Genomic DNA, 96,668 nt, shown 5'->3' with positions numbered 1-96,668 from the left:
CGACGACCGGCCTGCGCCTCCCGTCGCCTTCGTCGCCGCCCTGCAGCACCTGCTGGCCATCCTGGTTCCCATCGTCACCCCCGGCCTGCTGATCTGCCAGGCCCTGGGCGTCAGCAGCCGCGACACCACCCTGATCGTGTCCATGTCGCTGGTCATCTCCGGCATCGCCACCTACGTCCAGTGCAAGCGCTTCGGCCCCCTGGGCGCCGGCCTGCTCATCGTGCAGGGCACCAGCTTCAACTTCGTCGGGCCGCTGATCGCCGGCGGCTCGGTCATGGTCAAGCAAGGCACCCCGGTCGAAGCCGTCATGGCCGCGATCTTCGGCGTGGTCATCGCCGGCTCCTTCGTCGAAATGGGCATCAGCCGCATCCTGCCCTTCGTCAAGCGCCTGATCACCCCGCTGGTCACCGGCATCGTCGTGCTGCTGATCGGCCTGACCCTGATCAAGGTCGGCCTCATCAGCATGGGCGGCGGCTACAGCGCCATGGGCAACGGCACCTTCGCCAGCGCCGAGAATCTGACCCTGTCCGGCCTGGTCCTTGGCACCATCATCCTGCTGAACCGCGTCCCTGTCGTATGGGTGCGCAGCACCGCCCTGGTGCTGGCCCTGGCCGTCGGCTACATCGCCGCCGCCTACATGGGCCGCCTGGACTTCACCGGCGCCCGCGAAGCCGCCCTGTTCCAGATCCCCACCCCGCTGCACTTCGGCCTGGGCTTCTCCTGGGCGCTGTTCGTACCCATGCTGATCATCTACCTGGTCACGTCCCTGGAAGCCATCGGCGACGTCACCGCCACCAGCAAGGTCTCCAAGCAGCCCGTCGAAGGCCCGCTGTGGATGCAGCGCATCAAGGGCGGCGTCCTGGTCAACGGCGCCAACTCGCTCTTGGCCGGTGTCTTCAACACCTTCCCCAGCTCGGTCTTCGCGCAGAACAATGGCGTGATCCAGCTGACCGGCATCGCCAGCCGCCACGTCGGCGTGTGGATCGCCGGCATGCTGATCCTGCTGGGCCTGTTCCCGGCCGTGGCCGGCATCCTGCAGGCCGTGCCCGAACCCGTGCTGGGCGGCGCCGCCATGGTCATGTTCGGCGCGGTCGCCGCGTCCGGCATCAACATCCTGGCCGGCATCCACCTGGACCGCCGCGCGCTGCTCATCATCGCCGTATCCCTGGCCCTGGGGCTGGGCGTGTCGCAAGTGCCGGAAATCCTGTCGCACCTGCCCCATGCCGTGAAGAGCGTGCTGGAGTCGGGCGTCGCCACCGGCGGCATCTGCGCGCTGGTGATGAACTGGTTCCTGCCTGAGAAGAAGTAGGGTACTGGCTCCTCAGGGAGCCGGTCCCGGCCCGCGCCCGTGGGCGGAATTGGCTCCCTGATAGATCGCTGCCCCCAGGGCCGCCTGACAATTTATGAAAGACCGCATATAATCGCCGTCTTCGCTTCTCCCGCGACCGTCACTTGGACGTGTCCGCGACCTCCTTGCCCGGGTGGTGAAATTGGTAGACGCAGGGGACTCAAAATCCCCCGCCGCAAGGCGTGCCGGTTCGATTCCGGCCCCGGGCACCAGAATTCAAAAAAGCCGTTCCTGCAAAGCAGGGACGGCTTTTTGCTTTGAAATGTGGTGAACGTCGCCGTTCGCAAAATATCTCAACTCAGGCTACGAGCATCGGCGATTCCCGAAAGCCCCCTGCCATGCATTGCCTTGGCTCTACTGCGAACGGAAACGCAGGTCCCCAGGGCGCCTACTTGAGGGGCGCCCCTGACTATCCGCACCAGCTCGAGCATTTTCATGGAAGTGCCGTCTCCTCGACCGTGGCTTCCTTCGAGAACTGCGTTTTTGCTAGGTGCCGCAGTGCAGGAATCTCCTTGTCGAATACCTTCTCCATTCTTCTCACATGTTCGACTAGCCACTCAATCATGCTTGGCCAGCTCTCTCGGTTGTGCCCGTCGAAGGGAGCAGCGCATTCGATCAGTGACACCTTCTTGTCGTCCATGCGCCGCCAAGACAGCGGACCTTCGAAAGCCGCTTCAAGCTGTTCCCGGCGTGCGCAGAGGTAGTCAAACAGCGCCTTGTTCGCCTCCTTCGATCGCGTGCTTAGGGCGAAATCTACCCGCGCCTCGTCTCTATTGAAGATCATCGAATAGTAGATGCCGCTGGCGCCGGAGCCCGCGTTGAGCCAATGGTCTCGGCTGGGACTGACGTTGGCGTAGAGTTCCACATTCGCGGTCCGAAGCGCCTCAAGGGCTGCATGCCAGAAATCCGTGCGCAACTGATACCGTGTCGCCTGGCCGCGCTCCGAGGACTGTTCCTCGTCTTCCTTTTCGGAAATGCCAATCATGAGTTCTTCGGCTTCTGGAAGCGGGATGACCTGTTCGACTGTGAGGAACAGATCGTCTCCGTCCTTGAACGGTGTCGCCCGAAAGCACTTCACGAACACCCGATGCTTCAACAGCCACAAAACAGTGGATGTCACTTCCTTTCGAAACTGCGCCGCCACCATGATGAGGCGCTGATCGTTGCCGGGGTTCAGCACGACTTCCGCAAATTCTTCCTGTCCCAAAAAGTCGCAGATGAGCGCCTTCGCATCCTGGCCCGGTCCGGACTTGTCCAGATACTTCTGAAAGACCTCGGCGATCTGTGACTTCGACAAGGTTGAACAGTAGGAGGCGTATTTGAGAGCTTGCCAAACGACGTCTTTTCCCGAGTCGTCAAGCTTGTTCTCGATGATGACTAAGTTGCCGTTCTTATCGATGGCCAGCAGGTCGAGTCGCTCCCGGGTGTCATCGAAGCCGTCGAATTCCTTTTGGATGATGAGGAGCTCTTCGCCCAGAGCATCAGGCTGATTAGCCAGCCATTCCTGAAGATGGTGCCGTTCTGTGAATCCCAGTTCCGAAAAACTCACCTCCTTTAGCTTGATGATGCGATTCGATGCATGGTTAATTCGGAACATGTACGGTCAATCCAGTTTTCGTTGTTGGGATGCGTGTGGGCAATGCGGGCACACCCGGCACGAGCAGTGCCAGAGGCCACCATGTTACAAAATCATACTTCATGAAGCCTTGTGGTGCCGTCGCGCCCCCCCTCCCCCGGAGTGGGTGGCTTTACAGACAGAGGATCTTCGATGACCAAGATATTTTTTTCTTATTCGCATGATGACGAGCAATATCGCGATCAGCTCGAAAAGCACCTCGCGTCCTTGCAACACGAGGGACTCATCGAGTCTTGGCATGACCGCCGTATTGTCGCGGGCAGCCGCTTGGAAGCGGAGATTGACCAGCAGATCAACGCGGCGGATGTGATCCTTCTGCTGGTGAGTTCAAGCTTTTTGGCGTCCCGCTACTGCTACACGATCGAGATGACGCGGGCATTGGAACGACATCGAGCTGGAGACGCAAACGTGGTTCCGGTCATCGTCCGCGCTTGCGATTGGCAGTCTACGCCGCTGGGCGAACTACTCGCGGTTCCCAGGGACGGCAGGCCGGTCACCAGTTGGCCTAACTATGACGAAGCCTATGTTGACGTTGCAAAGCAGATTCGCCGGCTTATTCAGCAGCGGCGGACTCAGACCGAGCCTCGATCTGCACCTGCTGCCGTCGCGGCGGCTTCGCCGTCCGCGAATGTGATGCCGCTTGTCGCAACTGTGCCAAGATCCAGCAACCTGCGCCTCAGGAAGGAATTTAGCGATCTCGATAGCGATCAGTTTCTACACGAGACCTTTGATTTCATTGCTCGATTCTTCGAGGGCTCCCTCCAAGAGTTGCAAGCTCGTAACCCTGGGGTAAGCGGGCAGTTTCGTCAGGTTGACGCCAATACGTTCACCGCCGCGATCTATCAGCAGGGCAAGCGCGCCTGCGAATGCTCGGTTCACCTCGGGGCCGGAGGATTCAGGAACAATGGCATCGTCTATTCCAGCGATCCCGCCGCGCGTGGTAGCAGTTACAACGAAATGGTCTCTGTCGAAAGCGATGAGCACGCCATGTTTTTAAGGCCCATGGGCATGGCGAACTTCAGTGAACGCAACAAGCTGACGCAGGAAGGTGCGGCGGAACTGTTCTGGGGCATGCTCATCAGACCTATGCAACAATGACTCAGTCGGGAATATGTGCCGCTCGGTCTGTAGTGCTGATGTACTAACTTAAAAGAAGAAAGGGTACCTGTCCCCCAGGCACAGACCTTATTCAAGAAACTCAAGCCGCTGGTCAGCAGTGTTTGGGTGTTTGCCCGGGCCATGCTCCTTGGCCAAGCCCTTCGCTAGCAATGCGCTGAACCAGGCGTTGAAGGTCTCATTGTCGGGGAAGACAATCTCCGTACTCACCACCTTGGGAGCTTCATCGTGACAACGCACTGTTGCAGCCCTCTTTTCTTGACGATATCTTGCCAACTTTCAAGGCTGTTCGACTCGTCGTAGAGGGCTCCTTTCTCGGAGCCGAACCGCCGGCCCGCATTGCCAAAGAACTACGATTCCCAGAGGTGTACCCAAGAAAAAATCGAAGCCTTAACAGCCTCAATTGATGCGGGATTACGGGATTTTTTTTCGATTATGGCCCCAGACACCAGAATTCAAAAAAAACCGCTGACGTTTACCGTCAACGGCTTTTTTTCTTGTCCGACCGCTCGGCACAGACTGTTGTAGACGGATGTTGGCAGTCCTGCCCCCAATTCCGCGCAAGACAATCAATTAACAGTCACACCCGCCTCGCGCACCACATCGCCCCACAAAGCAATCTCCTTCACGATCTGATCGCGAAAATCCTGCGGGCTGCCCGGCGCGGCTGCTTCCCCGGTGGCCTTGAGCCGATCGGCCATCTCGGGCATGACAACGGCCGCATTAATCGCCGCGTTGAGCTTGGCCTGCACCTGCGGCGGCACGCCCTTGGGTGCGATGATGCCGTACCACACCGTCACATCGTACGGCACGCCGGCCTCGCGCACGGTGGGGATATCCGGCGCCGAGGACACGCGCTGCGGCAAGGTCACTGCCAGCACCTTCAGGCGCTTGTCCTCGCGGTAAGGCAGCGTCGAGCCCGCCGTGGTCAGCATCGCATTGACCTGGCCCGAGACGGTGTCCGTCAAAGCCGGCGCGGACCCCTTGTAGGGGATGTGGACCATGGTGATACCGGCCGTCTTCAGGAAGGCCTCCATCGCCAGATGCGATATCCCGCCGGTGCCGGACGAGGCATAGGTCAACCCGCCCGGTTTCTTCTTGGCCAGGGCCACCAGATCACCCAGGCTGTCCACCGGCACGCCGGGATTGACCGACACGAAGAAAGGCGCGCGCGCGATCATGCCGATCGGCGTCATGTCCTCCACCGGATCGAACGGCAGCTTGTACAGGCTGGGGTTGACTGAATAGCTATTGGAAATCAAGGTCAGGGTGTAGCCGTCGGGCGCAGCCCTCAGGCCCTGCTCCACGCCCAGCTTGCCGCCAGCGCCGGGGCGGTTCTCTACCACCACGGGCTGCTTCAGCCCATCGGACAGCAACTGCCCCAGCAGGCGCGCAATCCCGTCATTGCCGCCTCCGGCGGCAAAGGGCACGATCAGCTTGATCGGCTGCGAAGGGTAGTCATCCGCATGCGCATTGGAAACCGATGCGGCAAACGCCACGGCAGCCAGCGTCATCCCCAATACCGCCCTGCCGAGCTTGGCTCCGGATAGCATCGTCATATTTCTCTCCTCCTCGATCGGCCGCTGCGCGGCCACGTTATGTGATGAAAGGCGCAAGACTACAACTTAACGAGTGAAGTTGCAGTCTTGCGCCTTTCTTGCCTTTCTTTTATGCCGCTTCATTCAAAACGCGGTGGCCTGCGCTTCCGCCCGCAACGCCGCCAGCACAGCCGGGCGCTGTCCCACACGAGCGACATACGCCGCCAGGAACGGCCAACGGTTCAGTTCAATCCCGAAGAACCGGCACCACCCCATCACCGTAAACAGATAGGCATCCGCCACGCTGAATTGCTGGCCCAATAAATAGCCGCTCTCGGCCAGGATGCCGTCCAGGTAATCGAAGCGCTTGAAGAGCCGTTCGCGGAAATGCAGCTTGGCGGCTTCTGGCAAGGAGGACTGGAACAGGGGCGCCGATCCCGCGTGGATCTCGCTGGTTATGAAGTTGAGCCACTCCTGCAGCCGCGTGCGCTGGCGCGTGCCGTTGGGCGGCGCCAGCTGCATGCCGGGCCGCAGGTCAGCCAGATACTGGACGATGGCCGGCCCTTCCGTGAGTACATCGCCGTCATCCAGTTCCAGCGCGGCGACATAGCCTTTAGGGTTGATCGTGCGGAAATCGCGGCCGTCCGCGGTCTGCTTGGTCTGGTTGTTCACCCTGACCAATTCAAAGGGCAATTCAAGTTCACGCAACACGATGTGCGGCGACAGCGAGCAGGTATGCGGGGCGTAGTAGAGCTTCATGACATCTCCGGTGGAACTGCGGGGAAGTCTCTCGCACCGCCGGGCGCAGGTAAAATTAATGCTCCACTTTCTTATCATTAGCTCAGCTACTTAATATGTTGAACCTGGGACATTGGCGCCTGCTTGTCGCGACGGCCGACACAGGCAACATTTCCCGCGCCGCCGAGCGCGTGGGCATTACCCAATCCGGCGCCAGCCAGGCCATCGCGCAACTGGAAGCGTCGCTGGGGCTCCAGGTTTTCACCCGCTCCCGCAAGGAAGTGGCGGTAACGGCGCTGGGTGAGCAGGTCATCGACCACGCCCGCGCGATGCTGTCTCACCTGGAGTCCATCCGCGCACTGGCCGACGACAGCCAGGGACTGAGCCAGGGCCGCATCCGGCTGGGCAGCTTTCCCTCGGTCATCTCGACGCTGCTGCCGCCCCTCCTGCACGGCTTCCGGCAGCGTCACCCCGGCATCGAGGTGGTGGCGTTGGAAGGCACCGACGAGGAAGTCGAAGATTGGCTGTCGCGCGGCGCCATCGATCTGGGCGTGATGATGAATCCCCCTGCGCAAAGGCAAGCTCTGATCCTGGGTCGCGATCGCTGGATGGCGCTGCTGTCCAGCACCCACGCGCTCGGCCGCCGCGCATCATCGCGTGGTATCGCACTGGCCGAGTTGGCCGATGAGCCGTTCATCCTGGCGACTGGCGGCTGCGCCGTGAATGGCATGAGCCTGGCCCGCAAGGCCGGGCTGGAGCTCAACGACATCCGCGTCACGGTCCGCGACTGGGCCAGCGCCTGCGCACTGGTGCGCGAGGGCATGGGCGCCGCGGTGGTTCCCGAGTCCACACTGCCTGCGGACATGCGCCAGTTGCGGGCCTTGCCGCTGAGCCCTGCGGCGCGCCGGGAGTTCGGACTGGTGCGCTCCACCGCCGGGCGGCAATCTGCGGCGGTGGGCGCGCTGTGGCAGCATGCCGCCCACGCCCTCAGCTCAAAAGCTTCGGCCAAAGTGCGTACCCGCTGAGACGAATCGCACGCGTGTATCCCAACCGCCAGCCGAAACTCCGCGCTACGATCTGATCATCGTTCCATCCCGCTTTTTCCGGACACGATCGCCGAAGCGCCGCCCAAGGGAAACACCGCGCCATGACACCCCGCCTGTACGCGCTCACCCTGCTCTCCATGCTCGCCTTCGCCGGCAACTCGCTGCTGTGCCGCCTTGCGCTCAAGCAGACCGCGATCGACCCCGCCACCTTTGTCGCCATCCGCATCGCTTCCGGCGCGTTGGTGCTGTGGCTGGTATTGCGCTTGCGCAAGCCGGCGAGGCAGCTGGAAGGTAATTGGAATGGTGCGTCGGCGCTGCTGGCCTATGCCCTGGCCTTCGCCTATGCCTACACCCAGATCCCGGCGGGCACTGGCGCCTTGCTGCTGTTCGCGTCGATCCAGATCAGCATGATCCTGTATGGGTTCTTCATCGGCGAGAGGCTGAGCATCACGCAGGGGCTGGGCATAGGCCTGGCGGTGGCCGGCCTGGTGATCCTGATGCTGCCCAGCGTCAGCGCGCCGCCGCTGTTCCACGCCTTGCTGATGATCGCGGCCGGCATCGCCTGGGGCGCCTATTCGTTGCTGGGCCGCAGCGCCAGGGACGCGGCGTCCGCGACGGCGGGCAACTTCATCCGCGCCGCGCCGGTCGCGCTGCTGCTGTTCTTCCTGCATGGCCTGGCCGCGGGCGTGGGCTACGACGCGGCGGGCGTGGCGTATGCCGTGGCCTCCGGCGCCGTGACGTCGGGCCTGGGCTATGTCTTCTGGTACGCGGCGCTCAAGGGGCTGAAAGTGACCCACGCCGCGACCGTGCAGCTCAGTGTGCCGGTGCTGACGGCGTTCGGCGGAGCCCTGTTCCTGGATGAACCGGTGACCGCCATCCTGGTGACGGCTTCGGTGCTGATCCTGCTGGGTATCGCGTTGGTGGTGCTGGTCAAGAAACGGACCGCCTGACAGTCCGCTTCAATTCACTCGCTTGGGCAGCACCGCCCGCATCCAGCGCGACAAGCGCGGCCGGATGCGCTGGTTATGCAGCAACACCGCCCCCACGGCGCCGATGAATGCGCCGACCACCGTATCCAGGAAGCGCGCCTCAATGACGGCCGCAGGATAGCCCCGGCCCAGGTGCGGCGCTTCGGCCAGGAAGATCGTCAACGGCGTGATCAGCACCACGGCGCTGGCGTAATGGCGCACCACCAGCGTTTCTATGCCGAACGACAGCGCCATCATCACCAGGCTCAGGGTCCATACGTTCAGAGGCAGGCTCAACAAGGCCCATGCCACGCACAAGCCCACGGCGGTGCCCAGGATACGGTGCAGCTGGCGGTTCCAGGCAGCCATCAGGGTCGCGCCCTGGATGATGGCCAGGCAGCTGACAGGCACCCAATAAGGGCGCGGCAATTGCAGCAGTTCGGCCACCAGCAGGGACACGCCCACGAACAGGCCGATGATGACGGAGTCGTAGACCACGAAGTCGAACGTAGGCCTGGGGAGCGCGGTTTCGGGCGGCGGCGGCGCGACCCGCGTCATGTGCAGGGAGTACACAAACGCCACCAGGCATGCGACCAGACTACCCAAGGCCACCATGCCGACACGCGTGGGGATTTCCTGCACGCTCCCCGGCGTGTAGGCCGCGATCGCGGTTGCCATGATGTAGAACAGGCTGCCCGGCGGCCCCAGCCGGTAGCAGCGGCAGACCATGTTCACCACCATGGCGATAAAGGTCAGCGCCAACAGCATTACCGTGGGCCAGAACTGCGTCAGCGCGCCCACCGCATAGCAGGCCACCATGCCGAAGGAGGCCGCCAGCAGCATCATCATGCGGTGCTGCAGCGAGGAATTGGGCAGGCTCAGGAACACCATTCCGCCCAGGCTGGACATCAGGCCGTAGTCCATGCGGCCGAAATAGGCGCCCACCAGCAGAGGCAGCCCCGAAGACAGAGCCGCAGCCAGGGGCATCTCCCAGGGCCGGTCGCTGGCGTTGACCCGGATCAGTTCGCGCCACACGCCCTGCAGGCGCGCCTTGGCCCAGGCGTAGCCGCGCCATGCGGCGGGGCCGCGCCCGGAGGGTTCTTCGTTCTGGTTCATGGACAGGCCTGTGGAAAATTCCGTCCGACGGATTTAACGGGAATTCCCTGATTCTCCCCCCTTATGCCGCTGGCTACCATTCGCCGCACCTCAGCCTTCGGCTGATCGCTACAAATGCGCCATACGGCGCGGAGACATCCATGAAAGCACTCAAACTGGCCGCGGCAGGCACCGCCTTACTCATTTCGTCCTTGACCGCCCACGCCGGCGCGACTTTCGAGGCGGTCAAGAGCAAGGGCTTCGTCCAATGCGGCGTGTCCACCGGCGTCGCCGGCTTCTCGGTGAACGACAGCAAGGGCGGCTGGATCGGCCTGGACGTGGACCTGTGCCGCGCGCTGGCCATCACCATGTTCGGCGACGCCTCCAAGGCCAAGATCATGGCCGTCAGCGCGCTGCAGCGCTTCACCGCCCTGCAGTCCGGCGAAGTCGACGTCCTGCCCCGCAACACCACGCTCTCGCTGACCCGCGACACCACGCTGGGCCTGATCGGCGTGGGCGTCAACTACTACGACAGCCAGGGCATCATGGTGAACAAGTCCCTGAACGTGAAAAGCGCCAAGGAGCTGGACGGCGCGACGGTCTGCGTGCAGCCCGGCACCACCACCGAACTGAACCTGGCCGACTGGTTCCGCTCGCAGAACATCGTCTTCAAGCCCGTGGTCGTGGAACGCCTGGACGAGATCATCCGCGCCTTCGCGGTGGGCCGTTGCGATGCCTTCACCGGCGACAAGTCGCAGCTGGCCGCGGCGCGCAGCAACCTGGAGAACCCGGAAAAGTACGACATCCTGCCGGAGAACTTCTCCAAGGAGCCGCTGGGCCCCATGGTCCGGCAGGGCGACGAGCAATGGTTCAACGTGGTCCGCTGGACCCTGTTCGCCATGCTGGAAGCCGAGGAATACGGCATCACCTCCAAGAACGTCGACGAAATGCTCAAGAGCACCAACCCCAACGTGCAGCGCCTGCTGGGCGTGACCCCGGGCATGGGCAAGAACCTGGGCGTGGACGACAAGTGGGCCTACAACATCATCAAGAATATCGGCAACTACGGCGAGAGCTTTGAGAAGAACCTCGGCCCCAGCAGCCCGCTGAAGCTGCCGCGCGGCCTGAACGCTTCTTACCGCGATGGCGGGCTGATGTACGGCTGGCCGGTGCGCTAAGCGGCACGCAGGCCACAAGAGAACGTGAAGGCGGCGCATGCGCCGCCTTCTTTCTTGTGTTTCCAGGCATAGCGCCATACCGCCCTGGATTAGATCCACCATACACCTCGGGCATGATGCTCTCATCCATATGCAGAGTCGACGCCGCAAGCCCCGCTTCCTATCCTGCCGCTAAGCCTGTCGCCTCCCCGCGACGGTCATTCATGGTTGCCGGCCATGGGCCGTCGGCCTCAGGAGGCGTCATGGCCACAAAACCGCAAGTGCTTCCCGCTGACACGATGAATGAGTATCCTCCGCCGGTCCTGTCGGGGGGACGCAGGTTCCTGGCCGAAGGCGACTCCTGGTTCACCCTCGGCACCCTGAAAGGCTCCAGCTTGAGCAACCTTCTGTTCGAACTGGAACTTTCAAGCAGTACGCAGATTCTCAACTGCGCGTACCCTGGCGATACGCTTCAACATATGGTGGACAGCGTGGAACGCAGCGTGTTCAACAAGCTGCTCTACCTGCCCGGCTTCAAGCACCAGTGGGACGCCATATTGCTTTCCGCAGGAGGAAACGACTTCATCGATGCGACCAGGGCTCCGCTCATGGACCAGCATGGAAATCCGACCTCGGCCGACCAGCGGATATTGCTGCGCCCCGACGAAGTCGAAAACTCCACAGTGACCGGCCCCGAACGCTATGTCAGCACAGCCGGATGGCTGACATTGACGCGCTATCTGCTGCAGAACTTTCACACAGTGGCCAATCGGCGAGACCAGGGCCAGAACCGTGAACGCCCGATCTTTGTCCATACTTACGCCAAACCCACTGTGCGTCCATCGGGCGTGATGCCATGGGATAAAGGCTGGCTTTATCCCGCCTTCAAAAAGTACGGCGTTCCATCGGAATTCAGGCAACAGGTCTGCGACTACCTATTCGAAAAGCTCCGCTTGTTCATGCTGTCGTTGGACCAGGACAGCGGGTCGTCGAATGCGATTGCAAAACTGCATGTCTTCGATTCCGCCTCGATAGCCGAGATCAGGCCCGCGGAGCCTGACAAAAAGGGTAAATCCGGCGATTGGATCAACGAAATCCATCTCACGCCCAAAGGGTATCGAAAACTCGGAAAGGAATTCGGGAGGATGATCGAAAAGGTACTCAAGACATATCCCACCAGGAGCTAGGCAGAGACGGATCCCTGCTTGGGCGTGCCCTGGAGTTTTCCGGCGTGGAACAACGGCGATGCCTGGATCCGTTCCAGCATGCCGCGCGCGGCGCTCGTCAACGGCCGGTTGGCGCGCACGATCAGCCGCGTCTGCGCCGCCTCGAAGATGGGATTGGTGGTGCGCAACGCCACCAGCTCGCCCCTGGCGACCTCCTTCACCACCGAATTCGCCGACGTGAAGGTCAGTCCCAGGCGGCTTTCGACGTAGCGCTTCAAAGTCACGATAGAGTTGGCGATGAAGCTGGGCGACAGCACGATGCTCTCCGACAGCTCGGCCATCTCGATCAGCTGGCGCAGGCCAAACCCCGGCCCCATGAGCGCAATCGGATAGCTCGCCACGTCCTTCAGCGTCGGCCGCTTGCGTTGCCGCGCCAGCGGATGATCCGGCCACGCGATCACGCACAGCGGATGGTTGCGCGTATGGACCACGCGTATGCCGGGGTCCGCCGGGGCGCCGAACACCACGCCGATATGTGCGTCGTCGTGCACCACGGCGCGCACCGCGTCGGAAGCGCCTGCCACCTTCAGCGATACCCGCACGCCGGGATGCTGTCGGCAGAATTCGTCCACCACGCCGCTCATCAGGATGTCCACGAATCCCTCGCTGGTGACGATCTGGATATCGCCGCGTTGCAAGCCGTTGACCTCGTCCAGCCGGGCGCGCAGGGCCTGCTCGCTGGCCTGCCGGTCGCGGCAATGATCCATCACGATAGCGGCCATGTCGGTGGGCACGATGCCGCGGCCCTTGCGCTCCAGCAGCGCCACGCCCAGCTCCGTTTCGAGCAGCTGGATCTGGCGGCTGACGATGGAAGGTTCCACGCCTAGGCGCTCGGCGGCGCCGCGCACCGATCCGGTCGTCACCGCCTCGAAGAAGTATTGCAGGCGCCGCGCGCTCAAACCTCCGTCCATGCTTGTCCCCTTTTCTACGATTTCTTCAAATCGTTGCCTTTTTAGCAACAAACTTCCTCTCAGCTTACATTGATTTACAGGGCTGCGATTGCGAATAATGCGCGTACTTTCAAATCCGCTCGGTTGCGAGCCGCAAGCTGGAAACCAGCGGCGGCGGCAATGCGAGGTAACGCCCATTTCGAGCCTTAAAGCATGAAACTCTTCGCTTCGATCCTCGCTGCCGCAACCCTGAGCGTGTTCAGTCAACAAGCCGCATTCGCCTCGCCGGAAGCCACCTACCCCAACAAGCCCGTCAAGGTCGTGGTCGGCTACGCGCCTGGCGGCTCGTCAGACGCCGTGGCGCGGCTGATCGCCGGCCGCCTGTCGGACAAGCTGGGCCAGACCTTCGTGGTCGAGAACCGCCCCGGCGCCGCCAGCAACATCGCCGCCGCGACCGTGGCGCGCTCGCCCAACGACGGCTACACCATCCTGCTGGGCTCGAACGCCAGCACCATCAACGTGTCGCTGTACAAGGAACTGTCCTTCGACTTCCAGAAGGACTTCGCGCCGGTGGCGCTGTTGACGCGCTTCCCCAACATCATGGTGGTGAACAACACCGTGCCGGCCAAGACCGTGCAGGAGTTCATCACCTACGCCAAGGCCAACCCCAAGAACATCTTCTTCGCCTCGTCCGGCGCTGGCTCGTCGACCCGTCTGTCGGCTGAACTGTTCAAGATGATGACGGGCGTGGAAATGGAGCACGTGCAGTACAAGGGCAGCGCGCCCGCCCTCACCGACCTGATGGCCGGCCGCATCCAGGTGATGTTCGACACCGCGCCTTCCGTCATGCAGCTCATCCAGGGCGGCAAGCTGCGCGCACTGGGCGTCACCAGCGCTACCGTCCAGCCCTTCGCGCCCGAGATCCCCACCATCGACGCCACCGTCAAGGGTTACGAGATGACGTCCTGGTATGCGCTGTTCACGCCGGCCGGCACGCCCGCGGGCATCGTGGAAAAGCTGAACAAGGAAGTCAACGCGATCCTGGCTGAGAAGGACATCCAGGAAAAGCTCGCCGGCATGGTCGCCACGCCCGGCGGCGGCACGACCGAAGAGCTGCGCCAGCACGTCGCTTCCGAAATCGCCAAGTACGCCGACGTGGTCAAGGCATCCGGCGCCACCGCGGACTAAGCACTCGTACCATGCGCGTTTTCACCGGTTCGCTGTCCACGGAAACCAATACGTTCGCTCCGCTGCCCACCTCGCTGGATGATTTTTCCGACCGGGGCTATTACCCCGCCGGCACCCATCCTCCCGAGATGACCATCTTCAGCGGCCCCCTGTGGGCAGCGCGCCAGCGCGGCGCGCAACACGGCTGGACCGTGATCGAAGGCATGGCCGCCGGCGCCCAACCCGGCGGCGTCACCACCCGCCATGCTTACGAAACGCTGCGTGATGAACTGCTGCGCGACCTGCAGCAGGCCCTGCCCGTCGACCTGGTGGTGCTGGGCCTGCACGGCGCCATGGTGGCCGATGGTTATGAAGACTGCGAAGGCGACCTGCTGACGCGGATACGCAAGATCGTCGGCCCCGGAGTCGTGGTGGGCGCGGAACTGGATCCGCACTGCCACCTGTCGGAGGCCATGGTGGCCAACGCCGACATGCTGATCGCGTATAAGGAATATCCCCACACCGACATACGCGAACGCGCGCTGGAACTGGTGGACTTCTGCGCGGCCATCGTCGAGCGTCGCATCGCGCCCGTCGCGGCCGTCGTTGACTGCGGGATGGTCGTCACCATCCGCACGCCGCAGGAACCGGCGCGCGGCTATATCGACCGCATCAGCGCGCTGGAGGGCAAAGACGGCATCCTCTCCATTTCCGTAGTGCACAGCTTCGCCTGGGGCGACGTGCCAGACATGGGGACCAAGCTGCTGGTCTATGCCGACGGCGACACTCAGGCCGCCCAGCAGCTCGCGCGGCGCCTGGCCGACGAGCTGATAGGCATGCGCGAAGCGTTGACGCCTGTCTATCCCAAACCGGACGAAGCCATCGACCAGGCTCTGGCATACGGCGTAACGCCTGTCGTCATTGCCGATGCGGCCGACAATCCCGGCGGCGGCGGTGCGGGGGACTCAACCTTCCTGCTGCGGCGTCTGCTGGAACGCGGTATGCGCAATGTGGCGATAGGCCCCATGTGGGACCCGATCGCCGTCCGCATCGCCTTCAGCGCCGGTGTGGGCGCGCGTTTGCCCTTGCGCATAGGGGGCAAAATCAGCCCACTGTCTGGGGAGCCGCTGGATCTGATGTGCACGGTCAATGCGCTGGTGCCGGACATGGTCATGACGGGGTTGTCCGGATCGCCTGCAGTGGTGGGGAATTCGGCGCTGGTCGAGGCCGATGGCATCGAGATCGTATTGATCACGGTGCGGGCCCAGGCCATGGATACCGATGTGTTCACCCAGCTGGGATGCCGGCTGGAGGAAAAGGCGCTGATTGTGGTGAAGTCCGCGCAGCACTTTCAGGCTTCGTTTTCGAAGGTGGCGCGGAAGGTGGTGTTTGCGGATGCGCCGGGGTCAGCGGCGTTGGATTTGAAGGGGTTGGCGTATCGGCGGGTTGAAAGACCCAAGTGGCCAATTGACGGGTAAGAGTTGCATGCCGTCGCGACTAGCTCCGGGTGATCCAGTAACGTTGACACTCATCACGCCAAGCTGACGGAGCAGCTAGCCGGTCTTTCTGGTCGCGAAATGCTTGTTTCTAAACTCACCAACGTCAGAAATGTACTCGGAACGATGGATCATTCGATGGCAGTTTGCGCATAGCACGGCGAAATCCAATTCTGGATCCATCGGCACCTTTTGCCCCTTTAGCGTGGCAAGCGGCCGCAGATGGTGCGCCTCGATGTAGCCCTTACCCAGCTCTCCGTAGATCTTCTCGAAATCAAGATTACAAACTTCGCAGACACAGCCCTTTTTCGCCTTCACTTGCTTAGTGAGCTTGGTGCTACGCTCTAGCCGCGCATGCATCCGAAAACGCGTCAAATCTTCATATAGCAGGTCTGCCGGCTCATCTGCTTCCGACTCTGCACTATAGCCACCCACAGTCTCGGCTTCATAGAGCATGCCATACAGCATCAACATCGCGTTCAGATCCTCAACCAGGACCTCTTCTGTGGGCAGGTTCTCCGCCGGATAGTATTTGGCACATATGCTCGCTACCTCATAAAAGGCCGTATCGTTCGACGATGCGCTGGGAGCGAGGTCGATTTCCAATTGAGGAAATTGTTTCCAAGCAGAGCCCAGCAAAGCCCTGAAATTCGCCGCCTTCGCCTTCAGAGCTGTCTTGGCATCTGACTTGTAGTGAGCCTTCGCTTCAGTCATCCCCTGGTTCAGACTCAGGTACACACCTTGCATATCTTCGCGAAATAAGTAGACCGGGTAGTAGCCTGACTGAGCACTCTCGGTAATTGGTGCATAGAACACGCCCAACCAAGGACCACGCCCCCAATTTCCTTGGCCCGCGCTGCCCTTACAAGTGAGTTGCCGATCGGCGCCGACAATAGCTGCCACCGTATCTCGGAAGTCTCGACGTATGAACCGAGCGAGTGCGTGGCCGGAGAAGGCTTCACCTCGCGCCGCTGCATATTCCTTCAGGACCTTGCTCAGACACTGCCGAATACCCATGTGCTTTTGGCCTCTTTTTCGGGATGAACTATTGCGCTATCCCTAAATGAATGATTGAGGCCATTTATAACATTTTGAAATAATCATTAGTAATCAAAGCACTACATAACAAGTTCGAGGCCATTCCCTTAGAGCTTTCCACGCTCTCGAGTTACCCTAGCAATTCCTGCAGTAGCTCGCTGAATGCGTTACTCTCCCCCTCCCCAATTCAAGTCCGCAAGGAGCCCCCAAATGGCACAAGCCTCCGCCCGTCACATCCTCGTTTCCACCGAAGCCAAGGCTAACGAACTGAAGACCGCCATCGAGAACGGCGCCGACTTCGCTCAGCTGGCCAAGGAAAACTCGAGCTGCCCGTCCTCGCGCGACGGCGGCAACCTGGGTACGTTTGGTCCGGGCCAGATGGTCAAGGAATTCGACACCGTGGTGTTCAGCGCCCCGGTCGGCGAAGTCCAGGGTCCGGTGAAGACACAGTTCGGCTACCACCTGGTTGAAGTGACCAGCCGCAAGGACTAAGTCCCTACACTGCACGTCAAAAGGCCGGCGCCAGGAGAATCTGGCGCCGGCCTTTTTTTCCGCTCAGCCTAGAGCGGAGAATCTATTCCTTGCCCGTCATCACCATATGCGCCAGCGCATCCGCGTCCAGTCCGGCCACGTCGCGCTCGATGACTTTGGCGCCGCTCTTCAAGATCGCGATCCGGTCCGCCAGCGCCACCACGTCGGCCATGTTGTGGCTGATGAGGATCACGGTGCGCCCTTCTTCGCGCAGCTTGCGCACCAGGTTCAGTACCAGCGCGGTTTCCTTGACGCCCAGCGCAGCGGTGGGTTCGTCCATGATGACGACGCGGGCGTCCCAGCGCAGGGCGCGGGCGATGGCGACGGCCTGGCGCTGGCCGCCGGACATGCGTTCCACGGGCCGGTCCATGTCGTCGATGGGCACGGACAGGCGCTGCAAGTAGCCGCGCGCGTCCTGGGCCATGCGGCGCTTGTCCAGGATGTTGAACGGACCCGCGCGGCGCACCAGCTCGGCACCCATGAAGATGTTCTCCCAGATCGACAGGCGCGGGGCCAGCGCCAGGTCCTGGTAGATGGTGGCGATGCCTTGCACCAGGGCGTCGTGGGGCGAGCCGAACACGACCTGTTTGCCGTTCAGGCTCATCGCGCCGCCGCTGGGTTCCTGCGCGCCGGAGATGATGCGGATGAGCGTGGACTTGCCCGCGCCGTTGTCGCCGCAGATGGCCATGACCTTGCCCAGTGGCACGTCCAGGTCCACGCCCTTCAGGGCTTCGACGGCGCCGTAGGATTTCTTGATCTGGCGTAGCGACAACGCGGCTGTCATGGCTGCGGGCTCTTACTTGGCGGGTTGCAGGAATTTCTGGACGTTGCTGGCGTCGACCAGGACCGAGTCCATGAATAGGTAGGGGCCGGCGGCGATGGTTTCCCTGGGCTCCTTCTTCACGACGATGCGGTCGATGGCGTAGATGGCCTTGGTGCCCATCTGCTCGAAGGGAATCATCATGGTGGCGGTGATGAGGCTGGCGGGATCAGCGATGCGGCGATAGGTTTCCGGGCTGCCGTCGACGGACACCAAGGTGATGTCGCCCTTCTTCATGCCCTGGGCCTGCAGCAGGTCGTCGATGACATAGGCCTGGCCGTCGAACGAGGCCCAGACGCCTTTGAACTGGCCCTGGTGGCGCAGCAGCAGCGCCTGCATGCCGTTGCGCACGTCGTCGCGCCAGCTCTGGGTGCGAGCCATGCTGAACTTGGCCAGGTCCTTGACCGCGGTGTTCTCAGTCAGGACGGCGTCCAGCATCTTGCCGCGGATGCGGGTGCCGGAGTTGCCGTCGAAGCGCGCGGACAGAATATTGCCCTGGTAGCCCATCTTGCCCAGCAGGTACAGCACGGACTGGGCGCCGGTAGCGTATTCGTTGACCTCGACGTCGAACAGCATGTGGGGGCTGGCGCCCGACATCACGCCGACGACGGGAATGCCTTTCTCTTTCGCGGCTTGCAGCTGCGCATCGGTTTCGACGGGCTTGCCCATGGCGATGACGATGGCGTCGACCTTCTTGTTGACCAGGGTGTCGAGCTGTTCGGCCAGTTTGGGTAGCGACCCTTCAGCGTTCAACTGGGTGACCGTCCAACCTTTGGCGCGGGCGGCTTCGGCAGCGGCGTTGGCGACGCGGGCATGGGTTTCCGAGGACATCTGGAACGCGACCACGCCCACGTCGAAGGCGTGCGCGGCGGCGCCCAGGGCCAGGGCCTGCACGGAAAACGCGGCCAACAGCAGATTGCGCATCAAGGATTTACGCATGGTTCTCTTCCCCTTCCGATCAAAATTTGAAAGCCGCTTTCTTCAGCACGGCCGATGACACCGCGACGGACGCGATGATGATGAAGCCCAGCACGATGTCCTGCACGTAATACGGCGCGCCCATGAGGACCAGGCCGTTGCCCAGCACCTTGAGGATCAGCGCGGCCACCAGCGTGCCCGGTACGTTGGCGTGGCCGGGATTGAACATGGTCATGCCCAGCAGCACCGCGGCGATGGCGTACAGGAAGTAGTCGCCTGCCATGTTGGGCGCGGCGGACGACAGGCTGGATGTCAGCAGCACGGCCGCCAGACCCGCGCACAGGCCGGACAGCGCCAGGCCTATGCTTTTCATGGCGCGGATGTTGATGCCGGCCAGCCGTGCGGATTCGCCGGCCTCGCCGGTGGCTGTCATGCGCGCGCCTGTGCGGGTCCACTTGACCAGGAAGAACGCCAGCACCACGGCGCCCAGCATCCACAGCACCAGGGCGGGAATGCCGAAAGGCTTGCCACGGGCCAGATCGGTGAAGGCAGCGGGCCAGCGGCCCACATAGGACACGCCGTCGGTCAGCATGAAGGCAAAGCCGCGCGCCATGGCGGCCATGCCCAGGGTGGCGATGAGCGAAGGCACGCGCAGCCGCGTGACGGCCATGCCGTTCACCAGGCCGCACAAGAGGCCCACGCCCAGGCCCGCGCCTATGGCCAGGAGCACCGGCTGACCGGTATGCACCAAGGCGCCAGTGACGACGGCCGCCAGGCTGGCGACGTCGGCGACGGACAGGTCCAGTTCGGCCGTGACCAGCGCCAGCGTGAAGCCAATGGCGATGATGGCCAGGAAACTGGTCTCCTTGGCGATGTTCAGAAGATTGTTGGGCGCCGCGAAATTCGGGGCAGCCAATGCGAAAAAGCCCACCAGGACCAATCCCGCGATTGCCGTGCCGTACTGCTCCAGGATGCCGCGCATCGACTCGACCCTTGCTGCGTTTTGTTTGTTATGTGGGCGCATGGCTGCGCCCCGCTGATGGCGTCGTAGTTTATACCTGGCCCATCAGCCCATGTCGATGCCGGCCAGCGCGCGCGATACCGGCGCCAGCGCGGCTTCCGCGGCGCGGAACTGGTGGTACATGCGGCGATAGGCATGGGCCCGCTCGGCTTGCGGCTCGTAGCGTTGCGCCACGCGCACCAGGGCGTCCTGGGCGGCCGCGAAGCTGCCGTAGCGTCCCACGCCCGTCCACGCGGCGACCGCCGCGCCCAGGACGCCAGGCTGCTCGGCCTGGCCGACCACCAGCGGACGTTCGCAGATGTCCGCCTTGACTTGGCACCACTGGGCATTGGACGCCGCGCCGCCGCCGAAGCGGATTTCTCCGACGGGGCCGCCCAGCGCGCTTTCGGCGCGTTCCAGCACGATGCGGTTGAGGAAGGCCACGCCTTCCAGCACGGCCCAGGCCAGGTCGCCGGGGCCGTGGCGACGGTTCAAACCGAGGAAGGCGCCGCGCAGATGCGGATCCCAGTAAGGCACCCGCTCGCCCTGCAGATAGGGCAGGAACAGGGCCGGCTGCGGGTCGCGTGGCGCGTCCAGCAAGGCGTCCATGGCCTCGCCCACGCCGGCCATGCCTTCGTCGCCCAGGCGGCCTAAAAGGGGCAGGAGCCACGCCACCGTGTCCGCACCGTTCTGGCCCGGCCCGCCGATCTGGTGATGGCCCCCGCCCCAGTCCACCGTCATCAGGCCTTGCGCCTGCACCGGCTCGGCGCCCACGGCGCCGAAGACTTCGGTGGTGCCGGAGATGTTGTAGGCATAGCCCGGCCGCAAGGCGCCCAGGCCGGCCACGGCCGCCCAGGTGTCGTTGGCGCAGGCCACCACGGGGCGTCCAGACAGTCGCGCCAGCGCGCCCGGCAGGCCCGCCTGCACGGCGCCGACGATCTCCAGCGGATCGAGCAGGCGCGGTACCCAGGTCGGATCGGCGCCCGCCGCCGTCAGCAGATCGGCACATTCAGGCGCTGCCGTCGCGGCCGCCGCCAGCCGCGCCATCGACACGGTGTCGCTCACGGCGCGTCCGGTCAGGCGGAAATTCAGATAGTCCTTGGGTTCCAGCACCACTCGCACCCGAGCCGCATTCTGAGGCTCGGCGCGCAGCAGCCAGGCCACGCGCGCCCAAGGATGAAAGGCGTTGATCTGCGCATGTTCGGGATGGGCAGACGGCATGGACGCGAGCCACGCGCCTACGTCCGCCGCCGCGCGCGTATCGCGCCAGGTGATCGCAGGCCGGATGGCGGCACCATGCGCGTCGATGAAGACCTGCGTGCGCGTGACGCCGCAAATCGCAATGGCCTCCACCGCATCGAAAGCGGCTTCCGCCTGCGCCGCCAGGGCATCGGCCAGGGCTTGCAGCCCGCCCCACCAGGCGTCGGCGTCGATCTCGTCCCAGCCGGAGTGAGCGGCAAGGCTGGCGCGTGCCGGGCTGTCGATGAAACACGAATGCGCGATGCCGCCGCGCGCGTCCACCAGTGCGGCGCGAAAGCGCGTGCCGCCGAGATCCACCGCCAGGACGTAGCTCATGCCGGCACCTGCATCAGGCGGATCTGGCCGCGCCCGGGCTGCATGGCCCGCAGCGGGCGGAGGGTCTGGATATCAAGCATGGGAGGCGACTTCTGCGTGATCGGATGGCCGTCGGAACGGGCGTTCCGGCATAGGCAAATTGTAGTCCTGTCAGGAATCCCGCGCAGCGCCGGCACCCTTCGTCGCTGCACCGCAGCACCGCAAATCCTATCAATTGATTATTTCTGTTCAGGTGACACGGGTCGCGGGCCTGGGACAGAATGGCCCACACCCGGAGGAGACAGCCGGGGCCATGAAAACCACTAGAACCGCATGCGCAAGCGCGCAGCCCGAGGCCCATGAAACAGTCCAGGAACAAGGTCATCATCACCTGCGCCATCACCGGATCGGTCCACACGCCGTCGATGTCGCCGCATCTGCCCGTCACGCCCGATGAGATCGCGCAATCCGCGCTGGATGCCGCCCAGGCCGGCGCGGCCATCGTGCACCTGCATGCGCGCCAGCCCGATACCGGGCAGCCTACCCAGGATCCCGCGTTGTACGCGCAGTTCCTGCCGCGCATCAAGAATGGCTCGGACGTGGTGATCAACATCACGACTGGCGGTTCTCCCGTACTGCCCATCGCCGATCGCATGGCGCCTGCGCTGCAATTCAAGCCCGAGGTCGCATCGCTGAACATGGGCTCGATGAACTTCGGCATGTACGAGCTGCTGGAGCGTTTCAAGGAATTCAAGCACGCCTGGGAACGCCCCTATCTGGAAGGCAGCAACGACCTGATCTTCAAGAACACCTTCAAGGACATCGAACACATCCTGACCTCGTGCGGCGACAACGGCACGCGCTTCGAGATCGAGTGCTACGACATCGGGCATCTGTACACCGCGGCGCATTTCGTGGACCGCAAGCTGCTCAAGCCGCCCTTCCTGATCCAGTCCGTGTTCGGCATACGCGGCGGCATCGGCACGCATCCCGAAGACGTGATGATGATGAAGCGCACCGCTGACCGGCTGTTCGGTGACGACTACATCTGGTCGGTACTTGCCGCCGGACGCAAGCAGACGCCGCTGGCGACGATGGCGGCGACCATGGGCGGCAATGTGCGCGTGGGGCTGGAGGATTCGCTGTGGGACGGGCCGGGCGAGCTGGCGCGCTCGAACGCCGATCAGGTGCGGCGGATCCGCCGCATCCTGGAAGACCTGTCACTGCAAATCGCCACGCCCGACGAGGCGCGCGAGACTCTGCAACTGAAGGGCCGCGACAACGTCGCGTTCTGACCAAAATCCTATCCAGTGGGGAGAGAGACATGAAAAGAACATTGTGCGCGACGGCGGTGGCTGCGCTGTTGGGAATAGCCGGCGCGGCGCAAGCCGATGACGACGTGATCCGCATCGGCTTCATTACCGATATGTCCGGCCTGTCGGCGGACGCCGACGGCCCCGGCGGCGCCGAGGCGATCAAGATGGCCGTGGCGGACCTGGGCGGCGTGGTGGCAGGCAAGAAGGTCGAGGTCCTGGTGGCGGACCATCAGAACCGCGCTGACATTGCCTCCTCCAGGGCGCGTGAATGGCTGGACCAGAAAGGCGTGAACATGCTGATCGCAGGCGCGAACTCGGCGGCGGCGCTGGCGATGGCGAAGGTGGCCGAAGAAAAGAAGACGCCGTTCTTCGTGGTGAGCGCGGGCGCTTCCGAACTGACGAATTCCCAATGCACGCCCTACACCGTGCACTACGTGTACGACACGGTCTCGCTGGCGCGCGGCACGGCGCGCGCGATGATGAAGGAAGGCGACAAGAACTGGTACTTCCTGACCGTGGACCACGCCTTCGGACATGCGCTGGAGCGCGATGCGTCGGCCGTGGTGCAGGCCGACGGCGGCGCCGTCAAGGGGCGGGTCAGGCATCCGCTGAACGCGGCGGATTTTTCGTCCTTCATCCTGCAGGCGCAGGCATCCGGCGCATCGGTGCTGGGACTGGCGAATTCGGCCAGCGACACCAGCAATGCGGTCAAGGCGGCCAATGAATTCGGCCTGACGCCGAAGATGAAGATCGCCGGCCTGCTGGTGCTGATCACCGACGTTCACGCGCTGGGCCTGCAAGCCGCGCAGAACATGTACCTGACCACGGCCTGGTACTGGGACCAGGACGACGCCTCGCGCAAGTGGGCCTCGCGCTTCGAAGCCACCATGAAGAAAAAGCCCTCGATGCTGCAGGCCGGCGACTATTCCGCCGCCACGACGTACCTGAAGGCCGTGGCAGCCACCAACAGCACCGATGGCGACACCGTCATGAAATGGCTGAAGGCGAATCCGGTGAACGACTTCTTCGTGAAGGACGGCAAGATCCGCGCCGATGGCCTGATGGTGCACGACATGTTCCTGATGCAGGTAAAGACTCCGGCGGAATCCAAGGCGCCCTGGGATTACTACAAGCTGGTGGCCCGGGTGCCTGGCGACCAGGTCTATACCACCCCCGCGGAATCGACCTGCCGCTTGATGAAGCCCTGAACCGCAACCACAAGGATCTGGCATGACTGTGAAGAACGCTGTCCCGGCGGACATTTCCGCGCTGCCGGTGGATCTCTCTGGCAAGCGCGTCATCGTGACCGCGGGCGCGGCCGGCATCGGCGCGGCGATCGCCACCGCATTCGCCGGACGCGGCGCCAGGGTGCACGTCTGCGACGTGGACGAACAGGCGCTGGCGGCCTGCCCTTACCCCAGCTCGCGCGCCGACGTGAGCCGGCGCGACGAGATCGACCGCTACATGCAGGAAGCGCTGGCGCAGCTGGGCGGCCTGGACGTGCTGGTCAACAATGCCGGCATAGCCGGCCCGACCGCGGGTATCGCGGACATCAAACCGCAAGAACTGGACGCGACGCTGGATATCAATCTGGCATCGCAGTTCCACACGGTGCGGCATGCATTGCCGGCGCTACGCGCTGCGGGCGGCGGCAGCATCATCAACATCAGCTCGGTGGCAGGCCGCATGGGCATACCCATGCGCACACCCTACGCAGCGACCAAATGGGGCGTGGTGGGGCTGACCCGTTCGCTGGCGGTCGAGCTGGGCGGCCATGGCATCCGCGTCAACGCGCTGCTGCCCGGGCTGGTGGCGGGGCCGCGCATCGACCGCGTGATCGAGGCGCGCGCGAAAAACATGGGCCTGACGGTGGCGGAAGAGACCCGGCTGGAACTGTCCGGCGTGAGCCTGAGGCAGTTCGTGCGGGCAGCGGACATCGCCAACATGGCGCTGTTCCTGGCCAGCCCGTTCGGGGCAATGATCAGCGGGCAGGCGATCAGCATAGACGGCGACCTGCAATCGCTGCCCTGGCAGCCGCCGGCGGACTGAGGCCGCGCCCTACGCCAGCAGCTGGACTGTTTGCGCGTAGACGCCCTGGCGGCGCGCCTGTGCCGTGGCCCGCAAGGCGTCAAGCAATCGCTCGGCCAGGTCCTGGTTGCGCAGCTCCTTGCGGGTAATGAGATAGAAATCGAACCACTGCCGCGAAGCCAGCGGCCGGGCGACCAGATCGGGATAGGCCGCCACGATATCCCACGCGGATAAAGCGTTGACCAAACTGATGCCCTGGACCGCCCGAACCGTGCCGGGCAGCAGCGACATGTGCGCCCGCATGCCGGAACTCAGCAGCAGCGAATCCGCGATGTCGCCCTGTGCGACCACATAGTCGGACCACAAGGGCTTCACGTAGGTGTCTGGCGGGATATCGGCCGCCGCGATGATGTCGCGCGCCGCCAGGGGATGATCCCGATGCGCGATGGCCATGACGTCGGCGCGCAGGAACGGCGTGAATGCCAGCCGGGCGCTGTCGCGCTCGACCGCGCCCAAGCCGCAGTCCGCGCGCATGGTCTCGACCGCGCTGATGGCCTGCACGGACGATTCGATATCAATGGAGAAAGGCCGGGTGCCGTTGACGTCCAGATAGCGCCGCACGGCATCGGGCGCGTAGCCCAGCGCCAGCGCGGGCGAGGATGCGATGCGCAGGCCGCGCCCGCCGAACTGTTCGATGCTGTGCAGCGCCTCGTCGATGCGGACCAGCTCGTCCAGCACGAACTTCGCTTCGCTGTAGAGGTACTGGCCCGCCTCGGTGGGACGCAAGGTTTTGTGCGACCGGTCGAACAGTTGCACGCCGGTCGCGCCTTCCAGGCGGGAAATCGCGTGGCTGACAGCCGGCTGGGTCAAGTGCATGGACTGCGCGGCCTGGCGGGTCGATCCGGTCATGACTACCGCGTAGAAAATGCGCAGGTCGTGAATATTGAAATTGCGCTTCATGCGGCGCGAGGCTCCCTGTGTGGGCGTCTACCCGACTGCGCCTGGCCGGATGGCAATGACTGGCCTACGCGAGGCCTTCTTGTAGCCCAGACAGGCTCTAGTGTCGAACCTGGGGCGGGAAAGGCGCCGGGCGCGCCTGGGGCGCCTGCCGGGCGCGCTCGATCTGCGGCGAGGTCCACTTGCCTTCCAGCAGCGCCGGCTTGGGCCAGTAGTACCGCAGCGTGACCATGAAGGGCCCCGCTGGCGCGGGCAGCCAGTTGGCTTCCTTGCCCTTGCCCGGCGACTCCGACTGGAGGTAGATCGTAATGCCGCCGTCGCGGTCGCGCTTGAGCGACGACAGCATGGAGGAATTGATCAGATAGCGCTTGAGCGGATTGGACGCCAGCAGCTGCTCGGGCAAGCGATACATGGTCATGGACCAGAACGCATTGACGGGCGGCAGGCTTCGCGGGGCGAAGCGCAGGGTGTACTTGTTGCGGCCGTCCAGCGGCTGGCCGGTGCTGTCGTTCTCCAGCACGGGATAGAGCGCTTCTTCGCGGCTGTTGCCGCCGATGCCGACCTGCGTGCCGGTGGCGCGCGCGAGGTAATCGTTCTTCAGTGTGTTGCGGTCGCCGAACAATCCGTCGGTCTTGCCGTTCAGGGCCTCGCGGTTCTTGTCGATGTCGTTCTGGCCATCGTGCATGCCTTCCTGCAAGGCGCGGCGCAAGGCGGGGTTCATGCTGTTGAAGTCGAATTGCCGGCCGGGTTCCAGACCGATGCTGGCAAAGCGTTCGCGCAATGACTGCTCGGAAGAATGGGCCGGCGCGAACTGCAGCAGGAAGGCAAGCTGGTTGTAGAACTCCAGCGAACTGCGCATCTGCGCGGGCGGTTCCGGTGCGATCCAGTCCACGGCCGGCGCCGGTACGGGCGCGCGCTGCTTGCGGAAGGTCGACAAGGTCTGGATCTTGTAGCGCGACTGGATGCGCTTGACGTTGGGCAGATCCCCCGCGCTGAAGAGCTGGGTGCGCCCGACCAGGTTGACCAGATCGGTTTCCGACCTGATCACCTTGGTGATGCCGGCCGGCGTCTTGCCCTTCCAGCGCGGGCCGGCGACCAGGAACCGGCCGCCGCCATTGCCCGTGCTGCGGCTGCCGATGTAGGCGAAGTTGTAGGTGTACAGGTCCATCAGCTGCAGTACGAAGTAGCGGCGCGGCTCCATGGCAGGCACGGTGATGACCACGGGTTCGGCGCGCAGGTCCAGGACCGCGAACGTGTATGGCGTGTCGGCGTTGGGCGTGACGAAGGCGGTGTCTTCGGGCGTGAAGACGCGCGCAACGTTGTTGACCGTGTTGAGCGGACCCTTGTACTGGGGGTTGCTCTTATCGATGCTGAAGGCATGCATGGTCTGGTAGCTGGCGACCATGGGCGTGCCGTAGAGATAGGCTTCGCGGGCGATGCCGCGCGCCTGTTGCGCCGTGACGCCGTCGATGCCGACCGATTGCGAACCGCTGGAATCTTGCGAATGGATGGCGCATCCTGCCGCGCTGCCGATCAGCAGTGCCGCAAGAAGCAGGCGGGTCGCGCGCAAGAACTCGATGCCAGTCTGACGGTCGCGCATTCATTGCTCCAACACTTCGTGATGTTGGCGGCGCTCGCTGAAGGCAGCGTCGCGTGCGAGGCGGGAATTCCCGGGGAATTCTGGCACATTTCCCCGGATGCGCTCAAGCCGCCTGGGTCTGGCCTTCGAGCCGCTGCAGGGGAATCGCCACGATCGCGCTTTCGCTGGCGGCGGCGTCCGTGGTCAGGTGCTGGATCAGGTCCACGGTGGTGGACCGGCGGGTCAGCATCAGGCAGGTGACTTCCTCATCCGTCACGCGCGTGGCGTGCCAGCAGCCCGGACGCATGCAGACGCCCTGCCCCTGTGGCACGCGGAATGCCATCAGGCTGGCCAGATCGGGGCTGCCGTCGGCCGCGCTGCGCGCCACCACCTGGATAATCTCGCCGGTCAGCGGCACGATGGCCTGCTGCGTCAGCAGGTGCTTTTCGAGGCTGGATATCTCAAAGGACTGACTGCGGTAGTTGACCCACAGCAACTCGGCATCGCCACCCGCGCCCGTGTTGAAGAGATGCTCTTGCCAGAAGTCGGTGGCCGGGTTGGAGAACAGCGGCACGCCGTTGCCGTCCGGCATGGGTTTGCCCAGCATCCAGCCGTAGGCCCTGAAGGCGTCCGGCGTCAGATCGTTGATGTCCAGCTGCTTGTCGCTCGTCATGCGGAACCCTGTTATGGCTTGGTCGCGCCGCCGCGCTTGGGAAACTCGGCGTCGTAGTCGAATTCGCCGCGCGCAATGGCCTCGAGGATGGCGGCCCGGCGGTCGGCGGCGCGCTTGAGGTTGGCGGCGGTGGGCTTGGCCCGGATGCGTTCCACGCAATGCCGGCCTTCGTGGAAGAAGCCGATCTCGATGGAAGACTCGGACGCGGGCCTGACCCCATCGAATCCCTGGCGCATCGCCCTCTCCTGTTATAGCCGATGAAGAGGCACATGATATCGCTTTACACTGGTCCGACATCCTTCACGCCAGGAAGCGCAACATGACTACCAATCTGTCGTCGCACTATCTCCTGCTGGACGCCTCGGGCGCTTGCTCCGCCGTCGAAGGCGGCAACGCCTTCTGGTCGCAGCCGGAAGAGGAACTGGAAAGATTCGGCCGCGGCTGGCTGGTGTCCGAATATTCCTTCGAGACGGACTGGCCGCAATGGGAAATGCACCCGCTGGCCGACGAGGTCCTGCGCCTGATCGAGGGCGCGGCGGAACTGCGGCTGGAATGGCCGACAGGCGAACAGGCCGTGCGGATGCAGGCAGGCGACGCCTATGTGGTCCCCAAGGGCATCTGGCACACGCTCAAGGTGGCCGGCCCATGCCGCATGCTGCACATCACCATGGGCGCGGGCACGCAGCACCGACCGCTGTAAGCCGCCGCTAGCCCGGCGCGCCAGCGGTATGGACACGCTGCATCTCGCGGTCGTCTATCGGCCAGTGCAGCGCCGCCGACAGCACGCCCAGCGCCATCGCGCCCAGCCAGATCAGGTCATAGGAGCCGGTGGCCTCGAACACCACGCCGCCTAGCCATACGCCCAGGAAGGAACCCAGCTGGTGGCCGAAGAACACGAAGCCGAACAGAGTCGTGATGTAGCGCACGCCGAACACCTGGGATATCAGGCCGTTGGTCAGCGGCACCGTGCCCAGCCAGACAAAGCCCATGACCGCCGCGAACACGTAGACGGTCCATGACGACAGCGGCAGCAGCACGAACAGCGCAATGGCGGCCGTGCGCAGCAGATAGATGCCGGCCAGCAGGTACTTGCGGCGGTGGCGTCCGCCCAGGACGCCGCACACGTAGGTGCCCATGACGTTGGTCAGCGCGATGATGGCCAGCGCCGCCACCGCGTCGGAGGCGCGCAGGCCCTTGTCCATCAGGTAGGCGGGCAGGTGCGTGCCGATGAAGGCCAGCTGGAAGCCGCAAGCCAGGAAGCCCAGGTTCAACAGCCAGAAGCCGGGCTGGGCGAAGGCCTCGCGTATGGCTGCGGACATGGACAACCCTGCATCCCCCGCGGCCGCACCCTGCTCGCGCCCGGCCGATTCCCTCAGCGGCAACGCCAGGGGCAGCAGCATGACCAGCACCAGCGCGAACGACAGCAGGGCCGCGACCCAACCCCAGCCGCTGATCAGCCATTGCGCTGCCGGCACCATGGTGAACTGGCCCAGGCCGCCCACGGCGCCCGCCACGCCCAGCGCCCAGCTGCGGCGTTCAGGCGCCACCAGCCGGCTGAGCGCGCCGTAGATCACGGCGAATGCGGTGCCGGACAGCGCGATGCCTATGCACACGCCGGCTGTCCACAGGAACCCGGCGGGCGTGGCGGCATGCGCCATGCCCGCCAGCCCCAGCGCATAGAACACCAGTCCGCCCGCGATCACCTTGGCCGAGCCGTAGCGGTCGGCAATCATGCCGGTAAAGGGCTGGGCCACGCCCCAGGTCAGGTTCTGCACCGCCAGCGCCATGGCGAAGGTCTCGCGGCTCCAGCCGCGGTCCATCGTGACAGGCAGGAGGAACAGGCCCTGCACATGGCGCACGCCCAGTGCCAGGCCCATGATGACGCCGCCTGCCAGGACCAGCAGCAATAGTTGAGAGGCATCCAGGGAAGACTTGCGCAGGACGGGCATGGCGGACCTCGGCTGTGGATCGTCGCCTCCGTGCGGGCAGGCACCGGCGTCCATTACAGGGCCGGCGCGTGCGCGCATCAACCGATTATTTTTTGTCCGCTGCATGCTTTGCAGGAATGTCAGGACAGCGCCCGGAATCGGCGTCACGCAAGCTCGGATAGCCGTGTTTTTAACGGTTTGTTTTCGACAGTTACATTTATCGCCTAATTGCCTGCTGCCGCTGGTTACAGTGCTGCCTTCCCATCTTTCTTGGCAGGCATACGACCATGTGGCACGCCCAGCCCGGCCTTTACGCTTGCGCGGTTGCAACCCGCGCCGCTGCACGATGAAGACCCCGCTCGCCCTCAAACCGCTGGCGCTGGCCGTGGCGCTGGCTGCCCTGCCCGCCATCCCCGGCGCGGCCCAGGCTGGCTGGCTGGACCGGTGCGCCCCCGGCCTCAACGAATACAACAGCGCCGACCTGGAATGCCAACTGGCCTTCCACGAGGGCTTGGCGGCCGTACTGACAGGATCGGCCGACGACGACTCGGGACGCTGGGGCTATCTCAACCAGCAAGGCCGCATGGCCATCGCGCCAGCTTTCCAGGAAGTCAAATCCTTCCAGAACGGTCTGGCGGCCGCCAGCCAGGACGGACTCTGGGGCTATATCGACAAGCAGGGGCAGTGGGCCATCAAGCCGCGCTTTACCGAAGCGACGGGTTTCAATGCCGAAGGCACCGCGCTGGCCGAGGAGCAAGGGCAAGACGTGCTGATCGACCGCAGCGGCAAGGTGGTCAAGACCTTCGAGCTGGGCACGCGCTCCTGGGGCTTCCAGCGCGGGCAGAAACTGGCATCGATGGAAATGCCCATGCCGCCGCGCCTGTTCAACACCGAGACCGGCAAGGCGGCGACGCTGCCCGCCGGCGTCATGGCGCTGGCCGCGCCCAGCGGCGGCTACCTGCCCGCCCAATTGCGCGATTCACGCTACGGCGGCTGGTGGGGCCTGCTGGACGAGCAAGCCCGCTGGGCGATCGCGCCGGACGTGCTGCGCGCCCGCCAACCCGCGTTGCGCGATGGCGACGTGCTGGCTGTGAACCGCGAGCAAAGCTGGGAGTTCGTGAATGCCAGCGGCAAGTCCATCCATGAGCAGCGCTACGAGGACGTGCAGTTGGCAGGGCCCGGGCTGTGGTTGGTCAAGCAAAAAGGCGCAGGCAAGGCGCTGCTGCTGAACGCCAAGCTAGGCGTGCAGCATGCCTTCAAGGGCAATTACATCGGCCTGGATGAACGCGATGGCTGGCGCGTCATGATCGATGACGAGGCCGTGCTGCTGATCGATCCCGCCGGCAAGTTCCGCAAGATAGACGCGCGCCATGGCCGGGTGCAGCTGAGCAACGGGCTGGCCTGGGTGACGGCTTCGCTGGCGCCGCGCGCCGAGGACATGGCGGCTGACGCGGCAGCCGCAGCTGCGGCAGATGCCGCGGCGATGACGGGCGATGCCGCAGCCGCTGGTACTGCCGCAGTCTCTGACGAAGATGGACCAGGAGAGGCAGTCGAGGCCTCGGCCGACGCCGCGATCGCCTCGCAGGACGCGAGCGCGGCAGAAGCGGTCGCGGCGGCTTCCGAGGCCTCGGCAGCCGCGACCGTGGCGGTCGACATCGCCACGCCTGCCGCGATGGACGCAGCCACGGCGGCGGTGGACATCACCGGGGCCGCCGCCGCGGAAGCGACGAGCGCGGATGCATCGCCCGATGCCGGCGGCGGCCTGCTGCAGATCTATAAGCGCGACGGCAAACCATTGCTGGACGCCGACACGGTCGCGCGCCTGCAGGACTACGACATCAGAGCCTTTTCCGCCAGCGAGTCGGCCCGCGGCCGCGCCACCGCGGACAGCTTGCCGCTGGCCCTGTTGCAGCCCCTGGACTACAAGCAGCCTCTCGGCATCCTGACGTCCAAGGGCAAGATCGTGACCAATCCGGACTGGGAGGACATCTCCAGCTATGACGCGTCCATGCCCTTGCCGGTGCGCACCGTCAATGGCAAGTATGGCGCCATCGATGGCGACGGCGGCTGGGCCGTGCCGCCCCGCTATAGCGTCATCCGCCCGTTCCGCGGCGCTTACGCGCTGGCGGGCGGAGCGCGCAGCCGCAGCGACGACAGCCTGGTGATCGACGCCCATGGCAAGGCCGCGCAAGTGCCAGCCGAGGTGCTGGACGGCGCCATGAACTTCGACGGCGAACTGATCCAGTACCGCGCGCCAGACGAAAACCGCGAGAACCGCTGGGGCATCTGGAACGTCGCCCGGGGCGCGCCGGCGGTCAAGCCGGTATACGACAGCATGGAGAAGTTCGAGGACGACTGGACCAAGGTCCAGTACCAGGACCGCTGGGGCGTGATGAACCGCGAGGGCAAATGGGTGGTGCCCGCCACACAGGAAAGCTCGTACAAACTGGAGTACCTGGGCAACGGCTTGATGCTGATCGAGGACAACGGCTCCGGACAGCGCTCCCGCAGCTCTTTCGACACCACCTACCGCCTGGTGAACCTGCGTAGCGGCAAATCCAGCGAGCTTGTGACCGGTAAGCCAGAGCGACTGAAGGACGGGCGCTACCTGGGTACGCTGGCAGGCGGCGGAACCGTGGTGTTCGACGCCAAGGGCGGCGCCACGCGCGTGTCCGACAGCCGGGCCGAGCGCAAGGAGCTGTACCAGCACTGGCTCTACATCGAACACGAAGACGGCGAAGGCGCCATCGATGCCCGCGGCAACCTGAAGGTTCCCGCCATCTACGGCGAGTTCAATCCCTTCTTCGCGCAACCGGAGGGGCTGGCACGCGCCTATACCGGGTCCGGCTACCGCCTGATCGACCAGGATGGCAAGACCGTGCTGCCCAAGCGGGGCGACGGCTCGCCGCTGGCCTCCATGCAGCGCATCGTGTTCCATGATTCGGAAAACTCGGTCAGCGTCATGACGGACCTGCAGGGCCGCGAGATCACCCGCATCGATGGCACCTATAGCGTGGAAGACCGCCATGCCAACGAAGGCGTGGCGACCTACCGCAACGCCTCGGGCAACGGCAGGAACGGCTTCATCGACGCCAGCGGCAAGCGCATCGTTGGACCGCACTTCGACACGCTGGGCCCGCTGAACAACGGCCTGGCGGTGGCGCGCCGCCTGCAGTATTCCGGCAAGCTGTACGGCTACATCGACCTGACGGGACGCTATGCCATCCCGCCCGTCTTTACCTGGGCAGGAAACTTCAGCGAGGAACGCGCGCTGGTCCGCAGCAACCACCAGAGCCGGAACACGCAGTACATCGATACCAAGGGTGTGCCTATCGCCACCTTTACCGTGGTGTGCGACACCGTGACGATCCTGGACGACCAAGGCAGGATCACCTGGCCGCAACAGAAAATGGATTGCCCCGTGGCCGACAAGTTCGAACTCGCCCCCGACAACGCCAAAGCGAAACAACCATGAAGTCACGCGCGATACGCACCACCCGCCTTGCCTGCGCCCTGGCCGCGCTGGGCGCGTCCCTGTCGGCGCATGCGCAGTTCGGCAATTCATACTGCATCGAGGAAAAGCCCTACAGCCTCACGGTCGCCGATGACGTCAGCCCCTACGCCAACGGCTGCATCCGCGCGCTGGCGGACCAGCGCGCCGCGGTGCTGCTGCCGTCCGCGCTGGTGAACATCGACCGCGTGCCACGCGATCAGTCGCTGCGCCGCCATGCCTGGGGCTTCCTGGACCAGAACGGCCGGCTGGCGATTTCGCCCATCTTCGAAGCGGTGGGCGACTTCAGCCACGGCCTGGCCGCGGTGAAATGGAAAGGCAAATGGGGTTTCATCGATACCAAAGGCCGGATGGCGGTGCCGCCGCGCTACGACGCCGTGCAGGACTATGCCGAGATCGGCCTGACCGTGGCCATACTGGACGGCCGCTATCTACTGATCGACCGCAAGGGCCAACCGGTGGGCGAACCGCTGGACGAAGGCGTGCAATCGCTGCATCTGGGCGCGGGCGTGCCGGCGCTGGCGACGGTGGAGTACAAGCCGGAGTACCGCTCCAGCAGCGGCGAGCGCCGCTACAACGACGTCGGCGTCAGCCTCGTCAAGTCCTATGGCAATGGCCTGTACATCGCGATCAATGCGGAAGGCCGGTACGGCCTGGTGGACCGGGACTGGAAGTGGGTGCTGGAACCCGACTACCAGGACATTTCGGTGCCGGGCGAAGACGGTTCGATGGCGGTCGCCTATCACGAAAGCGAGGCGCTGCTGCTGGACGCGAATGGCAAGACCGTGGGCGCGGACCAGGGCTACCGCAGCATGATGCCCGTGACCCCGGCATTCTGGAGCGCCGAACTCGGCCGAGGCTCCTATGCCGTGCTGGACAGCGACGGCAAGCCCGTCATTACGCTCAAGTCCGCCGAAGCGCAGGGATCGCAGCGCTACGGCGACGCCATCGTCTACCCCTCCGGCGACAAGCAGATGGCGCTGGTGCCGGGACGCGCCGAGCCGCTGACGCTGGGCCCGGGCCTGATCGTGGCTGAAGACCAGAAAGGCTATGTGCTGTTCTCGAACGAGGAACGCGTACCCGTGGGCCTCTTGACGCCGATGGGCAACTGGCTGCACGGCGTAACGGCTCCCGCCTGGCTCAAGGACACCGGCAGGATGGTAGTCAGCCAGGGCAAGCTGTGGGTCTTCAAGCAGGAAGGCGAACTGCTCAACGTGCTGGACGATGAGGGCCGCGCACTGCTCAAGCCCGAAACGGTGGAGGCCGCCAAGAGCCGCTCGCTCCGGGAGCTGCCGCTGGACATTCCCGGCAGCGCGCTGGGCCTGCTGGCCCAGGACCACTGCCAATGCGACGAGGGCGGCGCCGGCCTGCTGCTGGCCGACGGCGGCATTGCCTCCGATCCGGCCTGGAGCAACATCGTCCCGCTGGACGGATCCGAAGATGACTATGGCGCGCAAGCCGAGGCAGAAGCCGCGGGACTCGAGGCGGAGCAACTACGCTATGCCGCGCAGACCGCCGAAGGCCTGCTGCTGCTGGATGCCATGGGCAAGCCCATGGACCTGCCCGTGCAACAACATATCGGACCGTTCCGCCACGGGTACGCGCCGGCCTATGCCGATGGCGTGAGCCGCATGCTGGACCGCGACGGCAAGACCTATGACCTGCCGCGCGACTTCTTCGAAGCGCAGATCGTCGCCCCCGGCGTGGTCCGCTTCCTCAAGACCGCGGCGGAGGGCTCGCCCTGGGGCTTGTACGACTTCGTCGCCGGCAAGGAACTCGCCGCGCCCGCGTTCCTGGACATCGGCCTGTTCCAGGACGGTCAGGCGATCGCCTCGCTGGGCCAGGACCGCGTCGGCGTCATCGACCTGCAGGGCAAGTGGATCATGCCGCCCAGCCACCATAGCGCCGAACGCATTACTGCCCGGATCTGGAAGCTGCGCCAGGCGGGACCGCAGGAGAATGAATATGAACGCCCCGCTGCCGTTTTCAACGCCGACGGTCGCGCGCTGACCGCCTTCCGGCCCAAGCTCTCGGTCGGCGTGGACAGCGACGGCGCAATCGCGGCCAGCGACGACAAGCACCGCTGGACCATCACCCCGGACGGTTCGGAAGCGGTGGACATGGAGGACGCGAACTACCTGCGCATGGGCGACTGGACGGTGCTGCGGCGCGGACCGCGCATCGGCTATCTGGACAGCCAGGGGCAATGGCAGATCGCGCCTTTGGCCGCCACCGCCGGTACCTTCCGCGGCGAACCGGCCCGCGCCCTGCTGACGGGCGAAGACGGTCCGCGCCTGATCGACGACCAGGGCAAGACCGTGACCACGCTGCCGGCCGGCGAATGGCGCTGGCCGCTGGGCTCCGACATGCTGCTGCGGCACTACTACGCGGGCAACCGGGAGATGACCGACTACACTGGCCTGGACGGCAAGAAGCGGCTCTCCGTCGAGGGCGTTGCGTCGGCCTACTCCGAAGGACGCGCCGTGGCGCGCGTGTCCAACCGGGGCATGCGCGCGGTGGACAGCAAGGGCGCGCTGGCCGGGCCCGCGTTCGACGCGCTGGGCCTGCTGCGCGAAGGCCTGGCGCCGGTCGGCATCGATAGCGGCTACGGCTACGTGGACGCTCAAGGCAAGTTGGTGATCGCCGCCGACTACCGGGCGGTCGCGCCGTTCCACAATGGCCGCACCGTCGTGTCCACGCTGGAGAAGTCGATGATCATCGACCCCGCCGGCAAGCAGGTGGCGCGCGTGGAAATCGAATGCGGCGTGCGCACGCTGTACGGCTCGCGCGACCAGCGGCTGTGGCCGCTGAGCCTGCCCAGCCGCTGCGCCCGCTAACGCCGCGCGCCTACTGCGCGTCCAGCGCCAGATAGCGGCGCGTCTGCACGATCTCTTCCCGCTCTTTGAAGCTGGTGAGCTGATCGGCCAGCGCGCTGCTGTCGCCGGTCTGCTTGATCGCCGCCAGCGTGGCCTGCATGGCATGGATGGCGGCGCGCTGCAGGTCCGACGGAATGATCGCCAGGCGGTAGCCCATGGCCGCCAAGTCGGCCAGCGGCGTGAGCGGCGTCTTGCCGCCGTAGAACATATTGATGAGCTTCAGGCCCGGCAGGCGTTCGGCGATGGCGCGGATCTGCTCCAGCGTCTCGGGCGCTTCCACGAAGATCATGTCCGCGCCCGCCTTCAGGTAGCGCTCGGCGCGCGATAGCGCGGCCTCGAAGCCTTCGACCGCGATGGCGTCGGTGCGCGCGATCACCAGCGCGTCTGGGTCGCTCAGGGTCTGGCGCGCGATGTGCACCTTGCGGCACATTTCCTCGGCATCCACCAGGCTCTTGTCGTCCAGATGGCCGCAGCGCTTGGGAAAGGACTGGTCTTCGATATGAAAGGCCGCCACCCCGGCGCGTTCCATGATGCGCACGGTGCGCTCCACGTTGGCCGAACCGCCGAAGCCGGTATCGGCGTCGGCCACCACCGGCAGGCCGCTGGCGTCCACGATCTTTTCCACGCGGTCCATCACCTCGGTAAAGCTGAGCAGGCCGATGTCCGGATAGCCCGCGGCCCGCGCGATGGCGCCGCCGCTGGCGTAGACGGCGGAAAAGCCTGCAGCCGCCACCAGCCGCGCCGACATGCCGTCATAGGCGCCGGGCGCCACGACGATGTCGCGGGCCAGGTGCTGGCGCAACAGGGTGCTGGGTTTGATGGGGGCAGTCATGTGGATTCCTTTGCGGGTGTCGTCGATGTATGCATGATCGGCGCGTCGCAATAGAATGTCCAATATATGGAAAATTGATAATCAATACTTTTAAAGTACAGATATGGAACTGCGCCATCTGCGTTACTTCGTCGCCACCGCCGAGGCCCAGCACTTCACGCGCGCGGCGGAACAGCTGGGCATGGCGCAGCCGCCGCTGTCGCAGCAGATCCGCCAGCTGGAGCAGGAAGTCGGCACGCCGCTATTCGACCGTATGGGGCGCGGCGTCGCGCTGAACGACGCCGGCCGTGCCTTCCTGGTTTGCGCGCAGGACATCCTGCAGCGCGCCCAGGCCGCCGTGCTGACCGCGCAGCGCGCCGCGCGCGGCGAAGTCGGCGAGCTCACCTTGGGATTCACGGAATCCGCGTCCTTCAGCGGCGTGGTGACGGAGCTGATACGGCAGTACCGGCAGCAGTATCCGGACGTGGAGATGACGCTGTCGCAAGGCGACAGCGAAACGCTGGTGGCGCAGCTGCGCAGCGGCGCCATCGACGCGGCCTTCGTGCGCCCGCCCTTTGCGCTGGACGGCGGCCTGGCATTCACGCAATTGGCGGCAGAGCCGCTGGTGGTAGCGCTGCCGCTGGGCCACCCGCTGGCGCGGCGCAAGCGGCTGGCGCCGGCCGACCTGGAGCAGGAGCGCTTCATCCTGTATTCGCGCAAGTCCGGCTATGGGCTCAGCGCCGACATCATGGCGGCCTGCCGCCAGCATGGGCTGAATCCGCAGATCGGCCAGCGCGCGCCGCAACTATCGTCGGCAGTAAACCTGGTGGCGGCGGGCATGGGCGTGGCCGTCGTGCCGGAGTCCTTGCGCCATTTGCGCCCCGACGGCGTGGTGTACCGCCCCTTCGCGCTGGACTGGCCGCGCGCGGTGCTGGGCCTGGCGGTGCGCGAGCAGGGCGCCGGCGGACGCGTGCGTAATCTGCTGGCCTTGGCCGGCGGCTGAGGATCTTGCCCGCGCGCCTGCCGGCGGATCGAGACCGGGCTCAGCCTTCGTGCGACTCGTGCACGGCGACCGCTCCGCGCTTCCAGTAGCTGGCCGCGCGGATGCGGCTCTTGTCGATGCCGTGCTGCGTCACCATGATTTCCCGCAAGGCCTTGGCCGCGGCGGATTCCGCGGCGACCCAGGCATAGCCTTCGCCCGCCGGCAGTTTCAGTTCGCGCGCCGCTTCCAGCAGCAGGGTGCTGTAGCCCGGCGCGGTGCCGTTGCGATGCAGCCAGCGCACGGAAGCCTGGGCCTGGGTAGGCAGCGGAATCTCGTTGGAGGCCTGCGGCACTTCGATCAGCACCAGCGCCTGCGCGGTGGCCGGCAACTCTTCCAGGCGGCGGGCAATGGCGGGCAAGGCGGTTTCGTCGCCGATCAGCACGTGCCAGTCGAAGCCCTTGGGCACGACGAAAGAGCCGCGCGGGCCGCCTATACCCAGTTGCTGGCCGGGTTCGGCCTGTTCCGCCCAGGTGGACGCGGGGCCGTCGCCATGCAGCACGAAATCGATGTCCAGCTCCCTGCGCGCCGTGTCGAAACGGCGCGGCGTGTAGTCGCGCGCGGCAGGCTTGGGCGCATCCTCGGGGAACTTGATGCCGTCCGAGGTTACGACCGGCAGCGCCGGCGGCAAGGACGGATCGGCGGGAAAAAACAGCTTCACATGGTCGTCGAACGAGGCGGACACGAAGTCCTGCAGGTCGTCGCCGGTGAAGGTGACGCGGGCCAGCAGGCCGGCAATGCGTTCGACGCTGGCCACGGTCAGCGTGCGCATCTTCAGGTCGTGGCGGACGCGTTCGACATTCAGGTCGTTGCGGGTCATGGATACTCCAGGAAAAGAATCGGAATCAGGAACAGCTCGGGTCCGTGATTTCCGCCGTGGCGCGGGCGAGGATGGCCGCGATGCGCCGTTGTTCTTGGGGCGAGGCGTCGGTGCGGTCCAGCAGCGCGCGCTTGAGCGCCTGGCGCGCGACCACGAATTCCGGCAGCCAACCCGTAGCGGTGTCTTCGCCTTCCGGACCGACAGTGCGCGGCTGGCCGCTCCAGGCCTGGCGCATCCAATCCATCTTGCGCGCCACGTGCTTGAGCTTGTTGAACATCAGCGCCAGGCGCTCGCGGTTGCCGTCCAGATGCACGCGGCCCGGCTCCGCCAGGTGGTAGCGCTTCTTCGCGCCCTCTTGCTCCACGGTGGCGTAGCCCAGCTCTTCCAAATAGGTCAGCGCGGGATAGACCATGCCGGGGCTGGGCGTATAGAAGCCGTTGCTGAGCGCGCCCAGCGCCTTGATCAGTTCGTAGCCATGGCTGGGATTTTTTTCCAGCAGGCCCAGCAGCATGAGCTGCAGGTCGTCGGCGCTGACTTTGCGGCTGCGGGTCCAACCGCGCCCGTCGTCGCCGAAACCGCCGCCGAAGCCGCCACCCTCGCCGCGCTCGTCGGCCGGACCGGAGAACCAGTCGCCGCCCGCGCCGGCGTGGCGCTGATGGTGGCCATGGCCCTCACCGTGGTGGCGATGGTGCGCATGGGAATGATGAGAATGGGAATGATCGTGGCGGCCCTCCGGCTTCTGGCGGGCACGGCGCACGAACGCGGTAAGGAATTGGGCATCACGCATGGTTTACCTCCAGTGTCTATCGCAAGATCTATATCTTACGACATATATCTTACGATATACCTGCGATAGTCCAACCGTCAAGCGCGACGTTCAATCACCCCTGCCGCGATCCCTCCCACGATGAGGGCCATGCCCGCCAGCAGCGAGGCGCTGACCGGCTCATGCAGGAACACGGCCGAACACAGCAGGCCGAACACGGGCACGCCCAAAAGCCCGATGGAAGTGACGGCCGCAGGCAATGCACGATTTACGTTCACGGCAGCCCAGTGCGCCACCGCGATGCCGAACACGCCGGCATAGCCCAGCAGCCACGCCAGGTCCGCGCTCCAGGTTACTTGCGGCGCGCCTTCGGTCGTGTAGGCCACCGCCGACAGCACGGCGGAGGCCAGCAGGGCCTGCCAGAACGCCAGTTCGAATGGCGGCGTCACCCAACGGTGAGCGCGCACGTAGACGATGTTGGCCGCCCAGCACAGCGCCGCCAGCAGGATCAGGCCGTTGCCCACCAGCGCGTCGCGGCTGCCCCAGTCGAAATCCAGCGGATTGAAGATGACGATCAGGCCCAGCAGGCCCAGCGTCAGGCCCAAGCGCCGGGCGCGGCCCACGGACTCTCCCAGGAACAGCCAGGCTCCTGGAATTACCCACAGCGGTGTGGTGTAGGCCAGCACGGCCGAGCGCCCCGCCGGCACATGCAGCATGCCCAGGCTGACCAGCGCGGCGAAGGCACCCATGTGCAGCAGCCCGACGCTAAGGATCACCGGTATGTCGGCCTTGACCGGCCACGCCACGCGGCGCAACGTCAGGCCCAGCACTAGCAACGCTGCCGCGCCCACCATCGTGCGCGCGGCAGCCGCCCAGATGGGCGTCATGTATTCCAACAGCTGCTTGTTGACGATCCAGGTGAAACCCCAGGCCAACACCACCACGCCCAAAAGCAGCAAGGCGTGGCGGCGGGGAAGCGCGGCGGTGGACATGATCGGCAGAGACGTCCGCGAGGACGCGGCAATACGGGAAAGACCCGACTATAGGAGCCGCCCGCCGCGGTGCCGTAGACCCACGCCGCGCCTATTCCCTGGTGCCACGGGCGGGCCTGGATCTGGCGGTTGTGCGCCCCCCCAGCCAGCGCTCGAAATCCGCCGCCTTCGGTTCGTCCGGCGCGGGCGCATAGACCACCAGCCGCAGATGCCGGCTCTCGTCCACCGACAAGGTGGAATGCTCGAACGTCAACTCGCCCAGGGACGGCAAACAAAGGCTGCGCAGGCCCATGCAGGCTCCATGCACATCGTGTTCGCGCCACCAGGCTTTGAAATCCGGCGACACGCATTCCAGTTCGTCGACCAGTTCGGCTACATCCGGCGCCTGGCCCGCGCTGGCGAAATCGCGGCGGAAGGTAGACAGCATGGCGGGCGCTTGCGCCGGCCAGTCCACGAACAGTTCGCGCATCGCCGGGTCGGCGAACAGCATCCACAGCAGGTTCCTGCGGCCTTCCGCCTGCGCCGAAAAATTGAACACCCGGTCCGCGGCCGCGTTCCACACCACCACGTCCCAGCGCAGATTGAGGATGTAGGCAGGACGCGCCGGCAGATCGTCCATCAGCCGTCGCACCTGCGCAGGGACCGTGCACCAGGTCCGGCCCGGTTCCGATGGCGGACGCTGGTGCGCCAGCAGGTACAAGTGGCGGCGCTCGGCGGCGTCCAGCTGCAGCACGCGCGCCAGGTTTTCCAGGAACCCGGCCGACACGCTGATGTTGCGGCCTTGTTCGAACCAGGTGTACCAGGCCAAGCCCACGCCAGCCAACGCGGCGACTTCCTCGCGACGCAATCCCGGCGTGCGCCGGCGGCCTCCCGCAGGCAGCCCGGCTGCGGCGGGACTGAGCCGTTCGCGGCGCAGCCGCAGGAACTCGGACAGATCGGCGCGGGTGCGCGCCAGGCGCTTCGGGGCTTCGGTAGCGGTCATGAGTCTATTGCACCCAGTAATAGCATAACTAGCTAAATTGTATAAGGCTAAAAGCCTCTACAGAATAGCGCCCATCCCGACTCCGATGGCGCTTTCCATGACATCCTCCACGCGCCCCTGCCCCGCCCTGCACGCTGCGCCGCCCCCTGCCATGGGCCGCCTGGGCCTGGCCGTGCTGCTGTCGGGCGGCTTCATCACGATCTTCGATCTGTTCGTGGTGAACGTCGCCATCCCCAGCATGCAGTCCACCCTGTCCGCCAGCTTCGCGCAGATCAGCTTCATCATCGCCGCCTATGAACTGGCCTATGGCGTGCTGCTGATCGCGGGCAGCCGGCTGGGCGACCGTCATGGCAGGCGACGCCTGTTCATGCTGGGCATGGCAGGATTTGCGCTGGCCTCGGCGCTGTGCGGCCTGGCGCCCACGGCCGACACGCTGATCGCGGCGCGCGTCCTGCAAGGCATGGCGGCGGCCATGCTGTTTCCGCAGGTCTACGCGCTGATCCGCGTCAGCTACCAGGGCCACGAACGGCAGCGCGCTTTCGGTCTGCTGGGCATGACGCTGGGGCTGGCGGCGATCGCGGGACAAGTGCTGGGAGGCTGGATCGTGCACGCCGACCTGTTCGGCCTGGCGTGGCGCAGCATCTTTCTGCTCAATGTGCCGCTGGGCCTGCTGGCGTGGCGACTGGCTCGCCACATTCCGGAATCTCGCGAGCCTTCGGGTGCGCGCATGGACTGGCCCGGCGCGGCGCTGGTGGGCGCGGGCCTGACCTTGCTGTTGCTGGCGCTGATCGAAGGGCCCACGCGGCACTGGCCCGCGTGGACCTTGGCTTGCGGCGCGGCCGCGGTCGTCGCGCTGGCGTTGTTCGTGCGCATGCAGCGCCGCATCGCGGCGCGCGGCGGCGCGCCCCTGGTCGACATGGCTTTGTTGGCACAACCGCGCTTCGCGGCAGGCTGCCTCTTGGTGATGCTGGTGTTCTCAACCGCCAGCGCCATGTTCCTCTGCTATGCGCTGCTGGTGCAGACCGGCTTCGGCTTGGACGCGCTGACGGCAGGCCTGATCTTCGCGCCGGCCAGCGTGGGCTTCGTGGCCGGATCGATGGTGGCGCCGCGGCTGGTGGCGCGCTTCGGCACCCGCGCCATCGCGCTGGCCGCGCTGCTGTATGGCGCCGCCACCGCGACCTTGATGCTGCAGGTCGGCGCGGCCGGCGCCAGCCTCGCACCATGGTCGCTATTGCCGGCGCTGGTGTGGTTGGGAGCCGCACAAGGCGCCGTCAACACGCCGCTGGTGAATCTGGCGCTGGGCTTGGTGGAAGACCGCCATGCCGGCATGGCGGCAGGCGTCGTATCAACCTTGCAGCAGGTGGGCGCGGCGCTAGGCGTGTCCGCGGCGGGCATGCTGTACGCCGGCGCGCTGGACGCCCATGCCGCTGCGGGCGCGGCCGAACGTCACGCCAGCGCTTTTGCCAGCGCCATGCAGTTCAACGTAGCGGTGATCCTGGCTGCGGCACTTGTACTATGGCGGCTAGGAGGTCGCTTGCCGGCGCCGCGCGCCGCTATTGGTAGCTCATCGTAAACGTGGCGCGGCCATTGGCGGACCCATTCGTCACAACGGGCTCGGTCTGCACATAGCGCGCCGACAGTGGAATGGAGTACGTGCCGGTACCCGTAGACACCGAGCCCGCGTACCATTGGTTGACGTTTCCGACCGCTTGCGAATCCGGGCCATAGCCAAGCACGGCGTCTCCCTTCAGGATCTCGATGCCGACACCTCTGGCTTGGGAATCCGGCGACAACGTCAGAACATTGGAGCGGTTGCCGGTGTTGGTGGCGTCGGTCAGCGTGGCATACACCTCTCTGGACATACCCGCATTTCCACCCGAGCACTTCAGATCGATGCTAAAAGGCCGTGCGGACGAGGTGGAGCCGACCCCCTTGAAGCTGCTTGCGGGAAAACTCCCCAACGGCGCCTTGATGGGTCCGCTCGACGAAACCGAACAGGTGGGCGGTTTCAGTATTTCTACGGTGCCCGAAACGAGGAAATACGCAAACAGAGAGGGGTTGGTGGGATGCACGTAGTTGTCGAGCATTTTGCCGATAGGTGCACGCGATATGGTGCTCTCGGTCATGGGTCCGGTCTTGATCAGCTCGACGCGCAAGCCGATATTGTTCACGTCAGGCCCGAATCGAGCTGTGCAACTCACAGGAAAGAGGCCGGTGGCGCACGTTCCCCCTGTCAGCGTCAGGCGGGCGCCGACTCCCCGAATGCCGGTCTCGAAAATATTGGGTCCAACCCGCGCACCCACACCTTCGAACGACATCAGGACGTTGCCGCTAAGACAGGAACCAGGGCCACCGAATTTGCCGTTGGCAACAGTATCAAAAGACAGCAGCACAGTACCGTCCGGCGTCTTGGGATCGACGACGAGCTTGACATTTGAGTGGACGAGCGCGCTATTGCCAGAATATGGACAAAGCCCGGCATAGGCACTGGGAGACAGCGCCAGCAACAAGAGCATCACGCCAAATGAGTATAGGTTTCGAAAAATCTTCATTTTGTAATTCCGATCGGTAGCGATTGCACAGCCGTTTAATTGGTTAATCACAACGGATTTCGATCTGCTGATAAGTATCGGGACGCGTGCCTTTCTCCATTGCCGGCAGCTCGTAAGCCATGCGGCAAGCATCGCCAGACTGCTCGCCCCACTTGGCGGTCAACTGACCACTCTCCTGCAAACCCCGCGCCAGCACGCGGCTGGCCTGCCCGACCAGACCGACTTCCACGCCATGCTCGTCCATCACGCTGGCGCCGAACGGCAGCGGTTTGCCATCGGCTTTCAGCACCTGCAGCATCGCTGACCGACCCGACACCGTGGCGTACCGCAGCATCGCGACCGCTCCGGCGCGGGGCGCCACCTGCTGGCTGGTGACCTGCAGCTCCACATCCGTCGACAAACCCTTGGGGTCGATTTCCACCGCGTTCATGCGATACGGCGTCAGATGCGGCACCACGGCATAGCCGCGGCTGTTGACGCGTACGCCGGAAGCATTGAGCAGGCGCGCGCCTTCGGCGTCGGGCGCTTCAACGATGCCGAAGGTCTCGGACAAGGGTTGCGACAGCGTGACGCCGCCCGGATGGACCACGACTGCGCCGCGCATGCCGACCGAGCTTTGCGAGTAGCCCGTGCCCACGCCCGCGCTGCCTGTGAATTCCGCTACCGGTGCGCGGTAAAGCAAGTTGGCGCTTCCGCCGCTGATGGACTCGCTGGAACCGCCGGAGGCGTGATCGGCGCTCAAGCCATAGGACAGCTGATTGTCCTCGCCCGTGGAGCCGGACAGCGTGCTTTGCACCTGCATGCGGCCGGTGGCAGCGCGTCCTACGTTGGTGGACAGGCTGAGCGGATTGCTCTTGCCCAGCGGAATGCTGAGCGTGGCGTAGACCGCAGTGCCCATCTGCTGACGGCTGTCGCGCTGGCGCTGGACCGTCAGGTTGTAGCCTAGGGTCTTGTAGGTGTTGGCATAGGCGATGCTGTAGTTCACGTCCCGGCCGTCGCGGTTCCAATGGTCCACGGTCGAGCCGGTAAAGTTGATGCTGCCGCGCTGTCCACCCAACTGCTGGCTGAGGACGAGCGAGGCGCGGTTGCGCTCGCGCACCATGCTGCCGGAATAGCGGTACTGGCCATAACCGTAGAGCGAATTCATGGCTTCGTTCAGGCCATAGAAGCCGCCGGTGGAATAGCGGTACGCCGCGATGGAAACGTTGGTGCCGGTGTTGGGCAGGTTCTTGGCGTAGCTGGCGCGCATGCTGGTGCCGGTATGCGTGACACCGTTCTGCGACAGGCGCGACTGGGTCGCATCCACGCCGATCGCGCCGACCGATGTATTGAGCGTGCCGCCCAGCAAGGCCGAGGTGTAGTTCTGCGCCACCGTGGCGCCGGCATAGCCCGTCACCAGGTTGGACAGACCGCGCTGGTAGGTGGCCTGCATGAAATGCGGGCTTTTCGACAGCTGCTTGTTGCGCACGGCGCCGCCCACCACGCTGTAGCGGCTCACCCCGGGACGCAGCGACATCGGCACGGCCGCGTAGGGCACGGAGAACGTGCGCACGCTGCCATCGGCCTCCTGCACCGACACTTCCAGGTCGCCGCCGTAGCCGGTGGCGTACAGGTCGGTAATTTCGAAGGCGCCCGGCGCCACCGTGGTTTCGTAGATGATGGCCGAGTTCTGGCGGATGGTGACGCGCGCGTTGCTGTTGGCCACGCCGCGCACCACCGGCGCGTAGCCGCGCAGCGAGTCGGGCAGCATGCGGTCGTCGCTGGCCAGGCGCATGCCCTTGAAGGGCGTGGAGTCGAACAGTTCGCCAGTGGTGTAGGTTTCGCCCAGGGTCAGCTGGGACGACAGCGCAACGATCTCGCGCTGGGCGTAGGTCGAGATGTTCTGGTACTGGCGGCGGCCCTGGGAATCGAAGGAATACGAACCGTTGTGGCGCAGCCGCCAGTCGCCGATGTTGGCGCCGGCCCGCAGGCCCAGATAGCCCTGCCGCTGCGTGCCGCCAAATGCGTTGTTGCGGTAGTTGTACAGATTGAAGTCGTAATCCAGCATGGCCGCATTCACGCCCGAGTCCCACAGCTCCGGACTGACATAGCCGCGGGCGTGACGGCTCATGGAGGCCTGGGGAATGCTCAGGTCCAGGCGTTGGTCGCCAAAGTCGAAATCACTGCCTGCGTCGGCGGCGATTTCGTCCAGACGCAGGCTGGCGCCTTGCGCCAGCTTGTCGGTCGCCTCGGCGGACAGCTTGCCAAGGTCAACGCCGATGCGCTGCAACAGTTGACGGTCGAACACAGGCTGCGCCGCCGCCTCGCCTGCAGCCGGCGCGAACGACACCTCCACGCGGCCCACATAGCCCTGATTGATGAACAGGTCCACGATGTAGTTGCCGGGCGCGACGGCATTGCCTTTCGCGTAGCGGGAGAGATCCGTGCGCTGGCCCGAACCGCCCATCAGGAAGGCATCTTCGAACTCCACCGTGGCCACCATGGTCCCCGGCGCCGCGGTCTCGGCGGCATGCGCGTCCAGGCCGTGCGAGGCCAGGGCCACCAGCAACGAGGCGCACTGGGGCGTCAAGCGCAGGCAGGCACGGGCTCGCGTGTACAGGAGCGGGGATAGAGAGTTTTTCATAACAGCGGCGTGAAAAAAAGGACAGGACAAAAACGCGGAGCAAGACTCTCCCTGGGGATGCCGTTGCCGGCATCCATCAAAGAAGCTTGGTCATGAAGGGTGGGCCGCGTTTATGCGGCCATCAGACTTAGCGCGCGACGCCCGACGTCAAGGGCTGCGAGCCTTCGACGTTCGCGCCCCAGTCGTTAATGCTGTTGAACTTGACCTGGTCGCCAGCAGCCGGCGCCGACGCCATCCCCGCGATGGGGAAGAGCGCGGACTCGCCCGGCTTGACATGGCCGGCGCCCGCGTCGAAGGACTGCCCGCCGGACTGCAGACTGATCTTGCCTAGGTTCACGACGTACGGCGTGGGATTGCTTGCCTTCAGCGCGTAGCCCTTGCCGGACTGGGCGGAAGTCACCTCCCAACGCAACTGTGCCGGCGCCTCGTCGGCCTGGCCTTGCAGGCCTTGCGGGCGGTACATCACCTTGATGCGCGTGCGAAAGGCGATCTGCAGGCGGTTTGCATCCTCGCCGGCCTGGGGCTTGGGCGGGACTTCCAGCACGTTGAGCCAGAACAGGCTTTCCTTGTCCTGTGCCATCGTCTCCTTGGTGTGGATCATCCTCAGCGTCTGCCCCTTGCCGGGGTCTACGCGGAAGATCGCGGGCGTCAGCACGAAGGGGACCTTCAACGTTTCCGGCGCGTCGGTGATGTTGCCGTCGTCCAGCCAGGCCTGCACCAGGGCCGGTGCGCGGCCGTCATTGCTCAGCTTGATCGTGACTTCGCGCTCTTGCGCCGGATAGATCACGCGAGTGCTGGCGATGACAACGCTGGCCTGCGCCTGGATTGCGATACAGCCCGCGGCGAGCGCTGCGGCGGCCATCAGGGTGCGGCGTAGAGTTTTCATGATGTGGCCCTTGGTGGTGAATGCTGTGTGAATGATGGGTTTCCTTCCAAGCCGTCTCGGGGAGCGGGGTGAAACGGCTTGCAGGGAAACACGCGCCTCGGCGGCCCCGGGGAGGCGGCCGCCGAGTCGGCGCATTACTGGTAGGAGATCGAGTACTGCACGCGCGAATTAGCGGCACCGGCGGTGGCGCCACCCAGCGAGTGGTATTCGACGAAGTAGTCCAGGTCAGCCTTGCCGCCGGCGAGCGTCACCGTCTGCGAGTTCTGCTGGCCAATGGCCGCGCCGGCCTTGATTTCGCCGAACGAGTTGTTCAACAGGCCGAGTTCGACCTTGTTGGCGCCGCCGGCGTCGACCGTCAGGCGGCCGGTTTCTTGCGAGACGGTGGGGCCGCCTTCAAAATGAACCGAGACCGGCTGGTCATCGGTGCAGTTGGTCAGCGCGATCTTGAACGGCGTGCGACCGGCGGTGGCGCCCGCGGTTTCCAGCGTCTTGGCCGACACGGTGGGCAGCGCCACGGTGAAGTTCTCGCCGCCGTTGCCGCCGTTGATGGCGCAGGTGTTAGCGGTGATGTTGCCGGTGAATTCGATGGTGCCGTCAGCGGCGTGGGCGCTGGCGAAGGTGGCCAGGCCGGCGATGGCCAGAGCGGCGGTCAGAAGGTTCTTTTTCATGATGTCTTTGCGATGGAGTTTGAGGTGAAAGGAATCGCCGTTGCCGGCGAGTCTTTGCTGCGTGCGCTTGTGAATGCAGTGCCCTTGGGGAAGCCTTTTTTCAGTCCGCGAACTCAACAACTGAATGCTAGATTTCGCGACATACGCTGCACATCGGGCTAGTCCTCTCCGATCCGCGCAAGGCATAGGACTAGGCCCATTTCTTGTTTATGGCCCAGGCAGCCCCAGGAAAGGTGTCCGCAGACGGGCCTGCCTTGAAGAAAGCACGGAAGGAAAAATGAGGGACGACGCCTCTGGCCTCGCGCGGTTGGGGCGCCAGGCAAGGATCAATTCATGAGTGCCGCGCCCCGCAGAACGGCGGGCGGGAAGACGGGGCCGCAGCCGCGACCCCGGAATGGCCAGGTAGCGCCGCGGTCCGCAGCGCTACCCCGTGATCAAGCCGCCTGGATCGACAGCGGCACGCCCGGCTGGCTGGCCGAGCGCGTGCCCGGCAGCGGATGACAGGACTGCGGATGATAGGTGTGCACCAGCGACAGCTTGACGCGGTCGCTGCTGTTGCCCTGGGCCGCGTGCAGCGTGCGGCAATGGAAGAACACCACGTCGCCTGCCTGCAGTTCCGGACAGACCGCGCGCGCGATCCATTCGGCGTTCTGGGGCGCGTCGTCCCGGAAGAACTTCTGCGGGTCGAACTGTTCAGGCGCGAAGGCGGCAGCGTGCGAACCTGGGATGAACGACAGGCCGCCGTTGGCACGGGTTTCCGGGCCCAGCGCCAGCCAGGTGGAAACCAGATCCGTGTCGGAAAACGACCAGTAGCGGATGTCCTGGTGCCAGCCCGTCAGGCTGCCGTAGGCCGGGCGCTTGGTCATCACGCAGTTGTGGTGCACGGTGGACAGCACCGGCGTTTCGCCGAAGTAGCGTCCCAGCCACTGGCCGATGCGGGCATCGGTGGCCCATTGCGTGAACAGCGGATCGCGGGCGTAGGCGCTCAGCAGGCGACGCACGGTCTGCCCACCTTCGGCGGCGCGCGACTCGGGCGCGCCGGGGTAGCGCAGGTCGGCTTCGTATTCGATGGGCGCGATGTGCTCGCGCAAATGGCGTTCGGCTATGGCGCGCAGCGCCGCCACCTGTTCCGGGCTGGCGAACTGGCGCGCCACCACGAAGCCCTGCTCGCGCAGGACGGCTATCTGATCATCAGGCAACAACATGGCATTCAGGTTGCAGGGGGTTGGGCAGGAGGATTAATACGGGCGGCATCGCGTTCCTGTACCTCATGGTGCACCCATTCGCGCCACACCGCCACCAGCAGGGCCATCAGCACCGGACCGACGAACAGCCCGACGATGCCCATGGTCTTCACGCCGCCCACCAGGCCGAAAAAGGTCGGCAGGAAAGGCAGCTTGACCGGCCCGCCCACCAGCCGCGGGCGCAGGGTCTTGTCGACGATGAAGAGCTCCACGCTGCCCCAGACCATCAGGGCGATGCCCGCCACCACGTGGCCCGAGCCGACCAGATACAGCGACACCAAGGTGAACGACAGCGGCGCGCCGCCGGGTATCAGCGCCATGAAGCCCGTGACCACGCCCAGCAGCACCGGCGATGGCACGCCCGCCACCCAGTAGGCGATACCCAGCACCAGGCCTTCGCCCAGGGCGATCAGGCCCATGCCGGTAACGGTGGAGTTGATGGTGGCCGGCACCACGCGCGAAAAACGCTGCCAGCGCGCGGGCAGGATGCGTTCGCCCAGCACGTCCAGCTGGGCCACCATGCGGATGCCGTCCTTGTAGACGAAGAACAGCGTGATCAGCATGAACAACACCGTCAGCAGCAGCTGGAACACGTTGCCGGTGGCCGCCAGGACCATGCGGTAGATATTGCCCAGGTGCTCGCCGCTGACGGCCTCGACCAGGGCGCCCAGCGCATGCGGCTGGCCGATGTAGGCTTCCCAATACTGGCCCAGGCGCTCGCCCACTACCGGCATGGAGGTGATCCAGTTGGGCACGTCCACGCCATGGCGATTGGCCGCAATGGCCCAGGCGAAGAAGGTGCTGGCTTCCTTGATGGCGTAGGACAGCGCCAGTGACATCGGCACGATCAGCACCACGATCACCACCAGCAGCGCCAGCGAGGCGGCCAGCGCGGTGCGGCCGCCGCAGCGGGCGACCAGGCGTTGGTACAGGGGCCAGCTGGCCAGGCCGATGATGAGCGCGGCGAGCGCGGGGACCAGGAAACCGCTAAGGAAGTACACCCCCGCCAGCAGCACGAGCAACAAAAGCCAACGGGCGATCAGGTAAGCGGGTAGTACAGGCTGCATGGAGCGGATCGACAGTAAGGGCGTTGTAGGCTTTGACTGTCGGACTATACAGACGTTTCATGCAAATCGAGGGACACAAGGCCTGTATTTACTACGGGGTTTCCCGTGCCCCCTGGGCGGAGGGCGCATCCGCCCTCCGTGCCAGACGCTTACAGGGCGTACTCGGCAGCCTCTTCGCGCGCGCTGCGGCGGCGCGGCGGCAGGTATTCCTCCAGCGCCGGCCTGGGCGCGGTGGACGCCAGGGTGTTCGCCTGGCTGACCTGGCGCGCGTAGACGCCGCAGTTGGCGGCCGCCGGATCGGTCTCGTCGCGGCCGCTCAAGAGCGGGCAGCTGGCGAACAATTCGGCGGTCCAGTCGGCAAAGGCGCGCACCTTGGGCGACAACTGGCGGCTTTGCGGGTAGAGCACCGAGATCGCGGTGGGGCTGGGCTTCCATTGCGGCAGCACTTCGATGAGCTCGCCCGATTGCAGGTGCGGCAGCGCCATGTAACGGGCGGTCTGGATCAGGCCGAAGCCCTTCAGCCCGCAATCCAGGTAGGCGCCGGCCTCGTTCACCGACACCACGCCCTTCATTTCCACTTCCTGGTGCTTGCCGTCGACCCTGAAGTCCCAGGCGCAATTGCGGCCGGTACGGCTGGAAAAATAGTGCACGGCGTGATGGTCGCGCAGCTCGTCGATGGTCTGCGGCAGGCCGTGGCGCGCCACATAGGTGGGGGATGCGCAGGTCACGGTCTGCAGCGTGCCGATACGGCGCGCGACCAGGCTGGAATCTTCCAGGTCGCCGGCGCGGATCACGCAATCCACGGCCTCCTGCACCATGTCGACCGGACGGTCGCCCAAGCCCAGCACCAGCTCCACGTCAGGGTATTTGTCGTGGAAATCACACAATGAGGGAATCAGGATCAAGCGTCCGATGCAAGTAGGCACGTCGATGCGCAGCCTGCCCTTCAGGCGCAGGGCCGCTTCCTGGAAGCAGGCCTCGGTTTCCTCGACGTCGGCCAGGATGCGCACGCAGTGCTGGTAATAGCCGGCGCCGTCGGGCGTCAGGCCGATACGGCGCGTGGTTCGGTTGAGCAGACGCACGCCCAAAAGGCGTTCGAGGTTCTGGATGATGGTGGTGACGGTGGTGCGCGGCAGCGAGAGGCTGTCGGCCGCCCGCGTGAAGCTGTTGGCGTCGACGACGCGCACAAACACCTGCATAGCCTGAAAACGGTCCATGGCGACGGTGTCCTTTTGGGAAATAGTCGGTGTGGACGGAGCATAACCCGTTTTCGGCGTTGATTAGTCGACCTTGACGACTAGTGTTGCCGAAACATACGGGTTTATCCGCCCCCCTAAACCGCTCAGAATGCAAACCATCTTGAAGTGCCCTTGCCGCCAGGCGCCGTCAAAGGGCATGCCTACCCTCAGATTCCGGTAACCGCAAAGACCCGCCCCGACCAGGCGCCTTTGCCTGGGATGCGCAGCAGTATTGCATGTTGCATCGCAGCATTTCCACCGGATCCTGAGGACAGGCCTGCCCACACCGCCACGGCCGCCTCCCGCCCCCAAGGCTCCCCCAGGCAAGCGCGCTTTCGCCCCATCATCTCTCAAGGAAACACCATGGTTTCGCGCAATCGTATTGCTGTGCTCGCCGTATTTGCAGCCGTCATCGCCGCCGGCGGCGGTTACGCCCTGTTCCGTGCTCCCGCCGGCGCCAACGCCGCCCAGGCGCAGACCGCCCCCGCCGCGCCCCCGGTCGAGGTAGCCGAGGTGCTCAATAAGACCATCGTGGATTGGCAGCGCTACTCCGGCCGCCTGGAAGCCATCGACCGCGTCGACATCCGTCCCCTGGTGTCGGGCACCCTCACCGCCGTGCACTTCCAGGACGGCAGCATCGTCAAGAAGGGCGACGTGCTCTTCACCATCGATCCGCGCCCCTATGCGGCCGAGGTCGACCGCGCCGCTGCCGCGCTGACCGCCGCGAAAGCCCGCGCCTCGTACACCGCCACCGAACTGGCCCGCGGCCAGCGCCTGCTGACCGATAACGCCATCGCCCGCCGCGACTTCGAGGAAAAGCAGAACGCCGCGCGCGAAGCCGCCGCCAACCTGCAGGGCGCGCAAGCGGCGCTGGACTATGCCAAGCTGAACCTCGGCTACACCCGCATCGAAGCCCCCGTGGCCGGCCGCGTGTCGCGCGCCGAGGTCACCGTGGGCAACGTGGTGGCAGCCGGCGCCGCCTCGGTGCCGCTGACCCGGCTGGTGTCGGTCTCCAAGATGTACGCCTCGTTCGACGTGGACGAGCAGACCTTCCTGCGCTACGTGAACCCCGCGCGCGGCGGCCGCAGCGGCGCCGTGCCGGTGGAGCTGGGCCTGGCCAACGAGGAAGGCTATTCGCGCACCGGTGTCGTGCAGTCCGTGGACAACCGCCTGGACACCACCTCCGGCACGATCCGCGTGCGAGCCGAATTCGACAACGCCGACGGCATGCTGCTGCCCGGCCTGTATGCCCGCGTCCGCCTGGGCGGCAGCGAACCGCGCCAGGCCGTGCTGATCGACGAAAAAGCCATCGGCACCGACCAGGACAAGCGCTATGTGCTGGTGCTGGACGACAAGAACCACGCCGTCTACCGCCAGATCAAGCTGGGCGCCAACCAGGAGGGCCTGCGCGTGGTCGATTCGGGCCTTGCCGCCGGCGAACGCATCGTCGTCAACGGTTTGCAACGCATCCGTCCCGGCGATGCCGTGACCCCCACCGTCGTCCCCATGGTTGCGGCCCAACGCAACCCGGTCAAGACCGCCTCGGCCACGCTGAACTGAGCCGGCGCGTCTAACGAGAACGTTCATGAATATCTCGAAATTCTTCATCGACCGGCCGATCTTCGCCGGCGTGCTGTCGGTCCTGGTGCTGCTGGCGGGCCTTCTGGCCATGTTCCAGCTGCCCATCTCCGAATATCCGGAAGTGGTGCCGCCGTCCGTGGTCGTGCGCGCGCAGTATCCGGGCGCCAACCCCAAGGTCATCGCCGAAACCGTGGCCTCGCCGCTGGAGGAATCCATCAACGGCGTCGAGGACATGCTGTACATGCAGTCGCAGGCCAATAGCGACGGCAACCTGACCCTGACGGTGAACTTCAAGCTGGGCGTGGATCCGGACAAGGCCCAGCAGCTGGTGCAGAACCGCGTGTCGCAGGCGCTGCCGCGCCTGCCGCCGGACGTGCAGCGCCTGGGCGTGACCACGGCCAAGAGCTCGCCCACGCTGACGCTGGTGGTGCACCTGATCTCGCCCAATGACCGCTACGACATCACCTATCTGCGCAACTACGCCATCCTGAACGTCAAGGACCGCCTGGCCCGCATCACGGGCGTGGGCGAAGTGACCGTGTGGGGCTCGGGCAACTATTCCATGCGCGTCTGGCTGGACCCGCAAAAGGTCGCCCAGCGCGGCCTGACCGCCACCGAGGTCGTCAACGCCATCCGCGAGCAGAACGTGCAGGTCGCCGCCGGCGTCATCGGCGCGTCCCCGACGCTGGGCGACGTGCCGCTGCAACTCAACGTGAACGCCCGCGGCCGCCTGCAAAGCGAAGAAGAATTCCGCGACATCATCCTGAAGACCTCGCCCGACGGCGCCGTGACCTACCTGTCGGACGTGGCCCGCGTCGAGCTGGACGCCCAGGAATACGGCTTGCGCTCGCTGCTGGACAACAAGCAGGCCGTCGGCATGGGCATCATGCAGTCGCCCGGCGCCAACGCGCTGGACGTGTCCAGCCAGGTGCGCGCCGCCATGGCCGCACTGGAGCAGGACTTCCCGCCCGGCGTGGAATACCGCATCGAATACGACCCCACGCAATTCGTGCGCGCCAGCATCGAAGCCGTGGTGACCACGCTGCTGGAAGCAATCGCCCTGGTGGTGTTGGTGGTGATCCTGTTCCTGCAGACCTGGCGCGCGTCGATCATTCCGCTGCTGGCGGTGCCGGTGTCCATCGTGGGTACCTTCGCGCTGCTGCTGATGTTCGGCTATTCCATCAACGCGCTCTCGCTGTTCGGCATGGTGCTGGCCATCGGCATCGTGGTGGACGACGCCATCGTGGTGGTGGAAAACGTGGAGCGCAACATCGCGGCGGGCTTGAGTCCGCGCGACGCGACCTACCGCGCCATGCGCGAAGTCAGCGGCCCCATCATCGCCATCGCGCTGACCCTGTGCGCGGTGTTCGTGCCGCTGGCCTTCATGACGGGCTTGACCGGCCAGTTCTACAAGCAGTTCGCCATGACCATTGCCATCTCGACGGTGATCTCGGCCTTCAACTCGCTGACCCTGTCGCCCGCGCTGTCGGCCATCCTGCTCAAGAGCCATCACGACAAGCCTGACTGGCTGACCCGTGGCATGAACCGCGTCTTCGGCCGCTTCTTCAACTGGTTCAACAATATGTTCGGCCGCGCGTCCGAGTCCTACGGCACGGGCGTGGCCAGCGTGATCCGCCGCAAGGCCGGCGCCATGGGCGTGTACGCCGTGCTGGTGGCCGCCACCATCGGCGTCTCCTACCTGGTGCCTGGCGGCTTCGTACCCGCGCAGGACAAGCAGTACCTGATCGCCTTCACGCAACTGCCCAACGGCGCCTCGCTGGACCGCACCGAAGCGGTGATCCGCCGCATGAGCGACATCGCCCTGAAGGAACCCGGCGTGCAGAGCACCATCGCCTTCCCCGGCCTGTCGATCAACGGCTTCACCAACAGCTCCAGCGCCGGCATCGTGTTCGTCACGCTCAAGCCCTTCAAAGAACGCAAGGGCGCGGCGCTGTCGGGCGATGCCATCGCGGGCTCGCTCAACCAGAAGTTCGCAGCCATCCAGGACTCGTTCATCGCCGTGTTCCCGCCCCCGCCCGTGATGGGCCTGGGCACGCTGGGCGGTTTCAAGTTCCAGATCGAGGACCGCGGCGCCGCCGGCTACGCCGAACTGGACAAGGCCAAGCAAGCCTTCCTGGAAAAAGCGCGCCAGACGCCGGAACTGGGCCCCGCCTTCTCCAGCTACGAGATCAACGTGCCGCAACTGGACGTGGACCTGGACCGCGTCAAGGCCAAACAGCTGGGCGTGCCGGTGACGGAAGTGTTCGACACCATGCAGATCTACCTGGGCTCGATGTACGTCAACGACTTCAACCGTTTCGGCCGCGTCTTCCAGGTGCGGGCGCAAGCCGACGCGCAATTCCGCGCGCACGCCGACGACATCCTGCAACTGAAAACCCGCAACGCCGCCGGCGAAATGGTGCCGCTGTCCTCGCTGGTCACGGTCAACCAGACCTTTGGTCCGGAAATGGTGGTGCGCTACAACGGCTACACCGCCGCCGACATCAACGGCGGTCCGGCGCCCGGCTACTCGTCCGACCAGGCCCAGGCCGCGGCCGAACGCGTGGCCGCCGAGACCCTGCCGCGCGGCATGAAGATGGAGTGGACCGACCTGACCTACCAGCAGATCCTGGCGGGCAACGCCGGCCTGTGGGTGTTCCCGATCAGCGTGCTGCTCGTGTTCCTGGTGCTGGCCGCCCTGTACGAAAGCCTGACCCTGCCGCTGGCCGTGATCCTGATCGTGCCGATGAGCATCCTGGCCGCGCTGACGGGCGTCTACCTGACCGGCAACGACAACAACATCTTCACGCAGATCGGCTTGATGGTGCTGGTGGGGCTGTCGGCGAAGAACGCGATCCTGATCGTGGAATTCGCCCGCGAACTGGAAATGAACGGCCGCAGCCCGCTGGAAGCCGCCATCGAGGCCAGCCGCTTGCGCCTGCGCCCCATCCTGATGACGTCCATCGCGTTCATCATGGGCGTGGTGCCGCTGGTGTTGTCCTCGGGCGCAGGCTCTGAAATGCGCCAGGCCATGGGTATCGCCGTGTTCTTCGGCATGCTGGGCGTGACCCTGTTCGGCCTGTTCCTGACCCCGGTGTTCTACGTGCTGCTGCGCACGCTGGGCGGCAAGACGCTGCACTCGGCCGCACCGCACGAGGCTCCCGTGTGCGTGCCGCACCTGGATCCGAACGCGCCGCCCTCCACGCAACACCAGGCCTGAGCCGGCAGACCAGAAGAAGCATAGTCAGCGCCTCCCGCCCCCGCGGCGGGAGGCGCCCACAAGAGAATAGTCATCATGATCAAAAGACTGACCCGCGGTTCCGCCCTGCTTGCCGTCCTGCTCGTGCTGGCCGGCTGCGCGGTGGGCCCCACCTACGAACGGCCCTCGGCCGCGGTGCCCGCGGCCTTCAAGGAAGCCGCCCTGCCGGCCTCCGAAGCCGGCACCTGGAAGACCGCCGAGCCGTCGGAAGACGCGCTGCGCGGCGCCTGGTGGAAGATATTCGGCGACGAAGGCCTGAACCAGTTGCAGGAAGAAGCCCAGCAGGCCAACCAGAACCTGCAAGCCGCCGCCGCCCGCCTGACCCAGTCGCGCGCGCTGCAACGCGAAGCCCGCGCCGGCTTCTTCCCCAACCTGGACGCCGCCTTCGGCCCCAACCGCCAGCGCCCCTCGGCCGTGTCGCAAGGCTTGCCGGACGGCACCTCGACCAGCCCGGTCACCACCTGGCGCGCGCAAGGCGCCGTGTCCTATGAAGCCGACCTGTTCGGCCGCGTCGCCTCCACCTACGACGCCGCCAGCGCCGACGCCCAGCAAAGCGAGGCCCTGTATCGCTCCGTGCTGCTGGCCCTGCAGGCCGACGTCGCCACCACCTACTTCCTGGTGCGCGAACAGGACGCCGAATCGCAGCTCTACCGCCAGACGGTCAAGCTGCGCACCGACACCCTGCAACTGATCCAGCGCCGCTACGACGCCGGCGACATCAGCGAACTCGACCTGGCCCGCGCCAAGGCCGAACTCGCCAGCGCGCAATCCGAAGCCCTGGGCATCGACCGCCGCCGCGCCGCCTCCGAACACGCCCTGGCCGTGCTGCTGGGCCGCGCCCCCGCCGACTTCGCCATGCCCCCGCAGCCGATCCAGAAGGTCGCGCTATCGATCCCCGCCGGCCTGCCGTCCACCCTGCTGGAACGCCGCCCCGACATCGCCGCCGCCGAACGCGCCATGGCCGCCGCCAACGCCCGCGTGGGCGCGGCCAAGTCCGCCTTCTTCCCGCGCCTGGACATCACCGGCGCCTTCGGCTACGAGTCCTCGGACCTGGGCAACCTGTTCCAGTGGTCCAGCCGCACCTTCCTACTAGGCCCGCTGGTCGGCGCCGCGCTGTCCATGCCCATCTTCGACGGCGGCCGCCGCCAGGCCGGCCTGGACCGCGCCCGCGCCGTCTACGAAGAGGACGTCGCCGTCTACCGCCAAACCGTACTGAACGCATTCCGCGAAGTGGAAGACAACCTGGCCAACCTGCGCATCCTGGCCGACCAGACCAAGGCGCAAGACGCCGCCGTCGACGCCGCCGCCCGCGCTGCGAAACTCTCGCACACGCAATACCGCGAAGGCTCCATCAGCTTCCTCGACGTGATCGAAGCCGACCGCAGCGTGCTGCTGCAACAGCGCGTCTCGGTACAACTGAACGGCGAACAAGCCCGTTCCGCCGTAGGCCTGATCCGCGCCATCGGCGGCGGCTGGGAGAACCCGGTGCCGCCGGAGACGGTGGCGGCCAAATAAAGAGCAAGGCCCGCAAGGGCAAGGGCAAGGGCAAAACAAAAGCGACGGCAACTGCAACCGCAACCAACCACAACCGCCACAGCAAGCCAAAGCGTATGCCCCAAAAGGCCGCCCGCGCGGCCTTTTGGGGCGGGCCCCGCAAGACACGCCAACACCCACTATCCGTGGCCAGAACGCCAAGCACACTGACCGGCCCAGCGCCCGTGAAGATTCAACCGACGGAGCCTGTCGCGTCGGTGGCCTGCGGGGCGCGGGGCGTCGATAAGCCCAACGGAATCCGAAGGAGCCGCCGCAGGCGGTGACGAGGATGAGGCAGGGGCAGTCCGGAGCGAACGCTCCGGACCGCAATCGTTGCCCCGCGCCCCGCAGGCCACCGACGCGACAGGCGTCACAAGAACTCGACAGGCGTCATAAGAACTCGACAGGCGCCACAAGAACGCAACAAACGCTTCAAGAGCCCACACGCCCCCACAAACCCCTCACCCCCCACGCTCCATACCGACGAGCCATCTGATACCCAGCAAACACATAAAACCCATTGCTATTAAGCACCAGCCAAGCCCCCAACCCCGCCAGCAAAGCCACCACAGGCCCGACAGCCCGCACATCCCCCTGCGTCCAGGCAATCACCCCCAGAAACCCAATAGCGATCAACCCCAAGGCCAGCCGCTTCAGCACCACCAGCCCGAACGCGTGCCCGCCCATGAACGCCACCACCCCGATAGCCAACGCCAGCGCCGTCACCGCGCAAACCAGCACCAAGGCAAACGCCGCCAGCGCCGGCCCAGCCGCGCGCAGCAACAGACTCAGCACGCCTATCCCCACGCCCAGCCCGCCCGTCATCACCAGCACCGCCAACACCAGCGGCGACCACATCCCCGGCGGTGCGCGACGCGCATCCATCTCCGCCACGAAGCGATGCATCGCCGCCGACATGGCCGGCCCGTCCTGCTGCGGCAACGCCGCCTCCAGCTTGCGGCACTGCGCGATCAACGCATTCAGTCCCGCCCGCGGCGCGTCCATCAAGACCTCGCCGCGCCAGGCGCGTGTTCCGCCACCGTGCTCCGCAACGCCGCCATCGCCTCCTCCACCGCAATCGGCCTGAACGCGTCCTCGCGCCAGTACATCGCCACCGACCCGAAACCCGACAGACGCACCGGAATGATCCGCATCGCCCGCATCTGCGAAAACCGCAGCGCCGCCCGGTGCGAAGCCACGCCGATCATGTCGCTGTTGTTGATCAGCGTGAGATTGATGGTCACCGAATTGGACTCCACATGGTCTGGCGGCGGCGCCTGCCCCGCCGCGGCCAGCGCCGCGTCCACCGCATTGCGAATGGGCGTGCCCTTGGGCCACAGAATCCAACGGTAGGACAGCAGATCCGGCCAGGACGGCTGCTCGATCGCGAACAGCGGATGGCGCGGCCGCGCCACCAGGTGTATGGGTTCCAGGTACAAGGCCTCGAAGCGGATGGCCGGGTCGTGATGCTCAGGCGCGGAACGCCCCACCACGATGTCCAGGTCGCCCTGCGCCAACTGCGCCAGCAGCAGATCGGTCGTGCCCTCCACCAGCTTCACCCGCGCCTGCGGCATGCGTTCCAGCAGCTTCATCACCGCCAGCGGCACCGTGTCCGACGCCGACGCCCCCGACGCGCCTATCACCACCCGGCCGCCGCCGCCCTCGCGCAGCGCCGCCATGTCCGCGCTGGCGCGGTCCAGCTGCGCTTCCACCCGCTGGGCGTGCGTGATCAGCACGTCGCCATGCGGCGTGGGCCGCAAGCCGCGCGCGTGCCGTTCGAACAGCGGCAGCCCGATATCGTCTTCCAGATCCTTCAGCCACTTGGACAAGCCCGGCTGCGTCGTGTTGAGCATCGCCGCCGAATGGCTGATGTTGCGGGTCTGGGCCAGGCTGAGCAGCATTTTCAGATTGCGCAGGCGCAACCGGTGGGTCCAGTCCATGCAGGCCCTCGTCTCGTCTATGTATATTCTTATTGATATGGATAATAAGATAATTTCATTTCAAAACACATAGCTCCTTACGCATAATCGTCTCCATATCAGGACCAGCCGCGAACCTAGCGGCGGCCACGCGAAGCCGGCGCCAGCCGGACATTCCGGAGACAAGCATGCCCGACGGTCACACCCCCGGCGCGGATCGCGCCGCCTATTACGCACGCATCGCCAGGAAGCACATGGCGCCCCTGTGGGAATCGCTGCACAACCTGGTGCCGCGCGAACCCGCGCCGCGTTGCATCCCCGCCATCTGGAAGTACGAAGACGTACGCGACGACGTCATGGCGTCCGGTTCGCTGATCACGGCGGAAGAAGCCGTGCGGCGCGTGCTCATCCTGGAAAATCCCGGCCTGCCCGGCCAGGCCAGCATCACCCAAAGCCTGTATGCGGGCCTGCAGCTGATCCTGCCCGGCGAGATCGCGCCCAGCCACCGCCACACGCAGTCGGCGCTGCGCTTCATCGTCGAAGGCCGCGGCGCCTATACCGCGGTCAACGGCGAGCGCACCACCATGCATCCCGGCGACTTCATCATCACGCCGTCCTGGACCTGGCATGACCATGGCAACGCCGAGACCGCCGAAGGCGGCGAGCCCGTCGTGTGGCTGGACGGCCTGGACATCCCGCTGCTGCGTTTCCTGGACGCGGGCTTCGCCGAAAACTATCCCTCGGCCACGCAGCCCGTGACCCGCCCCGAGGGCGACAGCATGGCGCGCTACGGCCACAACATGGCGCCCGTGCGCCACCAGACCGCCAGCGGCACCTCGCCCATCTTCAACTACCCCTACGAGCGCAGCCGCGAAGCGCTGGACCAGCTCTACCGCCATGGCGAACTGGACCCCTGGGACGGCGTGAAGCTGCGCTACCTGAATCCGGCCACCGGCGGCTATCCCATGCCGACCATGGCGACCTTCATGCAATTCCTGCCCGCCGGCTTCCAGGGCAAGACGTACCGCAGCACCGACTCCACCGTTTACAGCGTGGTCGAGGGCCGTGGCACCGCCCGCATCGGCGACCAGGAATTCCATTTCGGTCCGCGCGACGTCTTCGTCGCCCCATCCTGGCAGCCCGTGCAGCTGGCCGCGCTGGACGACGCCACCCTGTTCAGCTACTCCGACCGCCCCGTGCAGGACGCGCTGGGCGTGTGGCGCGAAGCGCGCGTCGGCTGAAGCCGGCGTTCTCCTTCTTCTTCCGTTTCAGGCCGGGGCCATGCCAGGCTCCGCCCCGCATTCATCAAAGGTGACCCATGTCTTTCGTCTTCGATCCCGCCGCCCCCGTCGCCGTGCCTGTCGCTGGCAGCCAGGACAGCTTCCCCGTGCGCCGCGTCTATTGCGTCGGCCGCAACTATGCCGCCCACGCCCGCGAAATGGGCTTCGACCCGGACCGCGAACCGCCGTTCTTCTTCTGCAAGCCGGCCGATGCCGTGGTGCCGGTGGCCGAAGGCAGCACGCTGTCGCTGCCCTATCCTTCCGAGACCGCCAATCTGCACTATGAGATCGAACTGGTCGCCGCCATCGGCAAGGGCGGCGCCGACATCCCCGTTGAACAAGCGCTGCAACACGTATGGGGCTATGCCGTGGGCCTGGACATGACCCGCCGCGACCTGCAGATGAAGATGCGCGAAGCCGGCAGGCCCTGGGAACTGGGCAAGGCCTTTGACCTGAGCGCCCCCATCGGCCCCTTGTATCCCGCCGCTACGGTCAATGGCATCGACCAGGCCGCCATCTGGTTGCAGGTCAACGGCGCCGACAAGCAGAGAAGCGACATCGGCAAGCTGATCTGGTCCGTCGCCGAGACCGTCGCCTACCTGTCCAAGTACTTCCGCCTGGAAGCCGGCGACCTGATCTACACCGGCACGCCCGAAGGCGTGGGTCCGGTGGTGCGCGGCGACAAGATGGTCGGCGGCGTGGACGGCCTGGGCACGCTCAGCGTGCAGATGGTGTGAACCTGCCAGGAAACCGCATGCAACTGCACAGCTTTTTCAACAGTTCGACCTCCTACCGCGTGCGCATCGCGCTGGCGCTCAAGGGCCTGCCCTACGAGTATCTGCCCGTGAACCTGCGCAAGCAGGAACAGCGCGCCGCGGACTATGTGGCCAAGAATCCTTCCGCAGGCGTGCCCCTGCTGATCGACGGCGACACCCAACTGTCGCAGTCGCTGGCCATCATCGACTACCTGGACGCCACCCATCCGGAACCGCGCCTGATCCCGGCCGGCACGCTGGAGCGCGCCCGCGTGCTGGAGCTGTCCGACGCCATCTCCTGCGACATCCATCCAGTCAACAACATGCGCATCCTGCGCTATCTGCAGGACGTGCTGGGCGCCAGCGAGGAACAGAAGAACGCCTGGTACCACCACTGGATACGCGAGGGCATGACGGCCGTGGAAGCGCTGTTGGTGCGCCACGGCCACGGCGCCTATTGCTACGGCGACGCCCCCACCCTGGCGGATTGCTGCCTGGTGCCGCAGGTAGCGAACGCCCAGCGCATGGGCTGCGATCTGTCCGCCTACCCACGCGCACTGCGCGTCTATGAACACTGCAATGCGCAGCCCGCCTTCCAGCAGGCCGCTCCCACCCAGCAACCGGACTACGCCAAGTGAGCCACCAGGAACCCGACACCCAGGGCGCGCCGCTGCGCGAATATACCGATCCCTCCTACCGCCCCCTATGCGCCAACCTGGCGGACGTGCGCGCCAACATCGACCGGCTGGACGACGAGATCGTGCGCCTGATCGCCGAACGCGCCATGTACGTAAAGGACGCCGCGCGCTTCAAGCGCGATGCCTTCCAGGTGAGCGCCCCCGCCCGCCAGGCGCAGGTCTTCGAAAAGGCGCGCTTGCTGGCCGAACGCCACAACCAGGGCTTCGCCCATCTGGACCAGGTGGTGGACGCGACCTACCGCGCCATGGTCGCTGCCTTCATCGCCAACGAACAAACCTACTTCAACACCATGAAGAACCTGGGAGACACCCATGCATAAGCCCTACGCGCGCCGCATCGCTGTCCATGCAATGATCCTGGGACTGGCCGCGCTGGCCCCGCTGGCAGCCGCGCAGGCGCAGGCCTGGCCGGCCCAGCCGCTCAAGGCCATCGTGCCTTTCGGCCCTGGCTCCAGCCCCGACCAAGTAGCGCGCATCGTCGGCGAGAAGGCCGGCGCCATCCTCGGCCAGACCATCGTCATCGAGAACAAGCCGGGCGCCAGCGGCAACATCGGCACCTTTGCCATCGCCAACGCCAAGCCCGACGGCTACACCTTCGGCGTGTCCATCACCGGCCCGCTGGTCAACAACACGCTGCTGTTCGACAAGCTGCCCTATGCACCCGCCACCGACCTGTCGCCGCTGACGCTGGCCGTGCACCAGCCCAACGTGCTGGTCGTGCCGGCTTCGGCCGGCATAGCCAACATCGGCCAATTGCTGGACGCGCTGAAGAAGAACTCGGACAAGTACAACTTCCCGTCCACCGGCGCCGGCACGGTGTCGCACCTGGCCGTGGAACTGATGCTGCAGCAGACCGGCGCGCGCGCCACCCACGTACCCTATCCCTCGTCGCCCGCCGCCCTGACCTCGCTGCTGTCCGGCGACACGCAGTTCGCCGCGCTGCCGCCCATCGCCGTCATGCCCATGGTCAAGGACGGACGCTTGAAGGCGCTGGCCGTCACCTCGTCCAAGCGCTCCGCGCTGCTGCCCGAGATCCCGACGCTGGCCGAAGTCGGCGTGCAAGGCATCGAAGGCTCGGCGTGGATCGGTTTCGTGATCTCGTCCAAGGTCCCGGCCGACATCCAGAAGAAGCTGTCCGACGCGCTGATCCAGGCCATCCGCGACCCCGAGGTCACCAAGCGCCTGCAAGCGCAGTTCATGGATCCCGCCGCCACCACGCCCGCCGAGTTCCGCGCCTACATGGACGACGAGCTCAAGCGCTGGGAGCCGCTGATCAAGAAGCTGGGCATCAAGGGCCAGTAACCCACAGCCAACCGCGCGGCGCAATCCAAGCAAGGAGAACATCGGATGCTCATCACCGAACCGGCCCGCCAGGTCCCGCTCTACGGCGAGTATGACGTCGTCGTGCTGGGCGGCGGCCCCGCCGGCCTGTTGGCCGCCGCCAGCGCCGCGCGCAACGGCGCCAGCGTGCTGCTGGTGGAACGCTATGGCTTCCTGGGAGGGATGGGCACGGCGGCCGGCGTTTCCAACTTCTGCGGCCTGCATGCGAACATCCGCGGCCACATCCGGCAAGTCGTCCACGGCATGACGGACGAGTTGCTGGACCGCATGCGCGCCCTGGACGGGCTGAACGATCCGCATCTGATCCTGGGCAAGATCCACGCCCAGGCCTACGACATCTCGGCCTTCAAGTGCGCCGCCGACGGGCTGGTCCAGGCCAGCGGCGCCCAGGTGCTGTTCCATGCCCTGGCTACCGGCGTAGCGCGCGGCGCGGACGGCGGCGTGGACGCGCTGTTCCTGGAAACCAAGTCCGGCCGCTGCGCGGTGCGCGCCAGGATCTTCATCGATTGCTCGGGCGACGCCGACATCGCCCAGTGGGGCGGCCTGCCCTTCGAGAAGGGCGACGAGCACGGCGGCATGCTCTATCCGACGCTGATGTTCAAGGTCGGCAACGTCGACGGCGCGCGCGCCCAGGAGGCCTGGAAGACCATCCCGCAGCTGATGGACCAGGCCGCGGCCAGCGGCGAATTCACCTTCCCGCGCCGCGGCGCCATCGTGCGTCCGCAAAAGCATGATTATGAATGGCGGGTCAACGTGACCCAGCTGGCCAACGCCGACGGCAGCGCGGCCGACGGCACCGACGCCAATTCCCTGTCCGCTGGCGAGCTCGAAGGCCGCCGCCAGATCGTGCAGTACCTCGCCTTCCTGCGCGCCAAGGTGCCGGGTTTCGAGCACGCCTATGTACTGGACATCGCGCCGCAACTCGGTATCCGAGAAACCCGTCGCATCGTGGGCGAGGCCGTCCTCAGCAAGGACGACGTGCTGGGCTGTGCCGACTTTCCGGACAGCATCGGCGTCAACGGCTGGCCACTGGAAATGCACACGGCCGGCGACGTGCAATGGCTCTGGCCTCCGATTCCGGAATCGCGCGGCTACAACCAGTTGCCGTTCCGCATGATGGTGCCCAGGCACGCGCCGGGCGTGGCCGGCAACGTGCTGGTGGCCGGACGCTGCGCCTCCATGACGCATGAAGGCCAGTCGGCCGCGCGCGTCAGCGGCAGTTGCTTCGTCATGGGCGAGGCGGCAGGCACGGCGGCCGCGATGGCGCTGCGCGCCGGCATCGCGCCGGGCGACGTACCCATCCCCGCCCTGCAGACGCAGTTGGTGAAGCAGGGCGTGTTCCTGGGCGGCCAGGACTGAATGGCGCGGAGGCCACACATGAACGCAACGCAGACAGGAAAATCGGTGATCGTGGTGGGCGGTGGCATAGGCGGCCTGGCCGCCGCACTTGCGCTGACCCGGCAAGGCATCGCGGTGCAGTTGCTGGAACAGGCCGCCCACATCGGCGAGATCGGCGCCGGCATCCAGCTCGGCCCCAATGCCTTCGCCGCGCTGGACGCGCTGGGCGTGGGCCAGACCGCGCGCAGCCGCGCCGTGTTCACCGACCACATCATCATGATGGACGCGGTCGACGCCCAGGAAGTGGTGCGCATCGATACGGGCGTAGCCTTCCGCGAGCGCTTCGGCGGCCCCTACGCCGTGATCCACCGCGCCGACATCCATCTATCCATCCTGGAAGCCGTGCAGCAGAACCCGCTGATCAGCTTCCGCACCTCTACCCAGATCGCCTCCATGTCGCAGGACGACCAGGGCGTGGAAGTGGTCGACACGCACGGCAACCGCTACCGCGCCGACGCGGTGGTGGGCGCGGACGGCGTGAAATCCGTGATCCGAGAACGCATGGTGGGCGACCCCGCGCGCGTGACGGGCCACGTGGTGTACCGCGCCGTGGTCGAGCGCGACAACATGCCCGAGGAACTGCGCATCAACGCCCCCGTGCTGTGGGCCGGTCCGCACTGCCATCTGGTGCACTACCCCTTGCGCGGCGGCCAGCAATACAACCTGGTGGTGACCTTCCATAGCCGCGAACAGGAGGAATGGGGCGTGCGCGAGGGCAGCAAGGAAGAGGTGCTGTCCTACTTCCAAGGCATACATCCGCGTCCGCACCAGATGCTGGACCGCCCCACGTCCTGGAAGCGTTGGGCCACCGCCGACCGCGAGCCCGTGGAACACTGGGGCCAGGGCCGGGTCACCATCCTGGGCGATGCCGCGCATCCCATGACGCAGTACATGGCCCAGGGCGCCTGCATGGCGCTGGAAGATGCAGTGACGCTGGGCGAGGCCGTGAAGCACTGCGGGCACGACCTGGAGGCCGCATTCCGCCTGTACGAATCCGTCCGCATCCCGCGCAGCGCGCGGGTGGTGTGGTCGACGCGGGAAATGGGCAGGCTGTATCACGCGCGGGGCGTCGAACGCACCGTGCGCAACATGCTGTGGACCGGCCGCAGCCAGTCCCAGTTCTACGACGCGTTGCAGTGGCTGTACGGTTGGAAGGTGGAAAACTGCCTCGCGGGGCAATCCTCTCAATAGAAAAAATGCAGGCACCCAAGGAGACAACCATGAGAAAAACCGCAATTCGCGGCGCCGCCGCCTTCACGCTTGCGCTGGCCGCGTTCGCGGCCGGCGCGCAGCAGAAGCCGGTGGACATCGGCTTCATCGGCACCCTGTCCACGCCCGCCGGCTACATCGGCGAAGACGAGCGCGACGCCTTCATGCTGGCCGTGAAGGAAGGCGGCGGCAAGCTGGGCGGCGTGCCGGTCAATGTGCGCGTGGAGGACGACGCGCTCAAGCCCGCCAACGCCAAGCAGATCGCCGACAAGATGGTGCAGGGCGGCGTGCGGCTGTTCACCGGCATCAATTTCTCCAACGTCATGGCGGCCGTCGGCCCAACCGTGCTGAACGCCGGCGCATTCTACGTCAGCCTGAACGCTGGCCCCTCCAACTACGCCGGCAAGGCCTGCAACCCGAACTACTTCTCGGTGGCGTTCCAGAACGACTCCTACGCCGACACCGCCGGCCTGGCCGCCAATGAACTGGGCGCCAAGCGCGTGGTCATCATGGCGCCCAACTACCAGGCCGGACGCGATGCCGTCGCCGGCTTCAAGCGCACCTACAAGGGCGAGATCGCCGACGAGATCTACACCAAGCTGGAACAGGCCGACTTCTCGGTGGAGCTGGCGCGCATCCGCTCGCTCAATCCCGACGCCATCTTCCAATTCCATCCGGGCGGCGCCGGCATTAACCTGACCAAGCAGTTCGCCAACTCCGGCCTGGCCGACAAGATCCGCATGATCACGCCCATCTACTCGATGGACGACCGCATGCTGGCCGCGACCGGCAACGCAGGCAAGGGCTTCTACCTGAGCTCGCTGTGGAGCGCGGATCTCGACAATCCGCAAAGCAAGCATTTCGTCGACGCCTTCACCAAAGCCTATAACCGCGCGCCCACCGCCTATGCGGCGCAGGCTTACGACACCGCCAACCTGATCGGCTCGGCGCTGAAGGCCGTGAATGGCGACATCACCGGCCGCGCCGACGACTTCCGCAACGCGCTGCGCCGCGCCGACTTTCCCAGCGTGCGCGGCAAGTTCAAGTTCGGCCCCAACCAGCATCCGATCCAGGACTGGTACCTGCTGCACATCGAGGCTGGCCCCGACGGCAAGCTGGTCTACAAGAACCTGAAAGTCATCGCCCGCGATCACACCGACGTGCACGCCGTCGACTGCAAGATGTAAGTCCGCGCCGCGCCCGGCGGATTGCGCGCAGTCCGCCGGCTGCCGGCCCACTCCACAAGGAGTCCCCATGCTGATGTTCCTGGAGCAGGTCCTCAACGGCCTGCAGTACAGCGCTTTGCTGTTCCTGTTGTCGGCCGGTTTGACGCTGGTGTTCGGCATCATGAACGTCATCAACCTGACGCACGGCTCGTTCTACATGGTCGGCGCGTTCTGCGCCGCCAGCGCGGCCGCCGCTACCGGTTCTTTCGTCGCTGCGCTGCTGGCGGCGCTGGCCGGCGCGGCGCTCTACGGCCTGGTGGTGGAGCTGCTGGTGATCCGCCATCTATACCGCCGCGACCACCTGGACCAAGTGCTGGCCACGCTGGGTCTGACGCTGTTCACCAACGAGATGGTCACGGTGCTGTTCGGCCGCAGCCCGCCCTTCATGGACATCCCGCCGTTCCTGTCGGGCTCCGTGGAGATTTTGCCGGGGCTGAACTATCCCCTGATGCGGCTGGCGTTCATTGACGCCGGCGTGCTGGTGGCGCTGGGGCTGTGGCTGCTCATCTCCCGCACGCGCGTCGGCATGCTGGTGCGCGCCGGCGCCGACGATGGCGAGATGGTCGACGCGCTGGGCGTGAACATCCAGCGCCTGTTCACCTTGATCTTCACGTTGGGCGCCCTGCTCTGCGGCTTCGCGGGCGTCATGGCGGCGCCGCTGCTGGCGGTGGAAATCGGCATGGGCGAACGCATCCTCATCACCACCTTCGTGGTCATCGTGGTGGGCGGCGTGGGCTCGGTGCGCGGCGCGCTGGTGGGTTCGCTGATGATAGGCATGACCGACGCGCTGGGCCGCGCCTACATTCCGTTCTGGATGTCGCGGCTGCTGCCGCCGGAGCTGTCGGACTCGGCAAGCTCCAGCCTGGTCTCGGCCAGCATCTACATCCTGATGGCCATCGTGCTGCTGTTCAAGCCGCGCGGCCTGGTGCCGGCGCAGCGATAGGAACGATATCCATGACCAGAAAAATCATCGTCAACACGATCGGGCTGCTGCTATTCGTCCTGGTGCCGGCCATCGCCTCGGCCACGGGCGAGAGCTTCCTGATCAACCTGATGACCCGCTTCCTCATCTACGCCATCGCCGCCGTCAGCCTGGACCTGATCCTGGGCTACGGCGCCATGGTCAGCTTCGGCCATGCGGCCTTCTTCGGGCTGGGCGGCTACGTCATCGGCATCGCGGGCTTTCACCTGGCCCAGGGCGACACGCTGTTCGGCTGGAGCGGCAGCAACGCCGCGCTGGTGATGTGGCCGCTGGCTGTCGCCAGCGCCGCGCTGGCGGGCTTGGTGGTGGGCTTCCTGTCGCTGCGCACCTCGGGTGTGCAGTTCATCATGATCACGCTGGCCTTCGGGCAGATGCTGTACTTCATCCTGGTCGGCCTGATGGTCTACGGCGGCGACGACGGCCTGTCCATCGACGCCCGCAATACCCTGCCCGGCCTGGACATGAACAACCCCACCACCTTCTACTACGTCTGCCTGGCGCTGATGACCGCCTGGGTGCTGGCGTGCCGCCGCATCGTCAACTCGCCCTTCGGCATGGCGCTGCAAAGCATCAAGCAGAACCCGCGCCGCAGCATCGGACTGGGCCTCGCGCCGCTGCGCTACCGCCTTACCGCCTTCGTGCTGTCGGCCGCGGGCACCGGCCTGGCGGGAGCGCTATGGGCCAACTACGCGCTCTTCGTCAGCCCCGACATGTCGGCATGGCAGAAGTCCGGCGAACTCATGGCCATGGTGATCCTGGGCGGCATGGGCTCGATCTTCGGCCCGGTGCTGGGCGTGGCGGTGTACCTGGGCCTGGAACAGGTCGCCACCGCCTGGACCGAACACTGGATGCTGATCCTGGGCCCCGTGCTGGTGCTGGTGGTGCTGTTCGGCAAGCGCGGCGTCTATGGCTGGCTGGTGGGAGGCAAGCATCATGACTGATCACCCCAAGCTGGAAATCCGCGAACTGCAGAAATCCTTCGGCGCCGTACGCGCGACGCAGGGCGTCAACCTGCAGGTCCGCCCCGGCGAACTGCACGCGCTCATCGGCCCCAACGGCGCGGGCAAGACCACGCTGCTGTCGCAGATCAGCGGCGAAATCCTGCCGGACGCGGGTGCCATCCTGCTCGACGGCCATGACATCACCCGCATGCCCGCCCACAAGCGGCCCGCGGCCGGGCTGGCGCGCTCGTTCCAGATCAGCCAGCTCTACCCCGCCTTCACCGCCGAGGACAATGTCGCCATGGCAGTGCAGGCGCACAGCCCCGGCGGCTTCAACCTGTGGAAAAACGCCCGCCGCCAGCCCCGGCTGCGGCAGCCCGCCAGAGAAGCGCTAGAGCGCGTCGGCCTGGGCGGCCGCGCCCACGTGCGGGTGTCGGAACTGGCGCACGGCGAAAAGCGCCAGCTGGAACTGGCGATGGCGCTATCGCTCGATGCTTCGCTGCTGCTGCTGGACGAACCCATGGCCGGCATGGGCGCCGAGGAATCGCAGCGCATGACCGCACTGCTGCAAGAGCTGAAGGGCCGCTACGCCATCCTGCTGGTCGAACACGACATGGATGCCGTCTTCGCGCTGGCCGACCGCATCACCGTGCTGGTCTACGGCAAGACCATCTACACCGGCACGCCCGACGAGGTGCGCCATCACCCCGACGTGCGCGCCGCCTATCTGGGCGAGGAGGACTGATGCTGCAAGTCAAACAACTGCAGGGCGGCTACGGCGCCAGCAAGGTGCTGTTCGGCGTGGACCTGGACATCGCCACGCGACAGGTCGTATCCCTGATCGGGCGCAACGGCATGGGCAAGACCACTACCGTGAAAACCATCATGGGCATGCTGCCCGCTCAAAGCGGCAGCATCCTGCTCGACGGCCAGCCCATCGCGGGACAGGCCCCGCACCGCATCGCCCAGCTAGGCATAGGCCTGGTACCCGAGGGCCGCCGCGTCTTCGGTTCGCTATCGGTGGAAGAAAACCTGATCGCCACCGCCCGCAACACCCGCGCGGGCTGGCATGTGGGCCGCGTCTTCGATCTGTTCCCCCGCCTGAAGGAACGCCGCGCCCAATCCGCCCGCACCCTGTCCGGCGGCGAACAGCAAATGCTGGCCGTCGGCCGCGCCCTGCTCATCAACCCGCGCCTGCTCATCCTGGACGAAGCCACCGAAGGCTTGGCGCCGCTGATCCGCCAGGAAATCTGGAACTGCCTGCGCCGCCTGAAGGAAGAAGGCCAGACCATCCTGGTGATAGACAAGAACCTGAAGGAAATGGCCACGCTCGTCGACCGCCACCACGTCCTCGAAAAAGGCCGCGTCGTCTGGCAAGGCAGCCCCGCGGAACTCGCCGCGCAGCCGGAACTGGCGCAGCGGTATCTGGGCGTATAGGGGGTCTAGGGCGTCTAGTCGGACGATTCGCAGAAGCTCAGCCGATTGCCGAACGGATCAATGACATCCATCACCCGCCCCCACGGCATCTCTTCCACGCCCGGCCGCATATAGCCATAGCCCTTTGCGTTTACCTCGGCCTGGAACTCGTCCACGCCCCGCATCCGCACGAACACCGCGGATCCGGGCGTGCCATCACCATGGTGCTCGCTCAGGTGCAGCACCAGGTCACCGCGATGCACTTGCGCGTACAGCGGCAGGCCAGGCTCGAAGCGATGCTCCCAGTCCCACTCGAACCCCAGGAAATCCAGATAGAACTCGCGCGCCTTCTCCACGGAGAAGATACGCAGGATGGGAATGGCAGCTTGTAGGTGCATGACGGCCCCTGGTCAGTAAGCAAGGACTCTCAGCATAGATCACAAGCCGCGCCGCAAGACGCACACCCTCACGACGCAAGCCACCGCATAAGCCCCAAAAGGCCGCCCGCGCGGCCGGCCTGGGGCGGGCCCCGCAAGACACGCCACCCCACACAGACATCGGCAAGAACCAGAAGAACGCCAATCGCCCCCGCTGACGTCAAGTTTCAACCGCCAGAGCCCGTCGCGTCGGCGGCCCGCGGTGTGCGGGGCGTCGATAAGCCCGAGGGAATCCGTAGGGAGCCGAAGGCGGACGAGGATGACGCAGGGGAAGTCCGGAGCGAACGCTCCGGACCGCAATCGCAGCCCCGCACACCGCGGGCCGCCGACGCGACGGGCGTCTCAAGAACTCAATACTGCAAGCAACTCAAGACGCCCATCAAAACAGACAAGGAAACTCAATTCAAACTAGCACCCGAGATCTTCACAATCTCCTGATACTTCGCCTTCTCACCCTTCACGAATTCAGCAAACGCCTCAGGCGTCATCGGCGCAGCCTCAGACCCCATCGTCAGCAAGCGCTGCTTCACATCTGCCTGCTGCATCGCCTCCGAGTAAGCCTTGTTCAGCTTGGCCACCACCGGCGCCGGCGTGCCGCCCGTCGTGAACACCCCGAACCAGGTCCCCAGGTCAAAGCCCTTGATCCCCGACTCTTCCACCGTAGGCACATCCGCCAGCAGCGACGAACGCTTGGCAGTCGTCACGGCCAGCGCCTTCACTTTGCCGTCCTTGATCAGCGGCGCCGAAGCCGCCAGGTTGTCGAACATGAAATCCGACTGACCCGACAGCAGCGCCAATTGCGCAGGCGCCGCGCCCTGGTAAGGAATGTGCTCGACATTGATCCCCGCGCGCGCCTTCAACAGCTCGCCCGACAGATGGCCAGCGCTGCCGTTGCCGCCCGAACCGTAGTTCAGCTTGCCCGGGTTCTTCTTCGCGTAGTCGATCAGATCGGCCAGCTTCTCGATCTTGTTCTTTTGCGCGAACTCGACGTTCATCACCAGCACATTGGGCACCGAAGCCACGATGGTCACCGGCGCAAAATCCTTCACCGGGTCATACGGCAAATTGGCGAACAGCCAGGGATTGATGGCGTGGGTCGCAACCGCGCCCATCACCAGCGTGTAACCGTCGGCCGGCGCCTTGGCCACCAGGTCGGCGCCGATATTGCCGCCCGCGCCCGAACGGTTTTCCACGATGACCGGTTGCCCCAGGGAACCGCGCACCTTCTCGGCCAGCATGCGGGCCATGGTATCCAGCGGGCCGCCAGGCGGATAAGGCACGACAAAGCGCAGCGGCTTGGTCGGGAAATCGGTGGCCTGGGCCAGCGCGGGCGCGCCGAAAGGCAGGGTGGCGGCCAGCGCCACGGCGCCTTGCAACAGGGCGCGGCGCACAGCGCTGCGGGGGGTCTGCGTCATGATGTTGTTCTCCTCGCTTGGGATCAATAGCGGTCAGTAGCATACCGCAGCGAGGAATATCGCGTAACAAAGAGATACCAACAGAACCCCCGGCTGTTTGCCCGACAGACCCGCCGCCGCAGGCCAGGCCGCCCCATGAAAAACACCCCAAAGGTCGGATCGGCGTCCAACCTTTGGGGTGCGGTTCGGAAGGTGCTTGTTCTGGTCAGTGCAGGATCTGGCTCAGGAACAGCTTGGTCCGCTCGTTCTGCGGATTGTCGAAAAACTCGTCAGGGCTGTTCTGCTCGATGATCTCGCCCCGGTCCATAAAAATCACGCGGTTGGCGACCTTGCGCGCGAAGCCCATTTCGTGTGTCACGCAGATCATGGTCATGCCGCTTTCCTGGGCCAAGGTGACCATCACGTCCAGCACTTCCTTGACCATTTCCGGGTCCAGCGCGGAAGTCGGCTCATCGAACAGCATGATCTTGGGGCTCATGCACAGCGAGCGCGCGATCGCCACGCGCTGCTGCTGGCCGCCCGACAGCTGGCCGGGAAATTTCTTGGCCTGGTCCGGGATGCGCACGCGCTCCAGGTACTTCATGGCCGTGGCCTCGGCTTCGGCGCGCGGCTTCTTCAGCACCCACATGGGGCCCAGCGTCAGGTTCTCCAGCACCGTCAGGTGCGGGAACAGGTTGAAGTGCTGGAACACCATGCCGACGTCCTTGCGGATGGTCTCGATGTGCTTGAGGTCGTTGGTGAGCTCCGTACCGTCCACGATGATGTGGCCCTTCTGGTGCTCTTCCAGGCGGTTGATGCAGCGGATCATGGTGGACTTGCCCGAGCCCGACGGCCCGCACACCACGATGCGTTCACCCGGCGCGACGTCCAGGTTGATGTTGCGCAGCACGTGGAACTGGCCGTACCACTTGTTCACGTCCTGCAATTTGATGATGGCATCAGACATGCCTGTACTCCCGTAAGTATCGCGGTGCGCGCCCGCCCGAGGCGGACGCGCTGCAAAGTTCTAGCGTGCGTGCCCCGTGGCCAGGCGTTTTTCCAGCGCCTGGCTGTATTTGGACATGGAGAAGCAGAAGACGAAGTAGATGAGCGAAATGAACAGGTACGCCTCCACCCCGAATCCGCGCCATGCCGCGTCGGACAAGGCCGCCTTGGCCGCCAGCGTCAGGTCGAAGATGCCGATGATCACCACCAGCGAGGTGTCCTTGAACAGCGCGATGAAGATGCTGACCAGCGGAGGAATAACGATCTTCAGCGCCTGCGGCAGGATGATCTTGCGCATCTGCTGCCAGTAGTTCAGGCCCAGCGAATCCGCGCCCTCGTACTGGCCCTTGGGGATCGCCTGCAGGCCGCCGCGCACGGTTTCGGCGATGTACGCCGCCGCGAACATGATGATCGCGATCTGCGCGCGCAGCAGCTTGTCGATGGAGAAACCTTCCGGCAGGAACAGCGGCAGCATCACCGAGGACATGAACAGCAGGCTGATCAGCGGCACGCCGCGGATCAGCTCGATGTACACGACGCACAGCGCCTTGATGGCCGGCATCTTGGAGCGCCGGCCCAAAGCCAGCAGCACGCCGATGGGAAAGGCGAAGGCGATGCCGAACGTGGACAAAATCAGCGTCAGCGGCAGGCCGCCCCAGCGTGCATTTTCCACGTAGGACAGGCCGAACACACCGCCCCACATCAGGAGCGCCACGGCCGTCAGGCCCACGGTCCAGATAACAGCAAGCTTCCAGTTCCAGAAGCGGCGGATGCCGCTGCAGACGATCACCGCCACCAGGATGACGGTCGCGATCAGCGGACGCCATTGCTCGTCGAACGGATAGGTGCCGAACAGGATCAGCCGGTGCTTCTCGATGATGAACGCCCAGCAGGCGCCGCCGGAAGCGCGGCACTCCTGCGCGTTGGTCGCGGAGAAGTTCGCCTTGATGAAGGCCCATTCCACCAGCGCCGGCACCGCCATCAGCAGGAACCAGGCCAGCAGTACCGTGATAAGGATGTTCAGCGGCGACGAAAACAGGCGCGACTTGAGCCATGCCCAGAAACCCACATGGGTGCTGGGCGGCGGCAGCCCTTCGGTGGGGATATGCGAAGTACTGCTCATATCAACGCTCCACCAGCGCGATGCGCTTGTTGTACCAGTTCATGAATATCGAAATCGACAGGCTGACCGTGAGGTAGGCGCCCATGATGATGAGAATGCCCTCGATGGCCTGGCCGGTCTGGTTCAGCGTGGTGTTCACCACCGACACGATGTCGGGGTAGCCGATGGCCACGGCCAGCGAGCTGTTCTTGGTCAGGTTCAGGTACTGGCTGGTCATCGGCGGGATGATCACGCGCAGCGCCTGCGGCAGCACCACCAGGCGCAGCACCTGCTTGCGGCGCAGGCCCAGCGAACCGGCGGCTTCCCACTGGCCAGTATTGACCGCCTGGATGCCCGAACGCACCACTTCGGCGATGAAGGCCGAGGTGTAGACCACCAGGCCCGCCATCAAGGCAGCAAACTCCGGCGACAAGGTCAGGCCGCCCGAGAAGTTGAAGCCCTTGAGCTCCGGCATGTCCAGGGTCAGCGAGGCGCCGCTGGCCAGCCAGCCGATGATGGGCAGGCCGATGAGCAGGCCGATGGCGGCGCGGCCCAGCGGGAACACCCGGCCGGTCGCCTCCTGGCGTTTCTTGCCCCAGTGGCCCAGGAAGATGATCGCCACGATGGCCAGGCCCAACCCGCCCAGCATCCAGTCCAGCGAATTGCCTTCCAGCCCCGGCACCTTCAGGCCGCGGTTGGAGATGAACACGCCTGGCAACGGATTGTGCGCCTGGCGCGGACCCGGCATGTTTTCCGTGATCAGCGCGTACCAGAAGAACAGCTGCAGCAGCAGCGGCACGTTGCGCATCACTTCGACATAGACCGACGTGATCTTGGCGACCAGCCAGTTCTTGGACAGGCGGCCGATGCCGATGAGCGTGCCGAGTATCGTCGCCAGCACGATGCCGATGACGGCCACGCGCAGCGTGTTGAGCAGGCCGACCAGGATGGCGCGGCCGTATGTGTCGGAGGGGCTGTAGGCGATGGGAGTTTCGCCGATGGCGAAGCCGGCCTCGCGTTGCAGGAAGCCGAAGCCCGTGGCGATATTACGCACGGACAGGTTGTGCAGCGTGTTTGAAACCAGGAACCACACGGCCCAGGCCACCGCGGCCAGCGCCAGCACCTGGTAGACCACGGAGCGCACCCCGGGATCGTTCCAGTTCAGACGCCGGGGGGGTGCCGATGCAGGCGCGCTTTTATTGGGAGTATTCATGAGTGAATCTACAGAAGTCGGAATACCGGGCGGCGAAGCCGGCGAGGCCGCGCCACCCACTCCTGCCACCCGCCCTCGGGCGGGAGAGGAAAAACGGAGCGCCAGGCTCCGTTTTTCCAGGCAGCCGTGTGTTAGCGCACCGGCCAGCCGTACATCAAGCCACCATTCTTGTAGGAAGCGTTCAAGCCGCGTTCCAGCTTCATCGCGCTGCTCTTGCGCAGCGTGTTTTCGAAGCTTTCACCGTAGTTGCCCACGTTCTTGATGATGTTGTAGGCCCACTTGTCATCCACGCCCAGGTTCTTGCCCATGCCCGGGGTCACGCCCAGGATGCGCTGGATGTTGGGGTTGGGGCTCTTCGCCATTTCGTCGACGTTGGCCTTGGTGATGCCGTATTCCTCGGCTTCGAGCATGGCGTTGAGCGACCAGCGCACGATGTTGAACCATTGCTCGTCGCCCTGGCGGACCATGGGGCCCAGCGGCTCCTTGGAGAAGTCTTCCGGCAGGATGACGAACTTGTCCGGGTTCTCGAGCGTGGTGCGAGTGGAAGCCAGTTGCGACTTGTCGGTGGTGAAGGCGTCGCAGCGGCCGGCCGAGAAGGCGCGGATGATTTCGTCGTACTTGTCGATCACGACAGGCTTGAATTCGATCTTCTGGCCGCGGAACCAGTCAGCCAGGTTCAGTTCGGTGGTGGTGCCAGGCTGCACGCAGATGGTGGCGCCGTTCAGTTCCTTGGCGCTCTTGACGTTCAGGTCCTTGGAGACCATGACGCCCTGGCTGTCGTAGTAGTTCACGCCCACACCGATCAGGCCCAGCGTCGTGTCGCGCGTCAGGGTGACGGTGGTGTTGCGGGTGAGGACGTCCACTTCGCCGGATTGCAGGGCGGTGAAGCGCTGCTGCGTGTTCAGCGGGGTGAACTTGACCTTGGTGGCGTCGCCGAACATGGTCGAGGCGATGGCGCGGCACAGATCGACGTCGATGCCCTTGTATTCGCCCTTGCTGTCAGCGATGGAGAACCCCGGAATGCCCGTCGAAACCCCGCACTGGACAAACCCTTTTTTCTTGACGTTATCGAAGGTTGCGCCCGCATTGGCGGCCGCGGATGCAGCAAACAGGGCGGCGCCGACAGCAGCGAGTTTCAGTACTTTCATCGTGTTCTCCGTGTGGGATAAAGCGAAGTCGCACGCAGGCCGGGTTGGGTCCACGTATGGGGCGGATGGTAGCGTCCGCGCCACTCGCGGCGCATCCGGGAATTCCCTTGAAATATAGGGACACTGGATGAAATGAAACGCTGTTTCCCGACAAAAAAGGGACGCTCTTTGAGCCAGGACAAACGCTTCCGGAGACCTTGCGCCTGAAGATTTATCCGCGCCTCCTCCAGGCGGTTTAGGCCACCTTAGTGTCCCCGAGTTACTATTGCGGCTTCATCTGACAGCCGCCATGATCGAATTCCAGCACGTATTCAAATCATATGGTCGCGGCCGCAATATCCTGGCCGACATCAACTTCCGCGTGAGCGCGGGAGAGTTCGTTTTCGTATCCGGGCCGTCCGGCGCCGGCAAGTCCACTTTGCTCAAGCTGATCGGCGGGCTGGAGCCCGCCAGCCGGGGGTCGATCCAGGTCAACGGCCAGCGGCTGGACAAGCTGCCCGCCCGCGCCCGACCGTACCTGCGCCGCGCCGTGGGCGTCATCCTGCAGGACACTCACCTGCTGTTCGATCGAACAGCGTTCGAAAATGTCATGCTGCCGCTGGCGGTCACGGGCCACGCCTGGGGCTCGGCCGCGGCGCGCGCCCGCGCCGCTCTGGACAAGGTGGGGCTGTCCGGCAAGGAAGACCTGAATCCGATCGAACTGTCCGGCGGCGAGCAGCAGCGCCTGGCGATCGCGCGGGCCATCGTCAACCGGCCCGCCATCCTGATCGCCGACGAACCCACCGCCAACCTCGACCACGACAACGCGCAGCGCATCATGAATGTGTTCCGCGACTTCAACCGCGTCGGCGTGACCACGCTGATCGCCTCGCACGACCAGGACCTCATGGCGCGCTACGCCACCCGCACCTTGCGCATCGACCCGGGCAAGTTCGCCGACTCCCAGGGCGCCGGAACGGCGCAGCCTGAGACCGGCGCAGGACTTGCCGGCACCGGGCAGCCGGGCGCCGCGCCCGGCCGGGCCTACCCGGGAGAGTCCGCATGAACGCCTGGCTGCGGCAACACCGCTACGCGCTCCTGGTCACCCTGCGCCGCCTGATCAAGCAACCGTTCTCATCCCTGGCCAACCTGCTGGTCATGGCCCTGGCCTTGGCCCTGCCGCTGCTGGGCAGCGCCATCCTGGTCTCGGTCCAGCCGGTGGCGCGCCAGATGTCCGTCACCCCTGAAGTCACCGTCTTCATGCGCGTGGATGCCCCCTCGGGCGCCGCCGCGGACGTGGCCAAGCGCATCCAGGACGAATACAAGGACGACATCCGCGCCGTGCGCGTGGTGGGCCGCGAGGACGCCCTGGCGGATCTGCGCGCCAACCCGGCGTGGCAGCAGGCGCTGGCCGTGCTGCCGGGCAACCCGCTGCCGGATGCGGTGGTGGTGACGCTGGCCGACGGCGACAACCTGGCCGGCCGGGCCGACAAGCTGGCGGCGTCCTGGAAGCAATGGAACCATGTCGACCTGGTGCAGCTGGACAGCGCCTGGGTGCAGCGCCTGGAGGCCATCCTGCGCTTTGCCCGCATCGGCCTGGGCTTCCTGGCCGCTTGCGTGGCGGTGGTGGTGCTGGCGACCGTCTTCAACACCGTGCGCATGCAGGCGCTTTCGCAACGCGAGGAAATCGGCGTGGCCCGGCTGGTGGGCGCCACGGAATCCTTCGTGCGGCGCCCCTTCCTGTACCTGGGCGCGCTGTCCGGCGCGGTGGCCTCGCTGCTGGCCATAGGCGTGGCGGCGATCGCGCTGTCGCCGCTGAACGACGCCCTGGTCGGACTGGCCCGCAGCTACGGGGCCGAGTTCGCCCTGCACCTGCCCGGCCCGGCCGTGCTGATCGGCGCGGTAATCGCCTCGGCCGCCCTGGGCGCCCTGTCGGCGCGGTGGTCGGTTACCCGCAGCACGCGTTTCTGACGCGCCGCGCCTAAAGCTCCGTATAAAGCCCCTTCCTCCCCGTGATCCGGGGAACGACTTCCGCCCGCCTGTGTAGGATGCCTGCATGCCTGCCAGCGGGCGGCCGGCTATGGGCCGGGCGGCAAAAACAGGACACATTCCTGCGTCGGTTACACAGCCGTTCACCCGCTGGAAGCTTGAGTATGCAAGAATAAAGCGACATTTTCTTACATATTTTGATACATTTCTGCCTCGAGCTGCCACCTTCGTGTCCAAATCGCTGTTCTTGCCCTTAATCGAGTCCCATGGCCGCCCGTCTTGAAGCCCGTGCGACGCGCCACTATTTCGACAGCGCGTTCCAGTGTCAGGCGGTGAAAGTACTGCCCAACGAGTACTACGTCACCAACGAAGACCTGATGATCTCGACCGTCCTGGGGTCTTGCGTCGCCGCCTGTATCCATGACCCGGTCACCGGCGTGGGCGGCATGAACCATTTCATGTTGCCGGAAGGCGACATGCAGTCGCCCGCCTCGGCCACCATGCGTTACGGCGCCTTCGCCATGGAAGTGCTGATCAACGAACTGCTGAAGGCTGGCGCGGTGCGCGACCGGCTCGAAGCCAAGGTGTTCGGCGGCGGCGCCGTGCTCTCCGCCATGCAGCAGATGAACATCGGCGAACGCAACGGCCAGTTCGTGCTGAGTTATCTCAAGACCGAAGGCATTCCCGTCAAGGCGCAGGACCTGGGCGACGTGCACGCGCGCCGCATCAACTACTTCCCGCGCGACGGCCGGGTGATGGTCCGCAAGATGGCGCCGCACCACCAGCGCGCCGAGGAAATCATCGCCAAGCGCGAACAGGCGGCCGCCCAGAGCGTGCAGGCCAAGACCGAAAGCCCGCAGCGCGTCGAGCGCTTCACCCGGCCCGGCGTGGAGCGTTTCGACCGCCCGGCCCGTCCCGGCGTCGAACGCTTCGACCGTCCGGTCCGCCCCGGCGTGGAACGCTTCGACACCGCGCTGACGCGCCGGCGCCGCGCCGAGACCGCCGGCGACTGAACCGCGCCGACGCGCATTGCGCCGCATGCGCCCCTACAATCGGCGCATGTCCACCGTCCGCCTGTTCTTCGCCCTGTGGCCTGCCCCCTCGCTGGCCGCCCAGCTCGCGGCCTGGGCAGAGCAGGCGCGGCCCGGTTGCGGCGGACGCGCCATGCGCACGGAAACCCTGCACCTGACCCTGGCGTTCCTGGGGCCGGTGGACGCGGCGCTCGCCGACGAGCTGGCCGCAGCCACGCCCGAACGGCGTCTCGCGCCCGAGGACATGACCCTGGACCGCTATGGCGTCTTCGGCCGCCAGCGCATCCTGTGGGCCGGCCCTGGCGACACGCCCGCGGGCCTGCAGGCCGCCCACGATGAACTCTGGTCTTGGCTGTCGGGCTTCGGCCTGACCGCGCCGCCCCAGCCCTTCCGCCCGCACGTCACCCTGCTGCGCAACATCGAACACGCCAGCCCGCCCGCCGAGGCGCCCGCTCCCCTGCCCTGGCGCTACGACCGCATGGTGCTGGTGGCATCGGAATCGCAATCAGGCGGCAGCCGCTACCGCATCGTGGCGCAGTCGCGGCCGCAGAACGCCTGAGGCCCCCTCTGGCACAATCAGCCAGTTGCCACCCCCCCGGGATCGCCATGATCATCCTGCTGGACCAAGACGGCGTGCTCGCCGATTTCGAACACGCCTTCATCGACGCCTGGCACGCTCGCCATCCGGACATCCCGCCCGTGGCGTTCGAGAACCGCAAGTCCTTCTACATCCGCCAGGACTACGCCCCCGAGCTGCGCGGCATGGCCGAAGCCATCTACACGGCGCCCGGCTTCATCCGCGACCTGCCGCCGGTGCCTGGGGCGCTGGACGCCGTGAAGGAATTGCTGGCGCTGGGCATGGACGTGCGCATCTGCTCCTCGCCGCTGTCGCAGTTCGAGAACTGCGTGGCGGAAAAATACCTGTGGGTGGAAAAGCACCTGGGGCGCGACGCCACCAACCGGCTGATCCTGACCAAGGACAAAACGCTGGTGCATGGCCATCTGCTGATCGACGACAAGCCGCTGATCGAAGGCGCGGTGAAGCCGCGCTGGAAGCACATCCTGTTCGACGCCCCCTACAACCGCGAGGTGTCGGACCGCCCCCGCATCACCTGGCAGAACTGGCGCAACGTGCTGGCCGGAGAGCTGTATACGGCAGATGAGTGAGTCCTGTTCAGCTGCCGTAATTTGGGACTATTCTGTGTTGCTGTACCCCCCACCCTGGAGGAGCCTGCACCATGAATCTGCACCGCCTGCTGAAGCAGCGAGAAGCCGACCATAAGCCTTTGCGTGTTGCACTGCTAGGCGCCGGGAAGTTCGGCGCGATGTTCATGAGCCAGGCCCCGCGCACGCCGGGGATGCGACTGGTTGCCGTGGCCGATCTGGCGCCCGACCGCGCCCGCGCGGCGCTCACCAGGGTCGGTTGGCCGGCCAGCGCGCTTAACGCCAGCAGCACCAATGACGCCCTGAAGAACGGCAAGGTCTACTTCAGCGACGATCCGCACGCCGTGATCGCCAGCCCAGACGTCGATATCGTCATCGACGCCACCGGCCAGGCCGCCGCCGGCATCAGCCATGTGCTGGCCTGCTGCGAATACGGCAAGCACATCATCATGGTCAACGTCGAGGCCGACGCGCTCGCCGGCCCGCTGCTGGCGCGGCGCGCGCGCGAAGCCGGCATCGTCTATTCGCTGGCCTACGGCGACCAACCCGCCCTGATCTGCGAAATGGTGGACTGGGCCCGCGCCAGCGGCTTCGAGGTCATGGCCGCGGGCAAGGGCACCAAGTACCTGCCCGAGTTCCATACGTCCACGCCGGACACCGTCTGGCCCTATTACGGCTTCACCGCCGAAATGGTCGCGGCGGGCGACTTCAACGCGCAGATGTTCAACAGCTTCCTGGACGGCACCAAGAGCGCCATCGAGATGGCTGCGGTCTCCAACGCCACCGGGCTGCTGCCCTCGCCTTCCGGCCTGCACTTTCCGCCCTGCGGCGTGGACGACCTGGCGCGCGTGCTGCGTCCGCGCGAAAACGGCGGCATCCTGCACCACCGCGGGCAGGTCGAGGTGATTTCCTCGCTGGAACGCGATGGCCGCCCGGTGTTCCGCGACCTGCGCTGGGGCGTGTACGTGACCCTGGCCGCCGACAGCGACTACGTGCGCCGCTGCTTCAAGGAATATGGACTGGTCACCGACCCCAGCGGCAACTACACCGCCATGTACAAGCCGTACCACCTGATAGGCCTGGAACTGGGCATCAGCGTGGCCAGCGTGGGCTTGCGGCGCGAACCCACCGGCGCGCCCGCCGGCTGGCACGGCGACGTCGTCGCCACCGCCAAGCGCGACCTGCCGGCCGGCCAGATCCTGGACGGCGAAGGCGGCTACACGGTATACGGCCGGCTGATGCCGGCGCGCGATTCGGTGGATGAGGGCTATCTGCCGCTGGGTTTGTCGCACCAGGTCAAGCTGAAGAACCCGGTGCGGCAATCGCAGGCGATCCGCTGGAGCGACGTGGAATACGACAACAGCTCCACGGCGGTGCAGTTCCGCCGCGAAATGGAGCAGACTTTCGCCTAGGGTGCGCCCGCGCTGCGCAGGCCGCCGAACGGCCCGGCGTCTCAGACCGGCGCCGGCCGTTCCGCCTGGAACAGGCGCAGGCGATCCGCGGCATTGCGCAAATGCCGGTCGGCGGCGCGTCCGGCGGCATCCGGGTCGCCCGCGTCTATGGCCGCGAAGATCGCCTGATGCTCGCTCTGCACCGCAGCCATGCGTTCGGCATACATGCGCGCCGTGTTGTTGCGCGCGCTGCGGATGACGCGGCGCACATTGGCTTCCAGGTAATCGTTCAGGGCCACCAGATGCGGGTTGTGGGTGGCCAGCACGATGGCATGGTGGAACTGGTAGTCCTCTTCGTCGCCCAACTTGTCGTTGAGCAGCGCATATTCCATGCCCACCAGCGCCTGGCGCATCTTCTTCAGGTCGGCGTCGGTGCGGCGCTGCGCGGCGTAGCGCGCGGCGGTGACTTCAATGGACAGCATCAGCTCCAGGATGTGTTCCAGCTCCTGGTTGTCGCCCGGCGTGGGCGCGGCGATGCGGAAGGCGTTCTTCTGGAAGTTCGGGTCGACGAACACCCCGCTGCCTTGCTGCGACGTGATCAGGCCTTCGGACTTCAGGCGCGCCAGCGCTTCGCGCACGACGGCGCGGCTGACCGAGTAGGTTTCGGTCAGCTGCTTTTCCGTGGGCAGGCGATCGCCGGGCGCGAGCACGCCCTGGCGGATCTGCTCCGCCAACGCATCGCCCAGCGCCGCCGAAAGCGAACTTTTGGGCGCGGCGCGCGGCGGATCCTGTGCTTGGTTGGGCTGCATGTCGAATGGTTGAAACGTGCAGGCGGCGCGCTAGGGCGCCGCCTCGTGTTTATGGGAATGCCTGGCAGGCCGGCCACGGCATGGACAGCCGCGCCATCCTGGGACTTTACGCGATATAGATGCCGCCGTTGACCTGCATGACCTCGCCCGTGACGAAACCCGCCAGCGGCGAGCACAGGAAGGCGATGGAACCGGCGATCTCCTCGGCCGTGCCGTAGCGGCGCAGCGGCGTGCTTTCGAGCAACTGCACGCCCTTCTGCCCGATCAGGTCCTGGGTCATGGAGGTGGCGATGATGCCCGGCGCCACCGCGTTCACGCGGATCTGCGGTGCCAGTTCCAGGGCCAGGCTGCGCGTGAAGCTCTGCACCGCGCCCTTGGACGCCGAATAGGCCGCGTGCGCATAGCTGCCGCGCTGGGCCGCCAGCGAGGTCAGCAGCACGATGGAGCCATCGTGGCGCAAGTGGCGCTGGGCGGCGCGGCACACATAGAAGGTGCCGTCCAGGTTCACGCGCATCAGCGTGCGCCAGGCCTCGTCGCTGGTGTCCTTGACCAGCTGCTCCGGGTAGATGCCGGCGCAATGCACCAGATGGTCCAGTCCGCCGAAATGCTTGGCTGCGGCTTCAAACACACGTTCGCAATCGGCAGACGCCGACACGTCCAGCGCACGCGTGTAGACGCGCTGGCCACTGGGGTCCAGTTCGGCCGCGACCTCTTCCAGGCGCGCATTGTCGATGTCGGTCAGCACCAGCCGGGCGCCATGCGCCGCCATCAGCCGCGCCGTCGCCAGGCCGATGCCATTGCCTGCGCCGGTGATGGCGGCAACCTTTCCTTCGAACGAAATCATTCTGTCTCCTGAAGCACACGTATGCGGGCTGAAACGCCCGGCCGGCCGCTGCCGAAATTCCGATTGGACTCCCGAAACGGCCGCTTGACACGGGAAAAACGCTTGCCCTATGATTTATCGGACAACTTAATAAAGTTGCCTGACAACTTATTCCGAAAGCGTAAAGCAACTGGCGCTTTCAGGCAAGAGAGTCGGCAACGACACGGCGGCAAGCCGCTACCCAGGCAGGGGACAAACAGGTGGAAATCACCGGCAGCACTACCGTTTTCGCGATCGCGGCGGACCCGATCGCGCACGTCAAGACGCCTCAGCGGCTCAATGCCCTGCTGCGCGAGCGCGGCGTGGACGCGGTCATGATCCCGTTCCATGTGGCCCCCGCCGGCCTGCCCGGCCTGTTCGCCGGTATCCGCGGGTTGGCCAATCTGGGCGGCATCGTGGTGACGGTGCCCCACAAGGAAAACGCCGCCGCCCTTTGCGACGCGCTGACGCCCTCGGCCCAATTGAGCGGCGCGGTCAACGCGGTGCGCCTGCGCGAAGGCGTGCTCACGGGCGGCAATTTCGACGGGCTGGGCTTCGTCGCCGGGCTGCGCAGCCAGGGCCATGATCCCGCTGGCCGCCATGTCTACCTGGCTGGCCTGGGCGGCGCGGGCAAGGCCATCGCCTGCGCCATCGCCGACGCCGGTCCCGCCAGCCTGCGCCTGTACAACCGCAGCGCCGACAAGGCGGTCTCCTTTGCCGCCCATCTCGCCCGCCAATACCCCGGCCTGGCCATCAGCGTGGCCGGCGCCGCGCCCGAAGCCTGCGACATCGCCATCAACGCGACCTCGCTGGGCCTGAACGACACCGATCCCCTGCCCTTTCAGCTGGACGCGCTTGCCGCCGGCACCGTCGTCGCCGATGCCGTGATGAGCCGCGTCGACACGCCCCTGCTGCGCACCGCCGCCGCGCGCGGCTGTCGCACGCATCCGGGCCTGTACATGCTGGAAGGACAGATCGCCGAAATTGCCCGCTTCCTGGGCATAGAAGAACCGCGCCGGGGCCTGTCCGCCAGCGCGCGTGCTTGATCCACAAATTCACCACACTCCCGTCCCACGGAGGAGACACGCATGAAATTGGCTTTCACCACCGGCCTGCTGTGCCTGGCCGGCATCGCCGCATCGGCCCAGGCCGCGCCCGTCAAGATCGGCCTGATCGAGACGCTGTCCGGCCCGCAGGCTTCGACCGGCCTGATTTTCCGCGCCGCGGTCAAATATGAGCTGGACCGCATCAACGCCGCCGGCGGCTGGAACGGCCAGCCGCTGGAGCTGGTCGAGTTCGACAACCAGGGCGGCCCGGTCGGCGCCTCCGACCGCTTCCGCGCGGCGGCGGCAGAAGGCGTGCAGATCCTGGTGCAGGGTTCGTCGTCGGCCATTTCCGGCCAGTTGACGGAAGATGTGCGCAAGCACAACCTGCGCAACCCCGGCAAGGAGGTCGTGTTCCTGAACGTAGGCGGTGAAGCCTTGGAGCTGACCGGCCAGAAGTGCCACTTCTATCACTTCCGCTTCGCCACCAACGCCGACCTGCGCGTGAAGGCGCTGGCTTCCGTCATGTCGGCCGACGGCACGCTGGGCAAGCGCGTGTACGCCATCAACCAGAACTACTCCTGGGGCCAGGACATGGAAGGCGCCACCGAGCGTTTCGCCAAGCAGTATGGCTATGAAGTGGTCGGCAAGACGCTGCACGAAGTCAACAAGATCCAGGACTTCGCGCCCTACGTGGCGCGCATCCGTTCGGCCACGCCCGACACCGTGATCACCGGCAACTGGTCCAACGACCTGCTGCTGCTGATGAAGGCCACGCAGGCCGCGGGCCTGAAGGTCCGCTTCGCCACGGTGTTCCTGGACCAGGTAGGCAACCTGGCCAACGCCGGCGAAGTCGCGCTGGGCCACTACATCGCCCACCCCTACAACATCGAGGCCGCGGGCGAGGAAGGCGCCAAGTTCGCCGAGGACTACAAGGCCAAGACCGGCCACTACCCCAGCTACACCGAGCCGCAGACCGTGATCGGCATCCGCTTCCTGGGCGAGGCGCTCAAGCAGGTCCAGCCGCAGGACGGCAAGCTGTCGGTGCCGCAACTGGCCGGCGCGCTGGAGAAGGTCACCTACACCTCGTCGCTGGGCACCTACACCATGCGCGCCGAAGACCATCAGGTGCAGCTGCCGATGGTGGTGTCCAGGGTCGGCAAGAACGCCAAATACAAGGCAGACGGCACCGACATGGGCTTCGAGCCCGTCAAGGTGCTGGCCGCGGCCGAGGTGTCGGCGCCGGCGCAGGCGACTTGCAAGATGCAGCGGCCGAATTAATGGGTTGCGCGCGGTGATGATCGGCCGGCGTCATGCCGGCCATCAGCGCGCAGTGCATCGCGGTCCCTCGCAAACCAATAAGCGCACCCCCCGGCGCGGGCCGGAAAAATCCGGTGCGCAATCGCTCGCAAGACGTCCGTCGTCTTAGCGCAAGAATCCTGGAGCGGACATGGAATACTTTACCGTCTCGCTGTTGAACGGCGTGATTTACGGCCTGCTGCTATTCATGGTGTCGGCAGGCCTGACACTGATCTTCGGCATGATGGGCGTGCTCAACTTCGCGCACGCCTCGTTCTACATGATAGGCGCGTACGCCGCCTACACCCTGACGCCCGTCACCGGCTTCTGGGCCGCGCTGGTCCTGGCCACCCTTATCGCCGGCCTGCTCGGCATGGGCGTGGAGCGCTACTTCCTGCGTCGCGTCCACAAGTTCGGCCATGCGCAAGAATTGTTGGTGACCTTTGGCCTGGCCTTCATCGTGGCCGAGCTGATCAAGCTGTTCTACGGCGACTTTCCGGTCGACTACCGCGTGCCGCAGTTCCTCAACTTCGCGGCCTTCCGCGTGTTCGACGCGGACTATCCGTTCTACCGCCTGCTGATGGGCGGCGTGTCGCTGGCGATGTTCGCCGTGATCTATCTGCTGCTGTCGCGCACCCGCGTGGGCATCGTGGTGCGCTCGGCCATCTACCGTCCGCGCATGGCGGAAGCGCTGGGCCATAACGTGCCGCTGGTGTTCATGAGCGTGTTCGGCGTGGGCGCGGCCATGGCCGGCCTGGCGGGCGCAGTGGCCGGCGCCTTCTACACTACCAATCCGAATATGGCGCTGGAACTGGGCGTGCTGGTGTTCGTGGTGGTGGTGGTGGGCGGCCTGGGCTCGCTCGAAGGCGCGATGATCGCCTCGCTGCTGATCGGCCTGATCAGCTCGTTCTCGGTCGGCATCGACGCCAGCCTGGCGTCCTTGTTCGGCCTGTTCGGCGCCGGCGAATGGGCCGAGAGCGTGGGCGGCCTGATGACCGTGAAGGTCTCGAGCCTGGCGGCCACCCTGCCCTTCCTGCTGATGCTGGTGGTGTTGCTGGTCAAGCCCTCGGGCCTGAAGGGAGAGCAGGCATGAGCCAGACCCGCCGCGCTTCCACAATTTTCCTCCTGGCCTTGTGCGTGGCCGCGCTCTGCGCGCTGCCCTGGCTGCTGCCCCCGGGCCAGCTGGTGGCGGCAGTGCAGATGCTGATCGCCGCGCTGTTCGCCTGCGCCTTCAATCTGCTGGCCGGCCAGGGCGGCATGCTGTCCTTCGGTCACGCCGCCTACTTCGGCGTGGGCACCTTCGCCACCATCCACGCCATGAACGCGCTGGGCGGCGCGGGACTCCTGCCCACGCCCTTGATGCCGTTGGCTGGCGGCGTGGCAGGCCTGCTGTTCGGCCTGGTCGCGGGCTGGTTCGCCACCATGCGCGCCGGCGTGTACTTCGCCATGATCACGCTGGCGCTGGCCGAACTGCTGCACGCGCTGGCGCCGCACCTCAAGGGCGTGTTCGGCGGCGAGGCGGGCGTATCCGCCATGCGCATGCCGGCCTGGGGCTTCACTTTCGGTTCCGACATCGAAGTCTATTTCCTGGTGCTGGCCTGGGTGCTGGTGTCGCTGGCGGCGCTGTATGGCCTGACGCGCACGCCGCTGGGCCGGCTGACGCTGGGCCTGCGTGAAAACGCCAACCGCCTGCGCTATCTGGGCTATCGTCCGCACACGCTCAAAACCCTGGTGTTTGCGCTGTCGGCCATGTTCGCCGGCATCGCCGGGGGCTTGCAGGCGCTGAACATCGAGGCCGGCAACTACGTGCTGTTCGACGTCAAGCTATCCACCGACGCGGTGCTGTTCGCCTACATCGGCGGCGTCAATGCCTTCCTCGGTCCGGTGCTGGGTGCGTCCATCCTGACCTTCCTGTCACAGACGCTGGCCGACATCACCCGTTCCTGGCTGCTGTACCAGGGCATCCTGTTCGTGCTGGTGATGCTGTTCGTGCCGGACGGCCTGGTCGGCCTGGTGCAGGGCGCCGCCCGCTCGCTGCGCGAGCGCGGCCTGGGCAACTGGCTGCCGCGCGCCGCGGTGTCGGTGGCGGGCGGCCTGCTGCTGACCTGCGCCACGGTCTTCACGGTGGAATTGCTGCAACGCATGTTCGCCCGCGATTACCGTTCGCTGCTGGCGATGAACCCCGAGGCCGGCTGGCCCGACATTCCGCTGTTCGGCCACGACTGGGCGCCGCTGGCGCCGTCGACCTGGCTGATTCCGCTGGCGCTGTTCGCCGTGGGCCTCGCCGCCTGCCGCTGGGCGCTGGCCCTGTGGCGCGACGACGCCCAAGCCGCTCCCGCGCCGGAGGCCGCACAATGAGCCACGAGATCCTGACCCTGACCGACGTGCGCAAGTCCTTTGGCGACGCGCAGATCATCCGCGGCGTGAACCTGAAGATCGAGGCCGGCGAGCGCCATGCCGTCATCGGCCCGAACGGCGCGGGCAAGTCCACCCTGTTCCACCTGATGTCGGGCTCGTTCGCGCCGACCTCGGGCGACATCAGCCTGCATTCGCGCGCCATCGGCGGCCTACCGCCGGAACGCATCAACCGCCTGGGGCTGGCGCGCTCGTTCCAGATCACCAACGTGTTCCCGCGCCTGTCGGTGCGCGAGAACCTGCGGCTGGCGGTGCTGCGCATGCACGGGCTGGTCTACAACTTCTGGCGTCCCATCGCCCGCAACCGCGCCGTCAACGAAGACATTGACCGCCTGCTGGAAAAAGTGCGCCTGACCGCCAAACAGGACACCGCCGCCGGCGACCTGAACTATTCGGAGCAGCGCTCGCTGGAAATCGGCATGACGCTGGCCTCGCGCCCCAAGGTCATCCTGCTGGACGAGCCCATGGCGGGCATGTCCCAGCACGAGGTGGACTACACGGTCGAACTCATCAAGGACGTGACCCGCGATTGCACGCTGCTGATCGTGGAGCACGACATGCAGGTGGTGTTTTCGTTGGCCGACCGCATCAGCGTGCTGGTCTACGGCGAGATCCTCGCCACCGGCACGCCGGCCGACATCCGCGGCGACGCCCGCGTGCGCGAAGCCTACCTGGGAGAGGAAACGGTATGACGACGCAATCCCCCTTGCTGAGCCTGCAAGGCGTGCACGCCCACTACGGCAAGAGCCACATCCTGCACGGCATCGACCTGACCGTCGGCCGCGGCGAAGTCGTGAGCTTGCTGGGCCGCAACGGCGCCGGCCGCTCCACCACCATGAAGAGCATCATGGGCCTGGTGGACGTGACTGGCGGCAGCATCGCCATTGAAGGCCGCGACATCACCAACAAGCGCCCCTTCGAGATCGCCCGCGCCGGGCTGGGCTTCGTGCCGGAAGAGCGCGAGGTGTTCGCCAACCTGACCGTGGACGAAAACCTGCGCATGGGCGAGCAGCCCAAACGCCACGACGCGCCCTACTGGTCTACCGGGCAGATGTTCGACTACTTCCCGCGCCTGAAGGAGCGCCGCGGCACCAAGGCCGGCAACCTGTCGGGCGGCGAGCAGCAGATGCTGACCATGTGCCGTTCGCTCTTGGGCAACCCCAAGGTCATGCTGATCGACGAGCCCACCGAAGGGCTGGCGCCGAAGATCGTGGAAGTGATCGCCGACGTGATCCGCGACATCCACAAGCGCGGCGTGTCCGTGGTGCTGGTGGAGCAGAAGCTGACGATCGCGCTGAAGGTCTCGACCCGCGTCAGCGTGATGGGCCACGGCCGCATCGTTTTCGAAGGACCGCCCGCGCAGCTGCATGAGCGCCAGGACGTGGTCCAGGAATGGCTGGCGGTCTGAGCGCCGGCAAACACATCGCTAAGAGGCAAAAATCGTGGACCAAACCCCGGAAGTCATCCATCCCGACCTGCGCGGCCAAAGCGTCGTCATCACCGGCGGCGCCAAGGGCATAGGCCTGGCCACGGCGCAGGCGTTCGCGCGGCAAGGCGCGCGCGTGGCGCTGCTGGACATGGACACCACGGCGCTGGAAGAGGCCGTCGCCGGCCTGTCCGCGCTGGGCGGCGAAGCCCTGGCCGTGCAAGCCTCGGTCACCGACGCCGACGCCGTCGAGCGCGCCTTCGCACAGGTCGAACAGGCCTGGGGCCGCATCGACGTACTGGTCAATAACGCGGGCGTCTCGGCCAACAAGCCCACGCTGGAAGTCACCGTGGACGAATGGCGCCGCGCCGTGGACATCAACCTGACCGGCGTGTTCCTGTGCGCCCAGGCCGCCGGCCGCCGCATGGTGCCCGCCGGCGTCGGGACCATCATCAACCTGGCCTCGATGTACGGCGTGGTAGCGGCGCCCGACCGCGCCGCCTACTGCGCCACCAAGGGCGCGGTGGTGCTGCTGACCGAGACCCTGGCCGTGGAATGGGGCCCGCTGGGCGTGCGCGTGAACGCGTTGGCGCCGGGCTACGTGGAAACGGACCTGGTGCGCGACCTGGCCGCGCGCGGCCGTCTGGACCCCGAACGCCTCAAGCAGCGCACGCCGCTGCGACGCCTGGCGCAACCGGCCGAAATGGCCGACCTGGCGGTGTTCCTGGCCTCGCGCCAGGCCGGCTACATCAACGGACACACCCTGGTGGCCGATGGCGGCTGGAGCCGCTACAGCTACCTCTAATCGCAAGACACATACACATCTCTGGAGATTCACTCATGGCCACCCACCAACCGCTCGAGCCCCAGGCGCCCTGGCGGCAACTGACGGTAGACGCCAAGGACTGGCAACAGGCGGATCCCGCCCTGCTCGGCACCATGCTGACGCAGCTGCACTGGATCCGCGCCTTTGAAGAGGCCGTGCTGGAGCTGGCCGCCGAAGGCATGGTGCATGGCCCGGCGCATTCCTCCGTGGGCCAGGAAGGCGGCGCGGTCGGCTCGGTGCTGGCGCTGGGCGCCGGCGACCAGATCAACGGCTCGCACCGCGGCCACCATCAGTTCCTGGCCAAGGCGCTGCAGCACGTCGCGCCGCTGGGCCTGGACCCGCGCAATCCGCTCACGCCGGCCATCGACGAAGTCCTGCAGAAGACGCTGGCCGAGATCATGGGCCTGGCCCAGGGCTACTGCCGCGGCCGCGGCGGCAGCATGCACCTGCGCTGGCTGGAAGCGGGCGCGCTGGGCACCAACGCCATCGTGGGCGGCGGCGTGCCGCTGGCCGCCGGCGCGGGCTGGGCGCACAAGCACGCCGGCACCGACCGCGTCGCCGTGACCTACTTCGGCGACGGCGCGGTGAACATCGGTTCGGTACTGGAAACCATGAACCTGACCGCGGCCTGGAAGACGCCGCTGTGCTTCTTCATCGAGAACAACCGCTACGCGGTGTCCACCACGGTCGAAGAGTCCACCGCCGAACCGCGCCTGTCGGCGCGCGGCCTGGCCTTCAACATCCCGTCGTGGAAGGTGGACGGCATGGACCCGCTGGCGGTCCACCTGGCCATGTCCGAAGCCGTGGCGCACATGCGCGCCGGCAACGGTCCGACCATTGTCGAGGTCGACGTATACCGCTTCTTCCACCAGAACGGCCCCTTCCCCGGCAGCGCCTTCGGCTACCGCAGCAAGGACGAAGAATCGCAATGGCGCCGCCGCGATCCGCTGGACAAGATCGCCGCGGAGATGATCGCCCGCAAGCTGATCACGCAAGCCGAAGTGGACGCCCTGCGCCAGCGCTGCAAGGACGTGATGAAGGACGTGTCCGGCCGCCTGACCGAAGCCGCCGACGGCGGCAAGCGACGCGTGCGCGCCGACCTCTGGCCCAGTCCCGACTTCCGCGACGTGGGCCTGCGCAGCGACGGCTCGGAACTGGCCGGCCTGCGCTACCAGGAAGCCGCCGACCACGCCGGCCAATCCGCCGAGCGCAAGTTCGTGGACGCGGTGGCCGACGTGCTGGACCGCCGCATGGAAACCGATCCCGGCGTGGTGGTGCTGGGCGAAGACGTGCACCGCCTGAAGGGCGGCACCAACGGTGCCACGCGCGGCCTGAAGGACAAGTATCCCGACCGTGTGCTGGGCACCCCCATTTCGGAGAACGCCTTCGCCGGCCTGGGCGGCGGCCTGGCCATGGACGGCCGCTACCGGCCTATCGTGGAATTCATGTACCCCGACTTCATGTGGGTCGCGGCGGACCAGATCTTCAACCAGATCGGCAAGGCCCGCCACATGTTCGGCGGCGACATCGACGTGCCCTTCGTGCTGCGCACCAAGGTCGCGATGGGCACGGGCTACGGCTCGCAGCACTCGATGGATCCGGCCGGCATCTTCGCCACCGCGCCCGGCTGGCGCGTGGTCGCGCCGTCCACGGCCTATGAATACGTGGGCCTGATGAACACCGCGCTGGCATCCAAGGACCCGGTGCTGGTGATCGAACACGTGGACCTGTATGCGTCCTCGGGCGAGGTGCCCGCGGACGACCTGGACTACGCCATTCCGTTTGGCAAGGCTCGCGTGCGCCGCGCAGGCGGCAAGGTCACCATCCTGACCTACCTGTCCATGGTCAGCCGCGCTCTCAAGGCCGCCGAAGCGGCAGGTGTGGACGCCGAGGTCATCGACCTGCGCACGCTGGACCGCGCCAGCCTGGACTGGGACACCATCGGCGCCAGCATCATGAAGACCAACAACGTGCTGATCGTGGAGCAAGGCGCGCGCGGCACGTCCTACGGCGCCATGCTGGCCGACGAGATCCAGCGCCGCTACTTCGACTGGCTGGATCAGCCGGTCAAGCGCGTGACCGGCGGCGAGGCCTCGCCCAGCATCTCCAAGGTGCTGGAACGCGCGGCCTTCGCGGATACCGAGGAAGTGATGGCCGGCCTGGCCGAGGTGCTGGCCGACCTGGGAGAACAGGCATGAGCGCTTCCCTGCACATGACCGTGCCGATGGAAGTCGGCATCTGCTGCGCCGACCTGGACGCGCTGCTGGCCTTCTACACCGAGGTGGTGGGCCTGAAACTCGTCAACCGCGTCAGCGTGCCGGCCGACAAAGCCCAGGCCACCGGTCTGACACGCCACGGCTATGACGTGGCGCGGCTGCAAACCAGCTATGGCGAACGCATCAAGCTGTTGCAGCCCGCCGCCGCGCCCGAGGCCGCCGCGCGCGGCGCGGCCATCCTGGACCGCCAGGGCGCCACTTACCTGACCTTCATCGTGCGCGACCTGCCCGGCGTGGTGCGCGGACTGGAAGCGAAGGGCGTGGTGTTCGACAGCAAGCCGGCGCCGATGGAAGTGCGCCCCGGCACCTGGCTGGCGTTCTTCCGTGACCCCGAAGGCAATGTGCTGGAACTGGTCGAATACGACGATCCCGCCACCTACCGGCCCGACCTGGCCGGCGCCGCAGAATAGGACGAACAACGTGGCACACCTTATCAAGCTCCCCTCCGTTGCGGCCGACACCTCGGGCGGCACGCTGCACCAGTGGCTCAAGAAAGAAGGCGACCCGGTCGCCGTGGGCGACGCATTGGCGGAAATCGAAACCGAGAAGGCCATCGTCGAGATCAATGCCGAGCAGGCCGGCGTGCTGGGCCGCATCGTGGTCCAGGCCGGCGCGGCCTCCGTGCCGGTCAACACCGTGATCGGCGTGCTGCTGGTCCAGGGCGAAGACGCTATGGCCATCGACCGCGCGCTGGCCGAAGCCGGCGCCGCGCAGCCCGCGGCCGAAGTTGCCGCCAGCGCTGCCCCGGCCCCTGTCGCAGCCCCAACCGTGGTTTCGGCCAGCAGCGCTGCCGCCTCTGCTTCGGCGAGCGCCGCAGCCGCGCCGCGGACCCCGGCAGCCGCTGGCAGCGCTCCGGCTCCCGGCGGACGCCTGTTCGCCAGCCCGCTGGCGCGCCGCCTGGCCGCGCAATGGCATGTGGACCTGCTGGGCGTAACCGGCACCGGCCCGCACGGCCGCATCGTGCGCCGCGACGTGGAAGCGGCCCGCGACCGGGCTCCGGCCGCCGCAACCGCGCCGCTGCCCGGCCGCCCGGCCGCGCGCCGCGTGCCGCACAGCGGCATGCGCCGCGCCATCGCCCGCCGCCTCACCGAAAGCAAGCAGAACGTGCCGCACTTCTACCTGACGGTGGATTGCCGGATGGACGCGCTGCTGGCCCTGCGCGCGCAAGCCAACCAGGGCGGCGCGGTCAAGCTGTCGGTCAATGACTTCATCGTGCGCGCGGCGGCGCTGGCCCTGCGCGAAGTGCCGGAAGTGAACGCCAGCTGGCACGAGGATGCCGTCGAGTACCACGCCGGCGCCGACATCTCGGTGGCAGTGGCGACCGATGGCGGTCTGGTCACGCCCATCGTGCGCGACGCGGACATCAAGCCGCTGTCCGCCATCGCCGGCGAAATCGTCGAATTGGCCGGCCGCGCCAAGATCAACCGCCTCAAGCCCGAGGAATTCACCGACGGCTCGCTGACCGTGAGCAACCTGGGCATGTACGGCATCAGCCAGTTCGCCGCCATCATCAATCCGCCGCAGGCCGCCATCCTGGCGGTGGGCGCGGCCGAGATGCGTCCGGTGGTGGGCAGCGACGGCCAGCTTGCCGTCGCCACCGTCATGACCGTGACCCTGTCGGCGGACCACCGCGTGGTGGACGGCGCGGTGGGCGCGCGCTGGCTGGCCGCCTTCCGCACATTGATCGAAAACCCCGTGCGCATCCTGCTGTGAGCCCCGCCATGACCAAGACTACCTTTGATCTCGTCGTGGTGGGCGGCGGACCCGGCGGCTACGTTGCCGCCATCCGCGCGGCCCAGCTGGGCATGTCGGTCGCGCTGGTGGAACGCGCCGAACTGGGCGGCATCTGCCTGAACTGGGGCTGCATCCCCACCAAGGCGCTGCTGCATAGCGCCACCGTGCTGCGCGCCTGCCGCGAGGCCGCGCACTACGGCGTGGCGGGCGCGGGCGAAGCGCGCCCGGACCTGGCCGCCATGGTGGCGCGTTCGCGCAAGGTGGCGGGCCGCCTGGGCCAGGGCGTGGCGCACCTGATGAAAAAGAACGGCGTGGCCGTATTCACCGCCAGCGCCAAGCTGGCGGGCGGCGGCCGCCTGGCACTGGACAACGGCAACACGCTGTCGGCCAAGCACATCATCCTGGCCACGGGCGCGCGCGCCCGCGAACTGCCCGCGCTGCCCGTGGGCGAGCGCATCTGGGCCTACCGGCAGGCGCTGGTCCCCGCCGAGATCCCGAAGTCGCTGCTGGTGGTGGGCGCGGGCGCCATCGGCGCGGAATTCGCCAGCTTCTACCGCGCAGTGGGCGCGGACGTCACGCTGATCGACATGACCGCGGAGATCCTGCCGCAGGAAGACGCGGAAATCTCGGCGCTGGCCCGCAAGGCTTTCGAGAAGCAAGGCATACGCGTGCTGACGCAGTGCGCCGTGACTTCGTCCTCGTTGACCGCAACCGGCGTGAAAGTGACGCTGGACCAGCAAGGGAAGCGC

At 65.9% G+C, this 96,668-nt stretch carries 86 protein-coding genes and 1 tRNA gene (1 of these 87 cut by a window edge); 50 read left to right on the top strand and 37 right to left on the bottom strand.

Annotation, left to right across the window (positions count from 1 at the left end):
* Together IPU70_RS14325 and IPU70_RS14320 are read left to right on the top strand one after the other, a co-directional pair.
* The coding region (locus IPU70_RS14325) for a nucleobase:cation symporter-2 family protein (protein ID WP_207468127.1) at positions 1-1,309 on the top strand (1,309 nt) is incomplete at its 5' end.
* A 166-nt stretch (positions 1,310-1,475) separates the two neighbouring features.
* Positions 1,476-1,560 (top strand) — tRNA-Leu (locus IPU70_RS14320).
* Between the two features lie 221 nt (positions 1,561-1,781).
* On the opposite strand, the gene IPU70_RS14315 is transcribed toward IPU70_RS14320, so the two are convergent.
* Positions 1,782-2,945 carry a DUF4268 domain-containing protein gene (locus IPU70_RS14315; RefSeq protein ID WP_207468125.1) on the bottom strand — a complete coding sequence of 388 codons (1,164 nt, stop codon included), beginning with the start codon at positions 2,943-2,945 and terminating at the stop codon, positions 1,782-1,784.
* Between the two features lie 171 nt (positions 2,946-3,116).
* Between IPU70_RS14315 and IPU70_RS14310 the strand changes: the two genes are divergently transcribed.
* Positions 3,117-4,082, top strand: a complete 966-nt coding sequence (locus tag IPU70_RS14310; protein WP_207468124.1) for a toll/interleukin-1 receptor domain-containing protein — start codon at positions 3,117-3,119, stop codon at positions 4,080-4,082.
* 587 nt (positions 4,083-4,669) lie between these two features.
* Here the strand turns inward: IPU70_RS14310 and IPU70_RS14305 are convergent.
* Both IPU70_RS14305 and gstA read right to left on the bottom strand, forming a co-directional pair.
* On the bottom strand, positions 4,670-5,659 hold the full coding sequence (locus tag IPU70_RS14305) for a tripartite tricarboxylate transporter substrate binding protein (RefSeq protein ID WP_207468123.1): 990 nt from the start codon (positions 5,657-5,659) through the stop codon (positions 4,670-4,672).
* 123 nt (positions 5,660-5,782) lie between these two features.
* Positions 5,783-6,397 carry a glutathione transferase GstA gene (gene gstA / locus IPU70_RS14300; RefSeq protein ID WP_207468122.1) on the bottom strand — a complete coding sequence of 205 codons (615 nt, stop codon included), beginning with the start codon at positions 6,395-6,397 and terminating at the stop codon, positions 5,783-5,785.
* 95 nt (positions 6,398-6,492) lie between these two features.
* Here gstA and IPU70_RS14295 point away from each other — a divergent pair, with 95 nt between their 5' ends.
* Positions 6,493-7,401: a LysR family transcriptional regulator gene (locus IPU70_RS14295; RefSeq protein ID WP_207468121.1), complete on the top strand. Its 909-nt coding sequence runs from the start codon at positions 6,493-6,495 to the stop codon at positions 7,399-7,401.
* 122 nt (positions 7,402-7,523) lie between these two features.
* Positions 7,524-8,372 carry a DMT family transporter gene (locus IPU70_RS14290; RefSeq protein ID WP_207468120.1) on the top strand — a complete coding sequence of 283 codons (849 nt, stop codon included), beginning with the start codon at positions 7,524-7,526 and terminating at the stop codon, positions 8,370-8,372.
* Between the two features lie 9 nt (positions 8,373-8,381).
* Here IPU70_RS14290 and IPU70_RS14285 read toward each other — a convergent pair whose 3' ends face one another.
* Positions 8,382-9,506: an FUSC family protein gene (locus IPU70_RS14285; protein ID WP_207468118.1), complete on the bottom strand. Its 1,125-nt coding sequence runs from the start codon at positions 9,504-9,506 to the stop codon at positions 8,382-8,384.
* 140 nt (positions 9,507-9,646) lie between these two features.
* Between IPU70_RS14285 and IPU70_RS14280 the strand changes: the two genes are divergently transcribed.
* Entirely contained in the window at positions 9,647-10,663 is a 1,017-nt protein-coding gene (locus tag IPU70_RS14280) for an amino acid ABC transporter substrate-binding protein (protein WP_207468117.1), read from the top strand.
* Positions 10,664-10,905: 242 nt separating this feature from the next.
* Entirely contained in the window at positions 10,906-11,829 is a 924-nt protein-coding gene (locus IPU70_RS14275; protein WP_207468115.1) for a hypothetical protein, read from the top strand.
* Here IPU70_RS14275 and IPU70_RS14270 read toward each other — a convergent pair.
* A complete protein-coding gene (locus IPU70_RS14270) occupies positions 11,826-12,779 on the bottom strand; it encodes a LysR family transcriptional regulator (RefSeq protein WP_207468113.1) in 954 nt (317 codons plus the stop codon). The genes IPU70_RS14275 and IPU70_RS14270 overlap by 4 nt on opposite strands.
* Positions 12,780-12,971: 192 nt before the next feature.
* Between IPU70_RS14270 and IPU70_RS14265 the strand changes: the two genes are divergently transcribed.
* A complete protein-coding gene (locus tag IPU70_RS14265; RefSeq protein WP_207468111.1) occupies positions 12,972-13,946 on the top strand; it encodes a tripartite tricarboxylate transporter substrate binding protein in 975 nt (324 codons plus the stop codon).
* Between the two features lie 11 nt (positions 13,947-13,957).
* Positions 13,958-15,403 carry a M81 family metallopeptidase gene (locus IPU70_RS14260; protein ID WP_207468109.1) on the top strand — a complete coding sequence of 482 codons (1,446 nt, stop codon included), beginning with the start codon at positions 13,958-13,960 and terminating at the stop codon, positions 15,401-15,403.
* A gap of 75 nt (positions 15,404-15,478) precedes the next feature.
* On the opposite strand, the gene IPU70_RS14255 is transcribed toward IPU70_RS14260, so the two are convergent.
* Positions 15,479-16,438, bottom strand: a complete 960-nt coding sequence (locus tag IPU70_RS14255) for an MrcB family domain-containing protein (protein WP_207468107.1) — start codon at positions 16,436-16,438, stop codon at positions 15,479-15,481.
* 231 nt (positions 16,439-16,669) lie between these two features.
* On the opposite strand from IPU70_RS14255, the gene IPU70_RS14250 reads away from it, so the two are divergent.
* Positions 16,670-16,951: a peptidylprolyl isomerase gene (locus tag IPU70_RS14250; RefSeq protein WP_006385706.1), complete on the top strand. Its 282-nt coding sequence runs from the start codon at positions 16,670-16,672 to the stop codon at positions 16,949-16,951.
* Positions 16,952-17,033: 82 nt separating this feature from the next.
* Here IPU70_RS14250 and IPU70_RS14245 read toward each other — a convergent pair whose 3' ends face one another.
* The 4 genes from IPU70_RS14245 to IPU70_RS14230 form a co-directional block, all read right to left on the bottom strand.
* Positions 17,034-17,774 (bottom strand): ATP-binding cassette domain-containing protein, encoded by a 741-nt coding sequence (locus tag IPU70_RS14245; protein WP_207468105.1) that lies wholly within the window; start codon positions 17,772-17,774, stop codon positions 17,034-17,036.
* 12 nt (positions 17,775-17,786) lie between these two features.
* Positions 17,787-18,749 carry a sugar ABC transporter substrate-binding protein gene (locus IPU70_RS14240; RefSeq protein ID WP_207468104.1) on the bottom strand — a complete coding sequence of 321 codons (963 nt, stop codon included), beginning with the start codon at positions 18,747-18,749 and terminating at the stop codon, positions 17,787-17,789.
* A gap of 19 nt (positions 18,750-18,768) precedes the next feature.
* A complete protein-coding gene (locus tag IPU70_RS14235) occupies positions 18,769-19,710 on the bottom strand; it encodes an ABC transporter permease (protein WP_207468103.1) in 942 nt (313 codons plus the stop codon).
* An 84-nt stretch (positions 19,711-19,794) separates the two neighbouring features.
* On the bottom strand, positions 19,795-21,303 hold the full coding sequence (locus IPU70_RS14230) for an FGGY-family carbohydrate kinase (protein WP_207468102.1): 1,509 nt from the start codon (positions 21,301-21,303) through the stop codon (positions 19,795-19,797).
* Between the two features lie 338 nt (positions 21,304-21,641).
* On the opposite strand from IPU70_RS14230, the gene IPU70_RS14225 reads away from it, so the two are divergent.
* The 3 genes from IPU70_RS14225 to IPU70_RS14215 are packed head-to-tail and all read left to right on the top strand — an operon-like array spanning position 21,642 to position 24,647.
* Positions 21,642-22,577: a 3-keto-5-aminohexanoate cleavage protein gene (locus IPU70_RS14225; RefSeq protein ID WP_207468101.1), complete on the top strand. Its 936-nt coding sequence runs from the start codon at positions 21,642-21,644 to the stop codon at positions 22,575-22,577.
* A 29-nt stretch (positions 22,578-22,606) separates the two neighbouring features.
* Complete coding sequence (locus tag IPU70_RS14220) at positions 22,607-23,806, top strand: ABC transporter substrate-binding protein (protein WP_207468100.1); 1,200 nt, start codon at positions 22,607-22,609, stop codon at positions 23,804-23,806.
* Positions 23,807-23,828: 22 nt separating this feature from the next.
* The gene (locus tag IPU70_RS14215; RefSeq protein ID WP_207468099.1) at positions 23,829-24,647 is read left to right on the top strand and encodes an SDR family oxidoreductase; all 819 of its coding nucleotides are present in this window, start codon (positions 23,829-23,831) and stop codon (positions 24,645-24,647) included.
* Between the two features lie 9 nt (positions 24,648-24,656).
* On the opposite strand, the gene IPU70_RS14210 is transcribed toward IPU70_RS14215, so the two are convergent.
* The 4 genes from IPU70_RS14210 to IPU70_RS14195 all read right to left on the bottom strand — a co-directional run bounded on the left by IPU70_RS14210 (position 24,657) and on the right by IPU70_RS14195 (position 28,071).
* The gene (locus IPU70_RS14210) at positions 24,657-25,586 is read right to left on the bottom strand and encodes a LysR family transcriptional regulator (RefSeq protein WP_207468098.1); all 930 of its coding nucleotides are present in this window, start codon (positions 25,584-25,586) and stop codon (positions 24,657-24,659) included.
* A 97-nt stretch (positions 25,587-25,683) separates the two neighbouring features.
* Positions 25,684-27,183: a DUF1254 domain-containing protein gene (locus IPU70_RS14205; RefSeq protein ID WP_207468096.1), complete on the bottom strand. Its 1,500-nt coding sequence runs from the start codon at positions 27,181-27,183 to the stop codon at positions 25,684-25,686.
* A gap of 103 nt (positions 27,184-27,286) precedes the next feature.
* The gene (locus tag IPU70_RS14200) at positions 27,287-27,835 is read right to left on the bottom strand and encodes an ureidoglycolate lyase (RefSeq protein WP_207468095.1); all 549 of its coding nucleotides are present in this window, start codon (positions 27,833-27,835) and stop codon (positions 27,287-27,289) included.
* A gap of 11 nt (positions 27,836-27,846) precedes the next feature.
* Positions 27,847-28,071, bottom strand: a complete 225-nt coding sequence (locus IPU70_RS14195) for an Arm DNA-binding domain-containing protein (RefSeq protein WP_013396464.1) — start codon at positions 28,069-28,071, stop codon at positions 27,847-27,849.
* Between the two features lie 83 nt (positions 28,072-28,154).
* Here IPU70_RS14195 and IPU70_RS14190 point away from each other — a divergent pair, with 83 nt between their 5' ends.
* On the top strand, positions 28,155-28,535 hold the full coding sequence (locus IPU70_RS14190) for a cupin domain-containing protein (protein WP_207468094.1): 381 nt from the start codon (positions 28,155-28,157) through the stop codon (positions 28,533-28,535).
* Positions 28,536-28,542: 7 nt separating this feature from the next.
* Here the strand turns inward: IPU70_RS14190 and IPU70_RS14185 are convergent, their stop codons facing one another.
* Positions 28,543-29,784, bottom strand: coding sequence for an MFS transporter (locus IPU70_RS14185; protein WP_207468093.1), 1,242 nt, complete (start codon positions 29,782-29,784; stop codon positions 28,543-28,545).
* 325 nt (positions 29,785-30,109) lie between these two features.
* Here IPU70_RS14185 and IPU70_RS14180 point away from each other — a divergent pair, with 325 nt between their 5' ends.
* Positions 30,110-33,238, top strand: a complete 3,129-nt coding sequence (locus tag IPU70_RS14180; RefSeq protein ID WP_207468092.1) for a WG repeat-containing protein — start codon at positions 30,110-30,112, stop codon at positions 33,236-33,238.
* Positions 33,235-36,111: a WG repeat-containing protein gene (locus IPU70_RS14175; protein ID WP_207468091.1), complete on the top strand. Its 2,877-nt coding sequence runs from the start codon at positions 33,235-33,237 to the stop codon at positions 36,109-36,111. The genes IPU70_RS14180 and IPU70_RS14175 overlap by 4 nt, the downstream gene beginning before the upstream one ends.
* Positions 36,112-36,121: 10 nt before the next feature.
* On the opposite strand, the gene IPU70_RS14170 is transcribed toward IPU70_RS14175, so the two are convergent.
* The gene (locus IPU70_RS14170; protein ID WP_207468090.1) at positions 36,122-36,982 is read right to left on the bottom strand and encodes an oxaloacetate decarboxylase; all 861 of its coding nucleotides are present in this window, start codon (positions 36,980-36,982) and stop codon (positions 36,122-36,124) included.
* Between the two features lie 103 nt (positions 36,983-37,085).
* Here IPU70_RS14170 and IPU70_RS14165 point away from each other — a divergent pair, with 103 nt between their 5' ends.
* The gene (locus tag IPU70_RS14165) at positions 37,086-37,964 is read left to right on the top strand and encodes a LysR family transcriptional regulator (RefSeq protein WP_207468088.1); all 879 of its coding nucleotides are present in this window, start codon (positions 37,086-37,088) and stop codon (positions 37,962-37,964) included.
* 40 nt (positions 37,965-38,004) lie between these two features.
* On the opposite strand, the gene IPU70_RS14160 is transcribed toward IPU70_RS14165, so the two are convergent.
* The 4 genes from IPU70_RS14160 to IPU70_RS14145 all read right to left on the bottom strand — a co-directional run bounded on the left by IPU70_RS14160 (position 38,005) and on the right by IPU70_RS14145 (position 41,560).
* Positions 38,005-38,820: a siderophore-interacting protein gene (locus IPU70_RS14160; RefSeq protein ID WP_207468087.1), complete on the bottom strand. Its 816-nt coding sequence runs from the start codon at positions 38,818-38,820 to the stop codon at positions 38,005-38,007.
* Between the two features lie 25 nt (positions 38,821-38,845).
* On the bottom strand, positions 38,846-39,607 hold the full coding sequence (locus IPU70_RS32785) for a PadR family transcriptional regulator (protein WP_242702493.1): 762 nt from the start codon (positions 39,605-39,607) through the stop codon (positions 38,846-38,848).
* 77 nt (positions 39,608-39,684) lie between these two features.
* A complete protein-coding gene (locus IPU70_RS14150) occupies positions 39,685-40,578 on the bottom strand; it encodes a DMT family transporter (RefSeq protein WP_207468086.1) in 894 nt (297 codons plus the stop codon).
* 91 nt (positions 40,579-40,669) lie between these two features.
* Entirely contained in the window at positions 40,670-41,560 is an 891-nt protein-coding gene (locus IPU70_RS14145) for a helix-turn-helix transcriptional regulator (RefSeq protein ID WP_207468085.1), read from the bottom strand.
* Between the two features lie 97 nt (positions 41,561-41,657).
* Between IPU70_RS14145 and IPU70_RS14140 the strand changes: the two genes are divergently transcribed.
* Entirely contained in the window at positions 41,658-43,133 is a 1,476-nt protein-coding gene (locus IPU70_RS14140; protein ID WP_242702492.1) for an MFS transporter, read from the top strand.
* Here IPU70_RS14140 and IPU70_RS14135 read toward each other — a convergent pair.
* From IPU70_RS14135 to IPU70_RS14105, 7 genes are all read right to left on the bottom strand, one after another.
* Entirely contained in the window at positions 43,114-44,112 is a 999-nt protein-coding gene (locus tag IPU70_RS14135; protein WP_207468084.1) for a fimbrial protein, read from the bottom strand. The two genes, IPU70_RS14140 and IPU70_RS14135, sit on opposite strands and share 20 nt — an antisense overlap.
* A 43-nt stretch (positions 44,113-44,155) precedes the next feature.
* A complete protein-coding gene (locus tag IPU70_RS14130) occupies positions 44,156-46,735 on the bottom strand; it encodes a fimbria/pilus outer membrane usher protein (RefSeq protein WP_207468083.1) in 2,580 nt (859 codons plus the stop codon).
* A gap of 127 nt (positions 46,736-46,862) precedes the next feature.
* Positions 46,863-47,621, bottom strand: coding sequence for a molecular chaperone (locus tag IPU70_RS14125; RefSeq protein WP_207468082.1), 759 nt, complete (start codon positions 47,619-47,621; stop codon positions 46,863-46,865).
* 134 nt (positions 47,622-47,755) lie between these two features.
* Complete coding sequence (locus tag IPU70_RS14120) at positions 47,756-48,289, bottom strand: fimbrial protein (RefSeq protein WP_207468081.1); 534 nt, start codon at positions 48,287-48,289, stop codon at positions 47,756-47,758.
* Positions 48,290-48,723: 434 nt separating this feature from the next.
* Entirely contained in the window at positions 48,724-49,494 is a 771-nt protein-coding gene (locus IPU70_RS14115; protein WP_371818945.1) for a phytanoyl-CoA dioxygenase family protein, read from the bottom strand.
* Between the two features lie 5 nt (positions 49,495-49,499).
* A complete protein-coding gene (locus IPU70_RS14110) occupies positions 49,500-50,600 on the bottom strand; it encodes an AI-2E family transporter (protein ID WP_207468079.1) in 1,101 nt (366 codons plus the stop codon).
* Between the two features lie 149 nt (positions 50,601-50,749).
* A complete protein-coding gene (locus tag IPU70_RS14105; protein ID WP_207468077.1) occupies positions 50,750-51,817 on the bottom strand; it encodes a LysR family transcriptional regulator in 1,068 nt (355 codons plus the stop codon).
* 384 nt (positions 51,818-52,201) lie between these two features.
* Between IPU70_RS14105 and IPU70_RS14100 the strand changes: the two genes are divergently transcribed.
* The 3 genes from IPU70_RS14100 (at position 52,202) to IPU70_RS14090 (ending at position 58,193) form a co-directional block, all read left to right on the top strand.
* Entirely contained in the window at positions 52,202-53,398 is a 1,197-nt protein-coding gene (locus IPU70_RS14100) for an efflux RND transporter periplasmic adaptor subunit (protein WP_207468076.1), read from the top strand.
* Positions 53,399-53,423: 25 nt separating this feature from the next.
* A complete protein-coding gene (locus IPU70_RS14095; RefSeq protein ID WP_207468074.1) occupies positions 53,424-56,639 on the top strand; it encodes an efflux RND transporter permease subunit in 3,216 nt (1,071 codons plus the stop codon).
* A 75-nt stretch (positions 56,640-56,714) separates the two neighbouring features.
* Positions 56,715-58,193, top strand: coding sequence for an efflux transporter outer membrane subunit (locus IPU70_RS14090; protein ID WP_207468071.1), 1,479 nt, complete (start codon positions 56,715-56,717; stop codon positions 58,191-58,193).
* Between the two features lie 450 nt (positions 58,194-58,643).
* Here the strand turns inward: IPU70_RS14090 and IPU70_RS14085 are convergent, their stop codons facing one another.
* Both IPU70_RS14085 and IPU70_RS14080 read right to left on the bottom strand, forming a co-directional pair.
* Positions 58,644-59,216, bottom strand: a complete 573-nt coding sequence (locus IPU70_RS14085; protein WP_207468140.1) for a hypothetical protein — start codon at positions 59,214-59,216, stop codon at positions 58,644-58,646.
* Entirely contained in the window at positions 59,216-60,151 is a 936-nt protein-coding gene (locus tag IPU70_RS14080; protein ID WP_207468069.1) for a LysR substrate-binding domain-containing protein, read from the bottom strand. Before IPU70_RS14080 ends, IPU70_RS14085 begins: the two co-directional genes overlap by 1 nt.
* A gap of 167 nt (positions 60,152-60,318) precedes the next feature.
* On the opposite strand from IPU70_RS14080, the gene gtdA reads away from it, so the two are divergent.
* The 12 genes from gtdA (at position 60,319) to IPU70_RS14020 (ending at position 71,397) form a co-directional block, all read left to right on the top strand.
* Positions 60,319-61,371: a gentisate 1,2-dioxygenase gene (gene gtdA, locus IPU70_RS14075; protein WP_207468068.1), complete on the top strand. Its 1,053-nt coding sequence runs from the start codon at positions 60,319-60,321 to the stop codon at positions 61,369-61,371.
* 77 nt (positions 61,372-61,448) lie between these two features.
* A complete protein-coding gene (locus tag IPU70_RS14070; RefSeq protein ID WP_207468066.1) occupies positions 61,449-62,147 on the top strand; it encodes a fumarylacetoacetate hydrolase family protein in 699 nt (232 codons plus the stop codon).
* Between the two features lie 17 nt (positions 62,148-62,164).
* Entirely contained in the window at positions 62,165-62,803 is a 639-nt protein-coding gene (maiA, locus tag IPU70_RS14065) for a maleylacetoacetate isomerase (RefSeq protein ID WP_207468063.1), read from the top strand.
* Positions 62,800-63,183, top strand: coding sequence for a chorismate mutase (locus IPU70_RS14060; protein WP_207468061.1), 384 nt, complete (start codon positions 62,800-62,802; stop codon positions 63,181-63,183). Before maiA ends, IPU70_RS14060 begins: the two co-directional genes overlap by 4 nt.
* On the top strand, positions 63,176-64,165 hold the full coding sequence (locus IPU70_RS14055; RefSeq protein ID WP_207468059.1) for a tripartite tricarboxylate transporter substrate binding protein: 990 nt from the start codon (positions 63,176-63,178) through the stop codon (positions 64,163-64,165). Before IPU70_RS14060 ends, IPU70_RS14055 begins: the two co-directional genes overlap by 8 nt.
* Positions 64,166-64,210: 45 nt before the next feature.
* Entirely contained in the window at positions 64,211-65,563 is a 1,353-nt protein-coding gene (locus IPU70_RS14050; protein WP_207468057.1) for an FAD-dependent oxidoreductase, read from the top strand.
* A gap of 18 nt (positions 65,564-65,581) precedes the next feature.
* Positions 65,582-66,793 carry a 3-hydroxybenzoate 6-monooxygenase gene (locus tag IPU70_RS14045; protein WP_207468055.1) on the top strand — a complete coding sequence of 404 codons (1,212 nt, stop codon included), beginning with the start codon at positions 65,582-65,584 and terminating at the stop codon, positions 66,791-66,793.
* 29 nt (positions 66,794-66,822) lie between these two features.
* The gene (locus IPU70_RS14040; protein WP_207468053.1) at positions 66,823-67,998 is read left to right on the top strand and encodes an ABC transporter substrate-binding protein; all 1,176 of its coding nucleotides are present in this window, start codon (positions 66,823-66,825) and stop codon (positions 67,996-67,998) included.
* 67 nt (positions 67,999-68,065) lie between these two features.
* On the top strand, positions 68,066-68,980 hold the full coding sequence (locus tag IPU70_RS14035; RefSeq protein WP_207468051.1) for a branched-chain amino acid ABC transporter permease: 915 nt from the start codon (positions 68,066-68,068) through the stop codon (positions 68,978-68,980).
* 11 nt (positions 68,981-68,991) lie between these two features.
* Complete coding sequence (locus tag IPU70_RS14030; protein WP_207468049.1) at positions 68,992-69,960, top strand: branched-chain amino acid ABC transporter permease; 969 nt, start codon at positions 68,992-68,994, stop codon at positions 69,958-69,960.
* Positions 69,953-70,705, top strand: coding sequence for an ABC transporter ATP-binding protein (locus tag IPU70_RS14025; protein WP_207468047.1), 753 nt, complete (start codon positions 69,953-69,955; stop codon positions 70,703-70,705). Before IPU70_RS14030 ends, IPU70_RS14025 begins: the two co-directional genes overlap by 8 nt.
* Positions 70,705-71,397 carry an ABC transporter ATP-binding protein gene (locus IPU70_RS14020; RefSeq protein ID WP_207468045.1) on the top strand — a complete coding sequence of 231 codons (693 nt, stop codon included), beginning with the start codon at positions 70,705-70,707 and terminating at the stop codon, positions 71,395-71,397. Before IPU70_RS14025 ends, IPU70_RS14020 begins: the two co-directional genes overlap by 1 nt.
* Before the next feature lie 14 nt (positions 71,398-71,411).
* On the opposite strand, the gene IPU70_RS14015 is transcribed toward IPU70_RS14020, so the two are convergent.
* The 6 genes from IPU70_RS14015 to IPU70_RS13990 all read right to left on the bottom strand — a co-directional run bounded on the left by IPU70_RS14015 (position 71,412) and on the right by IPU70_RS13990 (position 77,675).
* Positions 71,412-71,774, bottom strand: coding sequence for a glyoxalase superfamily protein (locus tag IPU70_RS14015; RefSeq protein ID WP_207468043.1), 363 nt, complete (start codon positions 71,772-71,774; stop codon positions 71,412-71,414).
* Between the two features lie 437 nt (positions 71,775-72,211).
* Positions 72,212-73,228, bottom strand: coding sequence for a tripartite tricarboxylate transporter substrate binding protein (locus IPU70_RS14010; RefSeq protein WP_207468041.1), 1,017 nt, complete (start codon positions 73,226-73,228; stop codon positions 72,212-72,214).
* A 205-nt stretch (positions 73,229-73,433) separates the two neighbouring features.
* Positions 73,434-74,174, bottom strand: a complete 741-nt coding sequence (locus IPU70_RS14005; RefSeq protein WP_173144228.1) for an amino acid ABC transporter ATP-binding protein — start codon at positions 74,172-74,174, stop codon at positions 73,434-73,436.
* A 60-nt stretch (positions 74,175-74,234) separates the two neighbouring features.
* Positions 74,235-75,335 carry an amino acid ABC transporter permease gene (locus IPU70_RS14000; protein WP_207468039.1) on the bottom strand — a complete coding sequence of 367 codons (1,101 nt, stop codon included), beginning with the start codon at positions 75,333-75,335 and terminating at the stop codon, positions 74,235-74,237.
* A 1-nt stretch (position 75,336) separates the two neighbouring features.
* Positions 75,337-76,527: an amino acid ABC transporter permease gene (locus tag IPU70_RS13995; protein WP_207468037.1), complete on the bottom strand. Its 1,191-nt coding sequence runs from the start codon at positions 76,525-76,527 to the stop codon at positions 75,337-75,339.
* 131 nt (positions 76,528-76,658) lie between these two features.
* A complete protein-coding gene (locus IPU70_RS13990) occupies positions 76,659-77,675 on the bottom strand; it encodes an amino acid ABC transporter substrate-binding protein (RefSeq protein ID WP_207468035.1) in 1,017 nt (338 codons plus the stop codon).
* A 289-nt stretch (positions 77,676-77,964) separates the two neighbouring features.
* Between IPU70_RS13990 and IPU70_RS13985 the strand changes: the two genes are divergently transcribed.
* The 6 genes from IPU70_RS13985 to IPU70_RS13960 all read left to right on the top strand — a co-directional run bounded on the left by IPU70_RS13985 (position 77,965) and on the right by IPU70_RS13960 (position 83,250).
* Entirely contained in the window at positions 77,965-78,720 is a 756-nt protein-coding gene (locus IPU70_RS13985; protein ID WP_207468033.1) for a cell division ATP-binding protein FtsE, read from the top strand.
* The gene (locus IPU70_RS13980; RefSeq protein WP_207468031.1) at positions 78,717-79,625 is read left to right on the top strand and encodes an ABC transporter permease; all 909 of its coding nucleotides are present in this window, start codon (positions 78,717-78,719) and stop codon (positions 79,623-79,625) included. Before IPU70_RS13985 ends, IPU70_RS13980 begins: the two co-directional genes overlap by 4 nt.
* A gap of 284 nt (positions 79,626-79,909) precedes the next feature.
* A complete protein-coding gene (gene cheD / locus IPU70_RS13975) occupies positions 79,910-80,656 on the top strand; it encodes a chemoreceptor glutamine deamidase CheD (RefSeq protein ID WP_207468029.1) in 747 nt (248 codons plus the stop codon).
* A gap of 46 nt (positions 80,657-80,702) precedes the next feature.
* Positions 80,703-81,233 carry an RNA 2',3'-cyclic phosphodiesterase gene (gene thpR / locus IPU70_RS13970; RefSeq protein WP_207468028.1) on the top strand — a complete coding sequence of 177 codons (531 nt, stop codon included), beginning with the start codon at positions 80,703-80,705 and terminating at the stop codon, positions 81,231-81,233.
* Positions 81,234-81,280: 47 nt separating this feature from the next.
* Entirely contained in the window at positions 81,281-81,841 is a 561-nt protein-coding gene (locus IPU70_RS13965) for a 5'-3'-deoxyribonucleotidase (protein ID WP_207468027.1), read from the top strand.
* A gap of 71 nt (positions 81,842-81,912) precedes the next feature.
* The gene (locus IPU70_RS13960) at positions 81,913-83,250 is read left to right on the top strand and encodes an NAD(P)H-dependent oxidoreductase (protein WP_013396515.1); all 1,338 of its coding nucleotides are present in this window, start codon (positions 81,913-81,915) and stop codon (positions 83,248-83,250) included.
* Between the two features lie 41 nt (positions 83,251-83,291).
* Here IPU70_RS13960 and IPU70_RS13955 read toward each other — a convergent pair whose 3' ends face one another.
* Both IPU70_RS13955 and IPU70_RS13950 read right to left on the bottom strand, forming a co-directional pair.
* Positions 83,292-84,038, bottom strand: a complete 747-nt coding sequence (locus IPU70_RS13955; RefSeq protein WP_207468026.1) for a FadR/GntR family transcriptional regulator — start codon at positions 84,036-84,038, stop codon at positions 83,292-83,294.
* A gap of 106 nt (positions 84,039-84,144) precedes the next feature.
* On the bottom strand, positions 84,145-84,882 hold the full coding sequence (locus tag IPU70_RS13950; protein WP_207468025.1) for an SDR family NAD(P)-dependent oxidoreductase: 738 nt from the start codon (positions 84,880-84,882) through the stop codon (positions 84,145-84,147).
* 239 nt (positions 84,883-85,121) lie between these two features.
* On the opposite strand from IPU70_RS13950, the gene IPU70_RS13945 reads away from it, so the two are divergent.
* From IPU70_RS13945 to lpdA, 11 genes are all read left to right on the top strand, one after another.
* Entirely contained in the window at positions 85,122-85,946 is an 825-nt protein-coding gene (locus tag IPU70_RS13945) for a shikimate dehydrogenase (RefSeq protein WP_207468024.1), read from the top strand.
* A gap of 42 nt (positions 85,947-85,988) precedes the next feature.
* A complete protein-coding gene (locus tag IPU70_RS13940; RefSeq protein ID WP_207468023.1) occupies positions 85,989-87,224 on the top strand; it encodes a branched-chain amino acid ABC transporter substrate-binding protein in 1,236 nt (411 codons plus the stop codon).
* Positions 87,225-87,393: 169 nt separating this feature from the next.
* Positions 87,394-88,335 carry a branched-chain amino acid ABC transporter permease gene (locus IPU70_RS13935; protein ID WP_207468022.1) on the top strand — a complete coding sequence of 314 codons (942 nt, stop codon included), beginning with the start codon at positions 87,394-87,396 and terminating at the stop codon, positions 88,333-88,335.
* Positions 88,332-89,600, top strand: coding sequence for a branched-chain amino acid ABC transporter permease (locus IPU70_RS13930; RefSeq protein WP_207468021.1), 1,269 nt, complete (start codon positions 88,332-88,334; stop codon positions 89,598-89,600). Before IPU70_RS13935 ends, IPU70_RS13930 begins: the two co-directional genes overlap by 4 nt.
* Positions 89,597-90,349 (top strand): ABC transporter ATP-binding protein, encoded by a 753-nt coding sequence (locus IPU70_RS13925; protein WP_207468020.1) that lies wholly within the window; start codon positions 89,597-89,599, stop codon positions 90,347-90,349. The genes IPU70_RS13930 and IPU70_RS13925 overlap by 4 nt, the downstream gene beginning before the upstream one ends.
* Entirely contained in the window at positions 90,346-91,065 is a 720-nt protein-coding gene (locus tag IPU70_RS13920; RefSeq protein WP_207468019.1) for an ABC transporter ATP-binding protein, read from the top strand. Before IPU70_RS13925 ends, IPU70_RS13920 begins: the two co-directional genes overlap by 4 nt.
* 34 nt (positions 91,066-91,099) lie before the next feature.
* Positions 91,100-91,888: an SDR family oxidoreductase gene (locus tag IPU70_RS13915; RefSeq protein ID WP_207468018.1), complete on the top strand. Its 789-nt coding sequence runs from the start codon at positions 91,100-91,102 to the stop codon at positions 91,886-91,888.
* 35 nt (positions 91,889-91,923) lie between these two features.
* A complete protein-coding gene (locus IPU70_RS13910; protein ID WP_207468017.1) occupies positions 91,924-94,107 on the top strand; it encodes a thiamine pyrophosphate-dependent enzyme in 2,184 nt (727 codons plus the stop codon).
* A complete protein-coding gene (locus IPU70_RS13905) occupies positions 94,104-94,595 on the top strand; it encodes a VOC family protein (RefSeq protein ID WP_207468015.1) in 492 nt (163 codons plus the stop codon). The genes IPU70_RS13910 and IPU70_RS13905 overlap by 4 nt, the downstream gene beginning before the upstream one ends.
* A gap of 10 nt (positions 94,596-94,605) precedes the next feature.
* Entirely contained in the window at positions 94,606-95,898 is a 1,293-nt protein-coding gene (locus IPU70_RS13900) for a pyruvate dehydrogenase complex dihydrolipoamide acetyltransferase (RefSeq protein ID WP_207468013.1), read from the top strand.
* Positions 95,899-95,906: 8 nt separating this feature from the next.
* On the top strand, positions 95,907-96,668 hold the 5' portion of the coding sequence (gene lpdA, locus IPU70_RS13895) for a dihydrolipoyl dehydrogenase (protein ID WP_207468011.1). The gene runs 636 nt beyond the window's last position; 762 of the gene's 1,398 nt are visible here — the first part of the coding sequence; it begins with the start codon at positions 95,907-95,909; its stop codon lies beyond the right edge, outside the window.

The organism is Achromobacter sp. SD115, from assembly GCF_017355315.1.
Classification (GTDB): Bacteria; Pseudomonadota; Gammaproteobacteria; order Burkholderiales; family Burkholderiaceae_B; genus Achromobacter; species Achromobacter xylosoxidans_B.
This window is presented reverse-complemented; position numbering and strand designations above follow the sequence as displayed.

What these genes read in the sequence shown, in the direction of transcription:
- IPU70_RS13920 (WP_207468019.1), top strand. Translation starts at nt 90,346, where the DNA reads ATGACGACGCAATCCCCCTTGCTGAGCCTGCAAGGCGTGCACGCCCAC.
- IPU70_RS14145 (WP_207468085.1), bottom strand. Translation starts at nt 41,560, where the DNA reads ATGACCGCTACCGAAGCCCCGAAGCGCCTGGCGCGCACCCGCGCCGAT.
- IPU70_RS14260 (WP_207468109.1), top strand. Translation starts at nt 13,958, where the DNA reads ATGCGCGTTTTCACCGGTTCGCTGTCCACGGAAACCAATACGTTCGCT.
- IPU70_RS32785 (WP_242702493.1), bottom strand. Translation starts at nt 39,607, where the DNA reads ATGCGTGATGCCCAATTCCTTACCGCGTTCGTGCGCCGTGCCCGCCAG.
- IPU70_RS14040 (WP_207468053.1), top strand. Translation starts at nt 66,823, where the DNA reads ATGAGAAAAACCGCAATTCGCGGCGCCGCCGCCTTCACGCTTGCGCTG.
- IPU70_RS14160 (WP_207468087.1), bottom strand. Translation starts at nt 38,820, where the DNA reads ATGACCCGCAACGACCTGAATGTCGAACGCGTCCGCCACGACCTGAAG.
- IPU70_RS14295 (WP_207468121.1), top strand. Translation starts at nt 6,493, where the DNA reads ATGTTGAACCTGGGACATTGGCGCCTGCTTGTCGCGACGGCCGACACA.
- IPU70_RS14100 (WP_207468076.1), top strand. Translation starts at nt 52,202, where the DNA reads ATGGTTTCGCGCAATCGTATTGCTGTGCTCGCCGTATTTGCAGCCGTC.
- IPU70_RS14265 (WP_207468111.1), top strand. Translation starts at nt 12,972, where the DNA reads ATGAAACTCTTCGCTTCGATCCTCGCTGCCGCAACCCTGAGCGTGTTC.
- IPU70_RS13950 (WP_207468025.1), bottom strand. Translation starts at nt 84,882, where the DNA reads ATGATTTCGTTCGAAGGAAAGGTTGCCGCCATCACCGGCGCAGGCAAT.
- IPU70_RS14000 (WP_207468039.1), bottom strand. Translation starts at nt 75,335, where the DNA reads ATGAGCAGTACTTCGCATATCCCCACCGAAGGGCTGCCGCCGCCCAGC.
- IPU70_RS14200 (WP_207468095.1), bottom strand. Translation starts at nt 27,835, where the DNA reads ATGACGAGCGACAAGCAGCTGGACATCAACGATCTGACGCCGGACGCC.
- IPU70_RS14240 (WP_207468104.1), bottom strand. Translation starts at nt 18,749, where the DNA reads ATGCGTAAATCCTTGATGCGCAATCTGCTGTTGGCCGCGTTTTCCGTG.
- IPU70_RS14090 (WP_207468071.1), top strand. Translation starts at nt 56,715, where the DNA reads ATGATCAAAAGACTGACCCGCGGTTCCGCCCTGCTTGCCGTCCTGCTC.
- IPU70_RS14285 (WP_207468118.1), bottom strand. Translation starts at nt 9,506, where the DNA reads ATGAACCAGAACGAAGAACCCTCCGGGCGCGGCCCCGCCGCATGGCGC.
- IPU70_RS14115 (WP_371818945.1), bottom strand. Translation starts at nt 49,494, where the DNA reads ATGTTGTTGCCTGATGATCAGATAGCCGTCCTGCGCGAGCAGGGCTTC.
- IPU70_RS14270 (WP_207468113.1), bottom strand. Translation starts at nt 12,779, where the DNA reads ATGGACGGAGGTTTGAGCGCGCGGCGCCTGCAATACTTCTTCGAGGCG.
- IPU70_RS14225 (WP_207468101.1), top strand. Translation starts at nt 21,642, where the DNA reads ATGAAACAGTCCAGGAACAAGGTCATCATCACCTGCGCCATCACCGGA.
- thpR (WP_207468028.1), top strand. Translation starts at nt 80,703, where the DNA reads ATGTCCACCGTCCGCCTGTTCTTCGCCCTGTGGCCTGCCCCCTCGCTG.
- IPU70_RS14220 (WP_207468100.1), top strand. Translation starts at nt 22,607, where the DNA reads ATGAAAAGAACATTGTGCGCGACGGCGGTGGCTGCGCTGTTGGGAATA.
- IPU70_RS14035 (WP_207468051.1), top strand. Translation starts at nt 68,066, where the DNA reads ATGCTGATGTTCCTGGAGCAGGTCCTCAACGGCCTGCAGTACAGCGCT.
- IPU70_RS14055 (WP_207468059.1), top strand. Translation starts at nt 63,176, where the DNA reads ATGCATAAGCCCTACGCGCGCCGCATCGCTGTCCATGCAATGATCCTG.
- IPU70_RS14195 (WP_013396464.1), bottom strand. Translation starts at nt 28,071, where the DNA reads ATGCGCCAGGGATTCGATGGGGTCAGGCCCGCGTCCGAGTCTTCCATC.
- IPU70_RS14130 (WP_207468083.1), bottom strand. Translation starts at nt 46,735, where the DNA reads ATGAAAAACTCTCTATCCCCGCTCCTGTACACGCGAGCCCGTGCCTGC.
- IPU70_RS14305 (WP_207468123.1), bottom strand. Translation starts at nt 5,659, where the DNA reads ATGACGATGCTATCCGGAGCCAAGCTCGGCAGGGCGGTATTGGGGATG.
- IPU70_RS14245 (WP_207468105.1), bottom strand. Translation starts at nt 17,774, where the DNA reads ATGACAGCCGCGTTGTCGCTACGCCAGATCAAGAAATCCTACGGCGCC.
- IPU70_RS13985 (WP_207468033.1), top strand. Translation starts at nt 77,965, where the DNA reads ATGATCGAATTCCAGCACGTATTCAAATCATATGGTCGCGGCCGCAAT.
- maiA (WP_207468063.1), top strand. Translation starts at nt 62,165, where the DNA reads ATGCAACTGCACAGCTTTTTCAACAGTTCGACCTCCTACCGCGTGCGC.
- IPU70_RS14030 (WP_207468049.1), top strand. Translation starts at nt 68,992, where the DNA reads ATGACCAGAAAAATCATCGTCAACACGATCGGGCTGCTGCTATTCGTC.
- IPU70_RS14175 (WP_207468091.1), top strand. Translation starts at nt 33,235, where the DNA reads ATGAAGTCACGCGCGATACGCACCACCCGCCTTGCCTGCGCCCTGGCC.
- IPU70_RS14110 (WP_207468079.1), bottom strand. Translation starts at nt 50,600, where the DNA reads ATGCAGCCTGTACTACCCGCTTACCTGATCGCCCGTTGGCTTTTGTTG.
- IPU70_RS14290 (WP_207468120.1), top strand. Translation starts at nt 7,524, where the DNA reads ATGACACCCCGCCTGTACGCGCTCACCCTGCTCTCCATGCTCGCCTTC.
- IPU70_RS13910 (WP_207468017.1), top strand. Translation starts at nt 91,924, where the DNA reads ATGGCCACCCACCAACCGCTCGAGCCCCAGGCGCCCTGGCGGCAACTG.
- IPU70_RS14150 (WP_207468086.1), bottom strand. Translation starts at nt 40,578, where the DNA reads ATGTCCACCGCCGCGCTTCCCCGCCGCCACGCCTTGCTGCTTTTGGGC.
- IPU70_RS14105 (WP_207468077.1), bottom strand. Translation starts at nt 51,817, where the DNA reads ATGGACCGTTTTCAGGCTATGCAGGTGTTTGTGCGCGTCGTCGACGCC.
- IPU70_RS14190 (WP_207468094.1), top strand. Translation starts at nt 28,155, where the DNA reads ATGACTACCAATCTGTCGTCGCACTATCTCCTGCTGGACGCCTCGGGC.
- IPU70_RS14275 (WP_207468115.1), top strand. Translation starts at nt 10,906, where the DNA reads ATGGCCACAAAACCGCAAGTGCTTCCCGCTGACACGATGAATGAGTAT.
- IPU70_RS14070 (WP_207468066.1), top strand. Translation starts at nt 61,449, where the DNA reads ATGTCTTTCGTCTTCGATCCCGCCGCCCCCGTCGCCGTGCCTGTCGCT.
- IPU70_RS14205 (WP_207468096.1), bottom strand. Translation starts at nt 27,183, where the DNA reads ATGCGCGACCGTCAGACTGGCATCGAGTTCTTGCGCGCGACCCGCCTG.
- IPU70_RS14125 (WP_207468082.1), bottom strand. Translation starts at nt 47,621, where the DNA reads ATGAAAACTCTACGCCGCACCCTGATGGCCGCCGCAGCGCTCGCCGCG.
- IPU70_RS14050 (WP_207468057.1), top strand. Translation starts at nt 64,211, where the DNA reads ATGCTCATCACCGAACCGGCCCGCCAGGTCCCGCTCTACGGCGAGTAT.
- gtdA (WP_207468068.1), top strand. Translation starts at nt 60,319, where the DNA reads ATGCCCGACGGTCACACCCCCGGCGCGGATCGCGCCGCCTATTACGCA.
- IPU70_RS14185 (WP_207468093.1), bottom strand. Translation starts at nt 29,784, where the DNA reads ATGCCCGTCCTGCGCAAGTCTTCCCTGGATGCCTCTCAACTATTGCTG.
- IPU70_RS13935 (WP_207468022.1), top strand. Translation starts at nt 87,394, where the DNA reads ATGGAATACTTTACCGTCTCGCTGTTGAACGGCGTGATTTACGGCCTG.
- IPU70_RS14210 (WP_207468098.1), bottom strand. Translation starts at nt 25,586, where the DNA reads ATGAAGCGCAATTTCAATATTCACGACCTGCGCATTTTCTACGCGGTA.
- IPU70_RS14250 (WP_006385706.1), top strand. Translation starts at nt 16,670, where the DNA reads ATGGCACAAGCCTCCGCCCGTCACATCCTCGTTTCCACCGAAGCCAAG.
- IPU70_RS13995 (WP_207468037.1), bottom strand. Translation starts at nt 76,527, where the DNA reads ATGAATACTCCCAATAAAAGCGCGCCTGCATCGGCACCCCCCCGGCGT.
- IPU70_RS13930 (WP_207468021.1), top strand. Translation starts at nt 88,332, where the DNA reads ATGAGCCAGACCCGCCGCGCTTCCACAATTTTCCTCCTGGCCTTGTGC.
- IPU70_RS14025 (WP_207468047.1), top strand. Translation starts at nt 69,953, where the DNA reads ATGACTGATCACCCCAAGCTGGAAATCCGCGAACTGCAGAAATCCTTC.
- IPU70_RS14120 (WP_207468081.1), bottom strand. Translation starts at nt 48,289, where the DNA reads ATGAAAAAGAACCTTCTGACCGCCGCTCTGGCCATCGCCGGCCTGGCC.
- IPU70_RS14045 (WP_207468055.1), top strand. Translation starts at nt 65,582, where the DNA reads ATGAACGCAACGCAGACAGGAAAATCGGTGATCGTGGTGGGCGGTGGC.
- IPU70_RS13990 (WP_207468035.1), bottom strand. Translation starts at nt 77,675, where the DNA reads ATGAAAGTACTGAAACTCGCTGCTGTCGGCGCCGCCCTGTTTGCTGCA.
- IPU70_RS14080 (WP_207468069.1), bottom strand. Translation starts at nt 60,151, where the DNA reads ATGGACTGGACCCACCGGTTGCGCCTGCGCAATCTGAAAATGCTGCTC.
- IPU70_RS13965 (WP_207468027.1), top strand. Translation starts at nt 81,281, where the DNA reads ATGATCATCCTGCTGGACCAAGACGGCGTGCTCGCCGATTTCGAACAC.
- IPU70_RS13940 (WP_207468023.1), top strand. Translation starts at nt 85,989, where the DNA reads ATGAAATTGGCTTTCACCACCGGCCTGCTGTGCCTGGCCGGCATCGCC.
- IPU70_RS14215 (WP_207468099.1), top strand. Translation starts at nt 23,829, where the DNA reads ATGACTGTGAAGAACGCTGTCCCGGCGGACATTTCCGCGCTGCCGGTG.
- IPU70_RS14230 (WP_207468102.1), bottom strand. Translation starts at nt 21,303, where the DNA reads ATGAGCTACGTCCTGGCGGTGGATCTCGGCGGCACGCGCTTTCGCGCC.
- IPU70_RS13980 (WP_207468031.1), top strand. Translation starts at nt 78,717, where the DNA reads ATGAACGCCTGGCTGCGGCAACACCGCTACGCGCTCCTGGTCACCCTG.
- cheD (WP_207468029.1), top strand. Translation starts at nt 79,910, where the DNA reads ATGGCCGCCCGTCTTGAAGCCCGTGCGACGCGCCACTATTTCGACAGC.
- IPU70_RS13960 (WP_013396515.1), top strand. Translation starts at nt 81,913, where the DNA reads ATGAATCTGCACCGCCTGCTGAAGCAGCGAGAAGCCGACCATAAGCCT.
- IPU70_RS14310 (WP_207468124.1), top strand. Translation starts at nt 3,117, where the DNA reads ATGACCAAGATATTTTTTTCTTATTCGCATGATGACGAGCAATATCGC.
- IPU70_RS14010 (WP_207468041.1), bottom strand. Translation starts at nt 73,228, where the DNA reads ATGACGCAGACCCCCCGCAGCGCTGTGCGCCGCGCCCTGTTGCAAGGC.
- IPU70_RS14315 (WP_207468125.1), bottom strand. Translation starts at nt 2,945, where the DNA reads ATGTTCCGAATTAACCATGCATCGAATCGCATCATCAAGCTAAAGGAG.
- IPU70_RS14015 (WP_207468043.1), bottom strand. Translation starts at nt 71,774, where the DNA reads ATGCACCTACAAGCTGCCATTCCCATCCTGCGTATCTTCTCCGTGGAG.
- IPU70_RS14005 (WP_173144228.1), bottom strand. Translation starts at nt 74,174, where the DNA reads ATGTCTGATGCCATCATCAAATTGCAGGACGTGAACAAGTGGTACGGC.
- IPU70_RS14020 (WP_207468045.1), top strand. Translation starts at nt 70,705, where the DNA reads ATGCTGCAAGTCAAACAACTGCAGGGCGGCTACGGCGCCAGCAAGGTG.
- IPU70_RS14255 (WP_207468107.1), bottom strand. Translation starts at nt 16,438, where the DNA reads ATGGGTATTCGGCAGTGTCTGAGCAAGGTCCTGAAGGAATATGCAGCG.
- IPU70_RS14235 (WP_207468103.1), bottom strand. Translation starts at nt 19,710, where the DNA reads ATGCGCGGCATCCTGGAGCAGTACGGCACGGCAATCGCGGGATTGGTC.
- gstA (WP_207468122.1), bottom strand. Translation starts at nt 6,397, where the DNA reads ATGAAGCTCTACTACGCCCCGCATACCTGCTCGCTGTCGCCGCACATC.
- IPU70_RS14280 (WP_207468117.1), top strand. Translation starts at nt 9,647, where the DNA reads ATGAAAGCACTCAAACTGGCCGCGGCAGGCACCGCCTTACTCATTTCG.
- IPU70_RS14165 (WP_207468088.1), top strand. Translation starts at nt 37,086, where the DNA reads ATGGAACTGCGCCATCTGCGTTACTTCGTCGCCACCGCCGAGGCCCAG.
- IPU70_RS14140 (WP_242702492.1), top strand. Translation starts at nt 41,658, where the DNA reads ATGACATCCTCCACGCGCCCCTGCCCCGCCCTGCACGCTGCGCCGCCC.
- IPU70_RS14170 (WP_207468090.1), bottom strand. Translation starts at nt 36,982, where the DNA reads ATGACTGCCCCCATCAAACCCAGCACCCTGTTGCGCCAGCACCTGGCC.
- IPU70_RS14095 (WP_207468074.1), top strand. Translation starts at nt 53,424, where the DNA reads ATGAATATCTCGAAATTCTTCATCGACCGGCCGATCTTCGCCGGCGTG.
- IPU70_RS13955 (WP_207468026.1), bottom strand. Translation starts at nt 84,038, where the DNA reads ATGCAGCCCAACCAAGCACAGGATCCGCCGCGCGCCGCGCCCAAAAGT.
- IPU70_RS14085 (WP_207468140.1), bottom strand. Translation starts at nt 59,216, where the DNA reads ATGGACGCGCCGCGGGCGGGACTGAATGCGTTGATCGCGCAGTGCCGC.
- IPU70_RS14180 (WP_207468092.1), top strand. Translation starts at nt 30,110, where the DNA reads ATGAAGACCCCGCTCGCCCTCAAACCGCTGGCGCTGGCCGTGGCGCTG.
- IPU70_RS13905 (WP_207468015.1), top strand. Translation starts at nt 94,104, where the DNA reads ATGAGCGCTTCCCTGCACATGACCGTGCCGATGGAAGTCGGCATCTGC.
- IPU70_RS13925 (WP_207468020.1), top strand. Translation starts at nt 89,597, where the DNA reads ATGAGCCACGAGATCCTGACCCTGACCGACGTGCGCAAGTCCTTTGGC.
- IPU70_RS14135 (WP_207468084.1), bottom strand. Translation starts at nt 44,112, where the DNA reads ATGAAGATTTTTCGAAACCTATACTCATTTGGCGTGATGCTCTTGTTG.